90 protein-coding genes (2 of these 90 cut by a window edge) are annotated in these 115,343 nt (G+C 46.8%); 17 read left to right on the top strand and 73 right to left on the bottom strand.

Annotation, left to right across the window (positions count from 1 at the left end):
• From ACFQZT_RS21725 to ACFQZT_RS21700, 6 genes are all read right to left on the bottom strand, one after another.
• On the bottom strand, window positions 1-552 hold the 5' end (the start) of the coding sequence (locus tag ACFQZT_RS21725) for a GNAT family N-acetyltransferase (protein WP_379302974.1). Its footprint begins 675 nt before the window's first position; only the first 552 of its 1,227 coding nucleotides appear in the window; the start codon lies at window positions 550-552; the stop codon falls past the left edge of the window.
• A gap of 135 nt (window positions 553-687) precedes the next feature.
• Complete coding sequence (locus ACFQZT_RS21720) at window positions 688-822, bottom strand: hypothetical protein (RefSeq protein ID WP_379302972.1); 135 nt, start codon at window positions 820-822, stop codon at window positions 688-690.
• A gap of 121 nt (window positions 823-943) precedes the next feature.
• Window positions 944-2,416: an amidase family protein gene (locus tag ACFQZT_RS21715; protein WP_379302970.1), complete on the bottom strand. Its 1,473-nt coding sequence runs from the start codon at window positions 2,414-2,416 to the stop codon at window positions 944-946.
• 96 nt (window positions 2,417-2,512) lie between these two features.
• Entirely contained in the window at window positions 2,513-3,799 is a 1,287-nt protein-coding gene (locus tag ACFQZT_RS21710) for an amidohydrolase (RefSeq protein WP_379302968.1), read from the bottom strand.
• Window positions 3,800-3,904: 105 nt separating this feature from the next.
• Window positions 3,905-5,500: a multicopper oxidase family protein gene (locus ACFQZT_RS21705; RefSeq protein WP_379302966.1), complete on the bottom strand. Its 1,596-nt coding sequence runs from the start codon at window positions 5,498-5,500 to the stop codon at window positions 3,905-3,907.
• A gap of 18 nt (window positions 5,501-5,518) precedes the next feature.
• A complete protein-coding gene (locus ACFQZT_RS21700; protein WP_379302964.1) occupies window positions 5,519-6,427 on the bottom strand; it encodes an SDR family oxidoreductase in 909 nt (302 codons plus the stop codon).
• Window positions 6,428-6,590: 163 nt separating this feature from the next.
• Between ACFQZT_RS21700 and ACFQZT_RS21695 the strand changes: the two genes are divergently transcribed.
• Window positions 6,591-7,178: a cupin domain-containing protein gene (locus ACFQZT_RS21695; RefSeq protein ID WP_379302962.1), complete on the top strand. Its 588-nt coding sequence runs from the start codon at window positions 6,591-6,593 to the stop codon at window positions 7,176-7,178.
• A gap of 50 nt (window positions 7,179-7,228) precedes the next feature.
• Here the strand turns inward: ACFQZT_RS21695 and ACFQZT_RS21690 are convergent, their stop codons facing one another.
• A complete protein-coding gene (locus ACFQZT_RS21690) occupies window positions 7,229-7,738 on the bottom strand; it encodes a GNAT family N-acetyltransferase (RefSeq protein WP_379302960.1) in 510 nt (169 codons plus the stop codon).
• A gap of 118 nt (window positions 7,739-7,856) precedes the next feature.
• Here ACFQZT_RS21690 and ACFQZT_RS21685 point away from each other — a divergent pair, with 118 nt between their 5' ends.
• Complete coding sequence (locus ACFQZT_RS21685) at window positions 7,857-8,081, top strand: hypothetical protein (protein WP_379302958.1); 225 nt, start codon at window positions 7,857-7,859, stop codon at window positions 8,079-8,081.
• A 74-nt stretch (window positions 8,082-8,155) separates the two neighbouring features.
• On the opposite strand, the gene ACFQZT_RS21680 is transcribed toward ACFQZT_RS21685, so the two are convergent.
• Window positions 8,156-8,620: an HAD family hydrolase gene (locus ACFQZT_RS21680; RefSeq protein WP_379302956.1), complete on the bottom strand. Its 465-nt coding sequence runs from the start codon at window positions 8,618-8,620 to the stop codon at window positions 8,156-8,158.
• A 263-nt stretch (window positions 8,621-8,883) separates the two neighbouring features.
• On the opposite strand from ACFQZT_RS21680, the gene ACFQZT_RS21675 reads away from it, so the two are divergent.
• Entirely contained in the window at window positions 8,884-12,480 is a 3,597-nt protein-coding gene (locus ACFQZT_RS21675) for a family 10 glycosylhydrolase (RefSeq protein ID WP_379302954.1), read from the top strand.
• 75 nt (window positions 12,481-12,555) lie between these two features.
• On the opposite strand, the gene ACFQZT_RS21670 is transcribed toward ACFQZT_RS21675, so the two are convergent.
• Window positions 12,556-14,013 (bottom strand): NAD-dependent malic enzyme, encoded by a 1,458-nt coding sequence (locus ACFQZT_RS21670; RefSeq protein ID WP_379302952.1) that lies wholly within the window; start codon window positions 14,011-14,013, stop codon window positions 12,556-12,558.
• Window positions 14,014-14,210: 197 nt separating this feature from the next.
• Window positions 14,211-14,666, bottom strand: coding sequence for a GNAT family N-acetyltransferase (locus ACFQZT_RS21665; protein ID WP_379302950.1), 456 nt, complete (start codon window positions 14,664-14,666; stop codon window positions 14,211-14,213).
• 231 nt (window positions 14,667-14,897) lie between these two features.
• Between ACFQZT_RS21665 and ACFQZT_RS21660 the strand changes: the two genes are divergently transcribed.
• Window positions 14,898-15,458: a DJ-1/PfpI family protein gene (locus tag ACFQZT_RS21660; RefSeq protein ID WP_379302948.1), complete on the top strand. Its 561-nt coding sequence runs from the start codon at window positions 14,898-14,900 to the stop codon at window positions 15,456-15,458.
• Between the two features lie 293 nt (window positions 15,459-15,751).
• Entirely contained in the window at window positions 15,752-16,438 is a 687-nt protein-coding gene (locus ACFQZT_RS21655) for a glycosyltransferase family 2 protein (RefSeq protein WP_379302946.1), read from the top strand.
• Between the two features lie 72 nt (window positions 16,439-16,510).
• On the opposite strand, the gene ACFQZT_RS21650 is transcribed toward ACFQZT_RS21655, so the two are convergent.
• Window positions 16,511-17,986 carry a protein adenylyltransferase SelO gene (locus tag ACFQZT_RS21650; RefSeq protein ID WP_379302944.1) on the bottom strand — a complete coding sequence of 492 codons (1,476 nt, stop codon included), beginning with the start codon at window positions 17,984-17,986 and terminating at the stop codon, window positions 16,511-16,513.
• 70 nt (window positions 17,987-18,056) lie between these two features.
• Complete coding sequence (locus ACFQZT_RS21645) at window positions 18,057-19,271, bottom strand: MFS transporter (RefSeq protein WP_379302942.1); 1,215 nt, start codon at window positions 19,269-19,271, stop codon at window positions 18,057-18,059.
• A 144-nt stretch (window positions 19,272-19,415) separates the two neighbouring features.
• Here ACFQZT_RS21645 and ACFQZT_RS21640 point away from each other — a divergent pair, with 144 nt between their 5' ends.
• Window positions 19,416-20,297 (top strand): LysR family transcriptional regulator, encoded by an 882-nt coding sequence (locus ACFQZT_RS21640; protein WP_379302940.1) that lies wholly within the window; start codon window positions 19,416-19,418, stop codon window positions 20,295-20,297.
• Between the two features lie 24 nt (window positions 20,298-20,321).
• Here ACFQZT_RS21640 and ACFQZT_RS21635 read toward each other — a convergent pair whose 3' ends face one another.
• The 3 genes from ACFQZT_RS21635 to ACFQZT_RS21625 all read right to left on the bottom strand — a co-directional run bounded on the left by ACFQZT_RS21635 (window position 20,322) and on the right by ACFQZT_RS21625 (window position 23,451).
• Entirely contained in the window at window positions 20,322-20,855 is a 534-nt protein-coding gene (locus tag ACFQZT_RS21635) for a DUF1572 family protein (protein WP_379302938.1), read from the bottom strand.
• A gap of 19 nt (window positions 20,856-20,874) precedes the next feature.
• A complete protein-coding gene (locus ACFQZT_RS21630) occupies window positions 20,875-21,699 on the bottom strand; it encodes an alpha/beta hydrolase (RefSeq protein ID WP_379302936.1) in 825 nt (274 codons plus the stop codon).
• 534 nt (window positions 21,700-22,233) lie between these two features.
• On the bottom strand, window positions 22,234-23,451 hold the full coding sequence (locus ACFQZT_RS21625; protein ID WP_379302934.1) for an MFS transporter: 1,218 nt from the start codon (window positions 23,449-23,451) through the stop codon (window positions 22,234-22,236).
• 196 nt (window positions 23,452-23,647) lie between these two features.
• Here ACFQZT_RS21625 and ACFQZT_RS21620 point away from each other — a divergent pair, with 196 nt between their 5' ends.
• Window positions 23,648-24,601 (top strand): glycosyltransferase family 4 protein, encoded by a 954-nt coding sequence (locus ACFQZT_RS21620; RefSeq protein WP_379302932.1) that lies wholly within the window; start codon window positions 23,648-23,650, stop codon window positions 24,599-24,601.
• A gap of 73 nt (window positions 24,602-24,674) precedes the next feature.
• Here ACFQZT_RS21620 and ACFQZT_RS21615 read toward each other — a convergent pair whose 3' ends face one another.
• Window positions 24,675-25,421 (bottom strand): SDR family oxidoreductase, encoded by a 747-nt coding sequence (locus tag ACFQZT_RS21615; RefSeq protein ID WP_379302930.1) that lies wholly within the window; start codon window positions 25,419-25,421, stop codon window positions 24,675-24,677.
• Window positions 25,422-25,448: 27 nt separating this feature from the next.
• Window positions 25,449-26,009, bottom strand: a complete 561-nt coding sequence (locus tag ACFQZT_RS21610; RefSeq protein ID WP_379302928.1) for a GNAT family N-acetyltransferase — start codon at window positions 26,007-26,009, stop codon at window positions 25,449-25,451.
• Window positions 26,010-26,232: 223 nt separating this feature from the next.
• Between ACFQZT_RS21610 and ACFQZT_RS21605 the strand changes: the two genes are divergently transcribed.
• A complete protein-coding gene (locus tag ACFQZT_RS21605) occupies window positions 26,233-26,667 on the top strand; it encodes a zinc-binding dehydrogenase (protein WP_379303207.1) in 435 nt (144 codons plus the stop codon).
• A 128-nt stretch (window positions 26,668-26,795) separates the two neighbouring features.
• Here the strand turns inward: ACFQZT_RS21605 and ACFQZT_RS21600 are convergent, their stop codons facing one another.
• Entirely contained in the window at window positions 26,796-27,797 is a 1,002-nt protein-coding gene (locus ACFQZT_RS21600; RefSeq protein ID WP_379302926.1) for a serine hydrolase domain-containing protein, read from the bottom strand.
• A 138-nt stretch (window positions 27,798-27,935) separates the two neighbouring features.
• Between ACFQZT_RS21600 and ACFQZT_RS21595 the strand changes: the two genes are divergently transcribed.
• Complete coding sequence (locus tag ACFQZT_RS21595) at window positions 27,936-28,205, top strand: YkgJ family cysteine cluster protein (protein ID WP_379303205.1); 270 nt, start codon at window positions 27,936-27,938, stop codon at window positions 28,203-28,205.
• Window positions 28,206-28,529: 324 nt separating this feature from the next.
• On the top strand, window positions 28,530-29,429 hold the full coding sequence (locus ACFQZT_RS21590; protein WP_379302924.1) for an SDR family oxidoreductase: 900 nt from the start codon (window positions 28,530-28,532) through the stop codon (window positions 29,427-29,429).
• Between the two features lie 91 nt (window positions 29,430-29,520).
• Here the strand turns inward: ACFQZT_RS21590 and ACFQZT_RS21585 are convergent, their stop codons facing one another.
• The 39 genes from ACFQZT_RS21585 to ACFQZT_RS21395 form a co-directional block, all read right to left on the bottom strand.
• Window positions 29,521-30,024 carry a hypothetical protein gene (locus tag ACFQZT_RS21585; RefSeq protein WP_379302922.1) on the bottom strand — a complete coding sequence of 168 codons (504 nt, stop codon included), beginning with the start codon at window positions 30,022-30,024 and terminating at the stop codon, window positions 29,521-29,523.
• Between the two features lie 144 nt (window positions 30,025-30,168).
• Entirely contained in the window at window positions 30,169-32,532 is a 2,364-nt protein-coding gene (locus tag ACFQZT_RS21580) for a glycosyl hydrolase family 95 catalytic domain-containing protein (protein ID WP_379302920.1), read from the bottom strand.
• Window positions 32,533-32,638: 106 nt separating this feature from the next.
• A complete protein-coding gene (locus ACFQZT_RS21575; protein WP_379302918.1) occupies window positions 32,639-34,300 on the bottom strand; it encodes a type 2 periplasmic-binding domain-containing protein in 1,662 nt (553 codons plus the stop codon).
• A gap of 129 nt (window positions 34,301-34,429) precedes the next feature.
• On the bottom strand, window positions 34,430-35,329 hold the full coding sequence (locus tag ACFQZT_RS21570; RefSeq protein WP_379302916.1) for a carbohydrate ABC transporter permease: 900 nt from the start codon (window positions 35,327-35,329) through the stop codon (window positions 34,430-34,432).
• A 25-nt stretch (window positions 35,330-35,354) separates the two neighbouring features.
• Window positions 35,355-36,209 carry an ABC transporter permease gene (locus ACFQZT_RS21565; RefSeq protein ID WP_379303203.1) on the bottom strand — a complete coding sequence of 285 codons (855 nt, stop codon included), beginning with the start codon at window positions 36,207-36,209 and terminating at the stop codon, window positions 35,355-35,357.
• Window positions 36,210-36,527: 318 nt separating this feature from the next.
• A complete protein-coding gene (locus ACFQZT_RS21560) occupies window positions 36,528-38,909 on the bottom strand; it encodes a glycoside hydrolase family 95 protein (RefSeq protein ID WP_379302914.1) in 2,382 nt (793 codons plus the stop codon).
• 118 nt (window positions 38,910-39,027) lie between these two features.
• Window positions 39,028-41,352, bottom strand: coding sequence for a helix-turn-helix domain-containing protein (locus ACFQZT_RS21555; RefSeq protein WP_379302912.1), 2,325 nt, complete (start codon window positions 41,350-41,352; stop codon window positions 39,028-39,030).
• A 402-nt stretch (window positions 41,353-41,754) separates the two neighbouring features.
• Window positions 41,755-41,904 carry a hypothetical protein gene (locus ACFQZT_RS21550; protein ID WP_379302910.1) on the bottom strand — a complete coding sequence of 50 codons (150 nt, stop codon included), beginning with the start codon at window positions 41,902-41,904 and terminating at the stop codon, window positions 41,755-41,757.
• Window positions 41,901-42,788 (bottom strand): SGNH/GDSL hydrolase family protein, encoded by an 888-nt coding sequence (locus ACFQZT_RS21545; RefSeq protein WP_379302907.1) that lies wholly within the window; start codon window positions 42,786-42,788, stop codon window positions 41,901-41,903. Before ACFQZT_RS21545 ends, ACFQZT_RS21550 begins: the two co-directional genes overlap by 4 nt.
• Before the next feature lie 94 nt (window positions 42,789-42,882).
• On the bottom strand, window positions 42,883-43,089 hold the full coding sequence (locus ACFQZT_RS21540; protein WP_379302905.1) for an SDR family NAD(P)-dependent oxidoreductase: 207 nt from the start codon (window positions 43,087-43,089) through the stop codon (window positions 42,883-42,885).
• Between the two features lie 45 nt (window positions 43,090-43,134).
• Window positions 43,135-43,812 (bottom strand): GntR family transcriptional regulator, encoded by a 678-nt coding sequence (locus tag ACFQZT_RS21535; protein WP_379302903.1) that lies wholly within the window; start codon window positions 43,810-43,812, stop codon window positions 43,135-43,137.
• Between the two features lie 123 nt (window positions 43,813-43,935).
• The gene (locus tag ACFQZT_RS21530; protein WP_379302901.1) at window positions 43,936-48,342 is read right to left on the bottom strand and encodes a X2-like carbohydrate binding domain-containing protein; all 4,407 of its coding nucleotides are present in this window, start codon (window positions 48,340-48,342) and stop codon (window positions 43,936-43,938) included.
• A 93-nt stretch (window positions 48,343-48,435) separates the two neighbouring features.
• The gene (locus ACFQZT_RS21525) at window positions 48,436-50,112 is read right to left on the bottom strand and encodes an extracellular solute-binding protein (RefSeq protein ID WP_379302899.1); all 1,677 of its coding nucleotides are present in this window, start codon (window positions 50,110-50,112) and stop codon (window positions 48,436-48,438) included.
• A gap of 114 nt (window positions 50,113-50,226) precedes the next feature.
• Window positions 50,227-51,114, bottom strand: a complete 888-nt coding sequence (locus tag ACFQZT_RS21520; protein WP_379303201.1) for a carbohydrate ABC transporter permease — start codon at window positions 51,112-51,114, stop codon at window positions 50,227-50,229.
• Window positions 51,115-51,142: 28 nt separating this feature from the next.
• Window positions 51,143-52,072 carry an ABC transporter permease gene (locus ACFQZT_RS21515; protein WP_379303199.1) on the bottom strand — a complete coding sequence of 310 codons (930 nt, stop codon included), beginning with the start codon at window positions 52,070-52,072 and terminating at the stop codon, window positions 51,143-51,145.
• A 361-nt stretch (window positions 52,073-52,433) separates the two neighbouring features.
• Window positions 52,434-54,734: a helix-turn-helix domain-containing protein gene (locus tag ACFQZT_RS21510; RefSeq protein WP_379302897.1), complete on the bottom strand. Its 2,301-nt coding sequence runs from the start codon at window positions 54,732-54,734 to the stop codon at window positions 52,434-52,436.
• A gap of 68 nt (window positions 54,735-54,802) precedes the next feature.
• On the bottom strand, window positions 54,803-55,798 hold the full coding sequence (locus ACFQZT_RS21505) for a hypothetical protein (RefSeq protein WP_379302895.1): 996 nt from the start codon (window positions 55,796-55,798) through the stop codon (window positions 54,803-54,805).
• On the bottom strand, window positions 55,789-57,165 hold the full coding sequence (locus ACFQZT_RS21500) for a glycosyl hydrolase family 95 catalytic domain-containing protein (RefSeq protein ID WP_379302893.1): 1,377 nt from the start codon (window positions 57,163-57,165) through the stop codon (window positions 55,789-55,791). The genes ACFQZT_RS21505 and ACFQZT_RS21500 overlap by 10 nt, the downstream gene beginning before the upstream one ends.
• A gap of 136 nt (window positions 57,166-57,301) precedes the next feature.
• Entirely contained in the window at window positions 57,302-59,605 is a 2,304-nt protein-coding gene (locus ACFQZT_RS21495) for a glycoside hydrolase family 95 protein (RefSeq protein WP_379302892.1), read from the bottom strand.
• A gap of 86 nt (window positions 59,606-59,691) precedes the next feature.
• Entirely contained in the window at window positions 59,692-60,339 is a 648-nt protein-coding gene (locus ACFQZT_RS21490) for a bifunctional 2-keto-4-hydroxyglutarate aldolase/2-keto-3-deoxy-6-phosphogluconate aldolase (protein ID WP_379302891.1), read from the bottom strand.
• Between the two features lie 12 nt (window positions 60,340-60,351).
• Entirely contained in the window at window positions 60,352-61,332 is a 981-nt protein-coding gene (locus tag ACFQZT_RS21485) for a phosphotriesterase family protein (protein ID WP_379302890.1), read from the bottom strand.
• A 129-nt stretch (window positions 61,333-61,461) separates the two neighbouring features.
• Window positions 61,462-62,307, bottom strand: a complete 846-nt coding sequence (locus ACFQZT_RS21480; protein ID WP_379302889.1) for a carbohydrate ABC transporter permease — start codon at window positions 62,305-62,307, stop codon at window positions 61,462-61,464.
• Window positions 62,307-63,188 carry a carbohydrate ABC transporter permease gene (locus ACFQZT_RS21475; protein ID WP_379302888.1) on the bottom strand — a complete coding sequence of 294 codons (882 nt, stop codon included), beginning with the start codon at window positions 63,186-63,188 and terminating at the stop codon, window positions 62,307-62,309. The genes ACFQZT_RS21480 and ACFQZT_RS21475 overlap by 1 nt, the downstream gene beginning before the upstream one ends.
• A gap of 85 nt (window positions 63,189-63,273) precedes the next feature.
• On the bottom strand, window positions 63,274-64,659 hold the full coding sequence (locus ACFQZT_RS21470; protein WP_379302887.1) for an ABC transporter substrate-binding protein: 1,386 nt from the start codon (window positions 64,657-64,659) through the stop codon (window positions 63,274-63,276).
• Between the two features lie 107 nt (window positions 64,660-64,766).
• Entirely contained in the window at window positions 64,767-66,395 is a 1,629-nt protein-coding gene (locus ACFQZT_RS21465) for a response regulator (protein WP_379302886.1), read from the bottom strand.
• Window positions 66,388-68,193: a sensor histidine kinase gene (locus ACFQZT_RS21460; RefSeq protein WP_379302885.1), complete on the bottom strand. Its 1,806-nt coding sequence runs from the start codon at window positions 68,191-68,193 to the stop codon at window positions 66,388-66,390. Before ACFQZT_RS21460 ends, ACFQZT_RS21465 begins: the two co-directional genes overlap by 8 nt.
• Before the next feature lie 155 nt (window positions 68,194-68,348).
• Window positions 68,349-69,329, bottom strand: coding sequence for an aldo/keto reductase (locus tag ACFQZT_RS21455; protein ID WP_379302884.1), 981 nt, complete (start codon window positions 69,327-69,329; stop codon window positions 68,349-68,351).
• A gap of 3 nt (window positions 69,330-69,332) precedes the next feature.
• Window positions 69,333-69,926: a glucose-6-phosphate isomerase gene (locus ACFQZT_RS21450; RefSeq protein ID WP_379302883.1), complete on the bottom strand. Its 594-nt coding sequence runs from the start codon at window positions 69,924-69,926 to the stop codon at window positions 69,333-69,335.
• Between the two features lie 42 nt (window positions 69,927-69,968).
• Window positions 69,969-70,907 carry a shikimate dehydrogenase family protein gene (locus ACFQZT_RS21445; protein ID WP_379302882.1) on the bottom strand — a complete coding sequence of 313 codons (939 nt, stop codon included), beginning with the start codon at window positions 70,905-70,907 and terminating at the stop codon, window positions 69,969-69,971.
• Window positions 70,901-71,863: a phosphoglycerate dehydrogenase gene (locus tag ACFQZT_RS21440; protein WP_379302881.1), complete on the bottom strand. Its 963-nt coding sequence runs from the start codon at window positions 71,861-71,863 to the stop codon at window positions 70,901-70,903. The genes ACFQZT_RS21445 and ACFQZT_RS21440 overlap by 7 nt, the downstream gene beginning before the upstream one ends.
• Window positions 71,864-71,878: 15 nt before the next feature.
• On the bottom strand, window positions 71,879-72,865 hold the full coding sequence (locus ACFQZT_RS21435; RefSeq protein ID WP_379302880.1) for an SMP-30/gluconolactonase/LRE family protein: 987 nt from the start codon (window positions 72,863-72,865) through the stop codon (window positions 71,879-71,881).
• Between the two features lie 44 nt (window positions 72,866-72,909).
• Window positions 72,910-73,953, bottom strand: coding sequence for a zinc-dependent alcohol dehydrogenase (locus ACFQZT_RS21430; protein WP_379302879.1), 1,044 nt, complete (start codon window positions 73,951-73,953; stop codon window positions 72,910-72,912).
• A 29-nt stretch (window positions 73,954-73,982) separates the two neighbouring features.
• Window positions 73,983-74,942: a PfkB family carbohydrate kinase gene (locus ACFQZT_RS21425; protein WP_379302878.1), complete on the bottom strand. Its 960-nt coding sequence runs from the start codon at window positions 74,940-74,942 to the stop codon at window positions 73,983-73,985.
• Window positions 74,939-75,985, bottom strand: a complete 1,047-nt coding sequence (locus tag ACFQZT_RS21420; RefSeq protein ID WP_379302877.1) for a glycoside hydrolase family 88 protein — start codon at window positions 75,983-75,985, stop codon at window positions 74,939-74,941. The genes ACFQZT_RS21425 and ACFQZT_RS21420 overlap by 4 nt, the downstream gene beginning before the upstream one ends.
• Complete coding sequence (locus ACFQZT_RS21415; RefSeq protein WP_379302876.1) at window positions 75,982-76,662, bottom strand: ThuA domain-containing protein; 681 nt, start codon at window positions 76,660-76,662, stop codon at window positions 75,982-75,984. The genes ACFQZT_RS21420 and ACFQZT_RS21415 overlap by 4 nt, the downstream gene beginning before the upstream one ends.
• Before the next feature lie 224 nt (window positions 76,663-76,886).
• Complete coding sequence (locus tag ACFQZT_RS21410) at window positions 76,887-78,932, bottom strand: alpha-galactosidase (RefSeq protein WP_379302875.1); 2,046 nt, start codon at window positions 78,930-78,932, stop codon at window positions 76,887-76,889.
• A gap of 87 nt (window positions 78,933-79,019) precedes the next feature.
• Window positions 79,020-80,639, bottom strand: a complete 1,620-nt coding sequence (locus ACFQZT_RS21405; RefSeq protein ID WP_379302874.1) for an extracellular solute-binding protein — start codon at window positions 80,637-80,639, stop codon at window positions 79,020-79,022.
• 122 nt (window positions 80,640-80,761) lie between these two features.
• The gene (locus tag ACFQZT_RS21400; protein WP_379302873.1) at window positions 80,762-81,652 is read right to left on the bottom strand and encodes a carbohydrate ABC transporter permease; all 891 of its coding nucleotides are present in this window, start codon (window positions 81,650-81,652) and stop codon (window positions 80,762-80,764) included.
• 29 nt (window positions 81,653-81,681) lie between these two features.
• On the bottom strand, window positions 81,682-82,605 hold the full coding sequence (locus ACFQZT_RS21395) for an ABC transporter permease (protein ID WP_379302872.1): 924 nt from the start codon (window positions 82,603-82,605) through the stop codon (window positions 81,682-81,684).
• Window positions 82,606-82,832: 227 nt separating this feature from the next.
• Here ACFQZT_RS21395 and ACFQZT_RS21390 point away from each other — a divergent pair, with 227 nt between their 5' ends.
• Both ACFQZT_RS21390 and ACFQZT_RS21385 read left to right on the top strand, forming a co-directional pair.
• A complete protein-coding gene (locus tag ACFQZT_RS21390; RefSeq protein WP_379302871.1) occupies window positions 82,833-84,374 on the top strand; it encodes a response regulator in 1,542 nt (513 codons plus the stop codon).
• Window positions 84,375-84,391: 17 nt separating this feature from the next.
• A complete protein-coding gene (locus tag ACFQZT_RS21385) occupies window positions 84,392-86,143 on the top strand; it encodes a cache domain-containing sensor histidine kinase (protein ID WP_379302870.1) in 1,752 nt (583 codons plus the stop codon).
• Between the two features lie 71 nt (window positions 86,144-86,214).
• Here ACFQZT_RS21385 and ACFQZT_RS21380 read toward each other — a convergent pair whose 3' ends face one another.
• Both ACFQZT_RS21380 and ACFQZT_RS21375 read right to left on the bottom strand, forming a co-directional pair.
• Window positions 86,215-89,964: an OmpL47-type beta-barrel domain-containing protein gene (locus ACFQZT_RS21380; protein ID WP_379302869.1), complete on the bottom strand. Its 3,750-nt coding sequence runs from the start codon at window positions 89,962-89,964 to the stop codon at window positions 86,215-86,217.
• 128 nt (window positions 89,965-90,092) lie between these two features.
• Window positions 90,093-94,370 carry a discoidin domain-containing protein gene (locus tag ACFQZT_RS21375; RefSeq protein ID WP_379302868.1) on the bottom strand — a complete coding sequence of 1,426 codons (4,278 nt, stop codon included), beginning with the start codon at window positions 94,368-94,370 and terminating at the stop codon, window positions 90,093-90,095.
• 291 nt (window positions 94,371-94,661) lie between these two features.
• Between ACFQZT_RS21375 and ACFQZT_RS21370 the strand changes: the two genes are divergently transcribed.
• Complete coding sequence (locus ACFQZT_RS21370; RefSeq protein ID WP_379302867.1) at window positions 94,662-95,831, top strand: alkaline phosphatase family protein; 1,170 nt, start codon at window positions 94,662-94,664, stop codon at window positions 95,829-95,831.
• Between the two features lie 80 nt (window positions 95,832-95,911).
• Here ACFQZT_RS21370 and ACFQZT_RS21365 read toward each other — a convergent pair whose 3' ends face one another.
• Entirely contained in the window at window positions 95,912-96,328 is a 417-nt protein-coding gene (locus ACFQZT_RS21365) for a hypothetical protein (RefSeq protein WP_379302866.1), read from the bottom strand.
• Window positions 96,329-96,375: 47 nt separating this feature from the next.
• On the opposite strand from ACFQZT_RS21365, the gene ACFQZT_RS21360 reads away from it, so the two are divergent.
• Window positions 96,376-96,672, top strand: coding sequence for an ABC transporter transmembrane domain-containing protein (locus tag ACFQZT_RS21360; RefSeq protein WP_379302865.1), 297 nt, complete (start codon window positions 96,376-96,378; stop codon window positions 96,670-96,672).
• On the opposite strand, the gene ACFQZT_RS21355 is transcribed toward ACFQZT_RS21360, so the two are convergent.
• From ACFQZT_RS21355 to ACFQZT_RS21340, 4 genes are read right to left on the bottom strand one after another with little or no spacing between them, the layout of a single operon-like run.
• Window positions 96,599-97,309, bottom strand: coding sequence for an SGNH/GDSL hydrolase family protein (locus ACFQZT_RS21355; RefSeq protein WP_379302864.1), 711 nt, complete (start codon window positions 97,307-97,309; stop codon window positions 96,599-96,601). The two genes, ACFQZT_RS21360 and ACFQZT_RS21355, sit on opposite strands and share 74 nt — an antisense overlap.
• Before the next feature lie 9 nt (window positions 97,310-97,318).
• On the bottom strand, window positions 97,319-98,311 hold the full coding sequence (locus tag ACFQZT_RS21350) for a zinc-binding dehydrogenase (RefSeq protein WP_379302863.1): 993 nt from the start codon (window positions 98,309-98,311) through the stop codon (window positions 97,319-97,321).
• Between the two features lie 36 nt (window positions 98,312-98,347).
• Window positions 98,348-98,611: a dihydrodipicolinate synthase family protein gene (locus ACFQZT_RS21345; protein ID WP_379302862.1), complete on the bottom strand. Its 264-nt coding sequence runs from the start codon at window positions 98,609-98,611 to the stop codon at window positions 98,348-98,350.
• Between the two features lie 27 nt (window positions 98,612-98,638).
• Window positions 98,639-99,598 carry a zinc-dependent alcohol dehydrogenase gene (locus tag ACFQZT_RS21340; protein ID WP_379302861.1) on the bottom strand — a complete coding sequence of 320 codons (960 nt, stop codon included), beginning with the start codon at window positions 99,596-99,598 and terminating at the stop codon, window positions 98,639-98,641.
• 266 nt (window positions 99,599-99,864) lie between these two features.
• Here ACFQZT_RS21340 and ACFQZT_RS21335 point away from each other — a divergent pair, with 266 nt between their 5' ends.
• Window positions 99,865-100,704 (top strand): AraC family transcriptional regulator, encoded by an 840-nt coding sequence (locus ACFQZT_RS21335; RefSeq protein ID WP_379302860.1) that lies wholly within the window; start codon window positions 99,865-99,867, stop codon window positions 100,702-100,704.
• 71 nt (window positions 100,705-100,775) lie between these two features.
• On the opposite strand, the gene ACFQZT_RS21330 is transcribed toward ACFQZT_RS21335, so the two are convergent.
• The 5 genes from ACFQZT_RS21330 to ACFQZT_RS21310 all read right to left on the bottom strand — a co-directional run bounded on the left by ACFQZT_RS21330 (window position 100,776) and on the right by ACFQZT_RS21310 (window position 107,743).
• Entirely contained in the window at window positions 100,776-101,795 is a 1,020-nt protein-coding gene (locus tag ACFQZT_RS21330; RefSeq protein WP_379302859.1) for an SGNH/GDSL hydrolase family protein, read from the bottom strand.
• 70 nt (window positions 101,796-101,865) lie between these two features.
• Entirely contained in the window at window positions 101,866-104,544 is a 2,679-nt protein-coding gene (locus ACFQZT_RS21325; protein WP_379302858.1) for a discoidin domain-containing protein, read from the bottom strand.
• Window positions 104,545-104,658: 114 nt separating this feature from the next.
• Window positions 104,659-105,480 carry a carbohydrate ABC transporter permease gene (locus tag ACFQZT_RS21320; RefSeq protein ID WP_379302857.1) on the bottom strand — a complete coding sequence of 274 codons (822 nt, stop codon included), beginning with the start codon at window positions 105,478-105,480 and terminating at the stop codon, window positions 104,659-104,661.
• 4 nt (window positions 105,481-105,484) lie between these two features.
• Window positions 105,485-106,354 carry a carbohydrate ABC transporter permease gene (locus tag ACFQZT_RS21315; RefSeq protein WP_379302856.1) on the bottom strand — a complete coding sequence of 290 codons (870 nt, stop codon included), beginning with the start codon at window positions 106,352-106,354 and terminating at the stop codon, window positions 105,485-105,487.
• Window positions 106,355-106,369: 15 nt separating this feature from the next.
• Window positions 106,370-107,743, bottom strand: a complete 1,374-nt coding sequence (locus ACFQZT_RS21310) for an ABC transporter substrate-binding protein (protein ID WP_379302855.1) — start codon at window positions 107,741-107,743, stop codon at window positions 106,370-106,372.
• Between the two features lie 122 nt (window positions 107,744-107,865).
• Here ACFQZT_RS21310 and ACFQZT_RS21305 point away from each other — a divergent pair, with 122 nt between their 5' ends.
• Both ACFQZT_RS21305 and ACFQZT_RS21300 read left to right on the top strand, forming a co-directional pair.
• Window positions 107,866-109,698, top strand: coding sequence for a sensor histidine kinase (locus ACFQZT_RS21305; protein ID WP_379302854.1), 1,833 nt, complete (start codon window positions 107,866-107,868; stop codon window positions 109,696-109,698).
• Complete coding sequence (locus ACFQZT_RS21300; protein WP_379302853.1) at window positions 109,695-111,260, top strand: response regulator; 1,566 nt, start codon at window positions 109,695-109,697, stop codon at window positions 111,258-111,260. Before ACFQZT_RS21305 ends, ACFQZT_RS21300 begins: the two co-directional genes overlap by 4 nt.
• A gap of 220 nt (window positions 111,261-111,480) precedes the next feature.
• Here ACFQZT_RS21300 and ACFQZT_RS21295 read toward each other — a convergent pair whose 3' ends face one another.
• The 4 genes from ACFQZT_RS21295 to deoC all read right to left on the bottom strand — a co-directional run.
• Entirely contained in the window at window positions 111,481-112,782 is a 1,302-nt protein-coding gene (locus ACFQZT_RS21295; protein ID WP_379302852.1) for a pyrimidine-nucleoside phosphorylase, read from the bottom strand.
• Between the two features lie 45 nt (window positions 112,783-112,827).
• A complete protein-coding gene (deoD, locus tag ACFQZT_RS21290) occupies window positions 112,828-113,535 on the bottom strand; it encodes a purine-nucleoside phosphorylase (RefSeq protein ID WP_379302851.1) in 708 nt (235 codons plus the stop codon).
• A gap of 31 nt (window positions 113,536-113,566) precedes the next feature.
• Entirely contained in the window at window positions 113,567-114,745 is a 1,179-nt protein-coding gene (locus ACFQZT_RS21285; protein WP_379302850.1) for a NupC/NupG family nucleoside CNT transporter, read from the bottom strand.
• Between the two features lie 133 nt (window positions 114,746-114,878).
• Window positions 114,879-115,343 carry the 3' portion of a deoxyribose-phosphate aldolase gene (gene deoC, locus ACFQZT_RS21280; RefSeq protein WP_379303197.1) on the bottom strand. 204 nt of this gene lie beyond the right edge of the window, so only the last 465 of its 669 coding nucleotides appear in the window; its start codon lies beyond the right edge, outside the window — the gene reads right to left on this strand; it ends in the stop codon at window positions 114,879-114,881.

Here is a 115,343-nt window from a genome sequence, read left to right as displayed (position 1 = left end):
TGTTTCATCCCTAACCAGAGTTCCATTATAACGTGCGGCGTATTCACTATATATCGCATTTAATAGCTCAATATCATCATGACCGATCCGAACCACCCTTCCCGGCTGTGGAGGCAGCTTGGGCAGTAAAGCTGTTGGAATTTCATATTTTTTTGTTTCCGTATAAGTCTCCCAACCAAACTTCCGGTAAAATGCGAATTGAAACGGATAGAGGAAGGATAGCATCTGCCCCTGCTCTCTCATCACATGAAGCGCATGGTGCAGCAGTCCAGCAACAAGTCCGCCGCGACGGTATTCCGGCCAAGTAGCAACACCGGCGATTCCCCCCATCTCCCATCGCTTGCCGTACAGCCATGTATGCAGCTCTAGAACTGTTAGACGGGCGGCCAATTTCCCATCAAGGTAAGCGCCCCAGTTTTCCTTTTCTATAAATTGGGACCGCATTTCCTCCCGCTTATCTGGCGAAAGCTCATATTGAAATGCAAATTCAGACAGTGCCAGACTGTCGAGGAATTGCTCTTTTGAAATACGTCGAATATCGAGTCCCTTCATGTTATTCCCTCCGATATCATTCATGTGATCAGTTCAAGCATATGGGATAGGAAGGCTTTATTCCATCTGAATTTGCACAAACTGTATCGGTACAATGATCCTCTCAAAAAAAAGAGAGCCCATCAGGCTCCCTCATCACTCATCTTCAGAACTCATTGTGCTATTTTCTTCGTAATCATTAGGGATTACAACAAATGCATTCTCATTGATCTTTACTGACCAATCCTCTTGAGAACTAAACAGCTCGTTTAACAGATTATCCATTTCCATAGCGACTCACTCCCTCCTTTTATAGATACAGGAAGAACAACTTATCTTTTAAGTTAACCGCTGTTTAACTTTAATATTCATAGATTATTGAGTTTTTTTGATGGAAGGACCTCGTCATTACTTATTCAAATTGGGGTGGAAAACGATGAAGTGTGGCCTGTTCGAAACTATAGGCTATTTTTATCAACAAAGGTTCACTAAATGCTTTTCCTGAGAAAACGACTCCAAAAGGTCCTTTCGTTGAATCACCATCCGAATCCATAACTCCCTCTGATGAATATCCGGCCGGAACAGAAATCAAGGGATAACCCAATCGTGCAGCTATATACATCCCATCCACATCTCCGGGCAGCATTAATGCATCTAACCTGTATTTATCTATTACATAATCGATCCCTTGTTTTAGTGGCAGCTCCATATATTCTTGACGCTTCTGAAGATAGGTTTGATCGGTTAGAGTTGTTTCTTCTGATCTTATTAATGTGTCTTGCCCATATTTTAAAGCTGACTCCGCATTTTTATCATTATATTCGATCAATTCTTTCAAAGAGTGAATCGGTGCAGAATCAGCTAATTTGGACAAGTAATCATTTAAACCCTTCTTAAATTCATAGGTAATAACATCATTATTCCAGCTATTCTGTTCGATATGAAGAGTTACGGGGTCTATAATAGTGGCGCCAGCATGTTTCAAAGTGGTAATCGCAGCTTCCATGATAGAAAGTCTTCCTTCGTCCAAATCTTTATAATAATGTCTTGGAATGCCTATTCTCGCATCGCGTAAAAAATTTGCATCCAAGAAAGGTGTGTAATCCTGATAAGATAAATTTATGCTCGCTAACGTAGCAACATCCTTGTCATCCACCCCAGTTAATGCACCCAATATTATAACAGCATCCGAAACAGTTCTGGCTATAGGTCCAGGAGTGTCCTGGCTACTGGAAATAGGTATAATGCCGGCACGACTCACTAATCCGACAGTGGGTTTGATCCCAACTAGTAAATTTTGGCTTGCAGGACCGACAATCGAGCCCGCCGTTTCGGTTCCAATTCCGGCTGCGCCAAGATTTGCAGCTATTGCCGCAGCCGTTCCGGAGCTAGACCCGCTAATGAATAACTCACCAGGACCATATGGATTTAGAACCATTCCACCACGTGAACTATAGCCGGCCGGCATCGTGCTTGACATAAAATTGGACCATTCTGTCATATTCGTTTTCCCAAGTAATACTGCACCAGCCGAACGGAGCTTGGAGGCTACGAATGAGTCCGCCGCCGCGAATGATCCGGCTAAAGCTACTGATCCGGCACTGGTATGCATGTTATCGTATGTGTCTATATTGTCCTTCAATAGAATAGGAATACCGTGTAATCTTCCGCGAGCCCCTTTTTCTTTACGTTCTATGTCTAAAGCCCTGGCTATTTGTATAGCCTCTGGATTTAATTCTAATATTGAGTTTATTCTCGAATCGTACTTATTAATCCGGTCCAAATATACTTGAACGAGCTCTTCAGATGTTATTGAACCCGCTTCCATGGCATTCTGCATACTCATAATATCTGCTTCTATTATCCAATCCTGCAGTTTATTCAATTGAGCACCTCATCATAAAGTAGTACCTTAAACTTACCACAAACGTTTTACTGCATGACATGGAGAGTTTGGCTATAATCATATTAGAAATCAATTTTAAATACCATTCACGATCCGTTTCGCTCGAGTCGTTACTTGGGTAAAAAGCTCATCTTCGTCGATTGTTTGGAGCTCGCGATGCTTCATAAGTATTTTTCCATCAACGATGGTTGTATCTACATCTGCCCCGTTCACACTAAATGCGATTAAAGATGCGACATCGTGCATCGGTTGCAGGTGCGGTTTCTTCATATTTATTAAAATGATATCGGCCTTTTTTCCAACTTCCAATGTACCGGTCTCATGGTGGATATTTAGCAATTTGGCGCTTTCAGAAGTCGCCATGCGTAAAATCTGAGCAGCAGGTATCCTGGTAGGATCCCCGTAATCTAATTTCTGCAGCCATGAGGCAGCCTTGATTTCTTCAAACATATCCACAGTCGTAGCACTTCCTGCCCCATCTGTTCCTATGCCAACTGTGATCCCTTGTTCAATCATTTCCGAGATAGGCGCAATACCGCACCCTAATTTTAAATTGCTTATGGGATTATGAGATACGCCGCCGCGCATGCCCTTCAAATATCCAATGTCACGCCGATTCAGGTGTACACTGTGGGCTAAAAGCACATGGGATTTTTCAAATAATCCATTTTGATATAAATATTCCGCTGGCGTTTGATTGTACTTATCCCTTATGGTTACTACTTCTTCTTTAGTTTCTGCAAGGTGTATATGGATAGGCAATTGTTCGATTTCTGCAAGTCCTATAACATGCTTTAAGTGTTCGGGCGGACACATATAGGGTGAATGCGGTCCGAACATGGTAGTTATTCTGCCTTCTGCTTTTCCGGACCATCGATGAATAAGATCGAGTGCTTCCGTAAGCCTTTTTCCTCCATCTTCTTCTATGAAAACCAGCCCCCGGGTAAGCGATGCCCGCATACCGACTTCTTGAACAGCAAAAGCAATTTCATTCATGTGAATATACATATCAGCAAAAGATGTGGTCCCTGATTTAATCATTTCAGCCATCGAAAGTTTGGCTCCCCAATAAATATCCTCGGGTGTCATTCTCGATTCAGCGGGAAGCATTTTTTTATTCAACCAATCCATCAGCTTTAAATCGTCGGAAAACCCTCTTAGTAAACTCATAGGCGTATGTTGATGTGCATTAATTAGGCCTGGCATGGCCACAAAACCATTTCCCTGGATGACTTCGTCTGCAGGAGTACGGATCTCCGGCTGAATTTCCGCAATTTTATCCTGATCAATTAAAATATCACCGACAAACGGCGCCTCTTCTTTCCCTGTAAGGATCGTCGATTTTTTAATAAGAATTTTCATTGAAGCCTCCTGTAATCGTTTGAATACAGAATAAACCTTGACGTAAGGTGAAGGTCAACCATGGCTTCTCTGCAAAAGAAAACCGCCTCTTGAAAAGGCGGCTGATTAATTGTATTTGTCTTTATGAAAACGGTGAAGGGTAATCATTCTCATTAGTTTATCTTTTAATGTATTCTTTTTCTTCAGGATTTCAAACGGTCGCATCATCTCGTAATCTTCATGTTCGAGCATGTGACAATGCCATACAAATCGTCCGGTGAGAGGTCCAAAACTCGCGATAAATGAGGTAACTTGACCGGCTGGAGCACGAATCGTATCTTTAAATCCCCTTTCGTTAGGATCTGGAGGGGCAGCCTCTCCTGTAAACTTAAGTTTTCCTGTGGCTTGGAAATGGGCAACGTCAAAGGGCTGGCGCTCAAGAATTTGCATGTCTACGATATGTAAATGAATGGGATGGTCATCCGTTGAAATATTGATTAACCGCCATATCTCAATAGTTCCTAACTCTATTTTCTCGGAAATACGATCGATCCACATTTTGCTGTCCAGTAAATTAAGCGATCTGCCATATTCATCAGCTACCCTGACGAGTGTGAGATCTCTTGTCCTGCTTGCCATATTTCTTGAAAGAAAATCGATTTTCGTTAAATGATCCGGAAGGGCGCTGGTATCTTTGCCTTTTAACGGAACGGTTACTCTGAACTGCATCACATCGGTTGTTTCTGGAGAGGCACCCTTGAAGACATTTTTAAGCACGATCGACTTACCAAAGGATCGAGAAAAATCGACGATCACATCCGCACGCTCGGTAGTGAGGAGGAGGATCTCATTCATTTTCACTGGTTTCTCCAGCAAACCGCGGTCGGTTCCAATTTGATAAAACGGCTGTCCAGAGTCCAGTTTAAATGTAATGGCTCGACTATTGGAGGCGTTTAAAATGCGGAATCGATACTTTCTCGGTTCCACTTCGACATAGGGCCATACTTTCCCATTTACTAAAATCGTGTCTGCGTCAAAAGGTGTGACAATGGAGGGAAAAGGAAGACGAGGGTTATTTTTATCCGGTGTACTAGGGTAATAGAGCGAACCGTCCGGATTGAACGAACGATCCTGAACTAAAAGAGGGATTTCATAGATTCCCGTCGGCAAGTTTAGGGATTGTTCATGCTTGTCGCGGATGATAAAAAATCCTGCAAGTCCCGCATACATATTCAATCTCGTTATGCCCATTGTGTGATCATGATACCACAAGGTCGTGGCTTCAAGATTCGGGTACTCATAGACTTCTCTTTCAAACAAAGGTCCTGTTTGTTCAAAATTTCTCGTGAACCAGGCTTCAGGATACCCATCGCTATGAGCCGGCTGTTTTCCTCCGTGCAGATGAACCACAGTCCGAACCTCAGGAAGATTTTTGCCTGCACCATGGATGGTCGTGTCGATAGGGAGAAAATGCTTCGCGGGCAAGTCATTCATCCATTTGACATATGTCGTTTCATCCTTCATCACATCGAAAGTCGGGCCAGGGTACATGCCGTTGTAGCCCCATAAGCGGGTGGGTCCTAGATCACGATGCAGTTTTTGCGTAAATTCCCTCATGGTCACTTCATAATACGAGCCTTTCTTGTCTCGCTTGATCGGGGAAATGGTTTCGGGAATCGGCAGCTTATCGACGAATTTTTGCAGTTTTACTTTCACCGGCATAATCCAGCGCCTCCTTCATCACGAATAACGAATCTTTCCTCCGTTCACATGCATCACCTGGCCTGTGACAAACATAGAGTCATTGGCGGCAAGGTAGACATAGGCGGGAGCTACCTCGAAAGGCTGAGCGGCACGCCCGAATGGGATGTCGGTGCCTAGGGTGGCAACTTGTTCCCCGGAGTAGGTGCTGACAGTGAGAGGGGTCCATGCTGGTCCTGGAGCAACCGCATTGACCCTGATCCCGCAATCGGCAAGAGACAATGCCATCGTGCGTGTAAAGCTTACAATAGCTCCTTTGGATGCAGCGTAGTCGATAACGTTCTTATCCCCTTCATACGCGACTCGCGAAGCCGTATTAATAATCGAACTGCCTTGATTCAAATAGGGCAATGCCGCCTTTATCAAATAAAACATAGGAAAAACATTGGTTCGGAACGTGTTTTCGAGCTGTTCATCGGAAACGTCCATGATGCTGGCTGTAAATGGTTGTACGGCAGCGTTGTTAATCAAGATGTCCAGCCTATGGAAATGTTGAAGAGTTTCACTAATAATGTCAGCCGCATTCGCGGGAATACGAAGATCTCTTGGCAGAAGAATACATTTGATGCCGAATTGCTCAACGTAATGCTTGGTTTCCTCGGCATCCCGATGCTCATTTAAATAAACGATCGCCAGATCGGCGCCTTCTTTGGCATAAGCTGCCGCTATCGCACGACCGAATCCGCTATCTCCCCCGGTAATAATGGCAACTTTACCTCTTAGCTTTCCGCTTCCGACATAACCAGGGTAATCGAATATCGGCCTCGGCGTCATAAGGTACTCTAGCCCCGGGACTTGATCTTGGTGCTGCGGGGGGAATTCAATCGGCTTGCAAACCTTCTCAATTTGGTGGCCGATAAATGGATATACAGGATAGGGATTCTGCATGGATTGCCTCCTCTAAACATTGATCGTTACTATCATATGTACAGAAGGCAATTCCATGAGGAAATGATAAAAGACGTACCGGTTGGACGGAACGCCTTTCCATTGAATTACATAAAATGCCTATAGAGTTTTTTACTCCTAATGTAAAGAGGCGAAGAATATTATGGCTTCATATATGGATTACACATCTCCATCCACTCAATACGCATTTGACGTAAGTCAGAGTCCCTTGTTTAAAAAGGATAACAATAACTTTATTAACGTATTAGGTGTGAAACAGTTGAATACATTGGAAAATGTGTCTCTCTTAGACATATTCCTAAGTGCTAGTAATGTTGTAGAGCCGCATTATCACCAAAATGCTGCCGAGTTAGTCTATTGCATTTCTGGTGCTGCAACTGTATCGATGCTGAACCCATTTACAAAACAGATTCTCAATTACTCAATAACCCCAGGACAAGTGGCAAACATTCCGCAAGGCTGGTGGCACTATGAAATAGCTACAGTTGATAACACTCATCTTTTAGCTATTTTTGATGCACCGACTCCAGAAGTGATTTTAGGTTCTGACATCTTAAAATTTACGCCTTCAAATATTATGTCACATACCTACTGTATCGATGAAAACATATGGAAACAAGCAACTGAACCCATTAAACCCACAACATATATAGGTCCATATGAGAACTGCAATAAGCAGTACCAACAAATTCCATACACATATCGGTATCAGTCATATTGGGGCTATTAGATCTCAAATAGAACTATGGGCATGGGAATTCCGTGCCTTTTCTGTGCCACTCAGACATTCATTCCAAACAAGCGGACCTTTTCATCAGTATTCTCAAATGGAATCAAACCTTCAAATTGAAGCCCCAGCTTTTCTAGCAGCTTGGCGGACGCATGATTATCTTCGGATGTAATGGCCACAATACGGTTCAATCCCAAAACAGATTGAGCATAAGTCATCACTGCGGATGCAGCCTCAAAGGCGTACCCTTTTCCCCAAAACTTAGGAAGAAAAGCAAAACCAACGTCTACATCTTCTAGGAAATCTCTCTTTACCAGTCCGCATATGCCGATCGGGATCCCCTCATCCTTCAACTCCGTCAAGTAAAATCCGAAACCCAAACGGTCATACATCTTAAGAGGTCCTTGTAAAATATAGTTCCGTGCATCAGCAACAGTTCTCACGCCTCTATCACCAATGTACCGGATCCAAGAAGGATCGTTCAAAAGCTCAAGGATAAATTCCGCATCTTCAATGGTTTGGTGACGGAGTATCAGTCGTTCTGTTTCTAAAACTTTCATGGTGAATCCTCCTTATTGAATATGTTTTAAAATAACCTAGAAAACGACACCGGTTTTCGAGCGACATTTTAGTTGAAATCCGTTAACCTATGAAAAAAGATTCATAGGAGGACGACACATGATGCAAGAGTTAGAAATCTGTGTTCTGGTTTTAATTATTATTGGGATCATGTTCCTTCTTTGTATCGATGTGCTCAAAAGGAACAATACCATTAAACATGCCAATAAAAGTCGAAATGAACAAGTTGTTGAAGTCATTGAACCTGTCGAAATTATGGAAGTTGTTTACCCGATGTATATCGATTGCAGCCGCAACACGCATCGTTCTCTGACATCAAATTGAAGAATCCGTCACATTCGCTTGAGTATTAAGTTTGCAAAGGCTGCCCTTGGGTCATCCATCGGCAGCCTTTTCCCTTACTTTCTGAGTGTTGGAATAAGTCGATGGTGCTTTAATAAGAGGTCCAATCCATCGTTAACCTCTTTAACAACGATATGGCTAGCCATTAACGTCGCAGTGGCGCAACCCTCTTGCCCGATAACCGCAATCGACAGGTCAGCTTGACGAAACATGAACTCATCATTTACCCCATTACCCATAACGGCAACACCAGGTGTAAGCTTTCGGACAAAATTACTTTTCTCCTCCCGTTGATCATCCTTTCCAATTACGTGTAGATCCACAGGTAGCCCTTCACATTCTCTAGACGCACTACCGTTGCTATCAGCGGTCAATACAAAAATCTTAATCAATTGGGCTAATTTAATAAGTCTTTCCTTCACATGCGGTAAAAGTAATCCATCCAATGCAATAGTTCCATTAAAATCTAAAACAAGATGGCTTATTTGAATATCCCCTTGCCCAGGAATCTGTACCTTCATAAATGATTCTCCTCTGTTTTTTATATCAACGCTCTCATCATTTCCTCATTTTAACACATATTTCCTTAAACAAGACATACGAAACCCTCTCAAATGAAATAAAATTTTATATTTACTATTGATTTTTGTAATAAAATTCAATAACCTAAAATTAAGTCATTCCCAAGCTTTACCAGACTTACATGACATGAGGAGGAGATGAGACAACGACTTGGTATTCAGCTGTTGAGATCGGTTTAATACTTTTTGGAGGATGTGATTAGGTGACAAATCGTTCACGCAAGACGACCAAATTGACTCCCATTCTAACAGCACTAATCTTCTTAATAAGTACAATCATCTCCGGATTTGGCCATGTATCACCTACCGTGCATGCAGATTCTATAGCCGAAATCGATGCGGTAAGTTCACCGTCTAATGTCATCGTGGAAAATTTTGAACAAACAACGAACCTGTCTGCTTCTTCTGCACAAGCCAAGTCCGTTAGTATCGGCTTAATCAGCAGGCCGGAGACGATCTATTATGGTTACCATGCCGTAAAATTAGCTTACGATTTTACGGGGACGACGGGTACGTCGGCGGCTTATATAAACTTCAAAGATCTGAACGGAGCTGCAGGACGTACGCTGCAAGGCGTTCCGAAAAAACTGGGGCTGTGGGTTTATGGCGACGCGAACAACCATTGGCTGCGCGCACAGCTGCAGGATGCGACGGGTACGAAAACGGCAATTGATTTCACGACCAGCAACGGGCTTAACTGGAGTGGATGGAAATATGTCACGGTCGCTGTACCCAGCACCCTCAAAGCTCCCCTTAAGATCAATTTAATTTATGTCGTGGAAACGAAGGACAATAATAAAACTAGCGGTGTGCTGTACTTTGACCAGTTGAATGCGTTTTATACGGATTCAAACGTCTTTGGCCTCGACGTGGTTGGACTTCCGCCTATGAAGGTCGGGGATGCGTTGCAAGCCGTTGTATACGCCACATATCAAAACGGCACCGAACCGGTTCCGGTCACAAGCGGGATTACCTATCGGAGCAGCGATGAACGGATCGCGACTGTCGATTCAAGCGGAACTGTCCGGGCGCTGCAAGCAGGTACGGTAACGATTGCCGCAGCAATTGGTAATGCGCCGGAAGCAGCTTATTCGTTAACGGTTACAGCAGACGCACCGATTCCTCAGAAACTGGAACTTTCGGCACTAACCAAGCTCGAAACCGGCGCAACTAACCGGCTGAGCGTGTATGCTTCATACAGCGGAGTTGCTGATCCTGTTTCTATTTTGACTGGGGCTATGTTCCAAAGCAGTAGCCCGGACATTGCGACTGTCGACGCCTCCGGTAACATTAAAGCCGTGAAGGCAGGTACGACTACGATTACCGCAGCCTTTAGCGGCATCTCCACACAATACGTGCTCACGGTAACCAATCCGGTTCCTGTGCTGCAAAAAATCGAGCTCACCGGCCTAAAAGCGATGACCATCGGAGAGTCGAAGCAATCGAAAGTGATCGGCACCTACACATGGCTTCCTGCACCGGTCGAGCTGACAAGCGGCGTTGCCTATACGAGCAGTAATCCTAGTGTCGCTTCCGTAAGTGCAAGCGGATTGATTACGGCATTACAGATGGGAACCTCGAGAATTAAAGCTTCTTACGGGGGCAAGTCGAGCGATTTTTACCTGGTGGTGAATAAAGTGGCTACCGTACCCAAGCGAGAGTTGAGAGCCGCCTGGATTGCAACTGTCGATAATATCGACTGGCCGGCAAAAGGCGTTGTAGAAGCAGAAGCGCAGAAGCGCGATTTTATCGAGCTGTTGGATGGCTTGCAAGCGGCCGGCATAAATGCGGTCATCGTTCAATTGAAGCCGACCGCAGATGCCTTTTATCCTTCGGCGTATGCGCCTTGGTCGGAATGGCTGACGGGGGAACAAGGCAAAGACCCGGGATATAATCCTCTTGCGTTTATGCTGGAGGAAGTGCACAAGCGGAATATGGAGTTCCACGCTTGGTTCAACCCTTATCGGATCAGCCTACAGGATCGTCTCGATAAACTTGCGCCTAATCACCCGGCGAGGCAGCATCCGGATTGGGTCGTTACATACGGCGGCAAGCTGTACTTCAATCCAGGGATCCCGGAAGCGAAACAATTCATCAAAGACAGCATCATGGAAGTCGTGAAAAATTACGACATCGACGCCGTGCATTTTGACGATTATTTTTATCCGTACCCGGTAACTGGCGTCGATTTCCCTGACGAAGATGCCTTTGCGAAATACGGCTCCACTTTCACGAACAAAGCGGACTGGAGACGCAGCAATGTAAACGCGTTCGTGCAGGAAATAAATGCAGCCATCAAACATGAGAAACGCTGGGTCAAGTTCGGGATTAGTCCTTTTGGAATATGGAAAAACAAAAGCCAGGATCCGACCGGCTCCGATACTAACGGGCTTAGCAGCTACGAGGCGATCTATGCAGATACGAAAAAATGGGTCGATCAAGGGTGGATCGATTACATTACGCCGCAAATTTACTGGTATATGGGATATTCACCGGCGGCCTACGATAAGTTAATCGAGTGGTGGAGCGGCGTGACGACCGGGAAAAATGTCCACCTGTACAGCGGTCAGGCGGCCTACCGTATCGGTTCGTCCGATCCGGCTTGGCAAAACCCCGACGAAATGCCGAACCAAATTGCTTATAACCGAAACTTCGATAACGTGTTCGGCAGTATATTTTTCAGCGCTCAATGGTTTAAAGCCAATCCTCTCGGGTTTACGGATCGATTGAAGAACGACTTTTACCGGTACCCGGCTTTAGTCCCTGCTATGCCTTGGTTGGATCAGACTGCGCCTGAGGCACCGGTCTTGGCATCTGCTATTCGAAAAGCGGCCGGGATCGAGATTACATGGAAGAATGTCCAACCAGGTGATGCTGCCTACTATGTCATTTATCGTTTTGATGGGGAGGCTGCCTTAAATCTTCAGGATCCTTCTCATATTGTCGCAGAAGTACGCAAACAAGCGGGTGTTGATCTCCTCACCTTCATTGACAAAACAGCAACGGATAGAAAAGTATACACATATGTCGTAACAGCAGTTGACCGGATTCATAACGAAAGTGCTGCCAGCAACTCCGTTACGATGACCAATATTCTCGATGTAACGCCGCCTGTCTCGGCATCCACCATCGAAGGTACCCAAAATAACGGCTGGTATGTGTCGGAAGCTCAGGTGAAACTATCGGCAAGCGACAATCAAACAGGTGTGAAGCAAACAGAATACAGCACGGATAACGGATTAAGCTGGAACTTATATGTATCTCCTTTCTCCTTAACTACCGATGGCACTCATACATTGCTGTACCGTTCTACGGATAACGCCGGCAATACAGAACAAACGCAAACGGTGCAAATTGCAATCGACCGGACAGCACCGACGATACAAATTTCAGGGGCGAATGCGTATACTGTCGATCAAACGGTATCGATCACGTGCACAGCAGTGGACACCGTATCCGGCATCGTGTATAACCCATGCGCTGAGCCGTTGGTTAGTGCTCCTGCTTATCAGTTGGAGCTTGGGTCCCACGATATCACGGTTCAAGTCACCGATCATGCAGGCAACGTAGGGACTGGTTCTGCATCATACACGGTGCAGGTAACTGAGAACAGTCTCGCCAACTTGATCCGGGAATTCGTCACAGGACCGGGTGAACAAGGGATCGAGAACTCACTGCTGAAAAAGCTGGAGCACCGGCAAGTCGATGCTCTCATTCACGAGATTGATGCCCAAACAGGCAAGCGAATTACCGTGGAACAAGCAGGGATTCTTGCAAGGTTAGTTCAAGCTCTAAAATGAAAATGAAAACAGACCCCACGCTTAGTCTTCATGCGTGGGGTCTGCCTTTCGCTTGGGGATACAAAGCTATATCGATTACCCCTTCGATCCTTTAAGCTCAACTTTCAGTTTCTTATCTTGCAGATCATGTGGAATTTTTCTTGCAACGCCTGTTTCAATCGCGGCTCGGATAACATTTAATCGCACAGATTCGACTACTTTATGATTAAATACGCTTGGGATGATATATTGTTCATTTAATTCATGTTCCCCAATTATGGATGCGATGGCATGAGCTGCAGCTATTTTCATTTCTTCGTTAATGGTCGTCGCTCTGCAATCCAATGCGCCCCGGAAAATTCCCGGGAAACAGAGCACATTATTAATTTGGTTCGGGTAGTCAGATCGGCCGGTTGCCATTACGCGTACATAAGGAGCAGCATCCTCAGGACTTATTTCCGGTGTTGGATTCGCCATTGCGAAAACAATCGGATCCCTGGCCATGTTTTTAACATCTTCGATTGTTAGAGCGCCTGGACCGGATAGCCCAATAAACACATCAGCCCCATGAATAGCATCAGCAAGTGTTCCCTCTACGAGTTCCGGATTCGTATTTGCCGCATACCATTCATAAACAGGATTGGAGTACGTGTTCATGCGGTTCAGTACACCTACCCGTGTTGCACCTATAATATGTTTCACACCAGCGCTGTACAAAATCTTCGTACAAGCAACCCCTGCAGCCCCTACACCGGAAAATACGACTTTAATCTCTTCCATACGTTTTCCTACAATCTTCAACGCATTAATCAATCCTGCCAGCATAACGACTGCAGTGCCATGTTGGTCATCGTGAAATACGGGAATATCCAGTTCCTGCTTTAACCTCTCCTCAATTTCAAAGCAACGCGGTGAAGAAATATCCTCCAGATTGATCCCGCCAAATGCCGGGGCAATGCCCTTAATTATAGAAATGATCTCTTCGGTATCTTTCGTATTCAAGCATATTGGAAAAGAGTCTAAATCTGCCATCTCCTTAAAAAGCATTGCCTTTCCTTCCATCACCGGCATCGCTCCTAACGGGCCGATATCTCCCAATCCAAGAACAGCTGTTCCATCGGAAATGACCGCAACCGTATTTCGTTTAATGGTCAACGTATAAGCTTTTGAAGGATCTTCATGAATAGCCATGCAAACTCTGGCGACTCCTGGGGTATAAACCCGGGACAAATCATCCCGATTTTTAACAGGAACCTTTAATTTCGTTTCAATTTTCCCGCCCAGATGAAGGAGAAAGGTTTGATCGGAGATATGCACTAAACGTATGCCTGAATTAGCTTCAAGCCCTTTTACAAGTTTATTTTGGTGGGAGTCATCGAGAACACTAACTGTAATATCACGTATTGTTGCATCCTGGGAAGAGCTAATCATATCAACAGCAATAATCTCTGCTCCGAACTCATGAATCTTAGTAATAACTTCAAAAAATGAGATATTCTGATCAATTTCCAGTCTTAAAATAACGGTCTGCTTCCCTTTTTCTTGTGCAAACATGCTAAACCTCCCTAAGTATTAGAGTCACACTACTTCGATCATAATTTAATAGTCGATATATTTATGCATATTATTTATTATAATTGAACTTATTTAAAACACAATATTAAAATATTTATAACACACTAAATAAATGAAAAGGCTCCGAGTTGATAAGCTCCGGAGCCTTGATTGTTTGCAGCACTCTTTTGTTAATGTCAAAAAAGATCTTGAGATAAGCGGATCATATCCCTACATTGAATTCCATTCTCATAAATCGCCTCAGCGTAGTGTCGAATAAAGAAGTCCATATCGACACCAACAATTCTAAAGCCACATTTTTGATATAAAGCTAATTGCCCTATCCCAGAGTTTCCTGTACCGACCTCAATCGTTTTATAACCTCGCCCTTTAGAAGTTTGAATTGCGTGAAGTACTAGTTGTTTTCCAATACCTCTCCCATGGAGCTCATCAGCAACTGCAATGTTTACTAATTCAACCGTTTCAGGCCTAGTAGGAAGAAGTACATAAACCCCGACAATGCGATCTTCCATTTCAGCAACCATGCACTCTCCTCTTCTAATATATTGTTCAACAAGTTGTTGAGAAGGGTCTGCTAATAACAAAAGATCCATTGGATATTTTTCATTTGCATGCAATTTTCTGATGTTCATGTGTATCTCCCTTTAATCACTCTAAGATCATCTCCATATTATACCATATTTAATTACCGCTCCCTGTAAGCCCGCATATATTTCCAGTCAATCTGCCTCTGCATTTTCTACTACATCATATGAAGATGAATTTCGATTCGACAATTCGTTTCAAAATCCACCCGTTTACATCGTAACGAGGTTTATTCATAATTAGATGTGGGTTACCATCTATTTCCAAGGAGTGATACCATGTCAAAAAGTATCTTAATTTTAACTGGTGATGCTGCAGAGGTTTTGGAAGTTTATTACCCATATTTTCGTGTATTGGAGGAAGGGTACGAGGCCGTCATTGCTTCACCGACTAAGAAAGTGCTTCGTACTGTCGTTCACGATTTTGTCGAGGATTGGGAAACCTATACAGAGAAGCCAGGGCATCTACTGCCGTCACACATTGCTTTCGCTGATGTAGATCCTAGTCAATATGATGGGTTAATCATTCCTGGAGGCAGAGCCCCAGAGTACATTCGTTCGAATGAGCATATTCCGCGCATTATCCGTCACTTCCTTGAAGCCGATGAACCGCTCGGCGCTATTTGCCATGCGGCACTCGTATTCTCCGCTTTAAAAGACAATCATTTTTTTGAAGGCCGCACCATGACTGCGTATAACGCTTGTCGTTTAGATGTCGAGCAGCTTGGAGCGCTGTATACGACAGATACGCTTCATGTGGATGGAAAGTTAGTCACTGGTCACGCTTGGCCGGATTTACCAGGCTTCATGCGCGAGTTTTTGAAACTGCTCTCCAAATAACATACATTGATTTTATGAGAAAGAGGCTGTCCCATAAGTAAAAATTAAGTAGACTTGGGACACGTCTATTAATCAAAAAATGCATCTTTAAATGAACAAAGGAGTTAAGCGGCTTGCATGTGCTTAACTCCTTTGTTTTTTTCGTCTATTGCGGCTTTCTTCAGTAGGTTGTGGGCAAGCGAAAGTATTATAGAAAATTAACTTTTAACGCGGTTTAATAGCCGTAACTTTATTCTGTACAAGTCATAATATGATAGAAAGGAAATGTTCTTTTATGAAAAGAGGTGATATTTTTGGGAATCTCTATTATTACTTGTACAAATAACTCCAAATTTATTAATAATATATTTAGTAATTATCATAATCAGATTGGGATCAATAAAGAACTGATTATTATCATCAATCGAGATGATATAAGCTTAATTCCTTACCGAAATAAGGCTAAACAAATCAAAAATGTATCCATTTACCGTATTCCCGAAAAAAAATCACTAGGAAACTGTTTAAATTTTGCCATTGCCAGATCTAAATATGAATATATTGCCAAATTTGATGATGATGATTATTATGCACCGAATTATTTAAGGAGCAGTATGGGTGTTCTAAAGCGGAAAGATGTAGATGTTGTTTGGAAAAGCTCCGTATATGTTTATCTAAATTCAAAAAAAAGTTTGTTCATTCGTTATCCTAACCGAGGAGACAGGCTAGTCGGATTTGTAGCCGGAGGAACGATTATGTTTAAGAAAAAAGTATTCAATCATGTGAAATTTGCAAATGTATCATTAGGCGAAGATGCACGGTTTTTAAAAAAATGTAGAGCTAGTGGATTTAAAATTTATTCTACAGATAGATTCAATTATGTATATATTCGAAGAAAAAATCCAAAGAGTCATACTATGAAAGTGCGGGATCGTTATTGGCTTAAAAATAGCAAACTGGTTAAGCGCACTCTGTACTATAAGGACCTTGTAAAGCAATAGATGTGGCGAAAATTATCGGAAAAAGCAGTCCAAAACTATGTTTCGGACTGCTCTTTTTCATTGCTATCGTTATCAAGTACCGCAAAAGGTTCGGTAAGGGCGGGTTGACTGCTCAGGCAGCTTGGTGTAATCAGCCTGTTCGGGGGAGTGCGCGAAAGGACTCGAAAGAACATCAAGAAGCCGTTCCATAACACTGTAGTCCCCTTGTTTCACAGCGGCTTCTAGTGCTTCTTCTACCCGGTGATTGCGCGGGATTAGCGCGGGATTGCTGCTGCGCATCAACTTATGCGAAGAGGCTTTTGGCTCCTGCTGCCTACCTAACCTCGCCTGCCACAGCTCATGCCACTGAGCAAATTCCGTTGTGCCAAACAGAACCGTATCCTCCAGCTTGTCAAAAGTTAATGCGCGGAAGGTATTAGTGTAGTCCGCACGATACTTCTCCATCAGAATGAGTAAACCTTCAATAAGGGATTTATCCTGCAGCTCTTCGTTAAAAATCCCCAATTTTGCCCTCATCCCCTGGAACCAATTACGATGATATAACTCGCTAAAATCTGAAATCGCATCCTCAGCCAGCTTAATAGCCTGCGCCTCATCGTCATGCAGCAGCGGCAATAGAGTTTCAGCAAATCTCGCAAGATTCCACGCGGCAATGCGCGGCTGATTACCATAGGCATAGCGGCCATGAATGTCAATAGAACTGAATACCGTTGCTGGGTCATAGGCATCCATAAAGGCGCAAGGACCATAATCAATGGTTTCTCCGCTAATCGACATATTGTCGGTGTTCATCACCCCATGAATAAAACCAACGAGCTGCCATTTGGCAATTAACATGGCTTGACGCTTGATTACTTCCTGAAGTAGGCGAAGATAACGGTTCTCATCATCGTCAATCTCTGGAAAATGTCTATGCAATGTGTAATCCGCCAGGGTACGGAGATCCTCCAAAGTGCCCCATTGTGAAACATATTGAAAAGTACCTACGCGCAGATGACTGGCTGCCACACGAGTCAGAATTGCGCCAGGCAGGTCGGTTTCGCGAATGACCGGCTCACCGGTTGCCACCACGGCTAGGCTGCGGGTAGTAGCAATGCCAAGCGCATGCATGGCTTCGCTGATAATGTATTCGCGAAGCATCGGTCCAAGCGCTGCTCGGCCATCGCCACCGCGGGAGTACGGCGTTCTGCCTGAGCCTTTGAGCTGAATATCAAACCGTTCTCCTAGAGGTGTGATCTGCTCGCCGAGCAGCAGAGCCCGGCCGTCCCCTAACATGTTAAAATGCCCGAATTGATGCCCTGCATACGCTTGAGCAAGAGGCAATGCTCCCTCAGGAGTAATATTGCCGGCGAGCATCGCTACACCATCATCGCTTTGCAGCGCTTGTACGTTCAATCCTAGTGATTTTGCCAACGGACCATTAAGAATAATCAAATTCGGTGAGCTTGCAGGGCTTGGGTTCATCCTAGTAAAAAATGATTTCGGCAGACGAGCGTAACTGTTGTCGATGTTCCAGCCTGTTTCTATAATTGCTTTTTTCTCTGTCATCGTTTCTCCTTATTTATAGGTCTAAGCCAACATATGGCAGCTCCTTTTAATGTATACTTCTGCCAATTTATTATACTCTTTCCTCAGCTATTGGAAACCCTTTTACCTTATCTATAGCTTTTTTGTGCGCTTTTCTTTTTACAACGCTAAGCTGCACAGCGATCATAAGTAAATTGACCACAATCAGCACGACAATCAGTGCGGAGTAGCCTCCAGCAACATCATGGACAAAACCGAGCACAATAGGCCCAAGCGCCCCGATGACATATCCGATGGACTGCGTCATGGCTGACCATGCGGCAGCTTGCTGCGCATCGGAAGCAGCTTCAATCGGAAGCAGCAGATTGGTCGGAAACAGCACGCCCGGACCAATGCCGATTAAAATAGCCGCTAGCAACGGCGTCATGGACATCATAATCAACAGGAAGCCGATGAGCATGGAGAAGGAGCCGAGCAGCAACCAAAAAAGGCGGGAAGGAATGCGTTTAAGGAGCAACGGAAACAGGAGACCTACTGGAATTTGAATGACAGAGAATAACGTCAGCATGTTGGCCGCATATTCTTTGCCGTAGCCCATATTTTCAATCATCGGCGGCAGCCATGCCGTAATTGAGTAAAACAGCATCCCAAGAAATCCGAAGGACAATGTTAAGAGCCAAGCCCGTCCATGTCCCCACGGGAGTCCTGTCTGGCGGTTAGTACTTACATTTCCCTCAGGGCGTTTCACAAGTCTCAGGACGAAGAACCACCAAACAGGCAGGGTAATCAGCGCTAAAACGGCCCAAGCCGCGAGCGAATTTTGCCAGGAGTGCATCCTGGCTTGGAGCGGTACGGACAACCCGGAAGCAAGGGTCGCCCCAACGGCCAGTGCAACCGTATATAAAGAGATCATGGCAGGAACCCTTGAAGCGAAGTGCTGTTTAATAAACCCGGACAATAACGGCCCGACCGCGGCAATGCCAATTCCCGCAATCGCTGCGGTAACGAGTAGAAAGAAAGAGGATCCCGTGAATATCCTCAGCACATTTCCAATACCGATTACAAAGATCGACCAACCGATAACACGTTCTATGCCATACCGGCCGCCCAGTTTGACGGCAAAGAATGGAAATATTCCCATGCAAAGGACAGGAATTGAAGTAAGCAGGCTGGCAGCAAAAGCACTCATCCCCAGATCATGGCGAATGGCTTGCAGTACGGGAGAAACGGAGTTTATCGCGGGTCGCAAGTTTAAAGATGCTAATATAAGGGCAATGGCCATCTTCCATAATGAAGATTTTTTCATGGTAATCTCTCCTTGTATAACTGGTTTTGAACAAATCATACTTGGAGATTTATAATTTATCAATTATATTAAAATTATAACAATAATTTGTTTCACAAATGATTATGCGGCATTTTGCAAATTGCCTTGATAGGAGAAGGATCGATGGAACTGAGACAACTCGAATATTTTATTGCGGTAAGCGAGGAGCTGCATTTTACGAAGGCTGCCGATAAAATCGGTATATCACAGCCTAATTTAAGCCTGCAAATTAAAGCACTGGAAGAAGAAATCGGAATGCCTTTATTCGACCGAATCGGAAAACGCATAGCACTGACGGAAGCAGGATCAATCCTGCTGAGGCACACTCGGAGCATGTTTCAAAATCTTCAAAACGCTCTCCATGAGATGGATGAGCTCCGCCATCAACAGGGTGGCAGCCTTGGCGTTGGCGTATTGCCGTCCGAGCTTGATTTCCGTCTGACGCCGATGTTTATTAGTTTTCGTCACAAGTATCCGAATGTACGGCTGAAAATCGTTTCGGCAGTCGATATTGCCCAGTTGGTGCTAAGTACTGAGATTGATATCGGCATATCGGTGAAACCTTTATACGATCCCCGGTTAATCGTTCGCCCGTTAACTCGGGAGGAATACGGTGTAGTTATGTCGGAAGATCATGAGCTGGCCAGTAGAGAAACCGTATCCTTATCCGAGCTTGAAGGGCTGCCCATCATCCTATATCCGAAAGGGTTCTGGGGAAGGGAACTCGTGGAAAACTGCTGCCTGCAGCATGGGTTCAAACTGAATGTGGTGGTAGAAACGACGTCCAACCCTTCCCTCTTCCATTTCGTAAGAGAAAATATGGGGGTAACCATCCAGACCTATCCACTGGTCAAATCCATGGATGATCCCAAGCTGCGTTTTATCCCGATCCATGATCATCCGCCTGTAAGGGAGATGAGCATCATTTATAGGGCGGACAAATATCTCGGTCATGCAGCACAAACCTTTATTCATATTGCAGAGGAACGTTTGAAGGACCGTTGATTAAAACTTTTCTAAAATAATTGATCAATGATACTGGCCTGTAATGTGTTCATTCGTATCTTTCAATATTTTGGAGAGTAGTACGATTTGCCCTGTATGATAGGCGTAATGTGCCGCAACTTGAACAAGAAGCCGGCTAATTTCTCTCACTTCATAGGTCTCATCCTCTGAAGCGCTAACACGAAGCATTTTGTTCCAATCCACGTGGTTATAACGAATGATAACTTCTCTTTTTAAATCTTCATCGGATAAACCTGATAATACATTTACCGATTCGGATCGTGTTCTCAAAAGAAGGCTAATCAATTCATCCGCCGATAGGCCGCCTTCAGCATTAAATTCCCGGCTGCGCTCCCGAATGAAAGGTTTGTTGCCGACCGCACTGATGAGGTTTTGATATTCGTTACCTGCTAAATGCAAGCAAAGATTACCGATGCTATTCGTGGAATCCTTCATTTTCTTCCAAATCAAATCATCATCAAGGTGGTTTATGCTCGTAATAATTCGGTTGAGTTGCTTGTTCATGTCTTCGATTACATGTTTTATCAGATCTAGCATGACAATTCCCCCTTGTATGCTAATGCCGGTCTAACCAGGTTAATAGATCTGCAAAAAAACGTTCACGTCCCAAATCATCAAATGGACGGTGTCGCATCGCCTCGTATTCATAGTTCTGTTTATCTTGAGAACCGATAGAATGAAAGAATTGACGAAGTTTCACGGGGGGTGTAACTTCATCGCCAAGTCCATACTGTAACAGAATAGGCATTTTAATGGACCCCGCACTGCTTTCTAGTCGCTGGACCGCTTGCATTAAACCTCGTCCCAAACCTGGAGTTACTGTATTGTGACGCAGGAGGTCGGATTTTAGTCTATTTTGAATTTCAAGGTCTTGCGTTAATAATTGATAGTTACTGGAATTCTTGATTGTTAAATTGGGTTTTAGCTTGCTCATTAAAGCGATAAGCAGCTTTTCCGACGGTTTTAGTTCATAAGATATCGCTGGTGCAATCAAAACGAGCCCTGAAATACCTTCACCATGGTATAAGGAGTAATCAAGACTAATTACCCCACCCAGGCTGTGTGCCATCATATAAAGGGGTAATTGGGGAACTTCTGAAGCAACCAGCTCGCGGAATGCATGTAAATCCCCTATGTATTCATCCCAAGTACGGATATACCCCCTTGTACCTGAACTTTTACCATGTCCCCGCAAATCAAAGGCATAAGTCAAATAATTGTTTTCCGATAATTTTTCAAAAATGTTGTTCAAACCACCGCTATGGTCGCCGTGTCCGTGTAGGGCAATGACTGCCCCTTTTGGAGTTGATTTTGGTTCTATAACTCTGTAAAAAAGTTCAACCCCGCCAACCCCGTTGAAGATTCCTTCCCTTGCTTCCACAAGATTTCCCCCTCGTATAAGTACATAGTTTTTATTTTATGAGAAAACCTCTATCGAGGCCATACAAAGATGAGCGACCGCGTTTGTCCATCCTCCCGCTTCTCATCTGGAAAGATGAAAAACATCGTTAGAGATACGACTTCATTTCCCTTCGCCCACTGTAACGATGAAAAACATCTTTCCAGCTTCGCTCCACGAGCAAAATTGTTTTTTTGATCGTCTGCAACGATGAAAAACATCGCTAGAGACACGACTTCATTTCCCCTCGCCCACTGCAACGATGAAAAACATCTTTCCAAGCTGTGCACTAACTGTTAGTTGTAGCTTTGCAACTTTCAAGGTGGCTAGCCTCTCGGGTACATTTCCCTTTCACATGCTTCAAGCACTAACTCGCTACATTCTTTAAGCATACCAAAATTTCTTAGAAAGGGTATCCCTCAAGCTTTAAGTTCTGTAAAAGATTTGTAGCCGACAAAAAAACCACCACACGTCAGAATCGTGTAGTGGTGCTCAGTCGTTACGATATACTTAAAGTTATTTCCCAGCTTGAACACTGGAACTTTTGCCGGAAAGCAGAGAAAATCTCGGTATTCGCATGAACACAGCCACGAGCAGAAGTAAACAGCCATTGATCGCAAAAACGGCAGTAATCGGCAGCCGGGTTGCGAGCAACCCACCGATGAGCGGGCCCAGCAATAGCCCCAGCTGATTGGCCGATTGATTGAGGCCGAATGCACGGCTTCGAAAGTTCGGATCCGTATGCTGAGCGATGAAGGCGTTCAGCGCTGGAAAAACCGCTGCAAAAAATAGTCCGTACACGAAACGAAGCGAACCGAATCCGATCAAATGATGGAACGCAATTTGCAAGAGATTGCCGATCCCTCCGCCCAGCAGCCCGATGAACAGTACCTTCTCGTACCCGATCGTTCCACCGATTTTCCCCCAGCGCGGTGCGGCGATCAAAGTGGCAATTCCTACCGCCGAAAAAATGATACCTGCATGAAGCGATGCGGAATCTTGTCCCGATCCGAGCTGTATCACATAGATGGTAAGCAGAGGTTCCAAAATCATAATCGAAGTGGATGTGATGAAGACAATAATAAGCGCCACCATCAAATTACGGTTCGATGACGCTGCTTTCAAATCCTGAATGACAGAAGATCGCTTGGCTTGCGACTTATTGAAGGACGGCTCTTTTACCCAGAACCAGGCAATTAAAAACGCGATGAAAACCATCACCCCTGCAAGAAAAAAAGTATCTCGCGGTCCGATAATATGGCTGACAACCCCGCCAACCAATGGTCCGATGACGGATGCAGCCGCATTGGCGGTTGATATAATACCTAGCGCGTAACCGACATGTTTTTCAGGCGTATTGGTCGCCACCAACGCAAATGCTGAAGGAATATAACCGGCGAGCAAACCTTCCATGATGCGTACGGCGATAAGCTCGTACGGGTTTTGCACGATAAAGTACAAAAAATAAGCAATTGACAGGCAAATGCCCGCGCGCAGCATCATCGGTTTCCGGCCATACTTATCGGCAATGGATCCCCAGAAAGGTGCAATCAGCGAGCTGGCCAGAAAAGTGATGGCAAAAACCGCCCCCGTCCAGACCTCAAGATGATTGTCCACACCCAAGTCGTTCTGCAAAAAAATGGACATGAACGGTATCGACACCGAGTAAGCCATACTTACTAAAAACGTACCCATCCACAGCACGAACAAATTGCGTTTCCATGAAAAAGCCATCAGGCATTCCCCCTTGTGTCAAATACGGCTCTTTCCATCTTACCACTAAAACTGCCCTTATCCCGATAAAGGGTTATTGTCAGTTCGATAAATGTTTTTATGCACGGGGAGGAAATGATGAAATCGTCCAATCCATTCGATAATAATCGGCATTTATTAACGGAGAACCCGAACAATGAAAGCGAGGAAGATGTGCATGCGAATTGCAATGATCTCAACGAACGTCCTGGCTGTACCGCCAATTGATTACGGGGGGACGGAACGAGAGGTGCATTACCTGACGGAAGAACTGACTCGTCGGGGCCATAAAGTGTTTTTGTTTGCAAAAAAGGGGTCTGTATCCAATGCAACAAAAACGTTTTACTGGCCAAGCGGAAATAAACAGGAACAGTTGGCTTTTCTGCGTGCCAAGCTGCCTGCTAATATTGACATTATCCATGATCATTACGGACTTGCCTCGAAGTTGAATACTCGAACTCCCATCGTCCGAAGCAACCATGGGAACTCTCGTTTATTTGTAAAACATCCCGTTTATGTAAGCAAAACCATGTTGATGACGATTGGGAAAGGAAAAGGTTATTATATTCCAAATGGGATACGCCTGGCGGACTATAAATATAGCACTCGAAAAGCTGATTATCTGCTGTTTCTTGGGCGCATGAATCGCCTGAAAGGCGTTCATTTAGCAATTGAAGTGGCCAAAAAAACAGATAAAAAACTTCTACTGGCTGGTCCTGTCACTCCGCTAGGAGATAAGAAATATTTCCAATCCATGATTCGGCCACAACTCAATAAAAATATTCAATATATAGGAAGCGTCGGCGGCGCCCGGAAACAAAAATTACTCTCACAAGCGTCATGTGTGCTGTTTCCGTCGATTTGGAATGAACCTTTTGGCCTTGTCATGGTGGAAGCGTTAGCCAGCGGAACACCTGTTCTGGCACTTAAAAACGGAGCGGCCCCGGAGGTTCTTAAAGGCATGCCGCAATTGCTGTGCAGGAATGCAAATGAAATGGCAAACAAAGTTAAAAATCTAAGCAAGCTTCCTCCCCCTTACACATGCAGAAGATATGTAAGAACTCATTACTCGGACAGAGTTCTGGCAACCAGGTTTATTGCACTTTACAAAAGAATTTTACGTCGGCGCTGAACTGAGTCGGTGAGGGCAGCAAACCCTCACCTCTCGCAACGCCCTCCAGCCAAAAGATGAAGCCCATCCCTTCTTAGAACGGAACGCGGCTATTAATAGCTTGAACGGCAGAATCAATCTCATCCCGTGACATGCGCAGCCCTTTTTCCGATGAACCGTAGCCGATCTCTTGCAGACCATTCTCCAGTCCTTGAAACACTCCGTCAGCAAACTCATTCAGCGGTACGCCGAATGTATGCAAGCCCTTCCCACCCAAGTCCGTATTAACAGCCGGCGGCGCCACCTCAATAACCTCGATTCCCGTATTGGAAAGCTGGTGACGGAGACTCACCGTAAAGGAGTGAAGAGCAGCTTTCGTTGCACTGTAGATCGGAGCCGCAGCCATCGGCGTAAACGCTAAGCCAGAGGAAACATTAATAATCGCAGCATTGCTTTTCTCAGCTAGATGAGGCAGAAACAGCATCGCAAGATGTAAAGGGGCTTCCAGGTTCGCAGCGATTTCCTGACGATGGTAGCTCCAGTCCTCTTTCGACTTCAAGAGGTTGGTCCTCTGCTGTATCCCCGCATTGTTAACCAGGACATTCAACTCAGGAAACTCTCTCGTAGTCCACTCGAACAAAGCGATTCGTTCCGATTCGTCTGCAACATCACATACCCTAATAAGAAGTTCTGGATATTTAAGCTGAACCTCCAAAAGTTTCTCTTCATTACGCCCGCAAACAATAACCTTGTTTCCTGATTTCAAAAACCGCTCAGCGAAAGCAAATCCGATACCTGATGAACCGCCAGTAATAAGAATGGTGTTTTCTGTAATTTTCACTATCAATCTCTCCTTTGACTTTACAACTTAAGAACCACGATACGCTTTTTCATGGAACCGAGTAATGCTGCGAAACAGCATTTTCCCATCCTCCGGCAACCGATTAGCCTCTTCGAAATTCAGATACATAGCCCGATAAGGCTCCGGCACCCAAATGTACTGATGAACATAAGCAGTGAGATGGAAACCGTTTGTTTCCCAGAAACGGATTCGTTTGCTGTTTTCCTCCGTCGGATCGGATTCCACTTCGACGATTATCCCTTTACAGCCTGCAACTGTGTGCGCCCATTGCTTAATGCGGTCCAGTAATAGTCGGCCGTACCCGCTGCCGCGAGCATCTTTCCGAACCGCAATATAATCAATTAGCAAGGCTCCAGCTTGCTGATCGATTCCGGTCAATGCCATCCCAATAATTTCTGAGCCGAGGGCAATAGTGTGTAGTTGGCACATACGTTTTTCAAACATGCGGCGAACGATATCACGGCTTTTCTTGCCGTCAAGTGGAAACGCTTGCTCGTAGATTCGCTCTACTGCGGTCCACCGAGCTTCGTTCCATTCGTCGGTGATATGGTATTTCAAAGCATCCAATGATGTACACCACTTTCGGAATCGTAATCTATAAATTTTAGAACCGGCTTCCTTATCCTATTTATGGGTTCCCCCCATTTTTTCATAGATAATATGATCGGTACTAATGTCTTTCGATCTCCCATTATTCAGTCTCCCTATTCAGGTATAATTTTTGATACTATATAATAAATTTATGCGTACTTCCTAAAAGTAAGTATACAACATATAATCCAAATGTACGATCAACCACAATAGCCATTTTGCATCGCAACTCAAAAATATTGGATTTGAGACCGTGGATTATATATTTTGCTTGAATGACACGGCTCAATATTTAGCGAATATGGCAGAAATCATAATCCCCCAAGGTAAGATTTGTTCAATCGTTCCTGCAGATAAGGCTTCTTGGACGGGAAGTTTAGATATGGACATGCTTTTTTCTAAAAGTATCACATTTGTATGGGAGCTTATGTTTACCCGGTCCATGTTCCAAACCAAAGATATCATCGAACAACATGATCTAATGAATGAACTTTCTGAATTAATCGATAAAGGCAAGTTGAAAACCACTTTAACTGAACGCCTGGAACCCATTCACGCAAAAAACCTACGCTACGTACATGAAAAAGTGGAAACTGGAAGATCGATAGGAAAGATAGTGTTGGAAAATTTCTAAAACGATAGACCCATGATTTTGCTCCAACGATGGTCTAATCTAATTTTTTATGGAATCATTATCATTTTCAAAAAGAGAAGTCATCTCCGACAACGAATTATGATTTCCCGGGAAATTTTTTTTGAATATTAATGCAAATTGGCTAGGATGCACTTGTATGCGATGTTGCCAAAAGTTTGTATATCTTTTAAATAGTCATACCCCTCAGGATTAGATTCAACTTGGTTAAACATTCTCACGATGACAGATCTATATTCGGGTATGACTAAGCAGGCATTGCCATAAAAGCCAAGGGATTGAAAAGAATTCCTTGGCAAATCTTTTCCTAGCTCTGACATGGGCCGGGGCTGATCTTGTATCCACCAAAAAAATCCATGTCTTGGCAAGCATTCATCAAGTCGCTTTGGTGTGGCAATCGAGATTGCTTGTTCAAATATTGCACTCGGAAAAATTTGTTTGCCCTTAATTTTTCCTTTAGTTAAATGCAAGTATCCCCAGAAAGCAAGCTCCCGCGTACTTACAAAAAGATTAGCTTCCCCACCTTGATCCCCTGCATAATCTTCGTTTAGCCAAACCAGCTTTTCATTCTCATGTTTTCGCCAGCCTGTTTCCTTCAAGCCGCAAGGGATGAACACTCTTTTCTCCATTACTTGGGAGAGCGGTTGACCAAATACCTTTTGGACAATTCTAATGAGCAAATTAACCCCTGCATTATTATATTTCCAGTCTGTACCAGGTGGAAAGCCTCTTTGATGCGGGCTTTCTAAACCATGAGTATGCGTTAGCAGATGGCGTATCATCGTATTGCTCATAACAGATTCGTTCACATCATCTAAGTAATCGGTTACGCGATCATCGAGGCTTTTTATTCTTCCTTCATAAAGGGCTAGGCTTACCGCAAAACCCAAATAGGTTTTGCGAACGGATGCCACATTGAACTGGGACTCGGCGTCTACCATGCGACTCCTGTCGCTAAGATCATGATATCCCGAATACCATTCATTCACGATATAATCATTTTGGATAACGAAAGTAGATGCAGCTGAGGCCGGAATAAGATTTTTTGTCTCTAGCACATACTCATTTAGTTCCGAAAATGCATTCTTTGAATCCCGTACTTCTAAGTTCATTTGAATTCCCCCGTATGCCAGACTTACTATGTATACCCGTGATCATATTATCCATATTATAACATTTGGTCTGGCACAAAAGGACAAAATCCCTAAACATGCTATAATTTGGTCATCAGGATTTAAGGGGGACGAATGTTGGATTGCAGAGCAGGTTGTGCGGCTTGTTGTATTGTTGTCTCGATTTCATCTCCGATTCCTGGTATGCCTAACGGTAAGCCGGCAGGTATTCCATGCGTACAGCTTTTGCCCGATTACAGATGCGGATTGTTTGGTAAACCGGAACGCCCAGCTGTTTGCAGCAGTTTGCGGCCCTCGGAAGAGATGTGCGGACATTCTAACGAGGAGGCGTTTATAATTTTGCATTCCCTAGAGCAGGCAACCAAGCCTTCTAAAGCTACCTCTTAATTACCGAATAGGGCACTGCGTGTCGGGGCCAAAATAGCTTGCGCGGCTATACATGGCAATAGCTTGAGCTGGAGCCAGTTAGGCTGGATATTTTCAAAGAGGAAAACGTGAATGGCTAGCGCTTCCTTTATAATTTGGAAATGGCCAGTTTCAGCGTGATTAAAACTAATCCGGACCAAAAGGGAGCAACCTATAAGGATATGCCTTGGGAACCAAAGCAATCTTTTCATGCTTTAGCTGAATATTACTCGAAATCTTAACGGCACCAATCGAGGACTAGGCGAATATCCTGCATTTGAGCATGATAGCAGAGGAGGATTCACCTTGATTCCGATGTATCCTTATTACAGTTATGAGACACGCTGCCGGCAAGTGCCGATAACCTTTCCACCGCAGCATCAGGACGTGCAGCCTGGGTTGGAATATCTAATGAACCCTATCCCGATTTCAGACAATCCTGAATATAGGGGAAGCGGAAAACTAACGGGGAAAATTGCCATTATCACCGGAGGCGATAGCGGCATCGGTCGCGCCGTCGCCATTGGCTTTGCCAAAGAAGGCGCAGACACGGCAATCGCCTACTTATACGAACGTGAAGACGCAGAGGCGACTAAAAGGATGGTAGAAGGGTACGGGCGCCGGTGCCTGCTGATTGAAGGCGATTTGCGGCAACCTTCGTTTTCCACAGAAGTGGTCAGAAGAACGCTTGAATGTTACGGAATTCTTGACGTACTCGTATTGAACCAAGGCGTCCAATTCCCACAGGAGAGCCTGCTCAACATAACCGATGAACAACTCGAGGATACATTCCGTACCAACATTTTCCCAATGTTCTATTTGACCAGAGCCGCGCTCCCTTACCTGAATCCGGGCAGCTCCATCATCTCGACGGCATCGGTAACCGCTTATGCAGGTGCTCCGCTGCTTGTCGATTATTCCTCAACAAAAGGCGCTATCGTATCTTTCACCCGCTCCTTGTCACTCCAACTAGCCAGTAAAGGGATACGAGTTAACGCAGTTGCTCCAGGCCCTATTTGGACCCCGCTCATTGTATCCAGCTATTCGGCTGAATATGTAAAAACTTTTGGGTTAGAGACACCTATGAAGCGTGCAGGACAGCCGTTCGAGCTTGCGCCGACTTACATTTATTTGGCGTCTGACGATTCATCGTATGTAACCGGGCAGGTTCTTCATGTCAACGGCGGCGTCATGACAGAAACCTGAGAAGGCAACGGAATATAGGGCCCACAGCAAAAAAATAGAGGATAGCAAGACCGATCGTGCAGCGGCCATGCTATCCTTCGTTTTTTCATCCCTACTCTGTTTTATCTTCGAATGCAATGCGATTAAGCTCAGCAAAACGATGCAGCTTTTCTGCGATCGTTGTGACATCAAAAAGGTTCATTCGCTTGGAAAACACCCAACGCGTCTTATTGTCCAGCTCAATGACCACAGAACCCGGCTTATGGATAATTTGCTTAATATTATTAGCTTCCAAAACGAGTTCTCTTGAGTATCCTCTTTTGGCCAGGTTCGTTTTCCCTATTTTCAGATAAGGACGACGGACAAAATACATGAGCAGCGCGACAAGCAGATATCCGCATATCGTAGCTATATACATACCGTTCTGATCGGCCTTCGTATACGTTGCCAACAAAAATATGAAAATGATGACAAACAATAAGGGGAGCCACAGACTTCGACCTTTAAAGACTTGAGCTTGATTCGAGTCGGAAATCGGGGATTTCCCTTGTTTTGACCTTAGCATATTCGTTTTTTTCGCATTTTTGCTAACCATTCTTTCCCACTTACGCGACATGTTTGTACCTCCCAGTTTGCTGCGCTATGTATGTATTCGCAGAGCTTATCTTTATTTCACTGGAAAGTCAATCATATGTCAAGAAAGCTGAATTTAATTGTTCCATTAACGTTCTAACATATTAACGTGTTCGCTAGAAACCGCTCAAATGTCTGCTTTAATTATACGAACCGTTTCACCTGGGATGGTGGAGAGTAGTCCCACACGTTCATGGATTGTTTCTTCCCCAGTAGATTTTATACATAAAGCGCCTTGCTCCCACGGATTGTAAAACCGCAGGATAGATCCCGCTTCGCTAAAAATCTCCACCCATTGCACTTCCCCATTGGAGAAGGCCGCGCTAACTAGAAACGCCCCAACCGCTCTGAGCGTGGCAAATTCCGCACGGCTCGCATCCGGCCAGTTCGGGAAAAACCGGAGAATGCCGTTATAGCTCTGCAGTAAACACTCGTTAACAACAACCGGCAGCGCGAAGTTCTCGAACCAAATCCCGACTCTGCTCATGAAGTCAAAGCTCATCGTATCTTTATACCGTCCGCCAGACAGCAGGACGCGGTCCGTGCACGTACCGTTAGGGAGCATACAGTAGGCGATCTGGCGTTTGAACCGCTCCAGGTCAAGCTTACCGAGACGCGCACCGGCCAAGTTGTAGAAGACGAGCTCATTGCCGCCTTCGTTGCGATGATTAAGATATGAATGGAGCGCTATTTGGTACTGCTCGCTCGGCGAGTGAAGTCCATGATCTTCTCCCGGGAAAATCGTCATAATGGAGTTAGGCGTGTTGTAGACGACCTCTGTATCCTCCCCCGGCACTGATACGAATACGGTGCCGCGTTTCGACTCGGCTGTCGGATACTCTGGAAATTTACATAGAATCTCATTTATATTGGCCAATAGTTCCTCTTCCTCCTGCTCTTTCCCAAGTATTTCACAGGCTGATTGAAAAGAACGAAACAAAAATTTGGTCAGTGTAAGATCGACAATGCAATCGTAATTTTTTGTAAAGCCTGGTGTCAATTCGTACAGCTCAGGCACGACTGTCGGGAAAATGTGATAGCGGTCGTCACCCCATTTCTCGCCATGGGCATCCGGCCTCATCATGTAATCGACCATAAACAAAGCGGCTTCTTTCATCGGTTCAAAAGCCCTATGTTCTAGAAAATCCCGGTCCATCGTGTATACGTAATGCCACCATAGGCTTTGTACGGTCCAGGGGGTTTCACATATTTCCCAACCCCAGTGCGGTACAGGATATGGCATCGTATTCATCTCGACCGGATAGGCGGAATGAGGATAATAAGCCCCGCGCATGCCATAATATTCGCTAGCCCATTTGCGGCTAATCGGGAGAATATGGTGTACCATATTGACGTAAGCCAAGTGCTTATCGACATGGTTGCTTGAGAATGCAAGCCAGAAAGGCTGCTGCGTATTATAGTTCATATGGTAGTCGCCGTGCCAGGCGGAGCCGATGGAGCGATAGCTCCAGTTCGCGAACAAACCGGGACAAGTGGCTTCCGGCTTGACGGAACAGTGATAAAAATATAAATTCCAATACCAGATCCGCTCTAAAAATTCGTCTTCCAGGCTCACACCAGAGCATTCCCAGTAGGATGCCCAGCTTTGCCTGCAAGCAGCGAAGGCTTGGGCGAACGCATCCTCAGACGGAACCTGCAGTTCTTTAAGCCCTGCTGCAACAGCGTCATCCTTACCTTCCGTCAGCTCCACACAAGCAAGGAACGAGCCCGACTGGAGCAGATTGCTCTGTACCCCCTCCTTTGCCTCAGTAGCCTCGATCTCCTCCGCAAACCGAACATCCAACCGGAATGCTTTGTCCTCGATATGACGGACATCCTTCTTATGTGAATGAGGAAGCGTTTGCCTGAAAGATAGCTGCCTAAGATTAGTATCTACAACAGTCTCCGCTGGCGGAAACTGCTCGGGTGTATCAGGATCGGGGATCAACTTCACTCTATTGAACAATCCCCCGGCTGCCCCTTCGGATGAAACAAGCTTCAGCCACATTCTATCGTTCGCAGGCTCGATAAATAATTGCAAAGTGGCATAACCGGTTTCAACCTTAAAGTAAACCTCACAAAGGCCATTATCGATATGCAGCTTATGGCCCAGTACCTCCGCCTTGCGCCTGTCGTAGCCAAGCAAAAGGGATCCGCACGGCATCGGCCGAGGGTACGGCTTTCTGTAGTTTTCCTGTGTCATGTCGCAATACTCGCGATACCAGTCATTTTCTTGGAACGACTCCAGCTCTTGCGGAATTTGCTTTAATTGCTGAAACACGTCCTGAAAAGTCCCGATCTTGTCTTGATTATCCTCCGCGATCCGGATGTCCCATACATTGTTGTGGCCAAAATGGATGACGACCGCGTCCGGACGCGTTGTCACGACAGCTCCAAGACCTCCGTTTCCCAGCAATGCACCCTCGAAGAAGTCCGGTGCCGGCTTGTCATAGCTGATCGGATGCCGTTTCGCTTGCTCGCTTTTAATCATGGCTTCCCGCTCCCTTATACATCTTAGTTAATCCTAGCATTCCACATGCACAACGATCCTGTGCAACCACCCGGGCTACACAGGATCGCTTGGCCTGCACGTTTATTTATTTTTTGAATGACTTATCGTAGGATTGCTGCATAATTTCCAGGTAGCGCTTCAAATTTAATTTTTCCAAACCGGCAACGTACGCGTCCCAGTCCTTGTTCAAATCTTTGGCACCCGTAACGAACTGCAGCGAGTTTTGATCGATATAATTCTTGATGTTCGTCTTCAACATTGCCGCTTCGTCGGCGGTTGAAGGATCGATCCAGATCGCCCAGTGCGGGAACACTTCTTTAGGCTGCTTACCGTCATATAAATGAGTTGCTTCCTGTAGTCTACGCTCATATCCTGTAGTGTCATAAAGATCAGTAGCTGCAACCCAACCGTCCCGGAATGCCTTTGGTTGGAAATATTGAGCCATTGCCCCCCATGCCGAGTTGTGAGGTGTTTCACCCGTTGGTGTCGGAATCGTAGCGAGTATGGATGCGGCTCCCTTCTCGACTGGAACATCGCCATCCTTCGGCTTTCTCCAGTCCTTGCCTTCTTCCCCGAAGTGGCCACGGATTTGGCCTTCTTGCGTAAATAAATAATCGACTAATTTAATCGCAGCAATCTGCGCTTCTTTACTTGCTTTATTCGTCAGAACGAAAGTGGCGCCGGGATCGCTCGGATAGTTATACGTAGCATATGCCGAATTCGGACCTGCTAATGGCGGAACGGGATCATACGTTTTGGAGTTATTCGATCCGCCTGTTACGAAAATGTAAGGATGCATCGCAGCGCCCGCACCCAAAATTTGCGCGTCGGCGTTGTCGCCGATTTTCTTAAAGGCCGCAGCATTTTGCGTAAAGGCTCCTTTATCAATGTAGCCGTCGTCATACATGGACTTAACGAATTGCAAGCCTTGCTTCCATTCCGCTTTATTCGCAGCGATGTCCACTTTTCCGTTGTTCGACAACAGATAGGTTTTATCGTCGTCATAGATGAAGCCGTTCATAAAATACGGTATAATATGAACGCCGTACTCCTCAATCGAACCGCTGAGCGGCACTTCGTCCGCCTTGCCGTTGCCGTTCGGGTCCTTCGTTTTGAAGGCTTGCATGACTTGCTTGAATTCGTCGAGCGTTTTTGGCATCTGCAGATTCAGCTTCTTCAGCCAACTGGAGTTGATCCACATTTTATTCGGGTAGGAACAGTGGTAACATTCGACCAATTGTGTCAATCCGTAAATTTTACCGTCCGGTGCGGTGTTCATAGCCTTAAAGTAAGGGTATTTATCCAAGGCCGCTTTCACATTCGGCGCATATTGATTGATCAAATCGTCCAGCGGTATAATTACGCCCTGCTGCGAATAGCGAAGAATGTCTGTCTGTGAAAATTTATCCACCCACGGAATCAGCATATAGAGGTCCGGATAGTCTCCGCTCGCAAGCGAAATTTGCCGTTTCTCGGCTGCCCCATCGAACGGAACGGTCTGCCATTGGAACTTAATGTTGAACTTTTCTTCCGCTAGCTTCGAGAAGCTGTTCGTCGCTAAATCCGTATTCGTGTCTTGCTGTGCAAAAATTTTGATCGCAACCGGACCGCCGCTGCCCTGAGCCCCTTTAGTCGTTTCCTTGGTGCCAGAAGTGCTGTTATCGGATGCTGGTGGGGATGAACAAGCCGTAAGAACAAGGATGATAGTAAGCAGCATTGTCATAATGGTTGAAATTGATTTTTTCAAATGCGCCCTCTCCCTTTCGTTATTAAGTGATAACCCCTGCGTTTCATTTTTAAAGTTTACACTTTACACTTTTTACTTCCGGATTGCTTGCCCTGCACCACCTCCTCCAAAATGTGCTTGGGCGGCTAACTAACCCTTCACCGAACCAATCAGCATCCCTTTCACGAAATACCGCTGTACGAAAGGATAAATGACCAGTACCGGCAAGCTCGCTACAACAATGAGCGAGTATTTGGTCAAATCGGCGAACTGCTGTCTTCTCAGCTGCTCCGCCGCATCGATATTGCTTGAAGCAGCTGAATTAAGAATCAGGATGCTGCGAAGGATTAATTGAAGCGGATACAATGCCTGTGACTTCAAATAAATTAATGCATCGAAATAAGCGTTCCATTGGCCAATTGCATACATCAAGATCAGCACGGCTATGATCGGCTTGGATAATGGCAGCACGACGCTCCACAGAAAGCGCAAATCGCTGCATCCATCCATCTCGCTCGCTTCCGCGAGCTCCTCGGGGATCGATGACTGAAAGAACGTCCGGGCAATAATGATCTGCCATACCCATATCGCTTGCGGGATGAGCAGCGCCCATCTTGTATCGAGCAGCCCGAGCTGTTTGACCACCAAATAAGTAGGGATCAGGCCGCCGGAGAAGAGCATCGTAAACGTAATGAAAACCATCAGTACATTGCGCCCGAAAAACGACCGTCGCGATAACGGATAAGCCAAAACAACGGTCAACGTAACACTGATCAAGGTGCCCGTCACGGCGTAAAACAGCGAATTCCCATAGCCCATCAGCACCTGCGGATTACTTAGAACAACCCGATATCCGTCAAGTGTCACATCCACCGGCCATAGCCAGACACGTCCCGCCGAAACTGCGAGCGGACTGCTTAACGACGAACTAACAATGAATACCAAAGGATACAGGACTACGATAAGAACGATTGCCAGAATTACATATATACCCGCGAGAAATAGCCGGTCCGCATTCGATTCCCGAATGCCGCGCCCATACCCTACCATGTCGCCTCTTCCTCCTTCTCTTTCATTACCATAGACTTGTACTTGAGATTTTTTTTGCGATCGCGTTTACCAGCAAGAGCAGTATCAGGTTAATGACGGAGTTGAACAAACCTACCGCGGTTGCGAAGCTGAAGTTTGCGTTCAACAACCCGATTTTGTACACGTAAGTGGCGATAACTTCCGACGTCTCCAGATTCAGCGGATTTTGCAACAAATAAATTTTCTCGAATCCAACCGACATAATGTTGCCTACGCTTAAGATCAGAATGATGACAGCCGTCGGCATAATGCCGGGAATATCAATATGGATCATCTTTTGAAATCTGGAAGCTCCGTCGACTTTAGCCGCCTCGTACAGCGAAGGGTCAACCCCTGCCAGCGCAGCTAGATAGATGACAGCCGAGTACCCCGCACCTTGCCAGACGTCGGACCATACATACACACTGCGGAACATGCTGGGTACACCTAGGAAGTTGATCGATTCGAACCCTAAGCTTTGTAAAATAATATTGATAACTCCCAATCTCGGGGAGAGCAGCAGCATAATCATCGAGACCATGACAACCGTCGAAATGAAGTAAGGCGCATAAGTCACGAGCTGAACCGCTCTTTTAAAAATACCGTTTCGTACTTCATTCAGCGCCAAAGCCAGCAGAATAGGCACGGGGAACCCGATAGCAATCTGATACAAACTTAAGAAAAGCGTGTTCTTCATCAATACCCAAAATTGCGGGTTGTTGAAAAACAGATGAAAATGCTTGAAGCCGGCCCAAGGGCTCGCCCAAATCCCTTTGACTACGCTGTAATCTTTGAATGCGATGACAGCGTTCAGCATCGGAATGTATTTGAACAGAATAAAATAAAGAACGGCAGGAATAATGAGCAAATAAAACTGCCAATGCTTCCTAAAGCTCTTAGTCGCCTCCGTCCAAATTTTAGACTTCTTCGTTATACTCGGAGCGCGTGCCGCTCTGACTGCTACTGTTTTCAGAACAATCCCTCCCAATTTGATAGCGCTTTCCATATGACTACAAAACCACAATTGACCCTTCTTCGTAAAGGTACACCTCACGATGGGAAGGTACCTCTGCTCGAAGATGCATGGTACACTTCCTTCTGACGGGTACATTGTCTATTAAACGTCAAACGACGGATCCAATGGAACCCGCCGTTTGTGAAACGTGTAAGTTTGAACGTATTATAAGCTAACAAGCGTATATGTCTTCCCCGCCTGTGTATCGAACGCGATGACACCGTCCTCCACAATCTCGAAGGGAACGCTTTTCCCTTCCGATTCGACCTTGATCGAGTTTCCCTTCGTGCGAACACGGCAGCTTCCGCCGACTTGAGATTCTATTTCCGCCTCTCGTAAAGAACCATTTGCCCAAGACAGACTGACGCCCATCGCGCCTCGAACTCGAAGTCCTCTCACAAAGCCTGTCGCCCAAGCGTCTGGCAATGCAGGCAGCAGGCAAATCTCGCCGTTATGAGATTGTACCAGCATCTCCGCCACACCGGCGGTATATCCGAAGTTCCCATCGATTTGGAAAGGAGGATGCGCATCGAAGAGGTTGGCATAGACACCGCCGCGTTGATAATTCGTTCCGTCCTCCTCCACGAGCTGAAGCAGATTGGAAATGAGACTGAGAGCACGATTCCCGTCCTTAAAGCGAGCCCATAAACAAATTTTCCAAGCCAGACTCCAGCCAGTGCCGCCGTCCCCGCGCTGCTCCAAGGTATTTCTTGCTGCTTGAAACAGCTGGGGCGTATCCTGTTCCGTCAGCTGACGTCCAGGGAATATACCGAACAAGTGTGATACATGACGATGATGGATATCCTCGTCATCCCAATCCACTGACCACTCCTGCAGTTGGCCGCGCTTGCCAATTTGCATCGGCTTCAATTTTTCGCGTGCCGCTGCCAACTCGGCCCGAAACCGCTCGTCATCCTGTAGTATTTCCGAAGCCTCCATACAATTCGTAAACAAATCCCAGATCAATGATATATCCATCGTAGTTGCTGCGCTGACCGCTGCCTTCTGCCCATCTGGGGTTACGAACTTATGTTCCGGCGAGGTCGATGGCGATGTAATCAAATCACCTTTTTCGTCGGTATGTAACCAATCCAGACAAAAGAGAGCAGCATCTCTCATAACCGGATAAGCCTGCTCGCGAAGATACTGGACGTCCTTGGCGAACGAGTAATGTTCCCAAAGATGCTGGCACAGCCAAGCGGCCGACATCGGCCAAAGCGCCCATACCGGATCGCCGTGACCATAATCCCCGACAGGCGCAGACTGACACCAGATGTCTCCGTTATGATGCGCCGTCCAACCTCTGCAGCCGTAATTGACTTCGGCGGTCTTTCGCCCGTTGCTGGCCAGATTCTGAATATATTGAATGAGCGGCTCGTGACACTCGGATAAATGACACGTCTCTGCTGGCCAATAGTTCATCTCCGTGTTAATGTTCAGCGTCCAATTGCTGCTCCATGGCGGCCGTATCTCCCGATTCCAGATCCCTTGCAGATTGGCGGGTTGCGTCCCGGCACGCGAACTTGCGATCATCAAATAGCGGCCGTATTGAAACAGCAGCTCGACAAGCCCCGGATCTTTCGCTCCAAATTCGGCGATTCTCCGATCGGTCGGCATCTGCTCAGACGCCTCGGTACGGCCGAGGTGGAGCTCCACCCGCTCGAATAAAGTCTTATAATCGTCGATATGAGATTGCTGCAATTGTTCATAGGTCTTCATCATCGCTCGTTGCAATCGAACCTCGTTATCAGCGGCAATTTCGCTGTCCTCTCTAACGGGAGGCTTGTCAAATCCTTGAAAGCTGTTCGCAGCGCTAAAAACCAGGGTTACCGCTTGAGCACCATGAATATGAAGTCCGTCCCGATCGATAGAAGAAGCCCCGCCATCAAGACGAACGCCAAGACGCCCTTCGAAACGCATGGCTTCGGTTGTTTCCGGTCTACTGTACACTACAGGTTGATCGGTATTGTAATAATTGGGGTCGACATGTTCCGGACATACGCCCCGCAGAAACAGATGATTCGCGAATGAGCCTGTTTGAAAAGGATGCGGGCTGTCCAGCCGCGCGGTAAAATTCAGAGCGCCCGGACAGCTTGCCTCCAATCTAATCACAATGACTTGGTCCGGGTAGGAAGCAAACATCTCGCGAGTATAAACAATATCACCGACCCGATACTCGACCCGGGTGATGGCATCAGTCAGATCTAAGCTTCGCTCGTATGCTCTAACCACTCCGCCGTGACGGAACTTCAAATATAGATCGCCAAGCGGCATATAGGATTGGTTATAAGGACCCATCATCTCCTTACTTTTCTTATCCGCTTCCTCATATTTGCCTGCTGCAATGAGACGGCGCACTTCGGCGAGAACGACTTTCGCATTCTGATTATTCCCGTCTTTGGGACCCCTGCCTGACCAAAGTGTATCTTCATTCAGCTGTAAATGCTCGGCTTCCGGTTCGCCGAAAACCATGGCTCCCAAACGACCATTTCCGATAGGAAGCGCTTCAGTCCAGACGCGTGCGTAGCTTTGATAACGCAGTTTCATGATCGACAGCTCCTGTTCTTTTACCAAATTAATAAAGAGCATTCCAAATAAATCACAAAACAGCGTTCTTGTATAGGTACACTTCCGTTAGAGGAGTACACAGACAGCATAAAAACAATTAATTTACGGTTTTGCGGTAAATGCTAGGCGATACTCCTGATACACGCTTGAAAGCTCTCCGAAATGCGTGCGCGCTATTATAACCGACTTGATGCGAAATTTCATCAATCGTATGCTCGCTGTTGAACAGAAGGTCCGTCGCATTTTTGATGCGAATCTTCTCTAGATAGTCCGATAGGTTTTCGCCAGTCTGCTCCTTAAACAACTGCGAAATGTATTTTTCAGGAAGATCAACAGCTACCGATATCCGATATAGATTCAAATCCGAGTCAGGATATTGATTTTCCAGGAAGGTCACAATTTTGTTGAAGATTTCTCCGGTTCTATCTTCTTTCTTCTTCAACACCCGTTTGCAAAACGCTTCAAGCAGGCCCTGAATTTCATTACGGAAGCGGTCCAAGTTCGTCGATAACTGCAATTTCTCAACGCGAGGTTTCAACCCTTCCGATACAGCTTGATCCGTAAAAGGATTATGCTGCAGCAGTTTAAAGAAAGTTCCCTTCAATTCGCCGAATAATTGCTGGACCATCTCCATGGATAAATGCCGTTCCGAGAAATTTTGCTCCAGAAGCTGTTCAAATATGCGATTCACCTCATGAATCTCGCCGATTTTGACTGCATTAATGATTCGCAATTCCATATCGATCGGATAATAATACATCGTTGATTCCTTGTTCACGTTCTGGTACCAAATGATTGGGGTGTCTTCAATGAGAACTGAGTAATCAAGAGCTTGTCTCGCTTCCTCGAAGGATCGGCTGCTGTCGGAGAGCACCTGGAAACTGCTGCCGATTGCAACGGTAATTTGCATCCGATACTCCGTCTTCACGTACTCCCGAAGTTGGTCGAACGCGGCTGCAATATGATCTGTCATCCCCCAATCGCCCGCTTCGGCTAGAGTGATCAGAACCGCAATTTTATCCGAGTCCAAATCGGTCACGTTCATTTGAATGGCGTCGCTAGGCTCGATTAGGAGCTTTTTCATCAGTAATCGGGCTGCATTCAGCTCCTGAATAATTTCTTTGCTAACAAGACCGCTGTAGCCGTTAATTCGGAGGATCGCTACATAACCGACATCACCTTTCAAATCCATGTTAGGCAGCGAATGCATTAATGTTCGCACTTCTTGGAAGGAGTCAAACTCCCCTTTCAAGAGCCGCTTCAGAAATGCGTCTTCCAATAATGGCTGCTGACGCTTCAGCTCCTCTTCGAGAGATTTCTGGCTTGCTAGCAAATTAGAGATGTTTCCTTGCAGAAAATCATATTCATTTTTCCCTTTGTAACCGCCGTGGCCGGTTTGCTCCCGAAAAACCGTGACAATCCGGTTAATCGGCGCACTGTTCCTATTAGCAAATAACAAGGCCGCTATAATCCCGAGCAATAACGTCGAAGCGGTGATTGTCCAAGTCACCTTAGCGATGAACTCGGATTGTTTCATGACGATAGATTTCGGCAAACCGACGACGTACACCCACCCGTTATAAGTCGATTTCGAGGAAATAAGCAGCGTTTTGTCTTCGACTAAGGTGCCGGTCGACCCGTTTTCGATTAGTTCCGGTATATTCAGTGACTTTAATTGCGAATCCTCGATGCCCATTCTGGCAATCGTATGCCCATCTTTATCACTTATATAGGCCCAACCCCCGTATTGTTTCGAAATACGTTCCAACATTTTGGCAATTTCATTTTCGTCAATCAAAATAACAGCTGTTCCGAGCGAATGCTGAAAGCTATCGAAGGGGATCGATTGTAAATACGTAATTACGTTTGTTCTTTTCCCGTTATTGATGAACGGCTGCGACGGTAATGTCTCTCTGCGATGGATTTTGCCCAAAATATCCTGTTTCCATTGGGTGCGGTCAATATTCTCGTAATGATACAAGTCGAAGTAATCTTCTGGACGAACAAAGACACCGGATGGTGTAAATATAACCTTATAATTGTTCAAATAAATGTAGAAATCTTCTAGGAAGTTATTCGTCAAGCTATATGCAGATGTATTGCGCCATGATTTCCAAAGTGCATAAATATTGAAATGATCGGCATCCACCTGTTCGTTAAGCACATAATTCAGGTCTTGGTCCAACGACAGCTGTCTTGTAATGTTTTCAACCTCTTCCATTCTTCGGTCTAAGATGTCCTTACTTTGGTTCAACAGCATCGCGCTCGCCTCTAACGAACTGGACTTAATGATGTCCGAGGAGATGAAATAAGAAATGAAACCCGTAAGCATCGGAATAAACAGGATGAGCACATAGGAGATAAGGAAGTTTCTGAAAATGGGGGAATGTTTGAACTTCAGTTGGAATTTTTGCTTCAGCACAGACCAATCACCTCATTCGCGTGTATACCTATACTATTCGAAAGCGTTTTCAATTTGGTTACTATCATAGAACGAAAACGAGACATTGTCTGTCGAAATAAGTCATTGAATCTCAATTTTCACAAAATCGAAGTCACACAAGGACCGTAAGGTTACGATCATTTCCTTAGGTACACTTAATCTTGCATGGTCGCATGGTCGGCTTCCCATGTGAAGAGGCTATCAGAACCGCTACTTCCCGACGTATTACCCGCCTTGACTGGCGAAAGAGTTAGGTTTTATCGCCAATAAGAAAGCATTTTTCGGGATCCGAAATTTTATATTTCCGTATGTGGTAAACAAAGAAAAACGACCCTGTTGCACATCGAATGTCGTGCAGGGCCGTTTTTCTTTGATTTTCTTCTACTTTACCCGATACTTATCAAAATACTGCGGGATCACCTCCGTAGAAGCTCCCGGCAATCCCCAGTGGGTCGGCGAATTAATCGCATCCGTAATGGGCGGATTCAAAGGGACATGCAAAATGAAACTTTCCACTCTGGTTATTTTCATTGCGATCTCTCCTTATATAATCTCAAGGCAACTTCTAGCGGCAAGGCTTCCGCTTTATTGGGATTCGTATGACCTACATGCTCTTTCCAGGCCGAACTTAATATCCGATGACGTTGCCAAACAAACTGAAATAATTGCGATTGTTCCGGTCTCTCAACAAAATCAGGAATAGGTTCCACGGTTATATGAAACAAACGGCTTAATAACGTTGTAGCTATGATCCAATGACCGTCTGAATTCGGATGAATACCATCACCTGATCGATAACTAGGGTTTATTTTACGTTCTTGTTCTCTCTGCTGGAGAAGCGGATCGTAAATATTCACAACTTGATCGGCAACTGAGTCCAGACTAAGTATCCAGTTCGCATAGGATCGAAGCACGTTGTTATAATGTACGAATGGAGCCATGTAGCTATATGCTTCTAGACCATCGGGAGAAAGAACGCTATCGCTCATCGATATCGGATCAAATGGCGGAGGGGTCATGACGATGGCTTTGGCTCCGTACTGATGGATCGTGCGGATGGCTGCAAGAATGCCTCTTTGATAAGCTTGAAACCTTTCTTCGGAATATGGGGAATAGATCCCATCATTCATTCCATATCCCATAACTACCCAATCCGGTTGGCTTTCTTGCAGCGCCCTTCCTAGTCGATCAAGGACACAAGGACGTGGAAACGGATGGTCCGGCTCTGTTAATCCGGAGGCTGTTTCACTGCTTACGCCCAGATTTATGAAAGTTAGCTCAATTTCTGGCGCATACTGATGAAAATAAGCGTCCAAATAGGCGATAAACGTCCCATCGTCTGTAATGCTATCTCCAAGAAAAACAATTCTTTTCTTCTCGAAGGCCTGTAATTCCTTTCCGGCTGTTTCAATCATGCTTCAACCCCCTCAAATGATGTATCATGTATGATTTTACTGCGCAGAGTATCTCGATAATCAACAATGCCTCGCCACACTATATGCCGAATACTCAATATCCTAGCGACGCGCCACCATCAACCGTTAAAGCAATACCCGTGATAAAATTCGACTGATTGTTAGCGACACGGCTTGCTTCCGCATAATTCCAGTCAGCCAGAATAACTTTGGCTTCTTGGCCGGCAAATAATTTGCCAGCAGCTTCGCCGATTCCTGAACCCGCGCCAGTAATCATTGCTACTTTCCCCGCTAATTGCATAGGTTCTATCCTCCCTAAAACGATTGTTTTAACAAAATGGGCAAATCAATTCCCCGCGTTGATGAAATGATCGTTTGTCCTTTTTTGAGAACTTTGCAAATGTCGGATCATGGCTGCGGAAGCGCCCTTAGGATCCCGTTGCATTAACTTTTCTAATATAGAATGATGTTCCGACCATTCCACGTTCGTAGTATCTACATCCAGATTTAATTGAATAAAGGTTACATATCGTTGAATCTGTTCAATATACCCTCTAATTAAATTCCGTAAATTGGTGTTATCACAATACTCTAGAATGGTGCCATGTATGGAATCATTCATTTCGGTGATTCGCTCTAATCCGTTAACCGATCGTGATGACGCATTGATTTTAAGGAAATTCATTGTTTCTTCAAGCTTTCCGAGTCTATCATCCGGTATGAGAAGCGCTGCCTTTTCTACGGCTAAAGGTTCAAGCTGCAGTCTGATTTCAAATAATTCGTTTAAGTCTTTAAGACTCATGAAGTTAACAAACATCCCTTTGAAAGGAATAACATGCAAATACCCTTCTGATTGCAATCTGGAAAGCGCTTCGCGAATAGGAATGTTGCTTACCTCTAAAGAGCGTGCCAATAGGTCGATGTTTATTTTTTCCCCAGATTTCAATTTATGCGATAATATATCTTCTTTCACGATCCGATAAATTTCATCCGTTAAATTAACTCGGCTGATTTTACTTCCCATCTAACCCTCACCCATCGTTTTTCCCATAAATATATCATGTATGATTGAGGATTTTCAATTTAAAGAAAAGCCTGAGCCCTCCTGTAACCTGATGAAGGGCCCGTGGCTTCCTTGAACTTATTCTTAGTGCTTCTGATCGTCATCGTCGTCCGAATTTTCATCCTGCTGTTCGGATTTCTTTTGTGTCATAAAACGTATTTCAGACCCGTAACTCGTACCTGCCGAGTTAGTCGCATACGCTCTGGCGTAATAGACTGTATTAGGCTTTAATTTAGTCAGCTTTCCGCTGAATAGGCCTAATCCGGAGCCAACGGATACTTTCATTGATCCCTTATCGCCAATTGCTGGAGACGGTGTTGTTGCATACACAATTCCTCGTGATGTGACTGCAGCACCTCCATCAGCGGTAACTTGGCCCTCAATCGTGGCACTTGTGCGCTTCACCTTAGAGGCTGCGCCCGTGATCACTGTGGATGTTGTTGGACCCGGTACAACGGTGAAGCTCAGCTTATCTAAAAGCATGTAACTTCCTGATTTTTTCACAGCTTTGATCGTATGCCAACCATTCGCAAGTCCGGAAACACTGTATATCGTTTGCTGGACTAAGCGGGAATCGTTGTAAGCACTCACCGTTTGCCGGAAGCCGCCATCTACGTAAATATCAATGCTGCCTTGCGAGGCATCCTTTTCTGTAATGACGTCAATGCCGGTTCCCTTAAAGGTGTAGGCAAAGGAATCACCATCGGTTTCGGTAACATGCACATCGTTCTGATAATCTCCACTGAAAATGAATGTCAGGTTGGTGGTGCCTACCGGCTGCCCTGCAAGATATTCCTTTTTGATGGTTACCTTGTTGCCTGACAACGTATAGTCGATACCCGGCAAAAGCGTTGTTCTGCCATTGACTATGCGATCTAATGCGTACTCACCCAGTGACAACGTGGTGCTGATATCCGCTTGTGCGTCCGGCTTTTTATCAAAGCTTCCCGTGTCTGGGGTGATAAGATTACCGGCAACAATCGTTAATTTATCCAGCAGCATAAACGTTCCGGATTTCTTCACTGCTTTGAAGGTATGCGAGCCATTCGGTAATCCATAAATGCTATACACCGTTTGCCCAGCTAATCGACTTGCGTTATAAGTGCTTACCGTTTGCTTAAAGTCACCATCTACATAAATATCGATATCCCCTTGGGAAGAATCCTTCTCTGTGATGAATTCAATCCCCGTTCCTTTAAAGGTGTAGGCGAAATAATCATTGTTTGTCTCGGTGTAGTGAACGTCATTCTGATAATCGCCAAACGCTCTATTACTGCTATACCCCCATGAGCCGGTATATTGAATCGCGGCATTGGTATCATTGATGAAAGCTGTGGCACCTTGAGATGCGGGAGCTAGTTGAGCCGTTAACGCCAACGGTACCGGAGGTGCCGACTGCGTAGACAAATAAACGTTTCCGGTAACCGTATTCGTTGCATTTGCTGGAGTCACGTTCAGTTTATCGAGCAGCATGTAAGAACCGGATTTCTTCACAGCCTTGATGGTATGAGGACCGTTCGGCAGTCCGGCAATGGCATATACGTTTTGCTGGGCCAAACGACCATCGTGATAGGTGCTCACCGTTTGCTGAAACGCATTATCTACATAGACATCGATATCGCCCTGGGAAACATCTTTCTCAGTTATGAGTTCAACGCCCGTTCCCGTAAAAGCATATTCAAAAGAATCGTTGTTGACTTCGGTATAATGAACGTCGTCCTGATAATCTCCAAGCCCCCGGTTGTAACTATACCCCCACGAGCCCGTGTACGTTATCCCCGCATCGTTATCATTTACGGAAACCGGAGTTACAGGTGCCGAGCTGTCACTTATGGCGATAGCGAAGGTCTGTGTAGCTCCGCCGCTAAAAGCGAAAGTCAAGTAAGCTGTTCCCGTAGGTTGAACGGCAAGGTACTCCTTCTTGATCGTTACCGTTTTTCCCGATTGCAGGTAGTCGGTTCCTGCCGCTAAAGGAGTACCTCCAACCTCGATCCCGCTAAAGCTATATCCGCCAGATGCTAAAGTAGTCGTTACATCAGTCTGTGCTGCTGCTTTTTTATCAAAGCTTCCCGTTGAAGGCCCAATCAGATCAGGGATCAAAACTCGGAGCTTATCCAGCAGCATATAAGATCCCGACTTTTTCACGGCTTTAATGGTATGAGAACCACTCGGTAATCCGGAAATCCCATATATGGGTTGCTGAGCTAATCTGCTTGTGTAATAGGTGCTTATCGTTTGTTTATAGGCATTATCCACGAAAATGTCCATGTCGCCTTGGGAATTATCCATTTCCGTAATCAATTCAATACCCGTTCCATTAAACGTATATTCAAAGTACTCATTATTCCTTTCGGTGAATTGCACGTCATTTAAATAATCGCCAAGTCCCCGATTCGTACTTCGCTGCCAAGCGCTCGAATAGGAAATTCCAGGATCGTCATTATTAATTGCGACAGATCCCCCTTGGGAAGTATCGCTAACAACAATGGCAAGGGTCTGTGGGTTACCGGCACTGAAGTTGAATATGAGGTTGTTCATTCCAGTCGATTGTTTGGCCAAGTATTCCTTTTTGATCGTCACTGTGTCGCCAGTAACGACGTAGTCGGTTCCCGCTGCTAAAGGATTACCCCCGCCTACGATACCGCTCAGTTGATTACCCTGCAGGTTCAATGTCGTTGTGACATCTGACTGCAAGGTTGCCTTCTTATCAAAATTTCGCGTCGATGGAAGGATGGTGCTGTTCAAAGGTGAGGAGTCACTTACTGCAATGGCGAGAATTGGCCTAGCCCCTGCACTGAAATTGAAAGTGAGCTGGGTCGTCCCCACCGGTTGCGAAACAAGATATTCTTTCTTAATGGTTACCTGATTGCCCGAGACCGTATAATCCGTGCCCGGCACCAATGCGGTTTCATTGTTGGCAATGCCGCTCAGTGTATTCCCGTTCAACGTCATCGTTGTCGTTACATCGGCCTGTATATCCTGCTTCTTGTCAAAACTTGCCGCAGAAGGGCTAATCGTACTGTTCTGTGCCAAGGAGTCGGTAACGTCGATAGCAAGTGTCTGCGAAACGCCAAGCCCTCTATTCGGATCCCGCTGCCAATTCCCCGTATAGGAAATGCCGGTATCGTCATCATTGATGGAGGATACGCCTCCTTGAGACACCACTTTGAACAACCGCGAGGCATGCGGCGCCAAATTAGTTGCACTGTAACTGGTGTTATACACGCCAAGATCGGAATGACTCCATAAATCTCTTACCGAAGCGGCACCGCTTAAACCGATATCGTTCCAGTTAACGGTAACCGTTGCGCTAGAGCTTCCAAGGTTAAACAATCCGACCGTGTAGCTGCCATCGCCGTTATTGGCATACCATACTTGCTGTTCGGTTGCTGTAGACACTGGATGAGCAGGATGACCGGCCTGATTGACAGCAATCACTTCATCGTTCGTCAGCAGTTGAATACCGTAACTATCCAAATTCGTCAGATCATTGCCCGTAAACAATTGAGCCGACGACATCGCCCATAGGTTCATGGCCGTCTGCCGCTCGTCCGGCGTAATGCCGTCCATCGCACCGTTGCCGATGTCCAAGGAGTCGAAGTCGTTCCAACCGCCCGGCCCGGCGTGACGCCACCATTGCTCGGCTTTCGGAAACAGCCGTGCGATATTCCCCCAGCTGGTTAAACCTGCTGTCCCGCAATAGCATTCGACATCCCATTCGACGCGCCATCCGTTCGCGTACTTCTTCCAGGTGTCTGCATAATTAATATCCAACGCCCATGATAGCTCAAACCAGATATGGTGCGGAGCGAGTGCCTGAGACCAGGCTTTGACGTCATCGCGCGCATCAATGGACGTGTCATTATGTCCGGAGCCCGGCGTAACGCTGTCAAACTTCACGAAATCGACGCCCCAGGAGGCAATCTGATCGGCAATCGAGTTGATATAGCTCTGCGCGCATGGCTTCGAGAAATCAATTTTATAGCCAATGTTCCAATAATCCGCTGTCCTTAAGGGCAAGACGACGATGTCCTGCGCATGGCAAGCGGTTCCATAAATCGGCAAGTTGGCGTCGTAAGCCGCTGGCGACAACCCCGGAATAAAATAGAGGCCAAACTTCTGCCCATTGTTATGTACATGATCAATAACTTCACCCAGACCGTTCGGATAGAGGGTGGTGCTCGGCAGCGGCCGTCCGTAGGCGTCCATACCGCCATTCCAGGCCGCATCTACGTTGATATAATTATAGCCGTGGGGCTGAAGAGTCGTATGCATAGCGTCGGATTGCGCCATAATCTGCGCGGCTGTAATCCAATTACCGCTGTGATAAACCTGCATGCTATAGCTGCTCCAGCCCATATATGGTTTTTGCGCTAAGCCGTTATCTGCTGCCTTCGCCAAATTTGCGTTTGGAATCAAAAAAGCAATAAGCGCCAGTAAAAATCCGCAAACCAAATGCCACGTTTTCGCTTTATTCCATCGTTGAGTCACATCATTCATCCCCTTTTTACATTGAATTCGCGTTAAAAAAAGCCAGGTGCTTTATGTCTCCGGATCAAACGCCTGGCCTGACTTGAACTATCGTTACTTTTTAAAAGAGGCAGCATCATACGCTTTCTGCAAAATTTCGAGATACCTGCTGAGTTTCAAGTTCTCCAATCCTTTCACATAAGCGTCCCAATCTTTATTTAAGTCCTTATTTCCGGTAATAAATTGAAGCGAGCTTTGCTCAATGTAGTTTTTAAGGTTGGTTTGTAAAATACTTGCCTCATCCGTGAGCGTTGGGTCAATCCAAATCGCCCACATCGGGAAAAGTTCCTTCGGCTCATGACCTTGATACAAGAGCGTCGCATCGTACAATCTGCGTTCATAGTTAGCCGAGTCGTAAATATCGGTCCCTTGCACAAAGCTGTCTCTGTATTCCTTAGGCTGGTAGAAGTGACCCATCCCGCTCCATCCGGCGTTGTGGGGAGGCTGCCCGTCAACGGCTGGAATCGTCGCGACCTGAGGAGTAACGCCTTTGCCGAGCGCTACCTCGCCTTCCTTCGGTTTTCTCCAGTCAATACCTTCCATACCTGATGCAGCATTCGTTTGACCTTCTGGCGTAAACATGTAATCAACCATCTTGATCAACGTAATTTGCGCTTCCTTACTTGCTTTGTTCGTAATGACGAATTTGGCGCCCGGACTCAGACCTCCACCGTCATGAGTAGCCAATGATCCATGAGGGCCTGTAAGCGGAGGTACAGGATTATAATCAGCGGAATTCTTGTTGCCCTTATCGATGTTCACGAAGATGGCAGGATGCATGCCTGCGCCCGCTCCAAGAATTTGTCCGCCTGCGTTTTCGCCGATTTTCTTGAAGGCTTCGGCATTTTGCGTGAACGCTCCTGGATCGATCAATCCCTCGTCATACAAGGATTTAATATAAGTAAGCCCTTCCTTCCATTCCGGCTTATTGGCCACCGTATCTACTTTCCCGTTAGCAAGGTTCAAATAGTTACGGTCATCGTCATAGATGAACCCGTTCATCAGGAAGGGAATGACCCGCACTCCGAAATCTTCGATCGATCCGCTAAGCGGCACTTCATCGGCTTTGCCATTGCCGTTCGGATCGTTTTTCTTGAAAGCTTCAAGCACTTTCTTGAAATCCTCGGTCGTTTTTGGCATTTCGAGGTTCAATTTTTTCAGCCAGTTCGTATTAATCCACATTTTATTCGGGTAGGAGCAATGGAAACATTGCGTGTAGGAGCCGAGTCCATAAATATTACCATCCGGAGCGGTAATAAAGTTCTTGAACGTGGCATCCTTTTCCATCGCTGCTTTAATATTCGGCGCATACTGATTAATTAGATCATTTAATGGAAGCAAGACGCCTTGCTTACCGAATTTAAGAAGATCCGCTTGCGAGAATTGATCGATATAAGCTGTTAAAATATACGCTTCCGGATAGTCGCCGCTCGCCAGCGAAATTTGCCGCTTTTCTTTGGCTCCGTCATACGGGATAATCTCGAACTTAAACTTTGCGTTGAATTTGCTTTCCAAATGTTTCGTAAAAAGGTTGGTATTCAAATCAATGTCGTTAGCCTGCTGGGCAAAGACACTGATCTCTACGGGCTTGCTCGCTTGCGCTGCACTTGATGATGCCGGCTCTGTGGAAGGTTTCGACGATGCCGCTGTCTGGTCGTTGCTCGAACAGGCGGCAACAAATATACTTACCATCAATACGAAAACCAATGCGAGGATTGATCTTCTTTTCATGCGAATCCGCTCCCTTTTTAATTGGTCTGCTATGGCAAAAGAATGTCATTCGTTATTATCCTATAGAGATCACCCCTTTCAATTCTTCAAGGCGAGTATCGTTCCCTCTTCCCGCTACCCTTTTACGGAACCAACCAGCATCCCTTGTACGAAATAGCGCTGCACAAACGGATAAATAATCAGTACGGGGAGCGTTGCCACGACAATCAATGCGTATTTCAAAAGCTCCGCCAGTTGCTGTCTTTCCACCAGCTTTAAAGCATCCGTCGCATTCGAGCTGTTGTTGAGAATGATAATGCTGCGCAAAACGAGCTGAAGCGGAAACAGGTTTGCGGTTTTCAGATAAATAAGAGCGTCGAAATAAGCATTCCATTGGCCTACCGCATACATCAAGACAAGTACGGCAAGAATCGGTTTGGATAAAGGAATCACCACACTCCACATAAATCTCATATCGCTGCATCCGTCTATTTCGCTGGCATCAATCAGTTCACCCGGAATCGAAGCTTGAAAGAATGTCCTCGTAATGATGACCTGCCATACCCATATCGCATTTGGAATTAACAAAGCCCATCTTGTATCGATCAGCCCCATTTGCTTCACAACCAGGTACGTAGGAATCAGCCCGCCGCTAAACAGCATGGTAAACGTAATCAGCATCATAAGCACATTGCGGCCGAAAAAGGTTTTACGCGATAACGGATAAGCAATCATGATCGTAAGAGTTACGCTGATGATCGTGCCGGCAGACGTATAAAAAAGCGAATTCGCATAGCCGGTCACGATTTTGGGATTTTCCATCAAACTTTGATAACCCTTTATGGAAAATTCAACCGGCCAAAGCCAGACCCGACCGGATGTGACCGCCGAAGGACTGCTGAATGAACTGCTTAAAATATAAATGAGCGGGTATAAGACAACGATTAATAGAATTCCTAATACCGCATAAATACCTATCATAAATAGCTTATCTCCAACCGAATCCTTGATCGTAGCTCTCATTGCGTTCAATCTCGGTCCCCCCTATATTTCACCAAATACTTGTGTCAGATAATCGTTTAGCTATCATGTTTACCACAAGGAGAAGGATCAAATTAATCATGGAATTAAACAAACCAACCGCCGTTGCAAAGCTATAGTTAGCGTTCAATAATCCAATTTGGTAAACATAAGTTGCGATAATTTCGGAATTTACTTTATTGAGCGGATTTTGCAGCAAATAGATCTTTTCAAACCCGATGGACATCACGCTGCCCACATTTAAAATGAAAACAATGGTGATCGTCGGCATAATGCCAGGCAAATCGATATGACGGATTTTCTGAAAACGCGATGCGCCGTCTACCTTCGCCGCCTCATAAAGTGCCGGATCGACTCCGGCCAGCGCAGCCAAAAAGATGACCGCCGAATAACCGGCTGTTTGCCAAATATCTGACCAAACGTAGATCGAACGGAACATCCCGGGTTCGCCGAGAAAATTGATGGGCGGCAGGCCCATATGGTGCATGGCGACATTCACGAAGCCCAGCCTAGGCGCCAGAAAAAGCATAATGATGGATACCATAACGACTGTGGATATAAAGTATGGAGCGAAAGAAACCAATTGAACCAGCCGCTTAAACTTGCCGTTGCGTATTTCATTCAGAGCTAAAGCTAACAAAATAGGGATTGGAAACCCGGCGATTAATAAATATCCGCTAATCAAGATCGTGTTTTTCATTAACGTCCAGAATTGCGGGTTATCGAAAAACAATTTGAAATGTTTGAACCCCACCCACGGGCTTCCCCATATGCCTTTGGTGACGTTATAATCCTTAAATGCCAGGACGGCATTCAACATCGGATAATATTTAAAAATAAGAAAAAATAATAAAGGCGGTATCACAATGAGATACAACTGCCAATGTTTTTTTAAACTCTTTGCTGCTGTGAAGAGGAAGCCTCCCCGTTCTTTAGCCACTACTGGATTCGGTTCAATGACAATCCCTTCTTCCAAAATACTCCCCCCTAAATACACCACTCGTAATTTCTTGATAGCGCTTTCTATATGGCTGATTATAGGGGGGGACAGCGCTCAACGTATAGGTACAATTGCGTCGTTTTGCGAACAAATAACCCGATTTACCAGGGTATTTTCCCCTTTCGAGCATCCATTTATCGCATTCCGGCTCTACAGGACAAAAAAAGAGGCTGACCCAAAAGTAGATAAATCTACTTTATGTGACAGTCTCTTTTGTACCCGACTTACATCGTTTCGCCACGCTTTAGAAGCTTTAATTTCGCTGTGCGGGGGAGTTCCCGCGCACCAGCGTAGTCTCTATTCATTGTTCTACAGATTGTCTGAACGAGCTAGGCGAAACGCCCATAACCCGTTTAAAGGCCCTGCGAAACGTATGTGAACTGTTATAGCCGACATGCGAGGCTATTTCATCCACACTATACGTGTTTCGCTTTAATAAGTCAGCGGCGTGGTCCATTCTCACTTTTTCCAAATGATCCGATAAATTCGTCCCCGTCACCTCTTTAAACAATTGAGAGATGTATTTCTCAGGTCGCTCCACTTTCTCGGCAATTCGATATAAATTCAAATCCGGATCTCTATACATTTCTGCAATATAGTCATTAATTTGCTTTACTGTTTTAATATGGACATCGTTCTTTTTACTAGTAATAAGACCGCACATCATCACCATAATTTCACTGATCTCATGCTGAATCAGTTCTATGGCTTCTTGCGCTTGGATGCCGAGGATCCGATTTTTGATTTTCTCAAACATATTGGATTCCATCAGCGCTTTTTGATCGAGCAATTTGAGCAACGTGCCTTTCAATTCCCCGATGAACTGAAGCTTCATCACCATGGAGAGCTCCCGGTTTCGTGTATTTTGCTCGATCATGGACTGAACGATTCGTTCGGCCTCATCGATATCTCCAGCTCGGATCGTACTAATTAAACGGAGCTCCACATCCAAGGGATAGTAATACGTCTGAGTCTCTATCCTTGTATCGCTGAACCAAACGATTCCTGTTCTATTCATATACACGGCGTATTCCAACGCCTGTCTTGCTTGTTCATAAGATCGGCTAATCTCCATAACGGAAGCAAAGGAATCGCTTAGTGCTGCAGTAATGGTAACCCGATATTCGTTAAAGGCCGTATAGGCGAGTGCAGCGACCAACCGTTCGATTTCATCCTTGCCGACTTCCTCGCCCTCCTCTTGCGGAGTGAGGATGGCGACTATACGATCGGAGCCCAAATCGGTCATATGAACATGCATGTAACTGCTGACATCGAGTAAAATCTGCTTCAAGATCAATCTGGCGGCATTCAGTTCGTTGAGAATTTCAACGCTGTCCAAGCCGGAATAGCCATTGATTTGCAAGATTCCTGTATATCCGGCATTCAAGTTAAGTCCCGTATTCGCCTGAGAAGCGGCGGAAATAATCGCTTCCCTGGATTGAAATTCTCCCGCAATCAGCCTTTTCAGAAAAGCATCTTGGATCAAAGGAAGCTGACGATTCAGCTCGGACTCCAGACGCTTGTTATTGGTAATGATATTGTGCATGTTCCCTTGCAAAAAATCGTATTCATTACGCCCCACCGCTGCATCTTTGCCAAACTGCTCCTTCATCACGCTAAGCAGCCTATTGATCGGCACCGTATTTCTATAGGATTGCATAAATCCGAGGAAAAGCCCGATAAACAGAGCAACACCGGTCACAGACCATGTAATGTATTTAATTCTGTTCGCATTTTCCATTAAAACGTATCGTGGAATTCCCGTACTGTATACCCAGCCGGTTGATTGGGAGCGGATCGTGATCACAAGGTCATTTTTATAAAATTGGCTGACCTTCTCTTTATCGAAACGGCTATCCGCCGACAATTGATCCATGTCATGCTGACTAATCCCCTGCAAACTAATGGTTTGACCCCGCGCATCGCTGATATAGGTCCACCCGCCATTATCCTCCCTTTGACCGGATAAAAGGCTGTTAATGGTTTGTTCATCGATGATCGTAACAACCGTTGCCGGCGGGGAATCGTTAAAGCTGTCTAATGGGAGAGACTGCATAAAGGTGATTGCATTGCTCTGCACGCCATTGTTGATGAATGGGCTCAGCGGCATCATTTCGCTTCGGTGCGTTTTTTCCAAGACGTTCTTTTTCCACTCATCCAACGACAGGTTGTTGTAATGTGAGGTCTGATAATAGTGTTCAGGTCGAAAATAAGCATTCCCCGGTGTGAGGATGACATTAAAATTATTCAGATAAATGTAAAAATGTTTCAAAAAATCGTTAGTTTGGCTGTATGCCTTAATATCTCTCGTTATTTTCCATATTCCGTATACATTCGCTTTTTCATCCACCATTTTTTCGTTCAAGAGCACACTTAAATCTTGATTTAAAGCCAGCTGTCTTGTAAAACTTTCCACCTCAGCTATTCTCCGCTCCAAAATTTCTTGGCTCTTTTGAAGCTGCGTCACTTTATTCTCGATGGATATCGATTGCGTGACGGCGATTGCCGTACGGTACGACATGTAGCCGGCTATGCTTGGTATGATCAAAATAATGATATAAGAGATCAGAAATCTTCGAAATAACCGTGAATATTTTGGCATAGTGCAATTCTCCCTTCCAAGTTGGAAGTTTCAGAATGCTTCTCTTCTGTAGTAGGTTCAACCAGCATTTATGCCCGTATTAACCGTATATGCTCACCTTTCATCGTTGCCATCGTAACGATATGTCCGTCCCATATTTCTTCCCCGCTGCCGATGCTGCGTATACACCTTAGTCCATTTTCCCATGGATTGTAGAGACGAAGCTGTGAACCCGCTTCACTATAGATTTCAATCCATTGGATGTCACCCTGGCTAACGTTAGCGCTTACAAGGAAACCGCCGACTGCACGCAGCGTGGTAAACTCAGCTTTCTTATCCAAAGACCAGTTGGGAAAAAATCGCAGGATGCCATTATAGCTTTGCAGCAAGCACTCATTGATCACAGCGGGCAGCGCGAAGTTTTCAAACCAAATGCCCATCCCTCTCATATATTCAAAATCCGTCGTATCCGAATATCTCCCGCCGGTTTGCAATAATTTGTCCGTGCAGGTTCCGTTCGGCAGCAAGCAGTAAGCAATTTGGCGTTTAAAACGCTCCAAATCGAGTTGCCCCAACCGGGCACCGGCCATATGATAGAAAACCAAATCGTTGCCACCCTCATTGCGGTGATTCCGATAAGAGTTTACTGCGATTTCATATTGCTCCGGCGCCGAATGCAGACCATGGTCCTCACCCGGAAATATGGTCGCCACGCCGTTCGGCACATTATACACGACTTCCGGATCTTCGCCCGGAACAGAAACGAATACGTTTCCCCGCTGCGATTCCGCGGTCGGATAGTCCGGAAAATGATGAAGGACATCTTGGATCTCTGCGAGTAATCCAGCCTCTTCCACGCTTCGCCCGAGCTCTTCGCACGCTTTTGTGAAGGCATGAAACAAAAACTTCGTCAATGTTAAGTCGACGATACAATCGCTGTTTTTCTTGAAGCCGGGCGTTAGCTCATATAACTCCGGTACGACGGTCGGAAAAATATGATAGCGGTCATCGCCCCATGCCTCTCCATGCGTTTCCGGCCGCTTCATATAATCGACCATAAACAGTACGGCATCTTTCATAGGCATGAAAGCACGCTCAGCAAGGACAAATAATGCCACCAGAGACTTTGCACGGTCCATGGCGTTTCGCAAATTTCCCAGCCCCAGTGCGGAACCGGGTAAGGCATCACATTCATGTTCACCGGATATGCGGAATGAGGAAAATAAGCACCGCGCAGGACATAATACTCCCTAGCCCACTTTCGGCTGATCGGAAGGATATGATCGACCATGTTCACGTAAGCCAAATGTTTATCTGTATGGTTGCTTGAAAACGCCAGCCAAAACGGCTGCTGCGTATTATAGTTCATATGGTAATCGCCGTGCCAATCGGCCCCGATTTTGCCATAGCTCCAATTCGCAAACAAGCCCGGGCAAGTAGCCTCAGGTTTAACGGAACAATGGAAAAAGTATAAATTCCTGTACCAGATTTGCTCCAGAAATTCATCTTCCAAAGCAACGCCCGAGCGGGACCAATATTCCTCCCAATTGTCCGAAGAACCCGAAAAAGCTTGTGCAAAAGACTCGTTCGTCGGAGTATCGATAGGTATTATATGTTCGCTAATGACAGACTCAAGTCCTTCTTCCAGCTGGACACATACAACAAAACCATCACCTGACCCAAGGCGCAGTTCCAATTCATTGCCGCTTTCCAGTACCGGAATCGATGATGAGACTCGCGCTGTTAAGCGGAATGCCCGGTCAAGAGGATGACCCGCTTGCACCTCTTCTTCCAGGCAAGAGAACGGCAAGGTCTGGCAGAACGCCAACTGCTTGTTAGAAGCGTCGGTTGTAGAACGATACGAAGGAATTTCCTTAGGCGTGGAAGGGTCCGGAATAAGCTTCAATCGATTGATGAACGAGGTAACAGATCCAGGATGCCTATTCGTATCCTTCATAGCAACCCAAAGGCGATCTGTTTGTTGGTCGACAAATACTTGCAGCGTGGCGGATACCCCTTCAACCAGGAAATGGATTTCGCACAGTCCATTATCGATCTGCAAGGAATGTCCCAGCACTTCCGTAGTCCGCTGGTCAAAGCCCAGCAACAAGGACCCGCACGGCATCGGACGCGGATAAGGGAAGTTGTAATTCTCGCTTGTCATGGTCACATAGTCGCGGTACCAGGCATCTTCACTTAACGATGTGTAATGGTCCGGGATTTCCTTCAGTCTGGCAAATACATGATTGAAGGTTCCAATCTGATCCTGATGGTTTTCCGCAATCCGAATATCCCATACATTGTTATGTCCAAAATGAATAAGCACCGAATCGGGCCGGGTCGTAACAACCGCACCGAGCCCTCCGTTTCCTAATAGTGCCCCTTCAAAAAAGTTTACAGCCGGACGATCATAAATAATCGCATGCTTATGCGCTTTCTCCTGTGTATTCAACTCTTCAGCCCCCCAATTGTACCCTCACGCACATCCATCTCATCTTATATGATAGCGCTTACCACATGATGATTATATGGAATTCATGCATGAACGCCTAGGTACAATTGGGTTGTTTAGCATACAATTTTCCTTCTTACCGCCTTGTCACATGCAGTTCCTTGTCAATGACATAGACATTTCCAGGCTCAAGAACGATACTAACCGTTTGATCCCGATAACGGAGATACGTCGGCAACTCTGAGAAGGCCTGGATCGTGGCCTCTGCCAAATCCCCATTTTCCCAAACCAAGTTCACTTCAGCATTACCCTTCACCCGTAGGCCAGCAACCTTCCCAGTATGCCACTTCTCTGGAAGTGCCGGCAGCATTTGAATTTCTCCGGCATGGCTTTGCACTAGCATTTCCGCTATGGCTGCCGTACCCCCAAAATTTCCGTCCACGACAAATATTTTTGTCTCCGCCCCGGCAATCCCCGGTTTGGAATACGTCAGCAAGTTATCAAAACACAATTGACCGATCAGATGTGTTAAATGTTTATACGCATTTTCACCATCCTGCAATCTGGCAAAGCTGGCTGCGAAGGAGGCAACCGTGAACTCAACATCCTCCAGCTCTTCACGCTGCATCCGGTTTTCCAAAGTTCTTCTAGCGGCAGCACTCAGCTCCGGCGTTCCTCTTAACGTGATTTGACTGCCTGGATATAAGCTGACCAAATGGGACAGATGCCGATGATCGGGTTGAGCTTCTACATAATCTTCAAGCCATTCCTGTAATTGTCCCTGCTTTCCTATACGCAGTGGGGGCAGTAAAGCGATGGCGTTTTTCAACCTTTGTTGCCACTCGGAATCGACTTCCAGCAGCTCGGCCGCTTCCAAACAGAAGACGAATAAGTCCCGCACGAGCACTTGATCAAGCGTAGACCCCATCGACAATTGGTGCTCGCTGTCGTCTACATAGAAGCTGTTTTCCGGTGAATTCGACGGGCCTGTTACGAGCCAGCCATATTGCGGATGGATGGTCATGTAGTCAAGAAAAAAGGCTGCCGCTTCTTTCAATACCGGATACGCCCGCTCAGCCAAGAACTCGCGATTCAAGCTGAATTCATAGTGTTCTCGCAGCTGGGATGCAAGCCATAAGCCGCCAGTCACATTCAATCCCCACGAAGTTTCCCATCCGGGGGCTGTAAAGCCCCATGCATTCGAAAATACATGCGCCACCCAGCCTTCGCAACCATAAAATTGCTGCGCTGACGTTCTGCCTGCAACCGCCAACCGCTCCATATAAGCCACCAAAGGAAGATGACATTCCGCCAAATTGCTCGCTTCCGTTGGATAGTAATTCATTTGCGTATTGATATCCATATGGTAGTCGCAGCTCCATTGCATACGGTTGGCTTCGCCATCATTCCAAATGCCCTGCAAATTCAATGGCAATGGGGAGTCAGCCCGCGAACCGGAAATCATTAAATATCGCCCGTATTGATAAAATAATGCAAATAATTGCGGATCGTCGTCTTGACCATTCTGGAGAAGCCGAATTCTTGCGTCGGTTGGCAGATGGGAAGAGCTTGATTGACCTAAGTCCATATTCACCCGGGCGAACAAGCTGCGATAATCGGCAATGTGGTTTTCTTTGAGGCGTGCATATCCTTGAGCCACGGCTTGTTCCAATTGGCGCGCAGATGCATGAAGCCAGTCCTCATCGCTTTTCCTATAATCTGTATTGACGGCAAAATAGATACAGGCCTCGTCAGCGTTACTTACCACAACTTGACCGTCTTGAACCAGAGCGGTTCCACCTTGAATCACCACTTTAAGCATCCCTTGACAGAACACGCCGCACTCCCCGTTGCTGTGCATGGTTTCGGTCGCTTGCCCCTTAAAGATAATCGTATCGTCTCCTTCCGGCCAGCTAGTAAACTGATCCGTTAGGCCTTCCAATCCAAGCGAAAATGAAACCCCACCCGTTTGCTCACTCCACAGTCGAGAAGCCACAATGTTATCAGCGTGTGAGGCGAACATTTCCCTTTTCAGAATATTCCCGTTTGCTTTGTAAGCAGTATGTATGAGAGCGTTATCAAGATTCAGCTCACGGTAGAAATCATCTGCAAAATGCCCGGTATGCACAATGAGTTGACACAACGGCAAATTGGTTCCGAAGTTCTGCTTTTTAGGCTGCAGCATACGCTGGGCTAGTTCTTCTCCACGTTTGTAATCCCCTGCGAAAAAATGCCGCCGCATCTGATCAAGATCGGTTTTGTCGTTTGAATGACTCTCGATCCGCTCTGATTGCCCTGACCAATAAGTGACTTCTGTCATGCTCCAGATTTCCTTATCGCTTCCCCCATAAATAACGGCTCCCATTCGCCCGTTACCGATCGGAAGTCCTTGCGACCAGTCCAAAGCAGCGCTGGAATACCAAAGTTTCATATCTTCCATGTCAAATACCCCCGAAAATTGATTGGTCATATATTATATATCGTGTATGATTTAATATTATCACCCAGAATTAGCAGTGTAAAGATTCATCCTTTGGATCGAGCCTTCTCGATCAGCTCCAAGTACGCTTTGGCAATATCCGTAATCGCCTGGTAATCACCGGTTTTTGCTCCCGCCGTTAAGCTTCCTCCGACTCCTACCGCCACTGCTCCTGCCTCGATCCATTGCGACACATTCTGGAGCGAAACACCGCCTGTCGGCATAAGCTGGGCGTGAGGCAGCGGACCCTTGACGGCTTTGATAAAGGCCGGTCCGAACAGCTCGCCCGGGAATACCTTAACGATATCCGCCCCGGCTTCCAAACATTCGGCAACTTCTTTAATGGTCATGGCTCCGGGCATGATTGGCACCCGATAACGGTTGCAGAGCGTCACGGTATCGACATTCAAATAAGGACTCACGATATATTGCGCCCCAGCCAAAATAGCTGTTCTAGCGGTTTCAGCGTCAAGTACAGTACCCGCCCCAATCAAAAATTCCTCGGGATTGAATTTCTTGGCTAACGAAGCGATGATCCTGTCCGCTCCCGGTATGGTGAAAGTGATTTCAATGGACTTAACGCCGCCTGCCATGCATGCTAATGCGATCTGCTCGGCCTGTTCCTCATGGTCTGCCCTTACGACAGCGACAAGGCCGCCTTGTTTGATTTTAGATAAAATCTGTTCTTTTTCCATAGTATCTGCCTCCTAGTTAAGCCTTATGGTTTGGCTTGAGCTTGATCTTATTGCAAAGGCGTTAGCGGGGTTGTCAATCATCATTAGGCGGATGTGTTCATCCCTAATCCCGGTTTGTTTCAATAACGGCATGAAATGCGCACGAATAAAGTCCAAACCGATCTTCCCGCCGTAGCTCTTCAACCGTTCTCGTGTGGTATCCAGCCCTAGTAAAACCTGCTTCTCCAGCCCCCACTCCATCATTTGACGAATAAGAAGCGCTTCCTCCTCGTCCGAATGGTACTTGTAACGGGCAATCGTATCATACTCCAGATAAACGCCCATTTCCCCGAGCTTGCGATGAGAGGCCAACTGATCCAGCTTTCGATCCAGATGACAAATGATGATTTGCCCGGCAGGAACGCCAAGCTCCAGATACATATGCACCAGCGTTTCAGCCTGCGCGTACGATTCAATATGGCAAAGAATCGGTGCGCCTGTACGGATCGCCGCAGACGCAGCTGCGCGAAACCACCTTTTATCGGGATCGTTCATCCGATCCTCGTCCATAGCGGTTTTGATCACGCCCGCTTTGGCCGACATATGGTTGTCCGGTTCCGCAGCGTCTGTTCGAAGGAACATGCCTGCCGTAAGTTCATGTACGAATAGGTCAGTAAGTCGGTCCTGTTCGTACTTGCGTATCCAGTGGTCATCATGGTAAAAACTCAGTTTGTGAAAGCCCGTCGAAGCGACGATATGAATGTCCGTAGCTAACGATGCCTCCAAGAGCCATGATTCGATTCTCCCGCAGCCTAAAGGCTGGGCGTCGACAATAGCCCGGCCGCCGCAGCTTTGAAAAAGCAGCAGCTCCTCTACGCTTCTCTGATAATCGTCAATGCACAAAGCCGGATTCAAAGAAGAAGGTTGCCCGGGAGCAAGAAACAAGTGTTCATGGCTATGGCAGAAACCGAAGTCCTGCTTGGCGACTGGACCTTTGACGGTTTGAATTTGCATACAAAGTTAACCTCCGGTTCATTAAGAATTCTAAATGATAGCAACGAAAAAGAGCCGCCATTTCGGCCATTAGCCTTCGTGGACAGCTCTCGCTAAAGCTGCTGGCAGCACCTTAGTCGGACATTTTGATCAGCCCTTAACCGCCCCCGCAGTCAAGCTGCTCGTAATCTGTTCTGTGAAAAGCATATACAGTAGAACGGACGGCAGCGCAATCACGGTCATGACTGCAAACTGAGCAGCATAGTTGGATGCATATTCACCGGTAAACTGGATCAACGAAAAAGGCAACGTCTTATAAGTATCCGTTCGTATGAAGGTGACCGCCATAATGAATTCGTTCCAGGTATTTAAGAAGGCTAGAACGGCGACAGACGAAATCACCGGTTTGGATATCGGAATGATGATACGGAAGACAACCCCAAGCAAGTTCAGTCCATCAATGACAGCTGCCTCCTCGATCGCCCGAGGCGTCGTTTCCAAAAACCCGATAAAGATAAACACGCTTATAGGGATTAGAAAAGCAATATTCGGTAGAATAACGGCAAAATACGTATCGATTATTTTGATTTTGTTGAATATGAAGAAATTCGGCAAAAGCGTTGAATACAGCGGTACGATCATGCATATCATGACAAGGCCTGCCAAATATTTATTCCATTTCCAGTCAATTCTTGCGATCACATAGCTGAGCATCAGGGAAACGATGACGGTCACCGCAATAACAACCACGGCAACAATCGCACTATTCAGCAGGTAGGCAGGTACGTGACCAAGCTTGAATGCGTCAGCGTAATTTTTCCATTGAAAGGGACTCGGCCATTTTAAAATATAACTGCCGAAGAAATCCCCGCTTTTCAGGAGCGAAAAGTTAATCATCCAAATTAATGGAAATAGTTGCGCAATCGCGACCAGTGCCAGACAGATAAAAAAGAAAATTTGCACCAAACGCGTATAAGGCTTCGATAAAGTCCTCATCAGAATTCACCTACATCTTTCTTCAGCAAGCGATTCATTACTAATGTAATGAGCAGGCAGAAGATAACGAATAGAACGGAAATCGCACTTCCGTAGCCGAATAAACCGTCGCGGAATGCCTTGGAATATAAATAAGTCGCCAAAAATTGCGTGCTGTTAGCCGGTCCGCCCCCGGTCATTAAGAAGACCGTCTCCATCTGCTTAAATCCGGCAACGATGGCGAGGACAAAGTTAATTCGAATGACAGGAGACAATAATGGAAGCACGACCCGCGTATTGTACTGCCATTTGTTGGCGCCATCTACAACCGCCGCCTCATACAACTCAGAAGGGATCCCTTTGATTCCGGCATAGTAGAGTAGATAGGCATAACCAAAACCTTGCCACATGGCCACGAAGATAATAGAGAAAATAGCGATATTCGGATTCCCTAACCAGTCTTGTTTCCAAGACGACAAGCCCATGTCCGTCAGAACCCGGTTCACCAGCCCGTATTGAACGGACAAAATGCTCACCCACATTTGTGAGGTAACGAATGTCGAAATGATAGACGGGATGAAGATGACTACGCGTAAAAAACGTTCCCACTTGCCGGTATGAGGAGTAACGGTCGCCATGAAGATGGCCAGGGGGTGCTGCAGCAGGATAAAGGCTAATCCCAACAAGACTGCATTGCGAAGCGAACTCCAGAATACCGGATCGTGGAAAAAAATCTCCTTGTAATTATCCAGTCCGAGGAAGTGATAATCCACCCCGTCGTAATTCGTCAAGCTTAAGTAAAGCGCGACCAGAATTGGCAGTAAGATCAAGCCTAGGATGAAAACCAGTCCCGGCACGATCAACACAACAATATTCCGTTTCTCCATCCAAAGTTTGTTCATGTCCTCAACCACTTCCATTTCTCTCTGTGAGAGGGAGCAAAACCTCCAGTTCCGTTTTGCTCCCGGTCCTTATCAATCAATTGAATTATGGATTCAATTCTTTGTTTGATTTATCAGCAATGGCGTCGATGGCTTCAGCGAATTTCTCAGGCGTTAATTTGAGTGCCAGTAATTCTGTAATGGCATCCAGATAACCCTTCGATGTAGAAGCGGAGAAACGGTCTTGCGAGTTCGCTCCGCTGAACACTTTAGCGGATTTGAGAATGTTCGTCAGATCCTTCTGAATTTGCGTTTCCTTGCCCGTGTTGAACTCGTCATAAGCTTGCGCCGGGAACGTAATGCCGTTTTGCCAAACCGTTTTGGCCCAGTTCTCCTTCTTGAACATCCAGATGGCGAATTTCTTGGCTTCATCGGAATTTTTCGATTTGCTGGACACACTGTATCCGCCGCCAAACCATGCCAGAAGATCCGTTGTCGGGCTCTTGCCATCGTCGGATGCCGGATAAGGAATGGCAATCATGTTGTTGCGGACATCTTCCGGGAAGTTCGTATCGGTCGATACTCCCATCTCCCATTCACCCATCAAGTACATGGCTGCTTTGCCTTGACCAAATAAGTTTCTGGCTGCGCCGTAGTCCAGATTCAGGAATCCTTCGCCGAATAAGCCGCCCTTCACCATATCCTGCAATTTTTTCGCTGACGTAATGACAGCCGGATCCTTGAAGGAGCCTGAACGGTCGATCGCTTTGTGATACAAGTCGAAACCGCCGGATTGACGGGAGACGACGGCGTCAAACAGCAAGCCCAGCGGCCAGGAATCTCTTCCATCAAGCGCCATCGGCACAACATCGGAGCCTTTTAATTTCTCAGCAATTTTGAAAAGATCGGCTTCTGTTTTCGGCGGCTCCAGGCCATGATCGGCGAGCACTTTTTTATTCACATAAAGCACCAGGAAATCGGTATTTTTAGGAATGCCGTATATTTTCTTGTTTAGCGTAAAAGAATCAAAAGCCGCGTCGATAAAGCCTTGGCCTGCAAAATCTTCCTTGGTGAAGGTGACGAGGGCGTTATTCTTCACCAAAGGCCCGAGATAGCGCGCGCCTCCCCACATCATGGTCACTTCCGGAAGACTATCCGAAACGTTGTAAATTTTCAGTTTATCTTGGAACTGCGGATCTGGAGAAAGCGTTTCCACGGTAATCTTAATATTCGGATTTTCTTTCATATACTGGTCAATCAAGAGCTGCTCAGCCTTCCCTTGACCGCTTCCGCGATCCGGGTTATTGCTGAAAAATTTGATCTCGGCTTTCTGGCCGCTGTCCGTCTTTTTGTCCGCGACGGGCGTACTGCTCGCCGTGCTTGCGGCTTTATCCGTATTGCCGTTCGATGCCGCTTGATCCGGTTTCCCGCAAGCCGTGGCGAGGCCGGCAAACATCAAAATGACCGTAACCGTACTAAGTAACTTTTTCAAAAGAACCCCTCCTTGATTGTTGTATCTTGCAACAGCGCTGTAATTTCATTATAGAATAGGCTCTTTGGTGGCATAACCTATGATTCTTCGGTAAAGCTGTATGTTTATTAGAAGCCATTTTGCTTTTTGTACTGGGAAGGCAGCATTCCTGTCCATTTTTTGAAAAAGCGGACAAAGTGCGCTTCGTCATAATAGCCGACCTGACGCGCGATCGTGTACACTTTCCCATTATCATTTTTAAGCAAATGCTTCGCTTTATCGATTCTAAACTGATGCAAATAATCCAGAAAATTAATTCCCATTTCCTGGCGGAATAACGTAGACAAATGCGATTGGGAAATGAAAACCTCTTCGGCGATCGCTTTCAGTGTCAAATTCGTCATGTATTTTTCTTCGATCAGCGAAAGAACGTACTGAATGGTTTTATGAAGCGGTTTTTTTGTATGTCTGAGCTCGACAAATTTCTGAATGACAACGGTCAGCAGCGTCGACAATTCTTCGAACGTTTCCTGGCGCTGCACCTGCTCCGCAAAGGCTTCGAACTGCTCCACAGACGCTTTGGCGGAATCGCCGTTAACAGCTTTAATCTCTTTCATCAGTGCGTTAATAAAGGAGTACGTGTGCAAATGGATGCGTTGGATGGAAAGATCCTGCTCACGGAACGTGTTCAGCCACTCCTCCACTTCCACCACAAAATCTGAAAAATTACTGGCAGCGATGTATTCGCGAATTCGCCGCTCAAAGTCAGCGAAATTTTCCTGAAATTTGGACGCATCCTCCACTGAAGGCTCGGGCTCTTTAGCCTCCGATGCCATAAACAAGCCGCTTGTTCCATGAAAAAAACGACGCGTCAGCGCCTCATTTGCCTTCCGATAAGAATGGCCGATCTCTGCCAGACTAGTCACGGATCCCACTCCAATACTTACGCTTACTTTTAAAAAGACTGCCAAATTGCGCTGTATCCTTTCAAGACTTGCCTGAATTTCATTATGCGTCATTTTTTCCGGCACATTGGCAATTAAAATAAACTGTTCCTCCAGGGTCAAGAGCTCATGATTGCCCGTGAAAAGGTCGCCGATGCTTTCTACCATGATGTTTGAAGCCGCATAACGGATTAATGGCAGGTCGGATTCACGGTAGGCGAGAGTTTTTAATTCCTTTGTATCGAACCGGAATACAATAACCTGAGTCGGCTTGTTCTCGAGCCAAATACCGTATTCCGCGATTTCCGCCAGACAATTTTCCAAATTGTGCGGCTGGGAGGATCGCAGCCATTTCATTAATCTATCCTCTTTGATCGTTTGGATGTTGGCATTCCACTGGCGTTCCAATCGATCAACTTGCCGATCCTGACTCCGCTTGCCGACCAGCTTGCTTTTCGCTCGCGCAATAGCATCGCGGACCTGTTTGGGATTGCAAGGTTTAAGAATATAATCGAGCACGCCGAGTTTAACCGCCTGTTGCGCATATTCGAATTCGCTGTACCCGGTCAAAAGCACAGGAATGAGATCCCAGTTTCGCTTGGATATTTCCTCAACAAGTTCCAGTCCCGACATCTGCGGCATGCGGATATCCGTGAGTACAATGTCCGGCACATCGGCCTCCATCATCTCCAAGGCTTTGCGGCCGTTGGAAGCCGTTCCCGTAATAAGAATGTCCTCCGATTCCCAATCGATCATCGTGAGGATTCCTTCTCGAAATGCCGGCTCGTCTTCCACGATAAACAACTTATGCATCTCGCTCAATCCTTCCTTGATCCAGAATTCCGTTCATGTCGATTTTTATTTTAACGGAGGTGCCGAAATGGAGCCGGCTGTTGAGCTCGATAGCGACCCCTTCTCCGAAATGATTTCGCAAACGCTCTCTCATGTTCGATAAAGCAAAGCCTCCGGCATTCTCAGCAGGACCGAAGCGCTTCTCCGAGCGTCCGGCTGTCCTCAGCCGCTCCAGCGTATCCGCTCTCATACCTGTGCCGTTATCCGTCACCTCGAACATGAGCTGCTGTTCCATTTTACGGATAGACAGATGTATAAAGCCCTGTCCTTCCATCTGCTCGATCCCGTGGACGACCGCGTTTTCCACAAGCGGCTGCAGGAGCAGCTTAGGCACGCGGAGCTGCTGGAGACCCTCCTCCACTTCAATTGAATACGTCAGCTTATCGCCAAAGCGGATTTTACTGAGGAACAAATAATTTTCAACGATCGTAAGTTCTTTCTCAATCGTGATAATATCGGCGCCCTGGCTCAAATTGAAGCGGAAAAATTCGGACAATCTTTGAATCATGTCTGCGGTCTTTTCGGCTCCTTCACGGTAAGACATCCAGGTAATGGAATTCAGCGTATTATATAGAAAATGAGGATTGATCTGCGACTGCAGCATCCTCAGCTCAGCCTCTTTTTGAGATATTTCGGATGCATATACATCTTGAATCAATTCTTTAATTCTCGTCACCATGATATTGTACCCACTGCCAAGCTGACCAATCTCATCTCTTAGTTCAATGTTAACGTGCTGGTTGAAATCTCCCGCTTGAAATTCACGCATCGATTTCAACAGCCGCATCAGAGGATTGGAGAATAGTTTGGAGATGAGCCAGCTGAACGGCACGTTGATGAGGAGAATCATCAATACAAATCCGATCGTCAACCAGCGAATTTGATTCAGCTGCTTAAGCTCCTCGATCTTCGGCTGTATCACAAGCACATGCCAGCCCGTCGCTAAGGAAGAAGAATGAGAAATCAACCATTGTTTTTCGTAGCTGCCCCAATCCACTTGGCTGAACGGCACATGATTATAGTAAGGAAGCTCCGTGAACGCATGGCCGCTCCACCTGCCGTCAGAATCGGAGAGAATCGTCCCGTCCTCATTAATCACGATTATCTCAACATTATCACGTGCGGGACCGAACGATTTGCGAAAATCCTCCTCGGTCATGCCAATGATCATCAATCCTTCCTTTTGCAGGCTTTCCGGATTCACGAGCACTTTGCTGTAAAACACCTTCCTGCGCTGGTCGCCAATAAACAGCTTCATCGGCCCTTCTTCTACTCCCCAAGCACCTTTGACAACCTGGGACACCGTTTGGCGATAAATATCGCTGGTTTTGTACGCATCATAACTAATAATTTCGTTATTATTCAAACTGTTAAATTTAATCGTAGGATGATTTTCCGAGAAAATCAGAAGGGATTGGAAAAACTGCCGGGTGCTGAGCAGCCGGTTAATCATCGAGTTTACCACTTGAGCGGAATTGTAGCTGGCTTCCGGAGAGAGCAGGTCATGCAGCTCCGATGAAAGCGACAAATAGCTGTAAATATCATAGATATCTTTAGCCAAGTAATCCAAGTGGGAAATCGTTTGAGAGGAAATGTTGTTTTGCGCTTGGGCAATCTTGTCCAGCACTTGGTTCGACGCGGTTACATAAGAGATGAAACCGATGCTTCCAGCCGAAACGATTAAGAGCGGCATGAACCAGAGCTGAAACTTCATACGGATTGGGAGCTCTAAATAGATCTTTTTGATTCTTGCCAACATGATGTTCCCTCCCATTTTTACTGCGCGAAAAATCGTTGAATATCTATAGAGTACTAGAATCAGACGATCTTTTGAATAAAAAAGATAGAAAGCCCGGTTCCTGTTAGGAAACGAGCTGTATCACGCTTGTGGGGAATATCATTCCGCCATGGATTTTACCAAGAATAGGATTCGGGAGCAGGACCGCCGGGTCCAGGGAATATTTCGTCAAGTCTATGCATGACGGATGCGTCAAGCTTGATCTCAACAGCGCGGAGCACATCACGCAACTGCTCAACCGTACGCGGCCCAATAATCGGCCCGGTGAGCGCAGGGTTGGCAAGCACCCAAGCAAGTGCGACGTTAGATTCCTTCTCGCCCAGTTCACGGCAAAGAACGGAGAACGCTTCGAGACTGGATCTGTTCTTCTCAATGACAGCTGCCTGTTGCGCTGTGCGATTGCTTATGGTCGGATTCAGCGCGTTGCCGCCGAGAACGCCTCCCGCCAGCGGACTCCATGCCACGACGCCGAGCCCAAGATCATGTGCAGCCGGTAGAACTTCCAGCTCGGGCGTCCGGTTGAGCAGGCTGTAAATATGTTGCTCGACGACCAGGCCCATGAACTTGCGTTCTTTTGCAGCTGCTTGTGCTTTGACCAGATGCCAGCCGGCAAAATTGCTGGAGCCAATATAATCGGCTTTTCCTTGGCGCACGACACCTTCGAGAGCTTCCCACAGCTCTTCCCACTGTGTGCGCCAGTCGATATGGTGCATGAAGAAAAGCTCCACATGTTCCGTTTGCAAGCGCCGAAGCGATCCCTCCAAGTGGCGGCGGATTTTGTAAAGGGAGAGTCCCTTTTCATCATTTGGTCCGTCCAGCGGATCGCATATTTTTTCGTAAGCTTTGGTAGCGAGAATGACCCGTTCACGGCGGTTGCCCCCTTGCGCAAACCAGCGACCGATGATTTTCTCCGTAGCTCCCGCGTTTTCGCCCCAACCGTAAATATTCGCAGTGTCAAAAAAGTTAATGCCTGCATCGAGCGCTTCATCCATGATACGGAAAGCTTCCTTCTCATCCGTAGAAACTCCGAAGTTCATTGTGCCAAGACATAGCCGGCTAACCTTCATCCCGGTTCTTCCCAGATAGGTGTATTCCATGCGTTAATTTTCCTCCCCGGCACTCCATTTTGGGTTGTCGACAATGGCAGGAACTCCATTCTCTTCAATAATCAGCTTGCGAAATCCTTTGGTCTCGATTGTGCCGTAATCGTGCCCCGAATCGGCGCGATAGACGAAAAACGTCACAAGCGATTCGCTCCCTGTATTTACGCTGCGGTGGGCATAGCGTGGCGGGACGTATACGGCCTGGCCGGGGGTGAAACGTTCGGCTTTCCATTCCCCCTCTGGATTCTCCATCAGCATGTACCCTTCCCCGCTCAAGCAATAGTACACTTCAGGGGTATCCAAAATGGTATGAAAATGTCCCTTGGTCATGTAATATTCACGTCCGACTTTCCCGGGATGCACGATGCTCGTTCCAAACAACAGCTCGTTCGGGGTTTCCGGCATCGTCAGCTCATAAAATTCATAAACAAGCGGATCTCCTTCCGACACCAGATTAGCAAACTCCTTGTCGTTTTCGTACATACCGGCCATTTTAGACAACAGCCGTTTGGTAGGCGTATAATCTTTAGATAATCCGCTTTTCAAATCGAAGTGAGCGGCAAAAGGAAGTGTGACAGCTTGTGAACTCATCTAGTTTCTCTCCAATCTATCGGTAAAGTCTGGCAAATAAAATTAGCGCAAGGTGCCTGCGATTCTCTCAAGCTCTGCAAATGTGTCCGGCTGAATGTCCAAGTGGAACACTTCTTGAATCACTTGGGTCCATCCGTGAATGAAATAGATCCACCCGTCTTCGACGTAAAGACGGCTTCCTTGCTTTTGTCGGTTGGCTTGGTGTAAATAATCGAGTGCGCCCCGGTAATTGAGCTCCCAAACCAGACTATCAGGCGGAAAGCGTCCCTCATCGGTAATGGGCGAGCCGGGCTGGTCTTTACCTAGTCCTGTGGCATTAACAACCAGTGAATGTGGCTTCAACCCGCTCATTATTTCATCGTTCTTGGTCGCTTCCGGCGTTAAATAATAGGCTGCTGAAACATCCGGCGCAACCAGCTTCATGATCCGCTCAATTTCGTCCAGACGCGGCTTGCTCCGGTTGGACACGATCAGCTTAGTCGGCCGGCTCGCTTTGCGCGGATCAAGCAGATAGGCGGAGATCGCTATCGCGCTGCCGCCTGCGCCCATGACAAACAGCTCGCCGCCATGCTCCTCCCAGTAGTTCTTCGGGACGAAGGCTTCCAGAGCCAACCCGCTGGAGATCGGGTCTTTGGCATAGCCTTCCAGCTTGCCATCTTTCTTGGAAATACAGGAAAGTTCGCCGAACATCGTGGCATAGGGATCCAGATAATCAAACAAATCTTTAGCCGCATGGTAGAGATCGATTTTATGCGTCGTTACCAGCGCCCCAAGCGATAGTTCATCATTTTTAATAAATTCCACGGCTTGCCGGTACATGGCAGCATCAGCGTGAATGCCGATGTCGATGCCTTGAATGACTGCGTCCTTGAGACCCAGTGCTTCCGCCCAGAGCGGGAATAGTTTCATAATTGAAGATTGAGTTGTCGTCACGCCGATGAAATAAAGCGTCGGCCGTTCGGCTTTTTGCAACGTTAGCATCGTGCCTCTCCTTTCGAAAGTGATTCCAGCATTTCAAGTAAATTGCGCGTCGAGAACGTCGCCATTCTCTCCACGGCTTCTTTGGTGAAAGCCCCGGTGTGAGAGGTTAGCAGAAACTGATCCAAACCTAACAATAGATGGCCCGCTTCCGGCGGCTCCATAGAGAACACATCTTGAGCGGCCCCGGCAATTTCACCCCCGACAAGAGCCTCATACAAAGCTACTTCGTCCACGAGCTCCCCTCTGGACGTATTAATGAGAAGCGCTGAACGCTTCATCCTGCCTAATGTTTGTCTATTCATCAAGTGCTTCGTCTCCTGCGTATACGGAAGATGCAGCGATACGACATCAGACTGCTCCAGCAGCGTACCCAGATCCTGAAAACGGCGGATACCGTTCTCTTCCAGGAACGATTCGTCGCGCAAGTACGGGTCGTAGATCGCAGCGTGCATGCGAAGCCCTTTGGCCCGCAGCGCAACCTCTCTACCGATCTGGCCTCCGCCAACCACACCGATGGTCTTGGAGGTAAGCTCGACGCCCATGACCCGCCCCCATCCTCCTTGCTTGACGGTGGCGACATTTTGCGGAATATGTCTGGCCAGTGCAAACAAGAGACCGATTGCGTGCTCGGCTACAGAAATGTGGTTCGTGCCCGCCGCATTTCGGACCTCGATGCCAAGTTCCCTGGCTTTCTCAAGATCAATATTATCCATGCCCATGCCGTATTTAGAGACAGCACGCAAATCCTTGCACCTCTCAAGAACCGCTGCAGGCAGCGGATCGACCCCTATGATGATGCCGACGACGCCGTCGCCGGCAAGTTCGATGATTTCCGTCTCCGTCATCGTGCGTCCGAGCCGGTTCTCCACGATCTCGTAGCCCTTTTCGGCAATGAGCGGGTATACGGTGTCTTTGTAATTATGAAATGATTTCGGAGTAATAAGCACTTTACCCATCGGAAGAAAACTCCTTTACAAATCAAGCTCTGACATGGTCGCAGGCAGCTCGTGCTTGGTATTGATTTTGCCTGGGCCCGTTACAAGATCGAAGCAGGAAACGATAAGCTTCCCGTTCCAAATAATCGGCTCGCTAGGCTGATCAAGCTCGCCATCAAAGCCGTCGGAGTCCGGGCTTTGGGCGTAGCGCTCGACTGTGCCGTCCGGATATACTTTGGCAATCGCATTGGCTGAGAAGTCGGCAATATACAAATGGCCCGCTTCATCCATAATCATGCCGTCCGTCGTTTGCAATTGATCCGGATTTTTCGCCCAAACGACGTTATCCTTCACCGTACCGTCCGGGTTGAACGTAATCTTGTGAACCGCACCGTCGCCGAAATTGCCTACATACAAGTTGCCTTGCGGATCGAATTCGATGCCGTCAGCTCCGTACTGGTCATTTTCATTCAGGGTAAGCAGCGTTGTCAGCATATGCGGATCTTCCAGCGTATTATTGACTTGAATGCCTTCCTCATCGAGCCCGAACCGATAGACACAGCTTCGCAGCAGGCCTGTAGGATCTTTCACCTTAGTCAACACACTCTGCGTGACGTACATGTGCGATCCGCGAACACGGATCCCGTTCGGATGCTCCATCCCTTCCGCAACAACGGTCAACTTTGCGACGCGGTCATCCTCAATGCGAAGCCGCAGAATCCGGCCTTTAAAGCTGCCTGCCTGCGAGCCCGACCAGCCTTGATTGTCGCAAATATACAGGTCACCGTCAGGGCCGAAGGCGATGCCCATCGGGCAAGCGATCCCCGTATCCGTGTGAACGGGCACATCGACCCATTTGCGTACGTGTCCCTCAGTATCGATTTTCACAAGGCAGCCTGGACGCGAATGATCGGCAAAATTCGGGCATGACAGCACCAATGTGCCATCCGGCGCTATCGCCATGCCGTCCGGTGTCGTAACATGTTCTTCCGGCAGCAGGGTAAACAATCTTGGTTTTTTCACGATAAATTCCTCCTTCAAGTTAAATGTCTGGTCGCTGCGTTCATTTACTCAAACGTGATGACTGTTTTCTTCTGGCCGCTATTTTGCTCAACAAATTCGAACGCTTCAAGAATTCGGTCAAACTCAAACACCTTCGATACGAACATTTCCGGTTTCAGAACACCGCATTCGATCCAGCTCATCACTTGCCTGTGGCATTCCGACTCTTCCAACTTGGATGGCCATTGAATGAAATCCAGATGCCAGTTATACGGCGCTTTACTCCAATCCAGGCGCATTTCAGTCTCGGGCGAAATCCCGTAACAGCCAATATGCCCGTATGGCGCAAGGAGCTCCATGCTTTGGTTAATAATTTCGTTTTTACCGACGGCATCTACAGCAAAATCGACGCCGTCATGGCAAACGTTCCTCACCTCTGCCGTCAAATCGCATTTCTTGCTGTTGAAGGCATAGTCCGCACCGGCTAGCAGCGCCTCTTCCACCTTCACGTCACTCGTTACCGAAGCAATGATGGGCCCCATGCCAAGCAGCTTGGCAAACGTGATGAATGTAAGTCCGACGGGACCGGCTCCGAAGACGACCAAGCTCGCATTCGGACGGAACCCGAATCGCTTGCAAGCGCTGAGCACCTCACGAAAGGTCACGATCATGGGAGCAACATCCGTATCGATATCATGCGGAAGCCGCTGCTGGGCATAATAAGCTTCCGAGAATTCCGGAGAGCCAGGCCCTTTGCCGTCCTCCAGCAAAGATTGGCCGTCTCCTACAATTGCATATTCGGAGAAAGCCCCCCAACCGGCATGCAATCCTTCTGTCACACTTTCGAGAAACGGGAGCAGTACAAGATCCCCCACCTGCAAGTGACGGACTCGAGCCCCGGTCTCCATCACACGGCCTACCCCTTCATGCCCAAGCACAGCGGGATAGGTATCAAATCCTTTGAATTCGCCATGAATCAGTTTCAAATCCGTTCCACGGCAAATGCCGCAGCTAACCATCTTCACTAGCGCCTGATACTCCCCATACGCGGGTTTCGCTATGTCTCGAACGGCCAACTGTCCGTCTTTATCTACGACCAGACTCTTCATAGTTTCTAACTCCTTTCTGCTCGAAACGTTCAGCCCAACAGCGCCTCTATCTCCTCTTTCGTCGGTAACGAAGGTATTGCACCGATACGGGTAGTTGCCAGTGACCCCGCCGCATTAGCAATTTGCAGCATCTGATGCAGCCCTTGGTCCATGTTGGGCGTCCCCGCTTTCATTCGCTGCGCAAAGCCGTGCAGCATCGCTGCCACGAAAGCGTCTCCGGCTCCCGTCGTATCCACGACATGAGCAGGATATCCGGCCACATAACCGCTGGATTGCCCATTGGTGTAGTAACAGCCGTCTTTACCCATCGTAACAACGACAAGCTTGGCTCCCCGATCCAAAATATACCTGCCGCATGCCTCGACATCAGCGCATCCGGTAATGAACTTATACTCTTCTTCGCTAATTTTGACAAAATCGGCATAGCCGAACCCCTCATTTATTTCCTTGTACGCATGTTCAGGGTCTCGCCATAGATCCATGCGCAAATTCGGGTCATAGGAAATCAGCAGCTTATGGGCGCGGGCAAATTTCAATGCACGAAGGGTGGCCGCTTTGCTGCTCTCGCTTCCTAGACTGATGGATCCGTAATGGAAAATTGCCGCATTGCAAAAATAAGATTCTATGATTTCATCCGGAGAGAGACGCATATCCGCCCCCGGATGGCGATAAAAGATGCAATCTCTGTCTCCGTCCGGTTTTTGCGCCACGAAAGAAAGCGTTGTCCGGGTTTCCTCGTCGAACGCCAAATAAGAGGTGTCCACGTTCAAATCCTGAAGCACACTTTTCAAATAGTATCCGAACGGATCACGCCCAACTTTGCCGATGAATCCGGCAGTCCCCCCCAATTTCACAATACCGGCTGCAACATTAGCCGGAGCCCCTCCCGGAGCTTTGTGAAAACCTGCGCTCTCCATCAACGAGACATCTTTGTTCGTAGATACGAAATCGATTAAAAGTTCCCCTAAACAAATGACATCCAGACTCATAGCTCTCCTCCTTTGCCTCTCTCCGGCGATGCTCCGGCTTCGCCTGCTGGATTTGCGGGTGTCAGGCTGAACGACCTAACTGCGCTTTCCATCAGCAAAAAGAACGCCTGACTTTCCGGAGCGGTCCCCGGCCGGTCAAAAAATGGCGCTGCGCAGGCCCCTTGAACAAGTCCGCTGCTGTCAACACGCGCGTGAGCCGCTCTTCTCATGGCATCCGCATAACGCAAATAAGCTGGATCCATTACCCCCATGCCGATAGCCCGATAAATCGTATAGCTCAGCATTTGTGCCGCATTGGTTTCGACAAATGTTTCAGGATCGTCCATTACGTCGTGAAATAATCCGTCCTCTTCTCGCCAATGCGCCAAACAGCCGTCAACCGTTTCCTGCAAATAACGGGAAATCCGGTTACTCTCTTCGTGCATCGAACCGGGCAGGCTGCCCAGAACCCTGACCATACCGGCTGCGGCCCATCCGTTGCCTACGCCCCAATGCGCTTTACGAACGAACGATTTCGCACCAGCATCCCATATATGAGAATACAGCTGGGCCTCAGGGTCCCACAGCAGCTTCCTGTAGCCATCAATTTGCTTCACCGCTTCTTCGTAATAGCCGGATACCGCCAAAAATGGGGGTGCCATATAGAATGAGTCAATCCATACCTGCGGCTTATCCACGACATGGTACAAAATTCCCTCTTCGGTTCGGGGTGCTTGATGCAGCAGCCACTCGAGCATTCTTGCCGCTGCCTGTGCAAACAACGGGTCGCCAGTGCTCTGTGCGGCATAAGCAACAGCTTCGCCATTCGCAGCCGAGTCCGTGACTGAATATCCGTCATTCATGACGCCGAGCTTACCTGAGGCGTCCTGCCGGACAACCGCATCTCTCGCCAGTAATATGGCCAGTTCAAAATCACCCGATTCCAGCATAGCCTGAGCGGCGACTCCCTGTTCCCACGAATATCTCTGCATACTGAGCAGCGCTCTTTTTACTCGTTCCACTCGCTGCTCAGCATCAATGAGGTTAGGCATCCTCTCTGTCACGGCGCCGTCTCCTCCTTCGTTGTCATTTCCGGATTTACCGATCTGCTCGAGCCGGCAATCCAAGCGATCGCTTCGCCAAGAAGCCGGACTACGTCCGGATGTCCCAATCCTTCAGGTCGATGTGCCGGCGTGAAGCAGCACACCCGACCTTCTCCATATGCATGCCTCCAGGCAGCAATAGATTTCCCGTCTATCGATGAAGAACGAAGATAAACCTCCGTCTGATCTTCCTGACAGCTTACAAAATAATGTTCGTCGCGTATCGTAAACCTGCTGTCCGTTCCTTCGTAATCCACCTTCTGGTGCATCTCCGGATGGGAGAGGAAATACCCTCGCAGCATCTGAACATAGCCGCCGTTAACCGGGTAGGAAGCAAGTCCGGAATGCCACGCCAGCCAACCGCCGCCTCCCTCGACATAACGTTGAATGGCTCCCGCAATTTCCTCAGTCATCCACAGCGATTGCGAATCGCCTTCGGGATCAAGCCGATTCTCCTTGAAAACAACGACAGCATCCGGTTTCTCTTCCAATGAATGGATCAATTCCGCAATGCCAACGATTTTCACTTCCTTCAAATTGCGCTCTCCGATTCCGGACATCACTGCAGACAGCAAAGTTTCCTCAATCTTATCTCCACGGTGATAATAGTCGCCTAGGACGGCAATAATTTTATACATAGGTCACCCCTTATGAGCGTTGATTTCAATTTATCGGGTTTGCAGGCGGCAACTTACTCTCTCATGTAAGTTCATCATAAAGGTATAAGCAAACGGGCAGTACCCCACATCTTTCGCAAAACCTGTATATTTATTCGATGTTGGGTTCGAGTCCCTCTTATAAAAGAACAGTGGCCCGGGAAGTCGGCACTTTGAAGTAAAGTGCGACTCTCCGGGCCACTGTATCAGGACCGAATCCATTTAAAAATCTTCGACTCTGCCGGTTCCAACCGAACGTTTATATCACCTGACAACTGTTGAACCGTCTCCTCCTCCCAAAGATCATAAAGCGAATAAGCCTCATGATTCGGCAGGCCCAAGCGTTCCATGGGAATGGTTTTCTGAATCGTTTCATTTTTGTCATAGTTAAACACGGCGATAAAACATTCGCCATTTTCTTCCATTTTGAAGAAAACGTCGGCTGCAGCTTCACCGGTATTCCCTTCAAGCGGCACAAAACTCTTTCCTGCCTGTGCGATTTTTAAGAGCTCAGGCCGGGTTAACCACGCCTTAGCCCTGGTACCCGCTTCCTCGTTGCGGAAATCATCCCCCATCAGGAGCACCGTTCCGGCAATCAGTGAAGCGTTAAGACGGCTCCGCCCCTCCTGCAGCATTGTAGGCTCCTGATTAAAGCTTTTGTACAACACGGTATGGTCGGGATCATTGAAAGGAAACACGGTCCCATTCATCCACCAGCCATGTGTGAGTGAATTCAACATATATTCCGTATCTTTCAACGTACCGAAAGCATCGCATGAGATGCGCCGGCTATGGGCATATTGATGCGGGAACATCGGCGCAATGGACAAATTGATGAAGAATGGCCGTCCGACGACCTCAGGATCCAGCCTCTTCTTGATCAACGCCATACCGAGGTTGTAGGCCTGAATTCCCGTACGCACTTCCTTATCGAAGTGCATCCCTTCCAGCGCGCCGTGTCCGAGGAAGTCGAGTTTAATATACTCGAAGCCCCACTTCACAAAACGTTCGAGATGCCACTCCGTACGCTGCAGGTTGCCCGGATGTGTTGGATCGATCGCAAGCCCGCCATCCAATTCGGGCAAAACTTGACCCTGTTCATCGCGTAGCAAGAGGTCTCTGTATGTGTACTTGCCATCCGTGCCTTCTACAATCTGATCGAAGTCGCTTCCCCAGAAGGCAAAAGGCGTCCAGTAGATGCCGGGCTTTTGTCCATTGGCTAGAACGTGACGCACTGCGTCTTCGAGCTGTTGTTCCGATAAGTTCGTCCAGAACGAATCAAAGTTGATATAAACCGTCTCATGATGATGAAACCCGCCTTCGTGCAAACTCTTCAAAAAGTCCGACGTATGGACATAAAGCTCACAATCAAGGTCCGCCCCTGCGGCCGACCAGCTGTTCCATCCGAACGGGACCCCGTGTTCCCAACGAAGAGGCGGAGCAATCACAGCATTTGCCCTTCCGTATTCTTCCAGTCCAGATCTGTAATCCGCATACATGCCCACAAAGATACGCGGTGAAGCAATAGTAGTGCCGATCAGCGTACCGTGAGGAATCGTGTCGCGCGTATAATCGCTTGCCGCTCCTCCGTATACTTCTAATTGGTGAATGGCCGCTCCTTCATCTCCGGCTATTTTCAGACCGGTTTTCCATGTATCATGAGTGACCGAACCGACAATGAAGCCCTTTCTCGATGCAGGTTCGAAAATAGCCGTCACCTCATAGCTTTCCAGTTGGCCGGGCATCACGACGGATTCGTAACGCACCCACTTGTCGTTATCGAAAGGTACCAGCAGCGCCCGCAGTTCCTTGGCTTCCAGTCCCAAAGAAATGGCTGATGAATCCTGCGAGACTTCGATCTTCAGTGGAGAGAGATAGTTCGTCTCCAGCTCATCCGTTGCGTTCTCCAGCTCGACTTGAACGAAGAAGTAAGGCGTTTGATCGTACACCCAAAACGTCTGCTTCATGTCCGGAAGCGACTCCGCTTTATGAATCACAGAGAACTTACAGCCAGTGCCGAAATCATCTAGGATCGTTTGAGTGCCGCTAGCTGCCAGCTTGTGCTCCGAATATTCGGTCGAAGCAACATGCTTGCCTCCAATCTGTGCTGCACTATAAGCGCCGGCCAACCGGCTCCCGCCGGACCATTCGTAATCCGTCAAGCCTGTCGCCAAGTCGACGGTAATCCGGTAGGATCCATTTCCTGCAATCACTTGTCCATTCAACTCTTGAAAGATCATATTGGCTATCATCGTTAACCCGCTCCATTCATTATTATATGCCATCAAATAAAGAAGGAAGCCGGAACAGTGCCTCGGCTTCCTGAACCGCATTATCCCTTATTTCCAAAGATCCATGCGTTTCTTGTAATTGTCGTTAATGATCTTCTCTACTTTCTCATCACCGGCAGCCTTCATGTCGGCAAGCATTTTATCGAACAGTGCGGCTGCATCCGTATCGGTTTTAGCAATAATGACTTTGGTAATCGTCTGACTCATAATATCCGAAACCTTCTGGCTGACTAGCGCATCCGGCGTGCCGCCGGCAGGACCGAGGTTATCGTATATGGATGTATCCCACACCGTGTCGGACAAGTTCTTCAGTGCCATCTGGTCAATCTCGCCACGCTGGTAACGGCCCGGCAAATCATACGGCGTACCGTCGGAGCCTTTACCGTTTTTCACGAACCAGGTCCATTTGCGAATACCGGTTTTCTTCGCGTAGTTATCCCAATCGTCTTTAAAGCCTTGAAGCACTTCCGGACGCGGCGTATGCTTGCCGTCCTTCATATCCCAGTGCACACCCTCTATCCCCCACATGAGCAGGTATTGGCCTTCTTCGCTGGCAAGGAAATCAATGAGCTTCATCGTTCTTTCCGGATTTTTATTCGCCTTCGTGATGGCAATGGCATCCCAGCCGAGCGTGCTCTTCGGCCCTAATGTCGTTTTGGCCGGATCAACGCCAGGTCCCACAAGCTTATACGGGTAGAGCTGCTTTTCAGGTCCGCCTGCCTTCTTGAGAACTCCGTTAGGCGTTCCGAAATCCCAATAAGCGCCAGGCGCTGCAAAGGCGAGTCCGTTAGAAATCTTTTGCTCCCAGGTTTGCTTCTTGTTGACCGGCCATTCCGGATCGATCAGGCCTTCGCGATACAGTTTGTTTAAGTACATGAGCATGTCCTTGAACTTCGGATCCTTCACATCGTACTTCAGCATGCCGTTCTCTTCATAGTAGGACTTCATCCCCCACATGCCTTTGAACGTTCCCAGCACGGCGCCCATATTTTCACCGTTGAAGGTCATCGGGAATACGTCCTTGCCGTCCGCTTTGCCAAACTTTGCTTTAAAATCCTTCAGCAGCACTTCAAATTCATCTGCCGTAAACGGCTTTCCGCCTTCAGCTTTGTCCGGGGCAAGCTGCTTAAGCCAATCCATGCGCATATTCATGGCGAATACCGGTTCGTTCTCCGGGCCGTACCAATTGGACAGATAGTAGTTTTTCCCATCGGTGTACCGCGTCTTGTTCAAGGTGTCGCCGTACATTTTCTTGACGTTAGGGCCGTATTTCGCAATCAGATCATCCAGCGGAATAATCGCCCCTGCTGCGATGTACTTGTTGACGATATCTCCTCCGCGATCCATCAGCACAACATCCGGCAAATCGCTGCTGGCCAGCATCAGATTCAGCTTTTCTGCAGGATTGCCCGTTGGCTGCTGAATTTCAATTGTAACGCCCGTCCGTCTCGTAATTTCCTTGGCAACATCGTTCGTGAATGCGTCGCCTGTATTTTTATCAAAGAACGTCAATTTAATCGGCGTCATATCGTTTGCTTTGCTGTCGGTTGAAGCTGCCGGCTTATCGCTAGGCGGATTTGCAGCTTCCTTCGTGGAACAACCGGCGATGACGGAACCCATAAGAACCGTTGAAAGCAGCACATTGAACGTTTTCCTAGTCTTGAACATGGACCAATTCCCCCTCGACTGATCATGATTGGATACTGATTTTACATTGTTTGAAGTGAATTCATCTTATCCGCTGCGGATAGTGATCACAACCACCGCCTTTCATGAATGTGAAAGATGGATCAGGCTTTAACCGCTCCCACGGTCATGCCTTTGACAAAATATTTTTGCAGGAACGGATACACAATAACAATGGGTAGTGTCGCGACAATCGTTGCGGCCATCCGGATCGAATCCGACGATACGGCCAGACGTTTGGCCGAGTCGGCCATTTGCTGCGCATCCGATACCATGGAAGACGTCTGATACTGGTTCAAAATTTTGACGAGAACGGCTTGTAAGGTCTTCAGTTCCGGCTTATAGGTGAATACATAGGAATCGAACCATGAATTCCAATGGCCGATCGCCGTAAAAAGCCCTATCGTAGCAAGCACCGGAACCGTTAGCGGCAATACGATTTGGATGAAGATTTGCAGATCGTTCGCGCCATCTATCTTAGCAGATTCATCTAGTTCCCCTGGAAGCTGCTGTATAAATGTGCGTACCAGGATCATAAAAAACACATTCATCAGGCCAGGGGCGATATACACCCAGAACGTATCGATGAGGTGCAAGCTTTTTAAGATCATATAATACGGAATTAAGCCGCCGCCGAAGTACATCGTGAATATGAAGAAAAGCGTGATGAACTTCCCCCCGACCAGATCGCGCTTGCTCAGCGGATAAGAAAGCAGACTGATCACTAGCACGGCGAGGGGAGTGCCGACCAGCGTTCGTGCTACGGTCACTTTGAGCCCGTTTAAAATTTCCTGATCGGATAAAATCTGCTGATAGCTTGTCAGGGAAAATACCCTTGGCCAGAAATAAACGCCGCCCCGGATCGTATCCTCCGCACTGTTTAAGGACAGCACGAGTATGTTCCAGAATGGGTAGAACGTTGCGATAAACACGATAATGAGGAACACATAAACGAACCCGGCGAAGACGATATCGCCACTCGATCTTGTTCTCAAACAGATCCACCCTTTCGTATCTTTTCTCACTAGAACAAAGATTGCTGATTCATTCGCTTGGAGAGCGTATTGACGCTGACGACCAGGATAAAAGCTACGACAGACTTGAACAGTCCGACCGCAGCGCCGTAAGAGAACATGCCGTTCTGCAGCCCGTATCGGTACGTATACGTATCGATGACGTCGGAGTATTTCAAGATGGTGTTGTTTTGCAATAAATACTGCTGATCGAACCCGGCGTTCAGAATGCCTCCAATTGCCAATATGGCCAGAATGACGATCGTCGGCCGCAAGGACGGCAGCGTGACATGAAACATTTGACGCATTCGGCTGGCTCCGTCAACTCGCGCAGCTTCATATAGTTCGGGATTAATTGCGGATATGGCAGCCAAATACATGATCGCGTTAAACCCCATATCCTTCCACATATTAGACACAGCAATGATGCCCCAAAAATAATGGCCGTTCTGGAAAAACTGCACCGGCTGCTCGGTGATATGCAGAAGCATCAACAGCTTGTTGATCAATCCTTGCGAGGAAAGCAGCGTAATGATAATGTTGGCCGCAATAACCCAAGAAATAAAATGGGGCAAGTACGATACGGTTTGAACCACTCTCTTGAATAAGCCCGTCCTCACCTCGTTGATCATCAAAGCTAGCAGAATCGGAGCCGGAAATCCGACCAGCAGCGACAGGAAGCTTTGCGCAATCGTATTACGCATGATGGTATAAAAATCTCCGCTTGTAAAGAAGTACCGAAACCACTCCAAGCCGACGAACTTGCTCGTAAAAAACTGCTCAAAAAACGAACCTCCGCCTGGGGAATAATTGATAAAAGCCATGTACAGGCCGAACATCGGACCATATGAAAATAAAAAAGTAGCGATGAAGGCGGGTAAAATCATTAAGTATAAATATTTTTGCGCTTTCATCCTTTTCAGTCGCGCTTCCATAAGTGCAACCCGCCTTTCCAGGCTGCGACGGCTGGAGCCGCTCGTTCGCAACCATAATCTTTGGTATGTTCTCATTATAAGAACGAGCAGAAAACAATTCTATACAAGCATCTTCAGAAACATATTCCAAATGAACGATCCTTCCGGGATGTCATTGTTTATTTGTGTTATACGTTCTACAATAAAATGAGTATTAACAAGCGTTCAGAAAGGTGGTAGCGCTCTCAATGTATAGCATACTTCTCGTTGACGATGAAAAAATGGAGCTCGAGATGCTCACCGATTACATTCGTTGGGGAGACATGGGAATTCGTGTCGCCGGAACAGCGAAGAATGGCAGAGAGGCGCTTCAGCGTATGGAAGAGTTCCGGCCGGATATCATCTTAACGGACGTGCGCATGCCGATTATGGACGGACTGGAATTCAGCAGACGAGCCAAACAGATCGATCGCAACGTCCAAATCGCATTTTTGAGCGGGCATGATGAGTTTCAATATATTAAATCCGCTCTATCCATTGAAGCGATCGGTTATTTGCTGAAGCCTCTCGATATGGAGGAGCTCAAGCATTTGGTGGATAAAATCAAACAGAAATGCGAGGAAATCCGGATTTCCTCGCAAACCTCTGAAGTACTCAAAGAAACCTATCTGAGGGAGCTTTTGTTGGAACAAAATCCTGCCGTTAGATCTCAATGGTTAGAGAAATTGTCTCTGCTGGCCTCACCTATGCCTACGAATGGATTCTTTCAAATTTTATATATGACCGTAGACCCTATCAGCAATCATAGTATGGAGGTCGTTGCTCTAATTCGCCAATTCGCGCAGACGGAAATACCCGGCTCCTTTCTCTGTCCAATCAAGGAAGGAACGTTCGTACTTCTCTACTGCCGTAAACTGGATGCACCATCTATGGAACTTTACCATTTAGCGGAGCAACTGATACAGCATGTAAACGACAGGAATGGCGCCACGATCTCCATTGGCGTATCCGACATTCGTTTAGGCCCGGAAAGTCTGTACGATTTGTGCACGTCCGCCAAACGAGCGAATGACAGCAAATTTTATTTCGGCTGGGGATCATGTATTAAAGTCGATCAGGCGGTCGAACCGGTGTACGAAGAGGTGAACCCTGAACCGGCCATTGCTTCAATTTGCCATGCCATTTCCCATCTGCAGGAATCTGCAGCTATCACAGAAATCCAAAGCTTCTTTGACGCCATGCGCACCTCGATGGTCGACCGGGATTTGGTATGCTCCGGCTCACTGCGTCTCATTACAGCCATTGAGCAGCATTTTGCCCATTTACTCGGGGGAGGCTCCGTTCATTCCATGTATGTCGACGATTGGAAGCGAATTGCAAGCTATTCCACCATCCATGAAATCGAAGTCCACATCACTGAAGTATGCCGTTCGATCCTCGCCCTGATGAGGGAAAAGGATAAGGACAAGAACCTGCATATCATCCATCAAATCTCAAGTCTAATCGACCGCAGCTTCAGCAGACAGCTGACCATCGAAGATATTGCGAAACAGGTATATTTATCTCCCAATTACGTTCGAACCTTATTTAAGGAAAAAACAGGGGAAACGATTCTAGAATACTTGACGCGTGTACGGATTCAACATGCCGCTGAACTGCTCAAAGACAAATCCAAAAAAATTCATGAGATTGCTGCAGCGGTAGGTTACGAGAACGTCTCTTATTTTTGCTCGGTTTTTCAGAAATTCAAAGGAACGACACCCAACGAATATCGCAAAAAACTTTTATGACATAAGGACGATTGCCAATGCTATTTCGGTTTCTAGCCAAAACATTTCTCAATCTTAGTCTGCACAGAAAGCTGTTCGCCGTCTTTTGCATCGTCTCGATCCTGCCGTTGTTATTTTTCGTTACATATTCCTATGACACGACCAAGCGGGAATTAACCGCGCAAATTTACACGAGTATGATTGCAACGACGGATCAAATTAACGCCAACCTGGAAACGAAGCTCGATTCCTATTCGAAGATTTCCGCATCGATTTATTTGGATAATACGCTGCGCCTGCTGCTCACCAAAGATTATACCGACAGCACGGATTACCTGGACTCATACATTTATTTCAATAATGTGATCAATAACATACTGGCGGCGAATCCTGACATACGGGCGGTCTCCATCTACACGAACAACACGACATTTCCTGCGGACAGCGTCTATATCAAACGAATGGACGATGCGGCAAAAACTAGCGGCTGGTATGAAGCCATCACCCATTCTTACGGGAATGTGACTTACAGTGTATCTTCAACGACTGAAGGAACTGAACCCATGTTCACGCTGGCGCGTTTACTCAATAACAACAGCTTGAACTTTCCCTACGGTATTCTTACGTTCGCTATTGCCGAAGCCGATATTTATAGGCTCATGGAAAAGGAAGATAAACTTAAAGATATTTATATCGTTAGCGAGAACGGGACGATCCTGTCCAACCGCAACAAGGCTCTTTTGAACGAAAATATTGGCAAGCTGATCCCCGGCACTTTCGGTGAGCACAGTTCAGGAAGCTTCGACAGCATGTACAACGGCGAGAAATCGCTCGTCGTTTACAACACGATCAAGAATGGCTGGAAAACGATTTCCGTCATCCCGTACAAGAGCTTCATTACAAATGCTCAAATCGCCTCCAAGCGAATCCTGCTTATCGCATTGGGCAGCATAGCCATATCCGTCTTATTGATTTATATCACGGCGCGGTTCTTCACCAAACGGATCGAATCCCTGCTTCACGTCATACGGCGAGTTGAACGGGAAGATTTTAATGTGAAGATGCGATTTATGGGGCATGACGAGATCGGCCAGTTGTCCTTCGCTTTTCAAAAAATGACCGGCCGCCTGAAAGAACTGATCAACGAGGTCTATAAGAAGGAAATTTCGAAGAAAGAAGCGGAAATGAACATGCTGCAGGCCCAAATCAATCCGCACTTTTTATATAATACGCTGGCATCCATTGCAGCATTAGCCTTAAAACATAGAGACAACACCATAAGCGAAATGGTCTCACACTTGGCCAAGTTTTACCGAATCTCCTTGAATAAAGGTAAAATGATATTGCCCATTAGCGAGGAAATCAAGCTTACGAAGTATTACATCGCCATCCAACAGCACCGTTTCGAAGGGCTTCTACGGCTTCATTATGCGATTGACGAATCGGTCCTTGTTTACCAGACGGTCAAGCTGGCTTTGCAGCCTTTTGTCGAGAATGCCATCAATCATGCCGTCTGGGACGATGAACTGGGCATTAATATCATCATCAAGGCGTACAAGGATGACCGCGATATTTATCTGGAGGTGATCGACGACGGGATGGGGATGCGGGCTGAAACGCTTGAGCGTGCGCTCAATAAAACCGATAACGTCTCGGGGTACGGTATTACCAATGTCGACAAGCGGATTAAATTGGCGTTCGGCGACGAATACGGCGTTACTCTTTATAGTAGGTTCGGCGTCGGAACGAAAGCGCAAATTCGCATTCCTTTGCGCGGTATTAGTTCATAAGTGTGATTAAAGAAAAACCGTCAGGGTCCCTGACGGTTTTTCTGCGTGCAAATCCATATGTTTGCGATTTTTTATTTACCGTCATTTTGGATGATATCATCAATGTCGGCGATGAGAATTGCGGAGAACGCTTTACTGATCTTTTTGCCGGTTTGAGCTTCGACAAAATTGCGCAACGCCTTTAATTGATGAACAGTCACATCTTTGCTATTGCTTCGCACAATCGATTCCACTTTGGCCAGCAACTCCTTGCCTTTTTCCGGAATCGTAATGGAGCCGTTCGCTACGCCGATGTTGATGAGATCCATCAGATGATTGACATCCATCTTCACCTGAAGTGTATACGTATTCGCCGTCACATTGCCTGCTGCGTCCATCGCGGATATCTCGATCAGATGGTTGCCTACGGCTAAAGTTGCAGGGGCAGCTTGGATTGGATTGTCCACGGCGGTCTTATCCAGCTGGATGGTACTCGATTTGACGCCGCTTAACGAATCCGTGATCTGAACCGGCAAGTTGAGCGGATCTGTTTGCCAAACAGTTAAAGGATTGGTGATTTGGACGACGGGGGCTGTGCGATCGATGCCTATCGTCGCTTGCTTCGCCTCCTCGACATTCCCGTATCGATCCTTCGAGCGATAACGAATGCTGTAAACACCTTCCGCGGATAGCGTTACAGGACTGTTATAAGTGACCCAATCTCCGTCATTCAATTGGTACTCAGTCAAGAGAATGCCGGTGCCTCCCGGCTGATCGACCGCGTTTAATGTCATGGTAACGTCTTTGTTAGCGAAAGTCCCGGAACCGCCGATTCCATCGAAGTTGGCAGACGTCGTTGGCGGCACGAGATCAAGTTGAAGCTTGAATAGTTTCGACTCGGCCGGTTGCAAGGCTACATCCAAGGTGCCGCTTACCTTATCCTCCGTCCCTGTCCATAGATCCGTTCGCAGGTACGAGCCGACGCCATTCAATCCCGCACGGGCCAGATTGACGGACTTCGTCGCCGATGAAGCGGCGTTGTAATTGAAGACAGCCAAATAATAAGTTCCGTTGTCATTTAACATGAACGTGTCAGCCGCATTTGCTCCGGTGTTCCCTTCAACCGCTTGGAAAGCTTTACCTCGTAAAGCGACACGGTTGATTTCCTTATTCGTCAACAGCTCGTTCATGTAGGCTTGAGCGTTCACATTATGAACGTCATCGGAATTTAGGAAGACTGTGCCGGAAATAACGGCGGAATTCACTCTGCTGCGTGCTTCGTTCAAGGAACTTGCCCTGGACAATGCCATATGATCGGGATCGGTGTATGGGTAAATCGTACCGTTCTGCCACCAGCCATAAGTGAGCGCGTTCAGCTCATATTCCGTCTCACTGATTTTGCCGTACACATCGCAAGAGATTCTACGGCTGTGTGCGTACTGGCTCGGGAATAACGGCGCAATCGACTCGCTGATGAACATGCTGCCATCAATGACGCTATTCACATAGGCCATCCCTTGATTATACGCTTGAATACCGGTCGTCACGTTCAGATCGGCATGGTTGCCTTCCAGAGAACCGTGCGTTAAGAAATCCAATTTGATATAAGTAAAGCCTAAAGCTTTAAACTTGCCCAGATAATAGTCGATTCGTGCCTTCGTACCCGGGTGAGTCGGATCAAGCGCGTAGGCGCCATCCAAAGTAGGCAAAATCTTCCCTGTGCTATCTTTTAACACAATGTCGCCGTACGTATATTGATTGTTCGTACCTTCTACGTTTTGATTCATATTGTTGCCCCAGTAAACGAAGGGAGCCCAATAAATACCGGCCTGCTGGCCATTTTGATGGATCGTTGCCACTGCTTTTTGCAACTCGGCATCGGTTAAATTATCCCAGTAGGAATCCAGGTTTATGTAGAGTGCGCCACCGTTGTTAAAATGATTGTTTTGAAGATTCGCCTTGAAGTAATTTGACGTATCGATCACATCTTGGTAGGTCAGATTGCTGCCGTACGCCCCCCAGCTATTCCAGCCCACCGGCACTTCATGGGCAACGGGAGTGTTAAAGCTTAAAGGTGGCGTGATCACGGCATTCGCACGGCCGTATTCCTCAAGACCGGCACGATAATCCGCAAAATAGCCGACAAACACGGTTGGCGATACTATTTCAGTACCGGAAATGCTTCCATGAGGTGCGGCATCGTGCGTGATGTTGGAAGAAGCTCCCCCATAAACCGTCAGGTTGTTCAATTTGTTATTAAAGCCGTTCCATGCTATGCCCGTCTTCCAAGTATCGTGGGTAACGGAGCCGATCACGAGACCGTTGCGATTCGTATTATCGTAAATAGCCGTAACTTCATACCCCGTGTTCGCAGTGTTGAACGATTGAGCCTTATACCGAATCCAATTATCATTATCGAATGGGACAAAAAGCACCCGGTTATCCGCATAGCTCCCGATATCCACGCCGCCACTATTGTTTACCACGACTGGAGCTATGTTGTTTGTCGTCATGGACGAAGCATTCACCGCTTTTAACTGGGTCATGAAGAAGCTTTTTCCTTCATATAAGGTATAAATTTGATGCAGTGCAGGCTTACCGGAAGATTCATTGATGACAGTGAACCGGAGTCCGGTGCCGAATCCGTCATGAACCGGTACGATTGCAGTGTCAGATAGAGTATGTTTGGTGTAGCTTTTGCTGGTTATGGGTTCACCCAACTGCAAGCTGCCGTATACCCCTTTTACAATTTTGGCGTCTTTCCAGGAATAATCCGCAAGACCGCTGTCTGTATGATACGATATCGTGGTCTCACCGTTTGAGAAAGTCGCTCCATACGTATAATGCGTAACGGTGATGGCACCGTACTGTTTCGACACGCCGGGGTCGCCGAGGCTTCCGCCTACGTTATCGTCTTCGCCGGGATTCGGCTCAATCCTCGGACCGACCGCGATCTTATCGAGGTCCGGGGAGTAGCCGTTACCGTCGGAGAATAGGATGGTATTGCTGCCTGCCGACAACGATAAAGTGACGACGTACGAACCAACTGTATTCCAGTCGGATGTTTTCGGAAAATCGAACGTTTCGGCGGCACCACCGTTTACACTGACTTGCGCGGAACGAGGATCGCCGGAAATATAAGAAACCGTTACTTGATAATTCCCGGTTGCCCCAACTTCGACATCATTAAATTGCAGGGAGCTGCCCTGATACAAATTGCCGACTTTCTTGCCTCCTGAGCAAGATCCGCAGCCAGACACGGACGCTTTGCCGGCAAGCGTATTCACGGCTGACTCCGCCTCGTAATATTGGGCATTTCCCGGCTGTGTGCCGCTTCCGCCATCGCCTCCGGGATTTTGAGCCGTAGACGGTGTGACGACGATCTTATCGATGTCAGGGGAATACCAGTTGCCGTCTGCGAACACGATCGTATTCGTACCGGCATTCAATTGCAATGTGACATCGAAAGAACCGACCGTGCTCCAGTCAGCCGTCTTCGGAAAATCGTAGTTTTCTGCGCTCCCTCCATTTGCACTGATATTCACCGAACGTGGATCGCCGGAAATGTACGAAACCGTTACTTTGTAACTTCCGGCTTCGCTCAGTGTAATTTCATTAAATTGTAGTGTGCTGCCTTGGTATAAGCCGCCGACCTTCTTGCCGCCAGAGCAAGCGCTGCAATCGACGACTGACGCGTTACCGCTTAATGTGTTAACCGCTGCTTCCGCTTCATACGTTTGGCTGTCCGCATACGCCGATGGAACGCCGATTCCGGCGTTCGCAGGGATGGCCAAAAGCAAAAGCATCAACAAAGCCACCCACTTTGCAATCCTTTCTCGCATAAGATCTCTCCTTGTAAAAAATATTTGAATACATTCATGTCCATTATAGGAATGAAGTCGAAGAGATCTCTACACGATAATTTTCAGAAATATAACGATAATTAACGGTCTTTGCAAACTGCGAACTCTTAGCGGAAGTACGGATCGCTTTCGTTCCCTAACCAGGTTTGGATTAAGGCGTTTGCATCGGCCAACAAGGCTGTTTGTGCACCATCGGAGATAACATCCTTCTTGGACGTTTTGTCTATTTTTTTCACAAAATCTTTCATCGCTTCGGCGGCATTTTTAAGATTGCCTTTATTCTCATGCTTCTGGGCATTCTTCAAACTATCGGAAAGCTTATCCTTGAGCGATCCGCTTAAATCACCGGAAGCAAAATAATAATCCAGCAACCGCTCCATCGAAGCGACACTTGTTTTGACTACGATAGTAGTCACCGACTTCGATACATTGCCGGCCTGATCCGACACTGCGATTTGAATCATTCGTGTTCCCAACTGGCCTGCCAAATGCAGCGACGTGCCGGGTATATACGGTTTACCATCCACGGTGATCGTTTGCTTGGCAACGCCCGACAAATGGTCGGATGCGTGCAATTCCAGCGATATCGGCTCGCTGTCCTGGAATTCGCTCCCTTCAGACAGCGGGGCGCCATTCGCGGTGACAGCCAGGGTTGGTGCCGTTTGATCGACTTTTACGATGATAGACTTCATTGCCTCCACGTTGCCGGCTTTATCTGCAGATCGATATAGTACCTCGTACGTTCCGTCTGTGCTAAGGTTGATCGGGTTCGTATATGGCTGCCAGTTTACTCCTGCATTCAAGCTATACTCCGTCCTAGCGACGCCGGAATTTTCATCTTGGGCGGACAAGGTTACGTTCACAGGATGGATATGCCATCCTTGCTGTCCGTCCGGCTGGCCAGGCGATAGGGATACTGTTGTCACCGGAGGCGTTGTATCAGATTCCCGGTCTATCGACTCCTGCAACAGAGTAATCAACTGCTGAAGCGGATTCATCGAACTTTCGTAGGCATATGGGAAATTGATTAACAAATCTTGCAATCGGCTTCTCAGACTGCTGTCTCCTTTTCCCGTTTCAAGCAGGCTTTCGGCCTTTTTGATCAATTCCAAGTAGCTGCCCAAAAGACCCGGTCCATACACTTCAAATTCAAAAATGGAATACCCGTATTGCGTGCCTCTCTCGATTCCTTGGAACTTCACATACCTGGCCTTTACGGTATCAAACGCGATCGTCTCGACTCCGCCATGACCGTCAATCGTCCCATCGTTAGCCTTTACATTCGTCCAATGTTCACCATCTCCGGAAACGAATATTTTGTACGTCTTGGCGAAGGCGGTTTCCCATTTGATCACGACGCTGTTGATATCTTGTTGTCCGCCAAGATCCACGGAGAACCAAGTATCGTCTGTATACTCACTCGCCCATCTCGTGCCCATATTCCCATCCACAGCCTGATCTGCAGATAAATGAGGAGCCTCTGGAACCGACGATTCCGCGTGCTTGTTTAGTGCCAAATTCATACCGTCAAAACTTGTAACCTTATTCAAAACAATCAAATTATCGATGACACCGTGAAAAGAATGCGTTGCACTGCCAATTTTTTCAATCGGCAGCACCAACGTATCAATATGTGGCGACGAACCGTTCGTTACCCATAATTTTTCAACGTACTCGTTCCCATTCACATAAAGGGATACGCCTTTATTATCGCCTGTCAGCAGCAAGTGCGTCCATTTCCCTGCCGGAACTTTGTATTGAAAGGAACTATTATAGTGTTCTTTAGAGAATCCTAATTGTCCGGTATTTCCTTGCTTTAGTTTCAACTGACCGACTGGCGATTCCATAAGTACCGCATCATCCGGGTTGTCGGCATCCGGTTTGACCCACATGGACACGGTCCATCCGAACCCTAAGGATTGCAATGGCGTTTTGATGTAGCTTTCTCCCCCGCCGAATCGCACGCCCTTTCCGTATTTTCCGTCTGTGATCGATACGTTTTTGCCAATCCCATCGTAGCCGTTCCCTGAAGAATCGGCAAAGCCGTTTTCAAAGAGGTACTTGATCACATTGCCATCTTGATTTTTTACTTGAAGCTTATGGGAGACGTTGGCATTCGGTGCTTCTCCCATCAGCGACGCTGCGTTTGAATAGGAATTATAGTCGCTGTCTTCTCTTTTTCCCGTCCACATTTTTTCAGATAACACCTGCACGGCAGGGAACATCCTGTCATGGGAATCGTCCATGGATAATCCGCTTGCATCCGAGATGTCATTCCATAACGCAAGCATTGCGCCTTTAAGCTTTGGATGTCCGAAAGGCAATGTCGTATTCGAAAACACATTCGGTTCCCAATTATTGTACATAAATTTAGTGTCCATATAGTCTTTATACAATCTTGGCACAAGATACATGTAGCTGTTCTCCGTGTTGAGGATATCGTATCCAAGATCGATCGCTTGCCGAGCGTCACCGTAGGGCACGTGCCAAATATCCATCGTTGCATGGTTGCTTATCGGAGTTACGCCATTATATTCCGTCAACCCGCCCCACAAATGCGGATGTTTGCCTTGACTATTTATATGGTTGATAAGCGTATCCATGTACCCGCGAAATACTTCTTTATCGCTGCCCCAATATTCGTCTGTACCGATATGGACATCGGGTCCGATAAAAGTTGGGTTATCACCATCCAAATACTCATCGAACAGACTTTTAACGAAATCCACGGTTTTCGGTCTTGTAATGTCCAGATGAGGCCCGCTCCCCAAAGACGGATCGAAAGCGGTAAACGCCCGCGAATGCCCTGGCGTATCAATCTCCGGTATGACATTAACGCCGTAATCCATGCCAAGCTGCTGAAGGCTTCTAAACTCATTCTTGGTGTAAAAACCGCTTTTGCTCGTAAGCCCGGGATACTTCTCGCTCTGCAAGCGAAATGCCGTAAGCGTGCCGTCTTCGAGCGGAGTCCCCACATCGTCGTTCAGATGAATTTGAAATTGGTTCATCTTATACCAGGACAACAGCTTGACATAATCTCTCAAGAAATCGATCGTATAAAACTTTCTGGCGACGTCGATCATTAGTCCGCGAGTTTCATATTTCGGATAATCCCTTGCTGTCCCTTTCGGGATCTTGACATGATTTCCGTCCTGTTTCAAGATTTGAAGGGCTGATCTCGTCCCGAAAAATACGCCCGTCACTTCCGCTGAAGTAATCGATACATAATCGTTTACATCAAAGAGATAACCTTCTTTTCCTAGCCAAGTTAATGTATCGTCTATAGATAAATAAATGTCACCCGATTGCGGGGTACCATAAACGATTTCCAGATCGACGTTGCCAATATCCTTCAAATCATCCTTTGTTTGTTCCGCCGACTTTTGCAAGACCGTTTGATAAGCGGGATTTACAACGATTCTTGAATGATTGGTAAGGATAAAATCCCCTGTTCTGCCATGCCATTCTCTCAGTGACGGAATGACCTTCGGTTCCTTGTTCAAGTCATCCGTCTGCGTATATTGGCCGGGAACCGTAACTAGCACGTTACCTGAAATGGCCTTCTCATCGGGATGAGTCGCCTTTTCAACCTGGAAAAGGAGGTTCACTTTAGCATCAACGAGCGGCGTATGAATGTTGCCCGCTTTATCGATGACAGGCAGTTTGTCACTGCCATATACGGAAACCTTATAGCCTTGGGGTACGGTCGGCAATACGATCTCCGTTTGTCCCTTAGCGATAGGCGGTATTTGGGTAATGCCTTTCACGATTTTAGGCAGATCGCCGGCGTTATACACTTCGAATTCGAAGAAGGAATATCCGTAAAGGACACCATCTACCGGAGCCCTTTGCACGCCTTGAAATTTAACGTACCTGGCTTTGGCATCATCAAAATCGACGGTTTCCGTCCCTCCTTTGCACACAATTTCGGTGTCATTCCCCAGTACATTAGTCCAATGCTCCGCATCGCTCGAAACCAAAATTTTGTACGTGCTGGCGGCGGTTTGCCAATTAATGACCACACGGTTCATTACGAATTCTTCTCCAAGGTCCACATAGAACCATTGATCGTCTGCTTTGGCGGATGACCATCTTGTACTTCCATCGCCATCAACGGCATTTGCCGGACCAAGCCAGTCCACTTCATTCCCGGAAGCATATACAGCCTTATGTACTGACAAATTAACGCCGATGTTGGCACTTCCTTCTGCAAGTGAGATGTTGCCGTTGTAAACGGATTCATAAACCGACTGGGTAACTGGGAGCTTGGGGTGAACGGCATCCGATTGCCCCTCAGCAGCAGCAGCTAGTGTCATGGGTGCAGGAAAAAGCATTGTAAATAGAAGCACCAGTGACATCAAAACAGAAATGGAATTCCTTTTCATTATTTCCTCCTTTAAGAAGTAAAATGGTTGTTGATCAATTCACTTTAATACTATGAGACCTGTTCCGCTATTCAAAGTGACAACTTATTACTTTAGATATACATTTGTTTACTTTAATCGTGCAGTGCAAGGACTCCAAACAGTTCCATAGGCTTCATCTATTATTTACTGGTTAAATTAACCAATGCGAAAATATGCAACTTTCTCTAGCAGTTCAGCTCTAAGTATTAGAATAGGAGATCTTAGCAAATTTACTACATGAGGTGCATGATGAAGAAGAAACTACTTTCTATGGTTGCAGTATTAAGTCTGGCGTTGGCGGTTCCAACGGCTGCAAACGCCAGTGCTCCGACACAAGTGTTTATGAATGGCAACAAACTAAACTCTGAGGTCAGCGCGCAAAACGTGAGCGGCACGACTTTCGTTCCTCTGCGGGCGATTGCCGAAGCACTTGGCTTTCAAGTGACATGGGAAAACGAGCAACGTAAAATTACTCTTGATAAAGCGGATAAAATGATCCAGCTTACGATCGGCAATCCGGTCGTTCAGGTAAATGGCAGCCAATTTACACTTGAAACGGCGCCCTATATTGAAAGTGGCAGCTCGATGCTTCCGGTCCGTTTTCTCGTAGAGCAGCTCGGTCTTCAGATCGATTGGGATCAAGCGACAAGCTCTGTGTATGTAAACGATAGAGCCGCTTCAAGCCTGAAGTCGCCAATTGATCATATTGTCGTTGTCGTTGAAGAGAACCATTCCTACAATCAAATCGTAGGGAGCCCCGATGCTCCTTATATGCAATCGCTCATTCAGCGCGGTGCGCTATTTACGAATGCGCATGGTGTCACACATCCAAGCCAGCCTAATTACCTAGCTCTGTTCTCAGGCTCTACACAAGGAGTCACTGACGACAGCTGCAAAAAACCATTCAACACACAAAATCTAGCCACAGAATTGTCAAGCGCCAAACTGACCTTCACCGGGTATTCAGAAGATTTGCCGAAGGTCGGCTTCACAGGATGCTCGTCAAATGGCTACGCGCGCAAGCATAACCCGTGGGTGCAATTTACGAACGTACCTCAAGACCTGAATCAGCCATTTTCACAATTTCCGCAGGATTTTACTAACCTGCCAAACGTATCTTTCGTCATTCCTAACCATCAAGACGATATGCACGACGGCTCGGTGAAACAGGCAGACGATTGGCTCCAAACGAATCTGGATGCGTATGTAACTTGGGCGCAGACACATCGAAGCTTGCTCATCGTTATATGGGATGAAGACGATTATGCGAAGGCGAATCAAATACCGCTCATCGTCGTCGGACCTATGGTTAAACCGGGGCAGTATGACGAGTATGTGAATCATAAAAACGTACTTCGCACGATTGAGGATGTGTTTCGTCTGCCGCTATTAAGGGATGTTCAACAGATTCTGCCGATTACATCTATGTGGAAATCTTAAAACTTGTGAAAAAGGAAGGAGCTGCCGAGGCAGCTCCTTCCTTCTACGTTTCCCTTAGTGAGTTTTGTGTATGTTAGGTGTTAAATCCCAAAGCCTTTCATCAACGGTACAATGAATTTAAGCATCCCCATACCGATCTTCATGAAGCCGCCCAAATTTCCCAAAAAGCCTCCACCTCCGCCTCCTGTTCCGCCTAAACCACCTAAAAGTCCGCCCAGCCCGCCCGAATTACCGAACAAGCCAGCCAAGCCGCCTAATCCTGAAATGTTTGCCTCAGCTTTAGTCAAATTTCTGGGAAGCGTCTTATTCCCCTTCACACCTTCAAAAAGTAAATCTTGGCCTTGCAGGTCACGAACCATTCCGCAGTAATAACTTCCATCCTTTAAAACTATAAGGACAGGCACCGTATTTATAACATCCTTAACTTGCTCAGTCACTTGTGCAATTTTCAAGTTCCTCGATCGTCTATTCGTAGATTTGTATTTTGTTTTCTTCATTTCATAAGCACATCCTCTCATCGCTATCGTCCCTTGTTTTCTATTCTATGACGATGCCACTGACGTTGACTGAGCATGTATGGAGAAAGAAAATTTTGTTTTTGATGGCAGTAGAGTATGTCAGCAAATTCAAAACGGACTATTTTAGGCACGCGATGGGAGCAAAGATGGAGTCAAATATGCGGAACGATTTGTTTCAGCATGTTCAAAAACTTTCGTTTCAGTATCACGATAATACCCGAACAGGGCAACTCATGCCTCGTATCTCGGTCAGTCTCTATGGAACAGCGTCTTTTCCAGAGCCGCACCCAAAACGACGTGAAATTCGGGATCAGGATGATTGATCCCATTGGACAAACGGGCATGAATATCGATTCCTTCCCGTTCCATTCTCTCCCACATTCCATAAGCGTCCAAGCAGGGAATTCCCCTGCCCCACGCAAATTGACGTAAAGCCTCGGTATAGGACAGCAGATGCCCCTCTTCAGCCAACTTCACGAATTGGGGGATTAATGGCTTATGTACTTCCGCTATCCGGACGTTATCCCGCTTCATCATCATGCAGGGAGTTATCACCACAATGTCGGCTTCGGTCTCAGCCCGGATCAGGTCAACGAAATCGCTAATGGCCTGAATGTAAGGAGCGATCCCCTCCTTGCCCCCGTGCGCATCATTATGTCCGAAGAAGATCGACACCAGATCAGGTTTATACAGCAGAACATCCCTCTCCCAGCGGGAACGGGAGGCGGCTGCAGTATCCCCGGCAATGCCGGAATTGATCATATTGAGCACAGTCCCCATGTAACGCTGTTCAATTCTTCTTTTACAAACATGGTGATAGACGCTTTCATATTCGATGATTCCATCCTGCATGCAGCCTTGCGTTACACTGTCGCCTAAAGCAACATAAGTGACAGCCCTTGCGCTTGCGTTCTCGGCTTTTTCCAGCAGCCTTCTATGAAACCGTTCAAAATGTCTCATTTCATCCCCCTACCATTCCAGGATAACCCCTAAAAAGAGCTCGTTCTTGTCCAGAATTAACCGCCATGCTTCGTCCGCGCGATCCACAGGAAACCTGTGCGTGACGAGCGAACCGGTCTCCAGCCATTTGTCGCGAATCCCGCCCAATGCTGCGTCCATGCGCGCTCTGTCCCAGCCGGCAGGGGCATGCAGCGTAATTTCTTTCGAGCGCAGCATCTGAATATCGATACTTCCGGACGAACCGTAGAAACCTGCCGAAACGAAATGAGCGTTATGCTTAAATAGCTGATATAATTGCTTCACGGCATCCAAATCGCCGACTGTATCTACGATCACGGCGATTCCTTCAGTACCGGCGAACCGGTTCACAGACTCCAAGATTGAACCGGATTTCGCATTGACGCCTGTCACTGCTTCCGGCAAATAACGCAATCGATCGTCGTGACGACCCACAACCAGCACTTTCGCTCCGCGTTTCAGCAGTGTCTGCGCCGTCCAATGACCCACCAGACCGTCCCCTATAACGACGGCACAGTCACCGGCACGTATCTGTGCTCGTATGCCGCAGTTATATCCGACTTGAGTCAGCACTAGACCGCTGTACTCGGTAGAGTTCGCATCCGCAGGAAGCTTCCATACCTGATCGGCGGACGTAACCGCCGGATTTATATGTCCGCCGTAAGGATCGAACATCCCCGAAACCCTGCTAATTGTGCTAAATACACGGTCTCCGATCTTAAGCCCCGATACCTCGGACCCTACTTGGCTGATGACGCCAACTTTCTGATATCCGGCCACAATCGGGAAGGGCCATGGCGCCCCATGCCGATAAGGCGTATCCCCGGCAATCCGTTCCCCGCGCAGGAACGACGATTCCGTTCCGTTGCTGATCCAGGAAACTTCTACATCGATGACAACCTCGTCTTGACGCGGCTCCGGAATGTCCACCTCTTGCACAGAAACCGTTAACCGATCCGTAAATACGACCGCTTTTCCTTTCATCCGCTTACGCCTCCTCGATATCACAGCTTGTATCTTTCAGAAATAGAAATCTGCCGGACATTCATATAAGCCGAGAGGTAGGTCATGTGGAAGCTCATGGAGCAATCTCTCCAAATTGTTTTTCCAAATATGATCCGATTCATCCTGCCCGGCAAGCCGATTCGTAATTAAAACGAACCCATCCACACCGTTTTGAATATACCATTCGACCGCTCTATCCAAGGCAGTGTAATCAATCTCATTGTTGTCGGTAAAAGGAGTGACCATCGTAGGCCAGACGCCATCAGGGATTGTTTTCATAGTTAACTTCCTTTCAGTCCACTAAATTTAAACAAAATCTTTGCCCGGATAAAAATGCACTTTAATCGCAGCCTGCGACTTCAATAATTCGACAGCTTCGTTATAACGGGAGAGCGTAATATCATGGGTGTGAATACATGCCGTATTCAAGCCTTTATTTGCCACGGCATCGATCAATAGTTCCCGGTCACGATCGTTGAAACGGCGGTACTGGTACGATTCCAGCTTCAATCCCTTAAGCCACAATTGATCTTCATACTGCACCGTTCCTTTCAAAACCCCGAATATGACCACATGACGATCGACGATGCGAAGCAGATTCTGTACGGACGGAGCTGCTCCTACGCAGTCATACCCAAGATCGAAGCGGCGGCTAAGCTTGTCGGGATGCATCGCCTCACCAATGCCAAGCTCATTTACATAGCGGATTCGCTGTTCGCTCAGATCGACTCCGATGACTTCCGATGCCCCCCAAATCCGTGCCGTCTGCATGGCAAGAATGCCGGCCGGTCCCAGACCGGAAACGACCATCGACTTGCCGCGCAAATCGCCGAACTGCGACAGCCCGATCATGACGCATTTCAATAATTCAAACGATACCGCCTGCTCCTGCGTTATCGAGTCGGGCAGTTTGATCAGCTCATGTTCGCGGTAACACAAATATTCGGCATAAGCGCCATTGCCCTCAATATGCTCAAGCGCAGCCACGCGGTCACCTGCTTGAAAACCGACGACACCGCTGCCCACCGCTTTTACAATACCTGCAGCTTCGTGTCCGGGCCATCCCGGAGGCAGCGGATATGCCGGGGCTTTGGAGGCATCGTACATATCCTTTCCGCCCATCATGTTTATGTCCCAACGCGGACATGTGGCTACAACTTCTATTTGCACTAAGATCTCATGATCTTTGACTTGTGGAACATCCGTGGTCACAATTGCATATTCTCCCGGACCGGTTATTTGAAGCACCTTCATTTTCGTTTGCATTTGCAATGTCTCCTCCCCTAATATCCATGTACGGATGACTTCAGATTATAGGGAAAGAGCGCTTATGTCTTTGCAGATTCTATTTGACTTTCACTCAAAAGTGCTGAAGATTTTCCTTATACGTCAAGCTTTATTCATTTCTATTTGCACAAAATCGACTTTTTTAATTGTCCTAAGATTCAAGTGAGCACTTGCTATGGTAAACTGAGGTATATGCATCAAGAACGATGAAGGATTAGAAGGAATGTTTTGCGAGGAGGGCGACCATGCATTTGCGCAAAATTGATACCGTGAACCTAACCGGGATTCCGGGCAAGGAAAGCGGAGGAGGCATTCATCCTTATCACGAAATTCTCTATATTTCGGAAGGGGTTGTCGTGCTCCAATGGATGGGCAACGATTATTTAGCTGCCTCGCCGGCACTATTCCTGCTGCCTCCGAATACCCCTCACTTGTTGGTTAAGCGATCAGCCGCCTGCCGATTCGGATATATCGAACTGGACATGCAGGGCTCCACAGACTTTCCAGACCTAACGCAAGCGGGAATTTGGAATGGGATGCAGTCAGATAAAGATCCGCAATTGCCGGAGCTGGCGCCCATTTATCAGAGTGCCTTCCAGATGTGGGATTGCCTGAACCCACAAAGCCCATTTAAATCGATAGCCGTAGACCTCATATTATTAGACATTCGTAAATTGCTCCTGATGATCGGCTCTTTCTTGCATACACAGGAGTCCCGGGCATTAGGTCTGTCCGCCTCTCCGGCATACCAGGATAAAGATGTCACGAACGAACGGATTCAAACGATCATTCGATTCATGGAATCCAATTACCAGGGGCAGATTACAGTCAAGCTCCTGGCCTCTTACGCCCACCTTGATGTCTCTTACTTCATACGGACGTTTCACAAAATCGCAGGAAAAACACCGCTGCAATACCTTCACGATCTGCGCTTGAACGCCGCAGCCTGTTTCCTGTCAACGACAAAGATGCCAGTGCAAGATATCACTGACGCTGTCGGCTTTCAAAGCATCCATTACTTCAGCCGGCTTTTTAAGCAAAGATATGGTGTCAGCCCATCTTTGTGGAGAAACCGGCATATTTGAACTAAACTGTATATTGGAAATCTATTTACATCACACTCGATCATCCTCCAAATAGAAATCAATTCGGCAAGTTACGACCTCCTTTTCCCGAGCAAAATCGGTTCGAACGCTTTGTAGTAAAGATAGTGGCCATAATCATTAGGATGGTTGATATTGTTGAGCAGTAAACTCTCAGGTGTTTTGCCCTCATCCAGTTCACGCTGCCAAACCGCGTATACATCGGCGACGCCGATCCCATACTCCCTTCCCAATTGTCGTAACGCCTCCGCATATTCGCCGATTTGGCCGCTCGTATATGTCCATAACGGATTCGGCTGGCACGGGGTCACCAGTATTATACTTACATCGCCACGCCGCCTGATCGTCTCGATCATAAACCGAATATTTGTCATATAGTCATACAGCGATATGGCATTGCCATTGTTAAATTTGTTCTGATCATTCATGCCGTAAGCGATCGTGACGAGATCCGGCAGATGAGGGACAACATCATGCTCCACCCGACCCGCTCCCCCTTCGCTTGTCTCGCCACCTATCGCACAGTTCACAACGCGAATGTTGCCATTCGGATACAAATCCGCCAAATGATCGGAAAATCGCCGGTAATACGTATACCGTTCTTCGCTCGCTTCTCCGCCGGCACTGATGCTATCGCCGTACACAACGAAGGTAACTACTTGACCTTTCTGCAGCTTTTCCTTTACACTCGCCAACGCATCGTACTCTAAATCTCCGCCTCCTCCCGTTTCATCGGCATCCTCATCCTGTTCGTATTCATAATCCGCATACACGGTGAAATCGCGATTGCTGTAATCGCCAAATAACGTATGGTCAAAGTCCTTCTTGCCGTACAGCACGTGCTGCGACCAGTCCGGAATTCGGCTCTCTTTCGTCCTGCGGATCCACCCCTCCTCATCATTGACGACAAAATCTTTCCCTTCCACAAACTTTATCGTATCCGGGTGACTCGCATCCATGCGGCTTCTTATTTGAACACTTGCTTTCACTACCGGGCGGTACCGTAATCGCTGCTGTTCTTCCTTATCAAAGACGAATGATTCCGCATACTGCTTTCTTATCCACTTGGTCATTTCTTTTCGTCCCCTTCATGCTAAATTTAAAAAGGACAGACAAGAATGAATTTGTCTGCCCTTCAATAAGTCAGTTTAAAACAACATCATCGATGGTAGCCCATCCGCCGGTTCCGTTGCTGTAGTACCATACTTTAATGGTTTGACCGGCATTTGCATTAAACGTAATCGTGTATTGGTTATAGCCAACATTTGGGGTAATATTGGTTTGCCCGACTTGGACGCCCCCGACATCTACGCCCAACCTTACGGCATTGGCAATATTGGTTGCGCAGTAAGCCGTAAGCGTATAGCTTTTTGTCGTAGGAGCCGTTACGTTTTGGGAGACGGCAACATCTCCTGACGCGGTCGGCCACAGGTAAGCATCATACATGGTGTTGTGAGGGTAATTCGCCTCAACGCCTGCATTCGAAGGATGCCACTCTGCGTACCAAGGACCCAATGTCCCTGCTTGGAAATCAGGATTGGATATCAAATTCGGCTGCGGATTATTGGAACCGTAAATCTCAACCTCGGCAAACTGCATGCGGTAGGGCTGGCCGTTCTCGGTCGTAATTTGCCTCAGACTCGTGCCTTCCACCTTGACATACCGGGCTGTCTGCGCGGTGAACGTGAAAGGCTGGACATAGTTGCTGCTGAGCGTATAGCCTGTTTTCGACGCTACCGTTGTCCACGGCCCGGCCGCATTCGTTGCGACCTGAATCGTGAAGTTAAGCGGGAATCCCGCTCCAACATTGCCCGCATCATTGCGAGGGTACAAGTCAACCTCGCTGACCGTTTTATTGGTACCCAGATCGAAAGTAACCGATTCGATATGATTGACAGACTTATTGCTGTCGCTGGTCCAACCATTCGAATTGTTTGCAGAATTTCTCAAATCGTCGTTAATTCTGTTTAGAGCCCATCCATCGCGCGTACCTTCATATGAACTGGTAGCAGTTACCTTTGCATTGGCAGCAAGATTGGTATAGGGCTGGAAGCCCGATGGCAAGGCGAACAACCTGCCCTCGCCGGGAAGAAGCGTCATGCTGAGAACTCCGGTTGTCGCGTTGTAGGTACCTTGTGCAAGTGCGCCCTCTGCACCGGTCGTCTTAGAGATTTCGGTTATGGCGGACGGCTTGCTGCTGAAGTTGAAGTCAAGCGTTCTGCTGCTGTTGTAATCCCGGTTGGTCAGCATCACATACGAACGACCGCTTGCATCGGTGAAATATCCGATGATCATCGGCTGTGTCAAGTCTGCCGGCTTGACGAAGAAAGTGGAAGGAAGCGCTGTCGTCCCGGAAGGAATGGACGATCCTGTATGATAAACTCTCCGGGAAGTCAAGTTTTTCAAAGTCCCGCCCAAATTTTTCATTTCGGCGCTTAGCGTCTGGATTTGCGCATACTTGGCCAACTTGGTGCCGTCAAAGTCGACGGGCGCTTTGGAAAAAAATTCGCTGCCTCCGCCGTCATCCGGTCTCCAATAGGTAAACCAGTTCAATTTCTTGTATCCATACGTCAAATACGTATAGACATTCCAACGCATCATGTCCATACTCGGATCGCGCAGCGTAACAGGACCTGTTGCGCTTCCGGATCTGACCTCGATGCTTTGCAGAAATGCGCCATAAGCTACATCGTTAGCCAGACCTCTGCTGCGTACGACTTCGGACTGGGCAAAATAATTGTCGTTATCGCTTGTCGCACCGAACGGATAAATATCGTGAAAGATATAGTCGGCGCCGCTCATGCTGATCCAGTCATCCCACTGATTTTCAAAATTGGTGCCGTTATTGCTGCGTGAAGTGTACAGCCTGAAATAGAAATCGTAGGCTTTGGCTGCCCCCGCTTCATATCCGGTGCCATCCGGATAAACATCAGATGTAGATCGAACAACCCAACCTACGCTGTTATCCCCTCCGCCATTATGGGTCAGCTCCATGTAATAAGTCGCTCCGGGCGTTACTGCTGCATGCACGGGAAAATAGGGATAATTATAGCCTTCGCCCGATTTGCCTGTTCCCGTCAGGGAAGCTTGCCCGAGCAATGTCGTCTTGGACGTATTATTCCACACTTTCAAGGTCAGAATTTCGCTTGAAGACCATTGGGCGCTATCGATATACATGTCAATCCCGTCGATGTAGGAGACATTGGCAGGAACTTTAAACGTTTGCCCGATTGGGTTGGTTGAACTCACATAGGACCCGTCGCCTCTTGACGCCGAATTGGATAAGACCAACTTGCCGGGAGTTGAATATCCGACATCGTAAAAGTTCACATAAGTCTCCAGACTCGGCTTAAGCGACTTTATATACTTGTAGCTGTTGGCAATACCCTCGAACTCCCATTGCGGAGGTTCGTCGACCAGCGTTATGCCCGTAACCCGCGAATCATTGACATAAGGAGCTACGAGCGAGTTCAGCCTCGCATAGTCGCCGGCCGTATTGGCCTGGAAGTTAAAGATGCCCGAATCGGTCACTTGGAGCTTGACATTGTTTGCAAAGCTGCTCGCTATGCCGGTCTCATTCGCAGCCTTGTCAAGCGTTTTACCGGACGGTATCCGCACGCCCACCACAGTGTCGATATTCGCCGCAGCGATGTTGGCCCAATTCGCATTGGTGTTATAGTCGGCGCCGACAAATACCGGAGGCTGCCAGTAGCCTCCAATTTCAAAACTGCCCGTCCCGGCCGCAGCAGCCGTTAAACTATTAGAAACAGTAAGTGCAAAAACGAACATAAAGAGCGACATACGAAGCATTTTCTTCTTCATCATCATGCCTCCATTCATTTAGACGAATTGATGATCGAAATCCATTTCATCCTCCTGCTTCCGCACTTGCCGATTTCCGCTAAATTGTGGTCATCACCTCCTTTACTCCGCTCGCTAGCTCTTTACGGCTCCGGCCGTTAAGCCGGAAACGATATATCGCTGAGCAAATACATAAACAAGTACCACTGGGAGCGATATGATAATCAAATCCGCAAAAATATAATTCCATTGACTCGATTTTTCGCCGGCAAAGAAAAACACAGTTAGGCCAAGCGTATATTTACTCGCCTGATTAAGAAAATAAATCGCAATGCCAAAGTCGTTCCATACCGTTACAAAACTGAGAACAAGCGCCGTTGCATTGATGGGTTTCAGCAGTGGGAAAATCACCTTGAAAAACAATCCGAATCCCTTGGTTCCATCAATAATGGCCGATTCGTCAATTTCACGCGACACACTATTATAAAAACCTATGTACAAAAAAGTAATGACCGGGTAAGAGGTTGCGGTATACAGCAAAATGATGGCAAGAAAGGTAGTCGTCAAATGCAAGTTATAAAGAAGGATGTACGTAACAATGACCGATAACGGCAAAGTCATACCCGCCAATAATAAAACTTGAAGCGTCCTAGTAAATCCATTCTTTCTTCTTTGGATAATGAATGCCGAAGTGCTGCAGAACAAAATAATCAACAAGACACTGCTGCCCGTAATGATCACAGAGTTTATAAATGCCGTCGGGATTCTTCCTACCTTAAATACCTCTGAATAATTTTCAATAATCCGCCAAACCTTCGGCAAAGCCAGGCTCATGTCGGACGCTTCGCCTTCACCTTTAAATGAGTTTATCAAGACGATAAAAGAGGGAATGATAACGAGCCCGCTTAAAGAAATGCCCAATAATTCCAACAAGATATTTCTTAATTTGGCACTCATCGTCTTACACCTCCACTTCTTTTCTGCTAATGAAAATATTTAAAACAGCCAGCATGGCAAGAATCAAAAGGAATAGCAACAAATTCGCAGCCGTCCCTTCGCCGTAGTAATGTTTGGAGAAGTCCTCATAGACAATGTAATTGATTGTAGAGGAAGCCTTCCCAGGCCCCCCATTTGTAAGTGCGATAACGATATCGAATACGCGTAATCCGCCTATGATGGAAAGGAAAAAAATCGATTTGATCGTCGGAATCAACAGCGGTATGGTCACATAGCGAAATTTATGCCAACTATTGGCGCCATCTATCGTTGCAGCTTCATACGCATCTTTGGATATTGCTTGTAAACCCGCTAAGAAAAGGACGACGCCGACACCCGTCCACTTCCATATTTCTACGGCGCTGACCGAATAGATGACAAGATGCGTATTCGTAATCCAGTTTTGTGCCCAGCTGTCGAGATGGATGAGCCGTAAAAACTGATTCAAAAGTCCTGTCGTCGGATGATAAATCGCTCCGAACGCCAGTGCAACAGCAACCGTGCTGAGAATGACAGGAAAGAAAAACACCGTTCTCAAGTACATCGTAGCACGCAATTTCATATTGAGTAACAGAGCCAATGCCAATCCAATCGCAATTTTAAATACCGTCGTAACAACTGTGAAAATAAGCGTATTCTTCAATGCCAATAAGCTGTCGGGCGTGCCGAAAAGGCTTTTGAAATTATCCCACCCGACATAATTGGCATTAGAAAAATCGAATCCTGACCAGTCCGTGAAAGCGTAATAGAAGCTGCCCATCGAAGGCAGAATGAATAATAAGATAAAAAGGAACATGCCGGGCAAAAGCATCCAATAGGTGTAATTTTGTCTCATGAGTTTGTTCATATCTTATTTGAAATTCGGGTCTTTCTTGACCTTCGCATCTTTTTCAAAATCTTTATCCATAGCTTCCAAGACTTGATCCGCAGTTTTGGATCCAACAAGCGCATCTTGGAGATAAACGCCAAAATTGCTAACACTATAATCAAAACCGTACTGCCAGTTGGGATATCCTCTATTTGCATCCAACAGCGATTTTGCATCCATTTCCGCCGATGATAGTTTGGTTTTCGTTACGCCTTTGATGGCCGGTATACCGCCTTCGTTAGCAAAGTAGAGGTTCTGTGTCTCAATAGACTCAAAATAATTCACAAATCTTTGTGCGGCCTCTTGATTCTTTCCTTTCGGAACAAAAAAGCCATAAGGTGCAAATACAGGGAGGATATCGCTATCATTTCCATCGAACGGCATGATGAAGGAGCCAATATCGTTTAAATTATCGGGAAACTTCGTAGCGATATCGCTCATCATCCATGTCCCCATATGAAACATCCCTGCGGTGCCGGTTGCCAGCGCTTTCTCTGCATTATCATACGTATCCGATAAAAAATCTTTGTTGATATAGCCTTTGTTCTTCAAATCGACCAAAGATAAAATACCCTTTTTCAAGTTGTCGTATTGTGTAAACTTTGCCGTATTTTTGTTGATTTTGTTTGCCAATTCGTTATATCCTTGTTTTGAAGCGGAATCAAACGGAAGCAGTTGCAATGTCCAGTTATCTTTGCCTGCATAGAATACCGGCGTTTTTCCCGCCTGCTTCAGCGCTTCGCAAACGGCTAAAAATTCGGCAGTTGTTTTCGGCACTTTCAAGTTAAGACTTTCGAACACCTTTTTGTTATAAAGCACAGCGGAGACGTTGGCCCCCCAATATGGTGCTGCGTAGTACCCGCGTACGTCGCTTGCCGCACTTTCTTTCTCGTCCAGCGCCCTCACCCATTTGGCTTTATCGAAATTGGCCATCCAAGACTGATCTTCTTGCTTAACAAAGTTGTCAGCCGGCGGACCGAAATTGGAGAAGATGCTCCCAGGGAAAAAGAGCAGCAAGTCTGGCGTATCTTTCGTAGCAAATCTCGTTTTAATCAGATCATTGCCTGCATCCGTATCAGGCACCTTCTCCTCTTCAAGATCAAATCCATGAAGCGCAGCATCCTTCTTCACGGCCTCATACCCGGATTTGAACCAGGAAACATGGCCTAAAATCTTTAACTTCACTCTCTCCGGCGGTTTTGCCGTTGCTGCCGCTGCTGCCGTTGCATCTGCCGGCTTAACCGATTCGGACGCCGTCGGCGCTGCTGTTTTCGTGCTTCCGCATGCAGACACGATCATCATCATCGAGACTACAGTTGACGAAATCAATGCTTTTTTTAAAGACAAACCCCTCATTTCAATTCCTCCTACATGATCTTTTTGTAACCGCTCACATAAGTATCTTATTACATGATAACCGATCATTAAATAGAATATCGTTCACTTCGAAGTGGATAATCGTACGCGAGGTGCTGTCCATGTTTTCCTTTAAAACATTTCAAACCAAGTTATTTTTGACCTATTCCATTTTCCTTGTCATTTTCACATTAATGATTACGATCCCCATGTATGTTTATTTGAAACGTACTACAGAGACAAATATCATCTTCAGCGTGCAGCAATCGTTAACGAGCATTACCGAAAGCCTGGATATGTTCGCTAATCAATATGAGAACATCACGAGCCAGCTGTATTTGAAGAAAGATGACAGCATCTACAACAATAGCGCGATTCAGTGGCTGCAAAATCTGTCTTTATCTGCAAATGAGGCGGATACATTAAAAGCAAACAATAGCATTGATGCCAGCCTTGCCTTATTGGCTGAAATTTATAAAAACATGTACCGGATTACTATTTTTAATGAGCAAGGTCTCTTTTTCTCCAACAAACCTTTTGATCGTCCCGTTAACAATGCGCTTCGCAAGGAAGAGGAATGGTTGAAAAAACCGCTGCAAGCCAAAGGAGCGGCAGTGCTCGAATATGCCGATCATGACCCTTGGTTGAGCGAGGACCGTACGCCGGTTTATTCCTTTATTCGATTGCTCACTGTTAACGGCATCCATGTCGGATATTTGGAAATGCAAATCCGTGCAGATAAGCTCATCGCCCCTGACAAGCTGACAGGCATACCTGGCGCATCCCTTTCCCTGTTTGACGATACGGACATTTTGTTCTCCAATGCTACTAGCAAGGGCAGCAACAACGAACAGATCCCCATTTACAGATCGATCGCATCTCATTCGAAATTTGGCATCCAAAGTATCGATAACCACGGAAAAAAAGAATCAGCCTTATACCGGCTTTCCGAAAAAACCGGATATACTGCGCTTTATGCCATTTCCGAGGATATTTTATATGCTCCTTTGCGCATCTTCCGGAACGTCTCTTTATCGGCCGTTCTATTCTTAATTGCCCTATCGATGCTTGTCTTCTACCTGTTATCAAGGGCGCTAACCTATCCGATCAAGAAACTTAAAAAGATGATTGACACGATTGATTTGGATGATACGAATGTAAAAATGAATAATGAATTTAAGATGGACGAAATTGAGCTGCTCAACCGCTCTTTTCGCAAGATGAACCTGCGGCTGCAGGCTTCTTTAGAGGAGATTGTGCAGTTTCGTACGATGCAATTGCAATCGCATTTTGAAGTTCTGCAAGCGCAAATCAATCCTCATTTTTTGTTCAATATGCTGGGCGTGATCACGATATTATCGGAAGAAGAACAAAATGCCCAAGCTGCCAATGTGTGTCGAAAGTTAGCGAGCTTCTTAAGATATACAATCATTCAGACCAATCCGATTACGACGGTCGAGCATGAAATGAATTTTGCGCATGATTATTTGGCATTGATGAAAACCAGATATGCGCACCGACTGCAATTTAAGGTCGAGTTACCGGAAGAGATGAAGCGAATCTCCATTCCCAAACTGACTTTGCAGCCGCTCGTGGAAAACTCGATCAATCATGGATTTCAAGGCACCCTACATGGGTTGATTGTAACGATTCGTGGACAAATAGAAGCAAACCGTTGGTATATCACCATCTCTGATAACGGAAACGGAATCCCTCCCGACGCTCTGGCATCTCTACATGAAAAAATAGAAACGTACGGCGAGCATTTGGATTCGTTGCAGAAAAAAGAGCAGCTTACTTTGGGCGGGATGGGGATCCTGAGCACGTTCGCGCGGATTAAACTGCACTATAAAGATCGTGTGGAATTTAAAATAGGAAATAATCCGGAGCACGGTGCTTTCATCGTTATTTCCGGCTGTATCGAAGATTACGGTGATAAAGAGGGGATCATATGAACATCCTGATCGTTGATGACGAACCGATTTTTATTGAAAAAATCAAACGGATCATCGCCGATTTCAGTCGCGAATCCGCAATCGAAACCAATATCGTCGCTGAAGCATACAGCGGACAAGAAGCCCTCCGCACTATCGCGAAGCATATGCCCGACATTGTTTTCACCGATATCAAAATGTCGGGCATGAATGGCATTGAACTTTCCCACATCTTGCAAAAAGATTGGCCCGATATCGCGGTTGTCATCATTAGCGGTTACCCGTCATTCGATTACGCGAGAGAAGCTATGCGCGGTGGTGTGGTAGATTATTTGCTGAAACCGATTGATCCGGAACTTGTTAAAGAACTTCTCTATCGCATACAACCGCAAATCCGCAGCAAAAGATACGCGCTCGGTAAGAAGCTTATTCACAGCATCATAGAATCCGACGGACAAAATTGCGTTCAGGATCCGCCCGATATTCAGAAGACGAATGTTTTCTCATCTTATTGCGTGCTCGCCGTTCAAAAGCTTGAAGCGCTAAGTGACAACGATCTCCTCTTCCTGCAGCAATCCGAAAACCAACACGAGAAATATATGGAAAGACTGCAACAGCTTATGGGCGATAGCAGTTCCATTTGGATTTTCAATGCGAAAGACGGGCGTTCGTTTATCGTAGTGATTGGACTTCATCGCATTGACGAATCGATCCTCGATTGGATCGTAACAACAACCCGCGACTATTTTTCATTCGGCGGCTTTCCTGTTTCTGCTGCATACAGTCAGGAATTGAATAACATTGCCGATATCAAAGAGGTTATCCCTCAGCTATTAAAAATTCTGTACAACAGAATCGTAATTGGAAGATCTCAAATGATTCGGCTCCCCGAAGAAATGAATCGGCCGAAACAAACCTATCTTCTACTGGCGAATCAGTTTGAATCGAAAATAGGGTCCATTTTATCCAAAAAAGATTGGCCTGCCTTGAAAAAAGAATTTTTCCAACTTTTCCAGGTATGGAAAACCGAGCAATGCCCCAGTATTTATGTTGAAAGCAACTTGAAACGGATCATTCATCTCATTGACAGGCATTTGCAAACTTCCGATGTGTTGGCAAGCAAAACGCTGGGGAACCGTATCGAGGAAATTCTCTTCACTGCCGTATCCTATGAAGAGGCGGCCGGCTATTGCTGGGAAATGGTTACTAAACTTCTGCAGCTTCAATCCAATGAGGCCAATCACGATAATGCCGTCTCATTGTATGAAAGAATCGGGAATTACTTAAAATCTCATATTAACGAACCGGTCAGCCTGACTCAGCTAAGTGATACTTTCAACGTGTCTCGTACGTACTTATGCAATTTGTTCCGCAACTATGCGGACACCTCCTTTGTGGGGTACTTTACCGCACTTCGAATGGACAAAGCGAAAGAGCTGATCCAAGATCATCCGGATCTGATACTGAAGGATATCGCCGAGCTTGTAGGGTTTGGGGATCACCATTACTTTAGCAGGGTTTTTAAAACGGTAACCGGGCAAACGCCGAGCGAGTTCAAACATGCGCGGTTTAAGGAGGAGTAGCTTGGTGGCGTATTAAATGGTGCAAATAAGTAAAACAAGGTCAAAGAAATAGCCGGGCTGAACTCATCACCTTCCCGCGCGCCAGCGTATAAAGGCGAACTGCAACGATGGTTTCCATCGTTGCAGCGGTAGGATCAACATCGTAGCGTGACCGCAACGATGTTTTACATCGCTGTGCGGGGGAATTCCCGCGCGCCAGCGAAAGATTCAATAATTGGGGTTACTCTGTCACGATTTCATAGATTAGTACGGGAGGCTCCGCATGGTCTGCGATACGAATATTTTCATAAATCTTTTCGATCACTTCATGGACATCTTCCCGATTCGAATGAATGGTGACCAGCGATTCTCCTGCTTTAACAGGGTCGCCGATTTTCTTATTCAGCATCAGTCCTACAGCAAGATCAATAATCGATTCCTTTGTCGCGCGGCCTGCCCCTAACAACATCGCGGCGGTACCGATTTCATCGGCTACGATTTCAGCGACAACCCCGTCTACTTTGGCCGGCACTTCAATTTGATAGGCGGCTTGCGGTAATTTCTCCGGATGATCCACCACCGCCGGGTTGCCGCCTTGATTGGCAACAAACTCTTTGAATTTAGTCAAAGCTTTGCCATTGCTTATTACTTCTTTTAGCATGTCCTCGGCTTCTTCAAGAGAGCTTGCTTTATTCGCCAAATACACCATTTGTCGGCCCAGGGCAAGACAAAGCTCTTCCAAATCCTTCGGCCCTTTTCCTTGTAACGTATCGATCGCTTCTTTGACTTCCAATGCGTTGCCAATGGCATAACCAAGCGGCTGACTCATATCGGAAATCACCGCCATCGTTTTGCGGCCGACATTATTGCCGATGCGGACCATAGCACTCGCCAATTCCTTGGCATCTTCCACCGTCTTCATAAACGCGCCGGCCCCCGTTTTCACATCAAGGACAATCGCATCGGAACCCGCGGCAATTTTCTTGCTCATAATCGAGCTGGCGATCAAAGGAATGGAATCTACCGTCGCTGTTACGTCGCGCAGTGCGTACAGCTTCTTGTCTGCTGGAGTAAGATTACCGGACTGGCCGACCACCGCAATTTTATCCCTATTCACCAGACGTACAAACTCATCGGTATCAATCTCTACGTGGAATCCTTCAATGGCTTCCAATTTATCGATCGTTCCCCCGGTATGACCGAGCCCGCGCCCGGACATTTTGGCAACCGGAATATCAAGAGCGGCAACTAGCGGAGCTAGAACCAGCGTCGTCGTATCGCCTACTCCGCCTGTAGAGTGCTTGTCGACCTTCACGCCTTCAATGGCAGATAAATCAATGGTTTCGCCGGAGTTCACCATGGCCATCGTCAAATCGGCCCGTTCCCGCTCCGTCATATCTTGAAAAAAAATCGCCATAGCCAAAGCGCTAACCTGGTAATCCGGAATCTCATCTTTCGTGTAGCCACTTATAATGAAATTGATTTCATCCGTCGTCAATTCATGACCGTCCCGCTTTTTCGCAATCAAATCGACCATTCTCATTGAAACCAACTCCTCATTTATCGTTAATATTCATACAAGCCCTAATTACAGGGATGTTACGGTATCGAGCGCTACTTCCATCATGTCATTGAACGTGATTTGCCGTTCTTCCGCTGTTGTTTCTTCCCCCGTTAACAAATGATCACTCACCGTTAAAATGGTCAAAGCGTTGACGCCATATTTCGCCGCTAACGTATACAGAGCGGTTGTTTCCATTTCTACCGCTAAAACCCCGTGGTCCATCATTTTTTGTACAACCGACTTGTCATCGCGGTAAAACATATCCGAACTGAAGATATTACCCACGTGCATCTTCAAGCCTTTGGAAGCTCCGCGTTCATAAGCTGCTTTTAACAGCGAAAAGCTGGCGATTGGCGAGAAATCATAATCGGCAAAGACATGACGGTTCATACTGGAATCCGTACAAGCCGCCTGCGCCAAAATCACTTCGCGAACATGGACATGTTCCTGCATAGCCCCGCAAGTGCCCACGCGAACCAGATTTTTCACTCCATATTCCCGAATCAATTCATTTACATAAATGCTGATCGAAGGAATCCCCATGCCAGAGCCTTGCACGGACACCCGTTGCCCTTGATACGTACCCGTATAACCAAGCATGCCCCGCACCTGGTTATAACAAATCACATCCTCCAAATACGTTTCAGCAATATACTTGGCCCGAAGCGGATCCCCCGGCAATAAAATCGTTTCTGCGATTTCACCTTGTTTTGCTCCGATATGAACGCTCATGCTCTTACTCCTTTAGCTTTGTTATTTTTACTTAAATGAATAATCCGGCTACGATAGCTGATAAAACGCTGACCATCGTTGCCCCGTATAATAATTTCAGACCAAAACGGGCCACAACATTCCCCTGCTTTTCGTGAAGCCCCTTCACTGCGCCCGCGATAATACCGATAGAGGAAAAATTTGCAAACGAGACAAGGAAAACCGAAACGATGCCAATGGTACGCCCGGATAGAGCCGCATGCTTGCCAAGTTCAAGCATCGCTACAAACTCGTTGGAGACCATCTTGGTCGCCATAATACTTCCGGCTTCAACGGATTCGTGCCAAGGAATGCCCATCACAAAGGCGAAAGGGGCAAAAATGTAACCTAGCAATACCTGAAACGATACGCCAAAAATGCCGTTGAAGATCCCGTTTATCAGCGCAATTAAGGCTACGAAACCGATCAGCATCGCAGCTACAACAATGGCCACTTTGAACCCGTCCATAATATATTCGCCCAGCATCTCAAAGAATGACTGTTTCTCTTCTTCCTGTACGACCAAAATATCTTCTTCTTTATTAACCGTATAGGGATTCAGGATCGAAGCAATAATGAAGCCCCCGAACAAATTGAGGACAAGAGCCGTCACCACATACTTGGGTTCGATCATGGTCATATACGCCCCGACAATCGACATCGATACCGTTGACATAGCAGATGCGCATAAGGTGTAGAGCCGCTGCTGCGGAAGTTGACCTATTTGTTTTTTAACGGAAATGAAGACCTCAGATTGTCCCAAAATAGCGGAAGCCACCGCATTATACGATTCTAATTTTCCCATGCCGTTCACTTTGCTCAAAATAAGACCAATATATTTAATAATAAACGGCAAAATTCTTGTGTATTGCAAAATCCCGATAAGCGCTGAAATAAACACGATCGGCAATAACACATTGATAAAAAACGGGGCTTGTCCTTGATTGGCTATCCCGCCGAATACAAAGTTGATTCCTTCTCCGGCGAATGTCAACAACTTCTCGAAAACGGTTGAAAAGCTTTTGATCAGCAAAGCTCCCGCGAACGTATTTAGCAAAACAAAAGCTAAAATGGCCTGCAGGACGATCATAACAATTAGCGGTCTATAGCGAATATTTCGTTTATCGTTACTGACGAGATACGTGAGGCAAAAAACGACAAGTATACCCAACAAAGCTATTAAATATCTCATGGTGTGCTCTCCCGGAAGTTAGATTGTTAAGGTTTGCTTCATAACTATAAAACGCTTTCATGACTCTTACAAATAGAAAGCATTTTCCTTAGAACAAAGTCTGCTCCATAAAGGAGCAGCACAGGAAATCAGATTAATACGAAGATGTCGATACTTCGCCTTCCATAATTTTCACTCCGGAACTAGCGCCAATTCTGGATGCGCCTGCCGCAATCATTTTTTTCATATCTTCCAAATTACGGATCCCTCCAGAAGCTTTGACACCCATTGTTTCTCCTACCGTTGAACGCATAAGGGCTATATCTTCGGCAGTTGCTCCGCCACTAGAGAAGCCTGTCGAAGTTTTGACAAAGTCAGCCCCGGCTTTAGCAGCAAGTTGACAAGCGAGGACTTTTTCTTCTTTCGATAAGAGACACGTTTCAATGATTACTTTCACAAGCGCCTTACCTGCAGCCGCATCAACGACCGAGCGGATATCTGTTTCTACATATGCATGATCGCCGTCCTTTAAGGCAGCGATGTTAATAACCATATCCACCTCCGTGGCGCCGTTCGCAATCGCGTTGCCAGTTTCAAAGGCTTTAGTTTCGGAAGTCGC

This window comes from Paenibacillus sp. GCM10027628 (assembly GCF_042676385.1).
Taxonomy (GTDB): domain Bacteria; phylum Bacillota; class Bacilli; order Paenibacillales; family NBRC-103111; genus Paenibacillus_E.
This window is presented reverse-complemented; position numbering and strand designations above follow the sequence as displayed.

Bases quoted from the DNA above. Each gene is read 5' to 3' on its own strand.
- ACFQZT_RS21425 (WP_379302878.1), bottom strand. From the start codon at position 74,942: ATGAGTCTGGATGTCATTTGTTTAGGGGAACTTTTAATCGATTTCGTA.
- ACFQZT_RS21430 (WP_379302879.1), bottom strand. From the start codon at position 73,953: ATGAAGAGTCTGGTCGTAGATAAAGACGGACAGTTGGCCGTTCGAGAC.
- ACFQZT_RS21645 (WP_379302942.1), bottom strand. From the start codon at position 19,271: ATGAAAAAATCTTCATTATGGAAGATGGCCATTGCCCTTATATTAGCA.
- ACFQZT_RS21685 (WP_379302958.1), top strand. From the start codon at position 7,857: ATGATGCAAGAGTTAGAAATCTGTGTTCTGGTTTTAATTATTATTGGG.
- ACFQZT_RS21450 (WP_379302883.1), bottom strand. From the start codon at position 69,926: ATGAGTTCACAAGCTGTCACACTTCCTTTTGCCGCTCACTTCGATTTG.
- ACFQZT_RS21640 (WP_379302940.1), top strand. From the start codon at position 19,416: ATGGAACTGAGACAACTCGAATATTTTATTGCGGTAAGCGAGGAGCTG.
- ACFQZT_RS21710 (WP_379302968.1), bottom strand. From the start codon at position 3,799: ATGAAAATTCTTATTAAAAAATCGACGATCCTTACAGGGAAAGAAGAG.
- ACFQZT_RS21445 (WP_379302882.1), bottom strand. From the start codon at position 70,907: ATGCTAACGTTGCAAAAAGCCGAACGGCCGACGCTTTATTTCATCGGC.
- ACFQZT_RS21625 (WP_379302934.1), bottom strand. From the start codon at position 23,451: ATGGCTTTTTCATGGAAACGCAATTTGTTCGTGCTGTGGATGGGTACG.
- ACFQZT_RS21330 (WP_379302859.1), bottom strand. From the start codon at position 101,795: ATGACCAAGTGGATAAGAAAGCAGTATGCGGAATCATTCGTCTTTGAT.
- ACFQZT_RS21620 (WP_379302932.1), top strand. From the start codon at position 23,648: ATGCGAATTGCAATGATCTCAACGAACGTCCTGGCTGTACCGCCAATT.
- ACFQZT_RS21310 (WP_379302855.1), bottom strand. From the start codon at position 107,743: ATGAGGGGTTTGTCTTTAAAAAAAGCATTGATTTCGTCAACTGTAGTC.
- ACFQZT_RS21285 (WP_379302850.1), bottom strand. From the start codon at position 114,745: ATGAGATATTTAATAGCTTTGTTGGGTATACTTGTCGTTTTTTGCCTC.
- ACFQZT_RS21670 (WP_379302952.1), bottom strand. From the start codon at position 14,013: ATGTTTGCACAAGAAAAAGGGAAGCAGACCGTTATTTTAAGACTGGAA.
- ACFQZT_RS21560 (WP_379302914.1), bottom strand. From the start codon at position 38,909: ATGAAACTGCGTTATCAAAGCTACGCACGCGTCTGGACTGAAGCGCTT.
- ACFQZT_RS21510 (WP_379302897.1), bottom strand. From the start codon at position 54,734: ATGCCAAAATATTCACGGTTATTTCGAAGATTTCTGATCTCTTATATC.
- ACFQZT_RS21495 (WP_379302892.1), bottom strand. From the start codon at position 59,605: ATGGAAGATATGAAACTTTGGTATTCCAGCGCTGCTTTGGACTGGTCG.
- ACFQZT_RS21480 (WP_379302889.1), bottom strand. From the start codon at position 62,307: ATGAGGACTTTATCGAAGCCTTATACGCGTTTGGTGCAAATTTTCTTT.
- ACFQZT_RS21385 (WP_379302870.1), top strand. From the start codon at position 84,392: ATGCTATTTCGGTTTCTAGCCAAAACATTTCTCAATCTTAGTCTGCAC.
- ACFQZT_RS21380 (WP_379302869.1), bottom strand. From the start codon at position 89,964: ATGCGAGAAAGGATTGCAAAGTGGGTGGCTTTGTTGATGCTTTTGCTT.
- ACFQZT_RS21550 (WP_379302910.1), bottom strand. From the start codon at position 41,904: ATGAAAATAACCAGAGTGGAAAGTTTCATTTTGCATGTCCCTTTGAAT.
- ACFQZT_RS21600 (WP_379302926.1), bottom strand. From the start codon at position 27,797: ATGAACTTAGAAGTACGGGATTCAAAGAATGCATTTTCGGAACTAAAT.
- ACFQZT_RS21720 (WP_379302972.1), bottom strand. From the start codon at position 822: ATGGAAATGGATAATCTGTTAAACGAGCTGTTTAGTTCTCAAGAGGAT.
- ACFQZT_RS21325 (WP_379302858.1), bottom strand. From the start codon at position 104,544: ATGAAGAAGAAAATGCTTCGTATGTCGCTCTTTATGTTCGTTTTTGCA.
- ACFQZT_RS21390 (WP_379302871.1), top strand. From the start codon at position 82,833: ATGTATAGCATACTTCTCGTTGACGATGAAAAAATGGAGCTCGAGATG.
- ACFQZT_RS21580 (WP_379302920.1), bottom strand. From the start codon at position 32,532: ATGATTAAAAGCGAGCAAGCGAAACGGCATCCGATCAGCTATGACAAG.
- ACFQZT_RS21695 (WP_379302962.1), top strand. From the start codon at position 6,591: ATGGCTTCATATATGGATTACACATCTCCATCCACTCAATACGCATTT.
- ACFQZT_RS21315 (WP_379302856.1), bottom strand. From the start codon at position 106,354: ATGAGACAAAATTACACCTATTGGATGCTTTTGCCCGGCATGTTCCTT.
- ACFQZT_RS21300 (WP_379302853.1), top strand. From the start codon at position 109,695: ATGAACATCCTGATCGTTGATGACGAACCGATTTTTATTGAAAAAATC.
- ACFQZT_RS21415 (WP_379302876.1), bottom strand. From the start codon at position 76,662: ATGTATAAAATTATTGCCGTCCTAGGCGACTATTATCACCGTGGAGAT.
- ACFQZT_RS21705 (WP_379302966.1), bottom strand. From the start codon at position 5,500: ATGCCGGTGAAAGTAAAACTGCAAAAATTCGTCGATAAGCTGCCGATT.
- ACFQZT_RS21370 (WP_379302867.1), top strand. From the start codon at position 94,662: ATGGTTGCAGTATTAAGTCTGGCGTTGGCGGTTCCAACGGCTGCAAAC.
- ACFQZT_RS21585 (WP_379302922.1), bottom strand. From the start codon at position 30,024: ATGTCGCGTAAGTGGGAAAGAATGGTTAGCAAAAATGCGAAAAAAACG.
- ACFQZT_RS21545 (WP_379302907.1), bottom strand. From the start codon at position 42,788: ATGATTGAAACAGCCGGAAAGGAATTACAGGCCTTCGAGAAGAAAAGA.
- ACFQZT_RS21395 (WP_379302872.1), bottom strand. From the start codon at position 82,605: ATGGAAGCGCGACTGAAAAGGATGAAAGCGCAAAAATATTTATACTTA.
- ACFQZT_RS21350 (WP_379302863.1), bottom strand. From the start codon at position 98,311: ATGAAAGGAAAAGCGGTCGTATTTACGGATCGGTTAACGGTTTCTGTG.
- ACFQZT_RS21295 (WP_379302852.1), bottom strand. From the start codon at position 112,782: ATGAGAATGGTCGATTTGATTGCGAAAAAGCGGGACGGTCATGAATTG.
- ACFQZT_RS21535 (WP_379302903.1), bottom strand. From the start codon at position 43,812: ATGGGAAGTAAAATCAGCCGAGTTAATTTAACGGATGAAATTTATCGG.
- ACFQZT_RS21650 (WP_379302944.1), bottom strand. From the start codon at position 17,986: ATGACAGAGAAAAAAGCAATTATAGAAACAGGCTGGAACATCGACAAC.
- ACFQZT_RS21360 (WP_379302865.1), top strand. From the start codon at position 96,376: ATGACGATGCCACTGACGTTGACTGAGCATGTATGGAGAAAGAAAATT.
- ACFQZT_RS21305 (WP_379302854.1), top strand. From the start codon at position 107,866: ATGTTTTCCTTTAAAACATTTCAAACCAAGTTATTTTTGACCTATTCC.
- ACFQZT_RS21320 (WP_379302857.1), bottom strand. From the start codon at position 105,480: ATGAGTGCCAAATTAAGAAATATCTTGTTGGAATTATTGGGCATTTCT.
- ACFQZT_RS21340 (WP_379302861.1), bottom strand. From the start codon at position 99,598: ATGCAAACGAAAATGAAGGTGCTTCAAATAACCGGTCCGGGAGAATAT.
- ACFQZT_RS21465 (WP_379302886.1), bottom strand. From the start codon at position 66,395: ATGCATAAGTTGTTTATCGTGGAAGACGAGCCGGCATTTCGAGAAGGA.
- ACFQZT_RS21455 (WP_379302884.1), bottom strand. From the start codon at position 69,329: ATGGAATACACCTATCTGGGAAGAACCGGGATGAAGGTTAGCCGGCTA.
- ACFQZT_RS21570 (WP_379302916.1), bottom strand. From the start codon at position 35,329: ATGGTAGGGTATGGGCGCGGCATTCGGGAATCGAATGCGGACCGGCTA.
- ACFQZT_RS21335 (WP_379302860.1), top strand. From the start codon at position 99,865: ATGCATTTGCGCAAAATTGATACCGTGAACCTAACCGGGATTCCGGGC.
- ACFQZT_RS21365 (WP_379302866.1), bottom strand. From the start codon at position 96,328: ATGAAGAAAACAAAATACAAATCTACGAATAGACGATCGAGGAACTTG.
- ACFQZT_RS21490 (WP_379302891.1), bottom strand. From the start codon at position 60,339: ATGGAAAAAGAACAGATTTTATCTAAAATCAAACAAGGCGGCCTTGTC.
- ACFQZT_RS21440 (WP_379302881.1), bottom strand. From the start codon at position 71,863: ATGGGTAAAGTGCTTATTACTCCGAAATCATTTCATAATTACAAAGAC.
- ACFQZT_RS21505 (WP_379302895.1), bottom strand. From the start codon at position 55,798: ATGCCTATGAAAGATGCCGTACTGTTTATGGTCGATTATATGAAGCGG.
- ACFQZT_RS21355 (WP_379302864.1), bottom strand. From the start codon at position 97,309: ATGAGACATTTTGAACGGTTTCATAGAAGGCTGCTGGAAAAAGCCGAG.
- ACFQZT_RS21635 (WP_379302938.1), bottom strand. From the start codon at position 20,855: ATGCTAGATCTGATAAAACATGTAATCGAAGACATGAACAAGCAACTC.
- ACFQZT_RS21540 (WP_379302905.1), bottom strand. From the start codon at position 43,089: ATGCAATTAGCGGGGAAAGTAGCAATGATTACTGGCGCGGGTTCAGGA.
- ACFQZT_RS21520 (WP_379303201.1), bottom strand. From the start codon at position 51,114: ATGAGAGCTACGATCAAGGATTCGGTTGGAGATAAGCTATTTATGATA.
- ACFQZT_RS21460 (WP_379302885.1), bottom strand. From the start codon at position 68,193: ATGTTGGCAAGAATCAAAAAGATCTATTTAGAGCTCCCAATCCGTATG.
- ACFQZT_RS21475 (WP_379302888.1), bottom strand. From the start codon at position 63,188: ATGAACAAACTTTGGATGGAGAAACGGAATATTGTTGTGTTGATCGTG.
- ACFQZT_RS21525 (WP_379302899.1), bottom strand. From the start codon at position 50,112: ATGAAAAGAAGATCAATCCTCGCATTGGTTTTCGTATTGATGGTAAGT.
- ACFQZT_RS21665 (WP_379302950.1), bottom strand. From the start codon at position 14,666: ATGAACATCAGAAAATTGCATGCAAATGAAAAATATCCAATGGATCTT.
- ACFQZT_RS21485 (WP_379302890.1), bottom strand. From the start codon at position 61,332: ATGCAAATTCAAACCGTCAAAGGTCCAGTCGCCAAGCAGGACTTCGGT.
- ACFQZT_RS21410 (WP_379302875.1), bottom strand. From the start codon at position 78,932: ATGATAGCCAATATGATCTTTCAAGAGTTGAATGGACAAGTGATTGCA.
- ACFQZT_RS21700 (WP_379302964.1), bottom strand. From the start codon at position 6,427: ATGCAGAATCCCTATCCTGTATATCCATTTATCGGCCACCAAATTGAG.
- ACFQZT_RS21405 (WP_379302874.1), bottom strand. From the start codon at position 80,639: ATGTTCAAGACTAGGAAAACGTTCAATGTGCTGCTTTCAACGGTTCTT.
- ACFQZT_RS21660 (WP_379302948.1), top strand. From the start codon at position 14,898: ATGTCAAAAAGTATCTTAATTTTAACTGGTGATGCTGCAGAGGTTTTG.
- deoD (WP_379302851.1), bottom strand. From the start codon at position 113,535: ATGAGCGTTCATATCGGAGCAAAACAAGGTGAAATCGCAGAAACGATT.
- ACFQZT_RS21690 (WP_379302960.1), bottom strand. From the start codon at position 7,738: ATGAAAGTTTTAGAAACAGAACGACTGATACTCCGTCACCAAACCATT.
- ACFQZT_RS21680 (WP_379302956.1), bottom strand. From the start codon at position 8,620: ATGAAGGTACAGATTCCTGGGCAAGGGGATATTCAAATAAGCCATCTT.
- ACFQZT_RS21375 (WP_379302868.1), bottom strand. From the start codon at position 94,370: ATGAAAAGGAATTCCATTTCTGTTTTGATGTCACTGGTGCTTCTATTT.
- ACFQZT_RS21345 (WP_379302862.1), bottom strand. From the start codon at position 98,611: ATGAAAACAATCCCTGATGGCGTCTGGCCTACGATGGTCACTCCTTTT.